Source organism: Paraglaciecola sp. 2405UD69-4, assembly GCF_047525415.1.
Classification (GTDB): domain Bacteria; phylum Pseudomonadota; class Gammaproteobacteria; order Enterobacterales; family Alteromonadaceae; genus Paraglaciecola.
On the sequence record NZ_JBLIXM010000007.1, the window covers coordinates 1 to 115,343 of the forward strand.

A 115,343-nucleotide genomic window follows, 5' to 3' on the forward strand; every position below is an offset into this window, starting at 1 on the left:
TGAATTGAGGCCGCACTTGAGTTTAGGAATGAAAACACCAAACCAAGTGCATAAAAAAGACCAGGAGCAAAAGCTACTGGCCTTCAATTAAAACCGTCAACGTATTTTAGGACGGGACAAACACGATTAATTGAACAAACTTATTTAGGCTTACGAAACTTAAGAGTCCAACGGTCAGTATTACCAGTGACAGAACGTACACCCACTTCGTAACGTAACTCGTCGTCAGCACGGTAATGTAAAGTACTGTAATCTACCAGTTCAAATCCAGCTTCTTGTATTTCTTTGATAGCTAAAACAGGATCAACACGGCGTCCGTTATGTGGGTCATCGGCTTCCATATGGCGTCTTGTATGATCAACAACGGCGTAGATACCGCCAGGCTTAAGCGCTTCAAAAGCAAGTTCATTCATGTGGCGGCGCCCGTCTTCACCAAAGTTATGGTAGTTACGGAAGGTTAACACCATATCTAGGTTCGTAACTTCTAGTGAATCACCAGATAACGAGTAAGAACTAGCTCCTTCTTTGCGATAAAAATTTGCGTCTTTAGCGACTATTTTTGCATTTTTAAAACCAGGCTTATCGAGTAACTTTTCAACACGGCTGGTGCCTATGGCTGCGTAATACTGGCCTTTTTCCTCAACCACTGGAGCAAGAATCTTACTATACCAGCCACCACCAGGTATCAGCTCAATAATCTTCATGTCATCACGAAGACCAAAAAATTCTAATGTTTTTAATGCTTTACGGTTTTTGTCGCGAACAGTCTCTGCTTCAGTCCTAATATCTGAAGCTAAGGCTTTCTTTATTTTTTCTGATGTAGCATCAAAGCTATTAGCCGCTAAAGTGTTAGCGCTAACAAGTAGCGTGGCTAATAAAACTAAACTGGTTTTCATTGTGTGACTCCATTGCTGTTAATTGGGTTAACTTGCATACATAGTATATTTTTTGCTGCGTTAAGTTCTGTTTTAACACTTAAAAGACCAGTAAAGAATAAAAAGACTTTCAAGTAAAATATTATGCATTTGTTTACTGGTTGATTTAAAAAATTGGTTCAGTTTATGGCAATTCTTATTGTGACACTCACCTAGTTAAAGCCTACATATGTTTGTAGACCTGCCCGTCTTTCATAACAAAATTCACATCTTGCAGTAGTGAAATATCAGCAAGAGGATCGCCTTTTACAGCCACCAAGTCTGCGAGCTTGCCCACTTCTATTGTTCCTAAGGTATCTTCAATTTGTAATAACTGAGCTGCATTGAGTGTTGCAGCGCGTATCGCTTCTATTGGCTGCATACCAGCTTCAACCATCAAAACAAACTCTAAGGCATTATCACCATGTGCTGAAACACCCGAGTCTGTGCCAAAGGCGATTTTCACCCCAGCTTTATGAGCTTTGGCAAATGTTTTTTGAATTAATGGGCCAATAGACGCCGCTTTAGGTCGCACCAACTCCGGAAAGAATCCATCTATTTTAGCTTTTTCAGCCACCCAGTTACCCGCCATAATAGTAGGTATGTAGTAGGTGCCATACTTCTTCATTTGTGTCATCACCTCTTTATCCATAAAGGTGCCATGTTCAATTGATGTCACACCTGCTTTGATAGCCCGCAACATACCTTTTTTACCGTGGGCGTGAACGGCTACCGTCATGCCATAGTCTTTGGCAGTCTCAACAATAGCTGCAAGTTCATCGTCCATGAATTGTGGATTTTGCCCACTTTTGGCGACACTGAGTACACCACCTGTCGCGGTTATCTTTATCAAGTCTGCACCATCTTTATAACGCTGACGCACAGCTTTACGGGCATCTGCGATACCGTTGATAACACCGTCTTTTGGGCCGGGGTCACCCATAATAGATTGCGAAGTGCCATTGGTTGGGTCGGCATGGCCGCCAGTGGTTGCAATGGATTTTGCTGCTGTGTAAATTCTAGGGCCGTTGACTATTCCTTTGTTAATGGCATTACGCAGCGCTACGGTTTCGTTATACCCATCACCTAAATTGCGTACTGTGGTAAAGCCTGCCTTTAGGGTTCTTTCAGCATACATAACGCCCTTAATCGCAAAGTCTGCTTCATTTAAAGTAAACCCCTCAACATAGCTAGAAGGGCCGTTATGCTGGCTAGATAAATGGGTGTGCATATCCATAAAACCTGGCATTAGGGTGTGATTTGATAAATCGATAACTGTGTCTTTAGCTTGCGGCTCAGTAAAGCCTTTATTGATAGCAACTATGGTATTTTTGTCGACCACTATAGTCATATTCGACTGTACTTTATTCGAGGTGCTATCAATCACACTACCAGCATGAATAAGGGTAGCAGCGCTTGCTGTTAGCAAAGGGTGCAACATGCTAGTGAATACTATGCCCAGCGTTATAATTTTTCTATTCAAGATCTTAGTCCTATTAAAATGTCCCTAAACTAAAGGAGTATTTGCCACTTTTAAGGGTTAAATGTGTTACCCCGTCTAGGTCTTGTTCTTCACCTAATTCGGCTAATTGATAAAACACGTTTTGGTGTAAGCGCGCCCACAAATTTCGACGGATTAGCACATAGGGTAAAATTGAGCCAGTTGTTTTGTCTGCAAGTAACTCAACTGGATTATCCACTCCCACCTTAATAACATCGCCTACATTTGATGTAAGTACCAACTTACTATCTTCATGTTGCCACTGGGTAATAATAAAAGGAACGTCTTCTACTTTAATGCCCACCTTCTCCACTGGCGTGACTAAATAGTAGTTTTCGCCTTCGCGTTTTAACACGCTCGCAAAAAGTTTCACTAGTGCAGAACGGCTAACTGGGCTACCCATATATTGCCAACTAGCATCATGCTTTATTTCCATGTCTATGTTGCCACAAAAATCTGGGTCCCATTTTTCTACCGGCGGCAAGGTGCTTCTTTGAGCCTTAAATTGCTCTTGAAAAGCAGCTAAATCAAAACTTGTCATGGATAACTAAGCCCCTTACAAAGAGGCTTGGATTTCTCTTAGCTTAGCCTTAATTCGGCGCATGTTTTCAGGTCCGGTGCGCAGCAGTTGTTTTTGCGGGGCAGACAAAGACTCGATTCTTTCATCTGAGTACTTATACATAACACTGTCTGTATACACCTCTACTGGTACCGGCACTTCTGGCGTATCTAATAATATGTCTATGGCATCAGATAACTTGTCATCAAAGCTATCGTAGGGACTGCCAATTTCCGCAAAGATATCGTTAATTGCAGGCTTGTACTCCTTATACAATTCTACTAAAGATGCTGCCTCTAAGGACTCAAACACATCTACATAAGGGGTATAACGTTTGTAACTTGCAGGGTCAATCCATTCCTTATCTGCCTGCCTGTAGGTACGAAATGGCTTTTCTGGTTGGCTAAGTAATCTGTTATTTGCAGCTATGTCTTGGTCCGCTAAGGTAGTAGTCATAATTACAAATCGCTCTAACAGGGCATCATTAATTAGCAAACGGGCAAAGGCATCGTAGTCGGTAAGTGTCAGTAACTTGGTTTTGACCGTGCCATCGCTTACATCTAAAGGTTCAGGCTCGGGGATGACTTCTGGCTCTGGTTCAGGCTCAGCCTCTACAAACTCGTTCATCTGCTCAGGTGCTTCAAATTCTGAGGTATCTTCATCTACAGGATCATCAATAGGTAAGGTTTCAACTGGCTCAACTGTGGTTACTACCTCAGGTTTAGGCGTAAACGTCTCTGGCTCGGAAGGCCATAAATATATAATGAGTAAAACTAAAACTATAATTGCAGCAATAGTAAAATGGGGGACTAATGATTTGCTAAATCTATCATTCATAATGTTATTTCCTATCAAAACCCGTTAGACATTAGCCTACTCAAAATTTGTCTTAATTGATATCAGTAGTCAGTAAATTAGCCAATACCAGTTAGATAGTGTTTAAAATACGTAGGCACTTACTAGGTAGACTAAGACAAAGCTCATATTACTCCCCTGATTGTCATAATAATTATGTGTTTGAGTAAAACATAACGGAAATCCACCCTCTATTGTAAGCATGTGCAGAGTCTGTAGAATGAGGTTACCAGCCTTTTTCAGCGCAAAAACTCACTATGTTAAAAACCTATGCAGCCATAATTTTGGCAAGTTTATGTTCTGCTATTGCCAATTCTGCACCGGTTTCTGTGGCAAGCCACGAAAACTTTTTCAATAGTATTGCCCAACACTGCGGCAAAGCATTTAATGGCAAAGTAACGGTAGACAATCAACCCAGTGCAGCATTTGATACCGACCTAGTTATGTATGTACGCCGTTGTAATAGCAGCGAACTACAAATTCCCTTTTACGTGGGTGACAATGCCTCTCGCACTTGGATAATTAAAAAAACAGGCAGTGGCCTTAGCCTTAAACATGATCACAGGCATAAAGACGGCACCAGTGATCCAGTCACTATGTATGGTGGCCACACCCTAGATGCAGGCTTTAATCAGGTTCAATCGTTTCCGGCAGACCACTATTCAAAAGCACTTTTTGTCAATCAAGGCTTACCTCAGTCCATCACTAATACTTGGCAAATATTCATCTACCCAAACACCTTTACTTACCGCTTAGTTAGAGAAGGGCGAGAGTTCAGAGTCGATTTTGATTTGACTCAAGCCATTGCTGCACCCAAAGCACCTTGGGGATATACCGATTAAGCCGAGGGCTTATCTTGGGGTAGCAGCTTATACTAAGCTGCATTGCTAAGTGGTCACTCAGCGAGAGTTAAAATATGCTTCATCAAGGCCCTTGAATGAAGCAATACTTGTAATCTTTGAGTGCTAGCAACACAGAAAGTAAGCCCATTTTAAACTCACCTAAAAGGAATGCTCTAGGCTTTGCCCTGCGTTTTGGGTACTTAAAAGGGAATAACTTTTTGTTGCACACCTACGTCTTTTTCAAAAACCTTTAGATGCATTCTAAGTGCTCAATTATCGATATGGATTGGTATTAGGTTTGAACCAAACTAACAAGTTAATCGTAATGGTAATAAATTACGTAACTAGGTTAACGATAATGGCCCGTTGTAAATTCAATTTAAATACAATCGAACTCAATAAAACAGTGATAGATAGACTTACGGTGCACTCATACGAAATGAGCATTTATTTAGTCGAGCTGGAAATTGGAAGTGATATCGGTTTTGTTTATGACGATGACAAACCCAAGCGCTTTGTTAGTAGTCAAGAGGTTCGCCAAGCATTCGAGAATTGCAAAGTGTTAACTGCGCAAATGTTACACGAATCACCCTATGATGAAATGATAGGCAACCCGGAGTCGGCACAAAAAGCATGCTTTTTGCCTTTTCACATGGGCAGCCCTGCACTTCGTGAATCACTCTAAAGATTTTGACTGGTGTTATGAATAAACAAATAAGCGTAATAGCTGCATAATGAAACAACAACACCTAGACCTAAAATTGATCCCCATGCAACTGGGTCACTTAAAATTAAATTCCACATTAGCTTTCTCCTCTAAGAATGACTTTATGTCATGACTAAAGTTTAAGCTGTGAATGGCGCTTGTTTATGATCTAGATCAAGCTTTGGGAATAATCTAAAAAATATGCAGAATACAATTGGCCCTTAACCTTAAGTCCAAAGGCTAATTGTAATCTACAGTGTGTTAATGTTGGTTCAAAGACACCTTTAAAAGCTCAACCGAGTCTGCAAAGGTTAAGGTTTGTAACTTTCCTTTGCCTTCAACATTTATGGTATTCACTTGTTCTGGCCATAAATCACGCAGAGCGTCATGGCGTATTGTAAGGTTTTCTAATTTTGCTGGTTGTGTCGTCTCTTGATAAACCCAAAAATAGTTGCCTTCTAATTCATGACCAACCACTTTTAATTCTATGACTTGCTCTTGGCTATCAAACAAACTAAAGCGGGCATCCACGTAATTACTAAATGCTTGTTGAGTAGTTTCAGAGTCAATCATATCTGCATCTTTGCCAAAAATTTCTTTAGCAGCATGCTCAGCATCATGAACCCTAAAACGGTGCATCACTTCAATGTTATTAGTTCTTGGGTTAAACAAAACAGTACTTATTGAGGTTTTTTGTTGATGTGCTGCTAGCGAAAACGCTGTCAATAACAGCGCTCCCACTAGTAGTTTTACAAAATTACTCATACTTAGTTTGAATCATCGTCTTCAGCAGTATTTTCATCATAAGACTTAGCTTCTGTTTTGATATCTTGCATAATATCTCGAGATACCTTGCTAGTGCTTTTCTTACGTTTATACGCTTCAATACGCGAAGGTATGATTTGGCGTGGATAGTGGTTGTTACTGACGTCAACATCGGCAGTTTCCCAACGAGGGTCAATAGTAACGCTTACTAACTCTTTTTCTTTGTCTGTGACAATCAATTTACTTACAGCTTTTGGTGTTCTGCGCCAAATTTCAGCTGGAATATATTGGTTTTCAGTTGAGCCATCAGCAAACTCCAATTCAAGTATAATTGGCATCACTAAACCACCATGATTTGAAAAATCTAACACATAGTAGTTTTTGTCTTCTGCAACCGCTCGCTCTAAGGTGGCTTTTTCCCAAGGCTTAAGTTTGCTCAAGAACTTTTGATACTTGTTACGCTCTTTATTTGTAACAGTAAAACGATCGTTTTCGTCATAAAAGTCGGTGATGTCTGGGAAGCGTTCGACCCAAAGCTTTTTGCCTTCAGCTTTATTGCGCTCATCTGTTAAAGATAGAGGCTTATCAAGCTCTTCTTGACGTAGACGGTTAAAGTCAATATCAGGATCGTGGGTATCTAAGCGCAGCTTGTATACTTTATCAATTGAGATATCAACGTGATCCGTAGTGTAAAACCAACCACGCCAGAACCAATCTAAATCAACACCTGATGCTTCTTCCATAGTGCGGAAAAAGTCAGACGGAGTAGGGCGTTTGTATTTCCAGCGCTGTGCATACTCTTTAAAAGCAAAATCGAATAGCTCACGACCTAAAATAGTTTCACGTAAAATATTTAACGCTGCAGCTGGCTTAGTATAGGCATTTGGTCCTAAACGTAAGACGCTGTCTGACTGAGTCATGATAGGCACTTGCGTTGACGACTTCATGTAATCAACAATATCACGAGGCTCTACACCCCAAGGAATAGTAGGATCCCATTCACGACCCGCTACACCATCTAAAAAGCTGTTAAGCCCTTCATCCATCCAAGTCCATTGGCGCTCATCAGAGTTAACCACCATAGGGAAATAAATATGACCAATCTCATGGATAACCACACCAATTAAGAAGCGTTTTTCAGCTTGAGAGTATGTGCGGCTACCGTCTTTTTGTAACTCAGTACGCGGGCCATTAAAGGTAATCATTGGATATTCCATGCCGCCTACAGGTCCGTTAACAGACTGGGCTACAGGGTATGGATAATCAAAAGAAAAACGAGAATAGACTTCTAAGGTTTGGATGATGGCTTCAGTTGAATACTTCTTCCATAAATCACCGCCTTCTTTAGGATAAAACGACATAGCCATAACTAGAGGTTGGTCGTCACCATCTTGGTGATGGCCACGGGCATCCCACATAAATTTACGAGAAGACGCCCAAGCAAAATCTCGGACATTTTTAGCACTAAATTTCCAGGTTTTAGATTTATCCGTTCCTTCTTTTTCGTTTTCCAAAGCTTCATCAGCAGTAACAATAAAGACGATACGCTCAGCATCTTCAGCTTGCTCTAAACGTTTACGCTGCGTAGAGGTTAATACCTCCTTTGGATTTTGTAGCGCCCCAGTTGAGCTAACAATGTGGTCGGCAGGAACTGTTAATTCTACATCGTAATTACCGAACTCTAGGGTAAATTCACCACGGCCGATAAACTCTTTATTGGTCCAAGCTTCGTAATCTGTGTAGGCATGTAAACGAGGATACCACTGGGCAAGTAAGAAAATGTCATTGCCCCCTTCACGCTCGTCATCAGGAAAATGTTCATAACCTGAACGGGCTGACACAGCATCTTCTTCAACAATGTTAAAGGCGTAATCTAAGTTAAACGTAAGCTTTTTACCCGGCTTTAAATAGCTAGGTAAGTCGATACGCATATTGGTACCTACAATCGTAAACTTAAGATTCTTACCACTTTTATCAGTCACTGACTTGATGTCGTACCCTAGCACGTTGTCTTCAGTAAACTGTTGGCGACGCAGCGCATCTAAACTAAGCTGAGCCGCTTTACCAGATGAAGGCGCAGTGGTAGCAGGACCACGGTTACCAATGCCACCAAAGGTGGTAGTCATAGCTGACATAGAGTCATTGCGGAACTTGTTTTGGTCTAATTGCATCCACAAATACTTAAGGGTATCCGGGGAATTATTATGGTAAGTAATGGTTTGACTAGCTTCTATACGGCGTTTTTGCTCATCTAGTTTAGCCTTAATTTTATAATCAACCTGCTGTTGCCAATATTTATGGCCGGGTTCACCAGCTGCATTTCGGTAAACATTTGGTGTGGGTAATGATTCATCTAATTGGCGAAATTTATCTTCAAAATCGCCTTTTGTTTGGTTAATAGCAGCATTTGCAGAAGCAATAGCTGACAGAGATAGCATGGCTACCGTAATGAATTGTTTTAACATTGATTTCCCTGATGGTTATATGTTGTGAAGCGCTTAGAGACCAGAATTTTTTCTACGATTATCTTTAGCCAAAAAACGATTGTTATATTATCTCATCTAGGATAAAAAGTACGGTTGCAAATCTGTCATTTTTAAGACCCTTTTGTTTTATTTTTATATTAAAAATGTGCGTTTTTGCATAAAGAACGGTGGATAATAAAACCCTTAAATTTTTTTTATACCATAGCTTATAACAACATCAGCTTGTTTATTAAACTGATTGACGTACCCTTAATATACTTAAATTTGAAGGGGGGATGATGAAAAAACTCGAATGGCAAAGAGCCGTTGTAAAAGTGGGGAGCAGTTTAATTGCTCCATCTGATAATCAGTGTAGTGCAAAATATTTAGCCCATATAGCTCAGTTTATAACTGATAGCCGTAAGCTAGGAAAAGAAGTTATTTTAGTGTCGTCAGGCAGTGTAGCTGCAGGTAAGGGCAAAATAGCCCACAACCACCGACCTTCCATTGCAGAAAAACAAGCAATGGCTGCCATTGGGCAAATGGAAATGATGTCCAACTGGGCAAAATTATTCGCAAGCGATTGCGCGCAAATTCTATTAACGTCGGATGATCTTCACGATCGAACTCGTTACGTTAATATCAAAAATACTCTTCGTGAATTATTAAAAAACCAAATCATACCTATCGTTAATGAAAACGATACGGTTGCTATTAATGAATTGAAAGTAGGCGATAATGACAATCTCGCGGCATATACGGCCCTTGTCTCTGAAGCCGATACTTTAATCATTTGTACCGATATTGATGGTTTATATAGCGCAGATCCGCGGAAAAACCCGGATGCGAGTTTAATGCCTTTGGTTACTAGTATCGACCAAAGCATATTTGATTTAGCAGGTGGCGCTGGCTCGTCTTCTGGAACTGGCGGAATGTACACTAAGATACAAGCCGCTAAAAAATGTGTGAGCTCTGGTATTCAAACGCTAATAGTAAATGGCCGTGACGAAAACGTATTTACCACATTAGCAAAAGGTGAGTTGGCGGGTACATCATTTACGCCATTAGAGAGCAACCACAGTGCAAGAGGTAACTGGCTCAAATATACATTGAAGCCAAGAGGCACTATTAGAGTTGACGAGGGCGCAGCAAAAGCCTTGCTCGAAAAAGGCGCATCTTTACTGCCGCCAGGTATAGTCAGTACAACTAAAAAGTTTGAATCTGGTGATGCCGTCAATATTAGCTATAAAAAGAAGGTGATAGCCAAAGGATTAGCACTTTATAGTGCTGCCGAGCTATCGCAGATTAAAGGTTTAAACAGTAGTGAAATAGAAGAAACCCTAGGTTACACCCTAGGTGAAGTTATCGTTCACAGAGATGACCTAGTACTACTGTAATTCAAGAAACTATTTTAAAGGAAGCAAACACATTATGAGTTTTTCTATAACGGAAGCTGCTAAGCAAGCGAAGAAGGCAGCCCGTCAAGTGGCAAACCTAAATGCTCAGCAGAAAGATCAATTATTAACTGATATCGCCGAGTCTTTGATATCAAATACAGATAGCATTTTAGTGGCAAACGCTAAAGATTTAGCCGCTGGCAAAGAAAACGGCTTAGATGCCGCTATGTTAGACCGCCTAGCGCTGGATCCTGAGCGCATTCAAGGCATTGCCAACGCAGTATTAGAAATCGCTGGGCAAGGTGATCCTGTAGGTTCAATTTCTAAAATTGAGCGTATGCCTAGCGGTATTCAAGTGGGGAAAATGCGTATTCCCCTTGGCGTAATTGCCATGATTTACGAGTCTCGCCCTAACGTTACCATAGATGCAGCGGCATTATGTTTAAAGGCAGGAAATGCTGTGGTACTCAGAGGTGGTAAAGAGGCGGTACATTCAAATTTAGCACTAGCTGAGTGCATTAAATTTGCACTGGCAAAACACCAACTTGATCCAGCTGCGGTAGTAGTCGTGCCTGATACAGACCGCGCAGTGATGAATGAATTAATGACCCTTAACGAGTCCATAGATTTAATTATTCCCCGTGGCGGAGAAGGGCTAATACGTTTTGTTTCAGAAAACAGTCGTATCCCTGTTATTCAACATTACAAAGGGGTGTGTCACCTTTATGTAGATAGCGCTGCTGATGAAGCCAAAGCTATCAATTTGTTGAAAAACGGCAAAACCCAACGGACCGGCGTATGCAACTCTTTAGAAACCTTACTCGTCCACAAAGATATTGCCGCAACCTTTTTACCAAAAGCAGCAGCATTATTGGCAGAGCACAACACTGTGATTCACGCATGTGAAAACAGCATTGAATACTTTGTAGGTGCACAAGCTGCCACTGAAGATGATTGGCATGCCGAATACCTAGCCATGGAAATAGCAATTAAGGTGGTACCAGACTTTGAGCAAGCCATAGAGCATATCGAAGAATATAGCTCTGGCCACACCGAAGTAATTGCCAGCCAAGATTACTCTAAAACCCAAGAATTTATACGTCGTATAAACTCTGCTGTAGTCATGGCAAATGCATCATCTCGCTTCTCTGATGGCGGCCAACTTGGTCTAGGTGCTGAAATTGGTATTTCAACAAGTAAATTACATGCTTATGGTCCAATGGGCGCTGAGTCACTCACCACTGAAAAATTTATCGTCATGGGTGATGGTGAAGTAAGAGCATAAACTGCCAACTATCTTAACTTGTTAGCGACAACCCTAACGCCGCTAGCAAGTTTGCTTTATTTTCCTGCATTAATTAATACCATAGCGACACACCTTGTTCAAAAACCGCTGGGTATATTCTGAGGGAGCAATTATCAACCTTGATTGGTATAACTACACCCCTTTCTCATTTTGTTGTATAAATAACCTCACAAACTCTGTTACATCACACTGTAGTTGTTCTCAGTGTTTAACTATTGCTAATTTCAAATAATTAAAAAGGTAAAACATGAAAATAAAACACCTGATCACCGCTGGGTTGTTGTTAGTTGGCAGTAACCTACCAGCTTACGCAGATGAAATAAGCAAACAAATAGAGTCTCAGCTACCTAGGCTAATGGACCTATATGAAGATTTACATGCTCACCCTGAGCTAAGCGGATTTGAAGTAAAAACCGCGGCAAAACTTGCCAAACATGCAAAAGCATTAGGTTTTGAGGTAACAGAGAAGGTTGGCGGAACAGGTGTGGTTGCCGTATATAAAAATGGGCCAGGTCCTGTGGTAATGATCCGCGCAGATATGGACGGCTTGCCAGTAATAGAGCAAACAGGTTTATCTTTTGCCTCAAAAGAACGAGCCACAACAGAAGATGGCATAGAGTCTGGGGTAATGCATGCCTGTGGTCACGACACCCATATGACATCTTGGGTGGGTACCGCCAATGCTCTAGTAGCTATGAAGGATTCATGGTCTGGCACGCTAGTTATGATACTGCAACCCGCTGAAGAGCGAGGCAAAGGCGCCAGAGACATGTTAAATGACGGTTTATATGAGCGTTTTCCTAAGCCTGACTATGCCCTAGCCTTCCATGACTCCGCTGGTTTACCCGCTGGCACCATAGGCTTAACCCCAGGTTTTGCATTAGCCAATGTTGATAGTGTGGATATTATTGTAAAAGGCCAAGGCGGTCATGGTGCTTATCCACACACCACAAAAGATCCTATCGTTTTAGCAAGCCGTATTGTAGGCTCTTTACAAACGCTAGTGAGCCGTGAATTAGACCCACAAGATGCAGCAGTAGTTACAGTTGGGAGTTTTCATGCAGGGGCTAAACACAATATAATTTCTGATGAAGCCAAACTATTACTTACTATTCGCAGCTATTCTGACGAAACTCGACAAGCCCTTTTAGATGGTATAGCTCGCATTGCAAAGGGAGAGGCCATAGTCGCAGGTATGCCAGAAGACCTAATGCCTGTTGTTAAACTAAAAGATGAATACACTCCTGCTACCTATAACACCAAAGAATTGAGTGAAGAATTATTAACATTGTTTACCAAACAGTTTGGGCAAGACAGAGTCATTAAATCACCACCGGTTATGGGCGGCGAAGATTTTGGACGCTTTTACCGTGCTGATAAGTCTATTCAAAGTGTTATTTTTTGGGTGGGCGGCGTACCCCATGATGCGTGGCAAAAATCACAAAAAGGCGAAGCATCACTTCCTTCTTTACATAGCCCATTCTGGGCACCAGAGGCCAAAGCCGTTATCAATACCGCCAGCCAAGCATTAACGAATGCTGCTATTAACATTATGAAAAAGTAATGACTAAGCATTACCTGTTTGATTGGGGTGACACCCTTATGGTGGACATCCCTAATCAAACTGGCCCTATGTGCCACTGGCCTGAAGTAAAAGTAGTACCAGGTGCTGTGGCCTGCCTAGAGCGGTTATCACAACAAGCTAATTGCCATTTAGCCACCAATGCAGCGGACTCAAGTGAAGCTGAAATACGCCTTGCCTTAACCCGTGCTGGTTTAAGCGGTTATTTAACGCATATTTTTTGCCGTGAAAACCTAGGTGTTGGTAAAACAGACCCAAGCTATTACCAAAAAATCGTAAACAAGTTAGGCGTTAATCGAGAGCAAGTGATTATGGTAGGCGATTCATTAGAAAGAGATGTATTGCCAGCTATGGACGCGGGTATACAGGCAATATGGTTTAACCACCAGCGTAAGCAGGTGCCTGCAAAAATAACCGCAATAGAGGATTTATCTTATCTAGTTTAAGGTGAAAAAATAGAAGCGATATACAGCCTAATTTAGAGCATTAGGCTGTATTGATAGGATGTTAACTTTCTTTTGATGTGGAAAAGTCTCTGTATTTACCCAGCAACAATAAAGGTAATGACCCCGCCACAAAGGCAATCCCGATATAAACTAGAGCATTGTCATAGGTACCCGTAGTCGCAAACTCTTTACCCAAAAGCCAAGGGCCGGAGCCGGCACCTAATGCAAAACAACTATACAAGACACCATAAACAACCCCATAACTCCTCATGCCAAAGTAACGGGCGACCATAAAGGCCATCAGATCTTGTTCTGCCCCAGCAGTTAATCCAATTAGCAACACTGAAATGGCAGCAACGGTAAAAGTTAAATCTGGTTGAATTAAAAAGTAACAAGATGCAGCTGGAACCAAAAGCATACAAACGGCTACGCCCGGAGCCCAAAAGTTATCAATTAAAAAGCCACCAGATAACCTACCAACCACAACAGAAACACCTATTAAGCTTGCCAAAATTACCGCATCGCTTTGCTCAAAGCCTTTACTATTAAACAGGCTTTCTAAATTTGGGATAAGCCCACCCACCCCAAAAGATATAGCAACAAAACACGCTGACATTAGCCAAAAACGCCAATCTTTAAAGGCCTCACTGGCAAGTAAACCCGACACAACTTGGCTTGGTTTATCGGCTAATATTCTCTTTTGAGCTGCAGGCACTTTAGGATCGCTTACATCCCGAAACAAAAAGTAAACTAAAGGCAAGGAGGTTACTAAAGGTAATATTCCCAAACCCACAAATGCCATTCTCCAGCCAACTGCGTCTATTAAAAAAGCCACATAAAATTTGACAAAAATTCCGAATAACCCAGTAGCCACTAAGGCACAACCTAAAGCCAGCCCCTTACATTCGCTAAACCAATTATTAATGACCCGGGTCCATGTTATGGGAAGCGTCCCCACCCCCAACAGAGCCACTAAGGCCCATAAAGTTAAATACAGTGCCAATGAACCTTGGTTAACAGCATGCAGCATTAAACCAACACTAAAGCCTACCACAGAGCCTATGACGACACGTCTGGCGCCAATTTTATCTGTTAACAGGCCAACAAGAGGGCTTAACACCAATGCACAAAGAGTCAAAATCGGTAAAGCAGAGAATACTTTGTCAATCCCCCAGCCAAACTCAGCGGATAAAGGGCCTGCGAATACCCCTAAAGTATAAATAGGAATAGGTGACATACCTAAACCGATCCCTACGGCAGAAGCCAACACGATTCTCCATGCGTAGCTAAATTCTTTATATTTGGATTGCATAGACACCTCTTGTTATTTTTATTGTTTTAAGAAATAGTTATTAATGATATATTAATATATCATTAAGCCAGCATATAGCTAGCACAAATTTAATTATCGCTTTTTCAACGAAGTAAAACACAAATTACTCAGTCGAAAAAGTCTCTACCTTAGTGAACAACTTTGATATAGGTGGTTTTAAAAATGGAACAAACTCAAATTATTATTGCAGGCGCTGGACCAGTAGGAACAATCGCTGCGTATTACTTAGCAACGAAAGGCATTAATGTTGTTATATGTGAAGCTGGTCCCAACTGCGCTCAAGACCTACGGGCTTCAACTTTTCATCCTCCAACATTAGAAATGTTAGATGAGCTGGGAATTGCAGACGAATTGATCAAGCGTGGTTTAAAAGCCCCTGAGTACCATTTCCGAGAACGCCAAACCGAAGAGGTCATAGAATTTGACTTAAGTGAACTAAGTGACATGACTAAGTTTCCTTACCGTGTGCAGTGTGAACAACATGTTTTAGCTTCTATGCTGGCAGAAAAGCTTGAGGCTCATCCAAATGCAACAGTGTTGTTTAATCATCGTGTTACTAGCTTTACACAAAATGATGATGGCGTTGAGGTGGCCTTAGAAACCCCCTATGAAATGGTTCACCTAAAAGGTAAATACCTAATAGCCGCAGACGGCGGTAATTCCATCATTCGTAAATGGCTTAATGTAGAATTTGAAGGTTTCACTTACCCAGAAAAATTCTTAACTCTGTCTACCAAACTTGAATTAAAACACTATATCGACGATCTGGCTTACGTTAACTATGTATCAGATCCAGAAGAGTGGTTGGTATTACTGAGAGTTCCTAGCGTATGGCGTATTTTAGTACCTGCTTCAGAAGACCAAAGTGACGAATTTTTGTTATCAGAAGAATACAAGGATGATGTATTTAAAAGGTTAACAGGGGAAACAGGCGTAACAACTCAGCACCGAACTATTTACCGTGTTCATCAACGTGTGGCAACTAAATTCAACCATGGCCGAGTATGTTTAGTAGGTGACTCAGCACACCTTAATAACCCTCTAGGAGGGTTTGGCATGAACAGCGGGATCCATGATGCTTGGAACCTATGTGAAAAATTACTGACCTGTTTGGCACAAGGCCACGACCCAGAGTTATTAGACTTGTTCGATCGCCAGCGTAGAACAGTCACACTCAACTTTATTCAGGCACAAACCAAACAAAACAAAGCATTACTAGAACACGGTATGAGCGAAGGTCAAAAACAGCGTCTAATTGAAATGCGTCAATTTAAAGAAGACCCAGTTAAAAGGCGAGAATTCTTATTACGCCAAAGCATGTTCAGTAGCTTAGAAGATGCCCGCTCAATAAAGTAAATTTTAGTGATAACCGTAATGAGGAGTAATCATGCAAGACCAACAAGCTTGGCGTAAAACATTTGGTGTATTAGGGCCTTCAACTAACACTATAGTTCAGCCTGACTTTGATGATATGCGTGTACCAGGGGTAACCAATCATTATAGCCGTATCATAGTTGAAGATGCTCAGGCATTAAGTGACGAAAGTTTTATGGCGGGTACCTTAGAGATTTCTGACAATACCTTAGCTGCCGTAAAAGGTGTGATGACCTGCCAGCCCGACCATTTAGTGATGGGCATGTCGGCAGTGACGTTTTATGGTGGGGCTGAAGGTGGGGCTAAATGGAAGCAAAACGTGGAAGATGCCGCAGGCATCCAACTCACAATGGGCTCCGAATCCCTAGTAGCGGCGATTCAAGCTTATGGAAATATTAAAAAAGTAGCCTTCTTGTCTCCTTATTATCCGGTTGCTAATCAACAGGTTAGCCAATACTTAAGTGATTATGGTATTGAAACTGTTCGTGATGAGTGCTTGCGCTGCCCATCATGGACAGCAATCTCTCAAGTCAGCGAACGAACCTTAGTAAATACGTTAAAAAAATTGGATGGTGATGATGTAGACGCGCTACTCCAAGTGGGCACTAACTTATCTATGGTTAGGTTAGCCGCTGCTGCAGAGCTATGGCTAGACAAGCCTGTTATCGCTATCAATACCGCCACTTATTGGCATGCGTTACGCAAAAACGGCATGCAAGATAAAGTGTATGGTTTTGGAAATTTACTAGAAAAATACTAAAAAGTCATTTTCAACTCCGCAACATATGGAGTTGGAAACACCCCCTAAAAAAAGACTTACCCCATATGGAGTAAGTCTTTTTAACCACTACAACTAACCTGCTATTCCGTTTTTATATAAATCTTCAATTTGTGTTTCGGTTAATCCTAATTGCTCGAGTATTTCTTTAGAGTGCTCCCCGATACTAGGTACATCACGTTTCAGCCCAAAGCGCTCATCACTCATACTAATAGGCAGAGCAGGTAACTTTGCATGTGAGCCATTAGGTAACCCCACATTAATTAAGCCATCAGAATTATTTAAATGTACATCATCGAATAAATCTTGAGGCTTAGTAATGGGTGCATAAGGTAGGCCACTTTTGGCAAGCTTAGATGACAACTCTTGAACACTTAATGTGGCAAAACGCGCAGCCACAATAGGGATTATCTCACTACGTAAATCAACCCTACCAGAGTTTGTATCCATAGTGCGATTTGCAGCAAACTCAGTAAACCCAAAGTCTTCACAAAAGATTTTCCATTGAGAATCACTTACCACACCCACAAATAGCTTTTCACCATTTGCAACATCAAACACATCATAGATTGCCCAAGCAGAGATACGCGCAGGCATGGGATCAGCAGGGCGACCAGTCACGACTTTTTGAGCCATATGTTGGCCCACTAAAAATACCGTACTTTCATATAAAGAGCTGGTGATATTCTGACCTTCACCACTACTATGGCGCTTTTCAAGTGCCGCTAAAATACCTATTACCCCAAACATGCCTCCCATCACATCAATGACAGATGCACCCGCACGTAATGGTCGTCCAACTGGCCCTGTCATGTAGGCAAGTCCACCCATCATTTGCGCCACTTCGTCCAGTGCAGTGCGATTTTCATAAGGCCCTTTTAGAAAGCCTCGCGCTGAACAATAGATTAGCTTAGGGTTAGTTTGCTTCAATACTTCGTAGCCGTAGCCTAATTTCTCTAGTGCACCGGGCCTGAAGTTCTCTATAACTACATCAGCTTTTGCTACTAACTTATTGACGACTTCTTTGCCTTCGTCTGACTTCATATCTAAACAAATGCTGCGTTTGTTGCGGTTATACATTGCAAAGTAACCCGCACCTGAACCTTTGAGATTGCGGGTTTTGTCACCCGTTACAGGCTCTACTTTTATTACGTCAGCCCCTAAATCCGCCAAAATAAGGCCAATAGAAGGCCCCATAACCATATGTGAAAATTCGACAACTTGAATACCGCTAAGTGGTGCTTGCTGATTAGTTCCCATTGGCTCTCCAACACAAAATGAAAACCTAGACCAAAACTAAGAGCCTAGATAAGAATGAATATTAATGATATAATAGTATATCATTATGCTTATGAGTGCAAAGCATAAAATTCCTTAGCGATAAGTTCTACATAAAAGGGGACAGGTATAAATGAGCAAAAAACATATTTTAGTCAGCGAAGTAGGCCCCCGCGATGGCCTACAAAGTATCAAAACAATCATGCCAACAGAGGCTAAGAAACGCTGGATAAAAGCTATGGCTGACTGCGGTATAAAAGAAATAGAAGTGGGCTCTTTTGTACCTGCAAGCTTGTTTCCGCAACTAGCGGATACCGCAGAAATTGTACGTTATGCAATTGCTATTGAAGGCCTACAGGTTGCTGCATTAGTCCCTAATTTTAAAGGGGCGGTAGCGGCTATTGAGGCAGGCGTACACAAGCTATCTATTCCATTTTCAGTTAGCGAAACCCACTGCTTAAAAAACCTAAGACGTAACCATCAAGAGGTAATACAAGAAGTCGCTAAAATTAGCCAATACATTGCTCAACTGCCAGTAGCGCAGCGGCCACATTTTGAAACTAGCTTGTCTACTGCATTTGGCTGCACCTTGGAGGGCGTGGTTGCAGAGTCAAAAGTGTTAAGCAGTGCTGAAAAGCTAATCGAAGCCGGTGCAGATGAAGTAGGGCTGTCAGACACCACTGGCTATGCTAACCCAGCTCAAGTTACACGCTTAGTAAATGGTATTAAGTCATGTGTAGGAAATGACAAGCTTACCGGAGTGCATCTACACAATACGCGGGGCCTAGGCTTAGCAAATGCTTTGGCGGCAATAGAAGCTGGTATTGAAACTATTGATAGCTCAATGGGTGGATTAGGAGGCTGTCCTTTTGCCCCTGGTGCTAGCGGCAACATAGTCACCGAAGATTTAGTCTTTATGTTACAAGCCATGGGATTTGAAACAGGTATTGATTTACCCAAGTTGTTACTTGTTAGAGATATTCTCAAACAGGCATTACCGGCTGAGCCCTTGTATGGCTTTACCCCAGACGCCGGTTTACCTAAAGGGTTTGTTGGCTCTCAGGGCAGTTGATAACGCAAATACTTGTTACATAGAGGAAAAACTAGCCAAGCCACACACATAATGATATATTAATATATCTTTATAGTGTTTAGGTCATGTTTTATCAACTAGAAGTCAATTTATGCAAAGTACTCTTTTCGAAAAATTATGGGATCAACATAAGGTAACGCAACTTAAAGATGGCTCTGAGCTTCTTTATATTGACCGAGTGTTTTTACATGAAAGGACGGGGGGAATCGCACTTACAGGTCTGCAACACAGCCACCGCAAGATCAGAAACGTAAGACATGTGTTTTGTACCATGGATCATATTATTGATACCTTTCCAGGAAGAAATGACAACACACTTATGCCTGGTGGCACAGAGTTCATTACCAAGACCCGCGAAGCCGCTCAAGACTTGGGAATACGCTTATTTGACATCAATGATGCGGATCAAGGTATTTCCCATGTAGTGTCTGCTGAGCAAGGAATAACCTTACCCGGGCTCACAGTAGTTTGCCCTGATAGTCATACCTGCACTTTAGGCGCATTAGGTGCGTTAGCTTTGGGTATAGGCACAAGTGACTGCGAACATGCTCTGGTAACAGAAACTCTACGAGTAGAAAAACCTAAACAAATGCGAGTACGCTTTGAAGGCGAACTACAGGCTGGCGTCAGCAGTAAAGACTTAATTATGCACCTTATCCGCACTTATACTGCATCTGGCGGCCAAGGTATGGCGATAGAGTATTGTGGACCTGTTATCGACTCATTGAGTATGGAAGCACGGTTTACTTTGTGCAATATGACCACTGAGTTTTCGGGGTTTACAGCCTTAATCGCCCCAGACCAAGTAACCTTTGATTATATTGCAGATAAACCATTTGCCCCTAAAGGCGCCCTATGGCAGCAAGCTAAACAGTATTGGGAACAACTCAGTAGTGATCCTGATGCAAAGTTTGATATTGAGCTGACATTGGACTGCTCTAACATTGTGCCAATGATTTCATGGGGTACCAGTCCAGGCCATTCTGTTTTTATCACCGACCGTATCCCTGTCATTGAAGATACTGCGCTGCAAAGAGCCGCAGAATATATGAACCTTAGCCCTGAACAATCTTTAGTAGGGGTAGAAGTACAAGGGGCATTTATAGGCTCTTGTACTAATGGCCGCCTATCTGACTTACAAGCCGCAGCAAGTGTTCTCAAGGGTCATAAGGTAAATAAAAATGTTAAGGCCGTTTGCACACCGGGCTCAGCCAAAATAAAAGAGGCCGCAGAAGCATTGGGGCTTGATAAAGTATTTAAAGATGCAGGATTTGAATGGCGCGAGCCTGGTTGTTCACTGTGTTTTTACGCCGGTGGGGAAGGGTTCAGTGAAGGACAAAGAATTATCAGCACAACCAATCGAAATTTTGAAGGTAGGCAAGGCCGAGGTGCTAGAACACATATAGCTAGCCCTATGATGGTTGCCGCTGCCGCAATCGAAGGAAAAATAGTCGACTGTAGAAGGTATTTGTAAATATGCAAAAGTTTATATTGCACACAGGTATAGTCTTACCGCTGTTAAGTGACAACATTGATACTGATCAAATTATCCCTTCTAGAGAAATGAAAAAAGTATCTAAACTTGGATTAGCCGAGGGTTTGTTTTCAGGCCAAAGATACCTTTATGAAGGCAAAGAGAAAAAAGGCATAAACCCTAATTTTATTCTTAATCAACCACCCTATGACAAATCAACTATCTTAATTAGTAATAAAAACTTTGGCTGTGGTTCGTCAAGAGAGCATGCAGTGTGGGCTTTGGTCGAGTATGGGTTTAGAGCCATCATAGCTCAAAGCTTCGGCAGTATTTTTCGTAATAACTGCATCCGCAATGGATTATTACCTATTGTACTTTCACCAGAGGATATCCACTCAATTAACCAAAGCCTTGAGCAAGATACTAGCTTAAGTATTGATTTAGAAGCCCGTCAGGTTATTTGTATAAACGGGGACAAATTTGAGTTTGAACTAGAAGATTACAGCCAACAAATGCTGTTAAATGGCTGGGACTTTATTGATCTTACTTTGCAGTTTAACGATAAAATCGACAGCTTTGCAGAATCTGATCGCCAAGTACGCCCTTGGGCATACCTCCCTGTTTAAGCCACCAACCAAACCTTTGAAAACATGCTTTAATCCGGGGTTACCCACACTTTTTAAGCCCTAAAAATATGCATGCCTTTTCCCATTTCTGGCTCAGAGCCGTAAAATGCTATGGTCAAAGCAAGTACAAAAGGCACCACTCTTTCTAAAAAGTCACCCGGTGTATTAGGCAGCATATAAAAGGTTACGGCCAAAACAAATCCAACAGTCATAGATAATAAGGTAGCGGTAGCTGATACCTGCCTATTACATAACCTGACGATAACCAGTGGACCAAAAGACGCCCCCAAAGCCACCCATGCAAATACGGCGCGGCTAAATATAGCCTCAGGAGAATATAGGGTAACTAAGACTGATAGTATCACCACGATAAATATACTTAACCTTGAAACCACCAGTGCTGAGAGCTTTACATATTTAGCAAGCCCTAAATCATGGGATACCACAGAAGCGCTAACTAACAATTGGCTATCGGCCGTTGACATAATCGCAGATAACACAGCTGCGATAATCAAGCCAGCTACAACGGGATGAAACAGCTCATTCGTTAACACGAAAAATAGGTTTTCCGGGTTGTCCACTTGGGTTTGCATAGCTAAGCCAGACAATCCAACTATCATCACACCAATATCTACGATTAAGTACCATACTATTGCAATACGGCGCCCTGTTTTAATGGCGTTTTCATCTCGTAGCGCCATAAAGCGCACCAACATGTGAGGCTGGCCAAATGAGGAAACAGACACGCTTAAATTCCCTATTATTACTCCAGCACCTAATAACATTATATTGCCACCGGTAAGGCTTAGTTGTTGTTGTGTCGCCACAGACAATAAGGTGTCTATAAAAGCAATTGGCCCGCCAAGGGCCACTACCGCGGCAATGGGTAAGGCTAGAGTAGCAAATGCCATAATCACACCTTGAAGGGCATCGGTAACGCTAACTGCCCAAAAGCCACCTAGCACTGTGTATAAAAATATTATAAAAGCGCCAATCACAATACTTTGGGTTAATGGCAAATTAAAGGTGGCAGAAAACATATTTCCTGCTCCTTGAAACTGAGCAGCAACGTAGAGGGTAAAAGACACCAATATGATAATTGATGCTGTGAAAACTATGAATTTTTTGCCCTTGCCATGACTTCCGGTACTTAAAAAATCAATAATAGTTAAGTCCATGTTTTCACGACTTTTTGAAAACATTTTAGGAGCAAGCCAATACCAAGATAACAACATGCCCAAAATACTGCCTAATATGAGCCAGACCGCAGACATGCCAACTACCATTACTAGTCCACTAAAACCAAGTAGTTTCCAAGCAGAAGAAGAGCTCGCCGAGTAACTTACCGCCGCAACAAACGGCCCTAACCCTCTTCCACCAAGAAAAAAGTCATCAGTCGTCTTCACCCGCCTTTGAGCCCAAAATCCTATGCCAAGCAATAAAATCTTATACAAAACCAGTACGATAAGAATATAACTTGCATTTGACATAAGATTCAGCTCATTTTAGGTGCTTAATACCACGTAGCACTGTGTTAGGAATGTAGGCGTTGTCCCATTCTTTCCCAGGGGTCCAACTAAACCCACCTGTGCGAACAATAACGAGTTGCTCTGAAGGAATGATGTACACCACCTGGTTGCCGCTACCATCAAACAAAAATAAATCTTTCGCCAGATAGGGTTCGCTGTGTATCACGCCAAACCCTTTAGGTTCACCTACTTCTGTCCATGAACGTTTTGATAAATAAGGTTCACCTAGCCAAATATGTAAACCCATTGCAGGGTTAGCAGGCGATGGCTGCAGATACTCTTGCATCCAACCATCTGGGAATAATGACGTACCATCAATCACGCCCTGATCCATTAAAAATATTCCAATGCGTAACCAAGTTTCTGATGGCAACAATAGGCAGCATCCGGAATGGGCTAGCCCGTTTGGACGATTCATCATTACCTCGCCACCTTGTGCATGTAGTGGTTGAATCAAAGATTCTGAAAGATACTGTCCGTAAGGTTTTCCTGTGGCTCGCTCTAATACCACACCAAGCAAATCGGAAACCGCTTGGCTATAGTCATATTTTGTTCCCGGCTCATCGATAAGCTCGTAGTCATTAATAATGACATCCTCATTATGACCTGCTAGGTAAGAGCGAGTGAAATTACTAAAGGGGCTCATATCCAAGGTATAAAACTTTTCGAAGCCTGCCGTCATCTGTAATAGGTGGCGTATGGTAATTTTAGCTTTTTCTGTGCCTTGCCACTCAGTTATAAACGCCGCAGCTGGTTGGTCTAGACCTTGAATATAGCCATCTTTGATGGCGCGGCCAATCACAACACCCGCCACCATTTTCGCCATGCTTTTACCCACAATAAGAGAATCGGAGTCAAAGTTTTGAAAATGCTCTCTTAGCTGTAGCTTGCCTTTATGCCAAACCAATAAAGAACTGGTTTTACGATCGGCCGCAAACTCAGTTATCGCAGCTAAGGCTTCATCAGAAATACTTCTGTCAGCTTGGTCCACCAGCTCAAATAAAGTGTGATCTCCTGATCCCACTTTAAACTCGGAGCCCTTCCAACCCTCTTGGGGTAAAACACCTTTACCAGCAACAATTAAGTAATAACGTTTCCAAAATAAAGGGTCCTGAAAATACAAGCCAGCAGATACTAGGCTAACGAGTAGCAGCAACCCCAGAATAACTTTAAAAAATAGTTTCATAATAGCTACTTAGACGAAATATATTCAAGATAATCAATGACTTGATTTCGCTTCTCAGGATCTGACAAATCACTTTGCTGATTCATTAAATTGCCCGGAATAAACTCTTGTCCATGAAGCAAAAATTCCGATAAATTAGCGCGGGTCCAAAACACACCCTCTAGTCCTTTTTTAATCATTGCTTCTGAATAGCGGCCATAGCCTTCAACCGTACCTGCTTGGCGATTAAACACGCCTACTAAATTTGGCCCAAGTAGATGGGTGTCACTTTCTGTCGCGTTATGACATTGTGTACACCAAGTGGCTTCATCTTTAGCAGATGCTAAAGCTTCTGGCGTAGCAAATATTTCAGCTTGTGGACGGGCTGCAACCAAGGTTTCTGTAGACTCAACCAATACGGTTTCTGCTGCAGCTTTTTGGTGCCAAGGGGGCAACACCTTAAATGCAAAGTAAGGTAAATACATAAAGAACCCAATAAACACAGCAAAAACAGGCCAGTAAACTAGTCTACGGTGTTTTGCCCAACTATAGAGAGCCAGTGCAATTAAGTAATAACTTGGTATTAATACATAAGTTCCAAAGGCTGCAATAGGATGTAAAGAAGGCGGCTTAGGTAAGTTAACAAGTAAATGCACGATAAGAAGAATAGCGACAGCAACACCTGGTTTGACATACCTACGTAAGTGCGTAAACAAGTACACAAATACTATGCCCAAAAACAAAGCTGAGGCTATGTTAGAAAACGCAGAATGGTTATAACCTGCTGTATTCCAAGACCAATCCAAAAAATGCGGTAACTTAAACACACCTAAAAATGGTGTCTCTTCGCCTTTAGCCCAAGCTTGTGCTAAACCACACAACATGGCGAAAGTCATAAAGATAAAAAACAATGAAATAGCGGTATGGGTAACTGTGGAAAATGCCCCCTTTAAACGCTCGAGAATACTCGCTCCCGGTCTGAATAACCACATGGCCAGCATCAACACTAAGATGACAAATAAGGTAGCACCTATACTTAGATGGGCATGATGAATGGCATCACGCTCGGCACTGCCTCGTATCAAGCGGGGCGACACCCCAGACCACCATTGGTGCCAAGCAAACAATACATAAAACAAGACCGATAAACACAGTCCTACTTGTTCGAGAAATCCACCAGATTTATTTTCAGTTGTCATTTTATTTCCTGTGCTTCGAATTATTATTAGTGTTGTAAAACAAAGGGCCTACCTTACTTCGTAACGCACGATGCCAAGGTTAGATTGTATTTTGTCTATGTTTTTCAATTTATTAAGCTGAGCGTCACTCGGCTTTAAATATGCTTCCATAAAGTTCAAGGATTGCTCAGCTAAGTTATTCAGAGCAAGCTCTTGTGGTGCCTCTTCTCGATCTAAACGACCAATTAAGTTGCCTAGGTAGTGGTCCATTTTATCTAGTACGAGTAAGTAGTTATTATCTTTCATGGCATTTTCATAAGACACTAAGTGGGCTTCATAAGTTGGCCAAAACGGAGGAACGACATCTGCAGTCCCTGTAACTACAAATTGTGGCTTGTTTAAAGTAGCCCAAGTTTTTTCAGAAATACGGCCCGGAAATAAACCAGGAGGAGAGATAGCTACAACGCCAACAACTCTGTCATCCATTAAAGGTTCAGGAATGTCTATTGTGGAATTACCTAATGTTTCAAGTGTAGCGCCAGCCAGTAACTGCGCCGCTAAGGCTCCATATGAATGACCTGCAGCGATGACATTATGGGTATTAAGGGTGCCTTTAAAATCAGCCGTAATAGACAACAAGCCAGGTAATTGGTCTATGGTCGCTGACATATCTAACACTCTAGACGCAGTTACCCAGTCACTACCATATTTTTCATCGGCAGCCATCCCAGCCTCTCTGCCACCAGCATCTAGGTGGGCGGGCGCTGCGACCACATAACCTTTGGTAACCCACTTTTCGATTAAATTGTCATAAGAGGTGGCGTCTAAAAAGTTACCGTGGGAAAACACGATTAGCGGAAATTCTTGCTCTGCATTTTGAGGATAAGCAAGGTGGACTTTTACCTCACCCGAGTGCTTAGTGTTAATGACAGTATCTTTATAGCCAACCTTAAACTCTTGGGGTGTATCTAAAGCTTCAATAACTCGATTAGGGAGTATGGAGTCATCAAAGTCAAAACGTGTTTCCCCTACTCGTACTATGACTAGTTTTTTCGAAGGTACAATATAGACACGTTGCCCACCAAAGCCATCAAAAAATAACACATCATCAGCCAAGTAGGGTTCAGAGTGCGCCACCCCAAAAGAGCTCTTAGCGTAATACTTACGTAAAGGGGTATAAGGCGTACCTCTCCAAATTAGATAACCATAATTAGGATTAAGCTTAGATGGCTGTGTAGCCTGCTGTATCCATTCTTTAGGAACAACTTGTTGCCCATTGGCCTGCCCCTTGTTAAGTACCAGCAAGCCAATTCTTAATAGATCTTCTGGGCGGGCAATTAAACAACAGTATCCATGTGGAGTACCGTTTTCTCTATCCATCCATAAATAGCCTGGGTCTGCAGCCATTTTTGACCATATTTTATCTGATAAATAGTCTTCATAGGATTGGCCTGTTGCGACCTCTAAAACATCTACAAGCAATTGAGGGTTGGTATTTATGTATTCAAATTCGACCCCTGGGGCAAGTTTTTGCGGTAACGACTGGGCTACCTCGGAAATATCTAGTGCATTTAGCAAACGTAAAAAATGGCTAAATATAAAAATTTTTGCAGGCTCTTTACCTAAGCCAGAACTCATGTTTAACAGGTTTTCTATGCTTATTTGACCTTTAGACTGACTTGTCCACTCCCCTAAATACTTAGATACAGGGTCGTGAATTGATTCTATGTCGCCTTCAGAAACTGCAATACCCACAGCCATAGACAACAATGACTTATGTATTGAGTGTGTTTGCGTGTAATTATCAGCGTTATAAGGAGACCAGTATTTTTCTGCTAGTAGCTTCCCGTCTTGCCACACTAAAAAAGCACTTGAATTGACTTTCTCAGCATAATCAATAGCTGCTGCAAATTGCTCTTCTTGTCTAGCTAACTGGGGTTCTGAGATAAATAGTTCTGCGGTTTGTGTATCAGGAGAAAGCTCTACTGTTGGCTCGTACCAATCTACTTCTCGCACTTGTTCAATAGAAGAACCGGTATAAAGGCGTTCTAAATAGGTGTAGTTAAATGCAATAAAAAGCCCAATAACAGCAAGGAGTAGCGCAAACAATAAGCCTACAAATTTAAGGATTTTAATCATATAAGTTACTCACTTGTTTTTGGGATCTTAGCAGTCAAACGTACCCCTATTGAAAAATGCTTGGCCCCTAGATAGGGGCCTATTTTTGATAATAACTAAGTATCAGCTAGGTTAGAAATTATAACTAACAGTGATACCCATTCTTCGTAAGTTCCCCCAAGTAGGGACATAATCAACGAAAAATGGACTAGCTATATAGAAAGCATTAGCAACATACTCTTCATCTGTTGCATTTTTAACCCAAAACTCAGCAGACCAACTTTCATTGTTTATCCCTGCTCGAAGGTTAACTAATGTTCTCGCTGGAATAGTCGCGGCATTAATTTCTGACACATATTGTTTAGACTGACCAGCAACATCTGCTCGTAAGAAGTACTCCATATCATCGCTTAGAGAACCGCTGTATTGGGCTCCAAAGTTCCACTGGGTATTTGCACTGCGGGCTAAATCGTTACCACCTATGTCACCTGTTGACGAACATACAATGTCGTCACATAAACCTGCTCGCACAACTCGTTGTGAAATAACCCCATCATCATAAGTTGCATCATTCAAAGCTAAACCGGCATTAATAACTAATGAATCTGTGATTGCATAGGTAGTACTTAACTCTAAACCTTGTGATGTAGCAGAGCCTAAGTTTGCGGTAATTACCGAAGTAGTAGCAGTAGCCCCTTCAGCAGCAACTGATACCTGCAAGTTACTCCAATCTATATAATAAAGAGCAGCTTCAACGTCTAACCGACCATCTAAATAACGTCCTTTTGAACCAATTTCATAGGTAATGTTTTCATCTGGACCGTAAAAACGCTCATCATCAAGTAAGGGTAATAAGTTAAAAAATTCATCTGATACCACAGAGTCATTAATACCACCTGACTTAACCCCTTTAGCGGCAGAGAAGTAGAATAATTGGTCATTGGTTAGGTGATAATCTAAAGACACTCTTGGAGTGAAGAAATTATCTTTGTAGGTATATTCACCGGTAGTATCTGAGGATACTTTTTTCTCATCACTGTACCTTGCCTCTGCTGCAAAGGTCAGCTTGTCGTCTAACAATGGGACAGATATACGCCCAAAAATTGCATCAGACTCTAGCTTTGTAAATAGATTAATTTTTTGTTCTTCCGGCACGTCATTAGGGCGTATTGGCTCAATACCTTCACTCCAAAGAGGTAAACCATAACCTGAGGCACCATCGTCTAAGTCTTCGCCGTCTGAGCTATACACACCAAACATGGCGTAAAACCCACTATCAGCTGTATATTCAAAACGTAATTCATGGGTATCATAATCAAAGTTACCACTAGGCAAAGTAGTGAAATAGTTAAGTGCCTCCGGAGTAAAAAATACCGTACCTTCTAATGGGCTTCTATCTGCATTACCTGGAGCAAATACTTCTCCATCGATATTAGCAAACTGATAAGTCATGCTCAGCTCTTCGGTAAATTGATATGAGCCACTAAAACGTAGAAATTCAGTTTCTGACTGAATATACCCACGGGGGTCAATTAAAAATCCTGTTTCAGTGTCGCTTCCAGCTTCTAATGGAGTTTCAGGTAATTCACCACAATATACTTTAGGAAAAATAGAAAAAGCGACGGTACCGCAATTTAAATCACCACTGAAAGCACTTAACCTTGATGACGCTCTGTTTTCACTTAAGGTTTCATAATTATTGTAGGCAAGTTCTAAATTGAGAGCATCGGTTGGCTGGGCCACCACAGAAATACCAAAAGACTGGTTATCCCACCCTCCTAGGTCTTCATCTGTTCCATATTTAGTTGCTTCGCTTGCTGCAGGGTGATCATTATCCCAGTCACCATCGTATTGAGTAACTGAGCCTGTAAATTTAACAGCAAGTTTTTCTTCAATGATAGGAATACTAATTTCACCAGAGAGATCTTGGCGGCCACCATCACCTAGGATGACTTCGACATCACCATACATAACATCTAAATCGGCTTTACGAGTCACGTAATTAATTGCACCCATAAAAGCATTGGCACCATATAGCGCACTCTGAGGGCCTTTTACTACTTCAATTCGCTCCATATCTAAAGAGCCCATATCAACAGCGTATTGACGAGGGATATACACCCCATCTAAGAAAACAGAAACATTTTGCTCAAGTTGATCAACACTAAATTGAGATGCACCGCGGATAACGGGAGAACCAAAACCACCGTTAGAAAAATCCTCAAACGTAAGACCTGGTGTCATTAGGGCGACATCGTCTAACTCTTCAATACTCTTACGTTTAATGTCTTCTTTGGTAAACGCATTAATAGCAATTGGAATATCTAATATACGTTCAGAGACTTTACGAGAAGTTACTGTGATGACCTCAAGTGAGTCTATCTCGGCTTCATCAGTAACTTCTTGTGCTTGTACCAAGGTCGACGAGCCAAGTAATGACGCTATGACATAGGTTAAGGTTTTGATCTTATTTGATGTTCTCATACTGGATTCCCACTGCTTTTATAGTTTTATTTAGTAACAATAATTTGAGCCGCGTACCACAATTAAAGGTTATGGTAGAGATTCACTTAGAAGCCATTTGCTTAGATTAAAATAGTACATCTAAAAAAGCGACTTTAAATGATATTAATATATATCATTATAACTATCAATCTTTTGCACATAAAATATACACAACCTAAAAAAACCAAATAATTATTATATTTTTCATTATCTTACATTTATTTTTCAGCTTGATTACAGGCTGTTTTTTTAGATTAAATAACAATAATAAAAGTAAGGTTAATGTACTTTTGATTCTAAAGGGGAGATAGGCTTACTTTATTTGATGCTTGGAAAATTAGAAATAAGGGTTGGAAAAAGAAAAAGCCCGCTAACGTTTTTAATGTAAAACCGTAGCGAGCAAACGGAGTACTCAGTTATAGGTTGGGTGCTTGTGGGTTCTCTTCATACTTAGACCAGTCAAGCTCAACAAAATGCTCATCAATAAGGGTGCGTTTCCATAAACGTCCGCCTTTGAACCATTGCCACACACGAGAGCGAAATTTTCTGCAATCACTGTGTTGGATCATTTCATATAAATATAAATCTGGCTCATTATGGCGAGTCCAGTTCAACATAATTGTACGATTGAATGTATCAAGTGGTACTTCTGCAGCCCAACCGTCAATATGGGTGTAAAAGATTAATTTGCCGTCTTCGATTCGGGTAGGGAAATCTTTGATTTCAATTGTTCCATCTTTCCAAAAGTACTGATTGGTTTGGTGATAGGTATGTTCATCTAAAAAACGACAAAGCAATCTAGAGGTATGCTCATCAATTTTGTCGCCGTTAGCATCATAATGACGATACCAGCCTTCCCATACACCATTACTACTTGAAATAATTGGCATTGATTCTTTTAAGGACACGATTTGTAACTCCTATATTAAATATACTTTGGTGTTAATTGTTTCTAGCAAAGTACCTTCGGCAACAGCTACAAACACATAATGAGCTATTGTTATAACATTAGGATGTTGAGGTTACAAGTCCTTAAATTAAATAAGGTTATTGAGGCAATAAAAGGGCGGTAGAAATTCTACTCCGCCCCTAAAATCATTTTGTATGTGAAAAGCTTAGGATTGTATAAGCCAAATAAAATATCGACTAGCTTGCCATCTAAATCAAATGACTGCCTTTGCAGTGATAACAAAGCCGTATTAGCACTTACATTTAATTGGGCTGCAACAATTGGATCAGCATTTTCAGCTGCCAATGTTTGCTCAACCTTACCAATTTTAACGCCATTTTCTTTGAGGATAGAAAGACGGGTTTTCTTTTCAATGTTTGCTTTTGTGAAGCCTTTTCCTTGGGGCAAGGTCCAGCTTACATAAAATGCATAAGGCTGATCATTTTCATTACTTCTAACACGGGTTACTTTTACAGCCTTCTCTTCGGGCTCAATGTTTAACTGTTCTCTTACCGAAGCCGGTGGTCTTAATGTTTCTATAGATAACACTCGGATATGACTGTGTTTACTCATTTCCGCTAAGTTTTCTAACATACCCACCAACGGAGCTTTAACTGGCTCATGGACATACTGATAGGTGACGTGGGAGCCCTTACCTCTGCGTCTAGCAATGAGATTTTCCGCAGCCAAGTCATCCATGGCTCTTTTTACGGTTATACGGGATACATCAAATGCTTCAGATAGCTGCAGCTCGGTTGGCATTTGTCTGCCATATTCAGCGCTTCCGTTTGTAATGCTATTTTTTAGCAGTACATAAAGTTGATGATATAAAGGTTCCTTGGAAGATGAGTCTACTGCTGCTTCCCATTCAGACTTTAAAGATGTTAATAATGAATCCATTTTTATATTTTCCTCATAATTCTTAAACTTAGTGTAAGGAAGCATTGTTTTTAAAACAAGCTTTGCAATACTGCGGTATTCGTTCCAATTGGAGTTTTACGCTAAGTAGGTATTTGTAAAATGCTTAATGTATTTTACATTTTATGATTAAGACTTTACAACATATTGTTATGTTGATATATCTTTTATGTGTTGTTTTACTAGCTGAGCTAATCTACTGCTTAGCTTAGATATAAGATCATAATTAAATTACAGGCCTTAAAAACGTTATTGAGAGAAACATGCAAGCATCTGATAAAACCGCAAAACAAATTTACTTTGATTTAAAAAATAACCCAACCCGCAAGCGATTTGGGTTTGGTAGTAAAGCGGTATTAGTAAATATTGACCCCCAAAAAGCTTATACCCGCACAGATTTATTTAATACTGCTTACGAGACTGATCCTAACCAATTACAGTACATCAATAACCTTGCAGAACAGTTTCGTAAATTACAATGGCCGGTAGTCTGGACCCATGTAGCTTACATGGATTCGGCGGAAGATGCTGGGGTTTGGGGAACACGAACCGACACGCCAGATAGCCTACAAAATATTAAATTCAATTCTCAGCGTAATGAATTTGATGATCGACTCAATATAGACTTCAAGAAAGATGTTATTTATTTGAAAAAGATGCCATCGGCATTTTTTGAAACCCAATTACAATCTTTATTAGTGTGGCATAAGGTGGATACCGTGATTCTAACGGGAGGCTCAACCTCAGGTTGTATCCGTGCAACAGGAGTAGACTCATTATCCAGAGGTTATCGCACTATAGTGCCAGAGGAGTGTGTGGCCGATAAACACGAAAGTTATCACTATGCCAACCTAACGGATTTGTCATTAAAATACTGTGATGTGTTAGATACCGCTGAAGTCATGGGTTGGTTAGACCAAAAAATAGCAGAGCAGGGTTAAAACATGAAAGAAGATCCTGGTTTTTATGATTATTGGCCATATGATAATCGCCCCAAAATAACCTGGCCAAATGGTGCTAAGGTCGCATTTTGGGTTGCCCCTAACATTGAATTTTATGAGCTTAACCCACCAGCAAACCCATACCGAAAAGCCTGGCCGCAGGGTAATCCAGCTGTAGCGGGATATAGTATTCGTGATTATGGTAATCGCGTTGGCCATTCAAGGCAGATGGATTTATTGGATAAATACGGTATTCGAGGCTCTATTTCTTTATCGACTGCCTTATGTGACCACCACCCAGAAATCATTCAAGCCTGTAAGGAGCGTGACTGGGAATTCTTTAGCCACGGTATATATAACACCCGTTACACCTACGGTATGTCAGCAGAGCAAGAAAAGAGCATGATCAGAGATTCTATGCTCAGCATTTATAAACATACAGGACAAAAGTGTGCCGGTTACCTAGCACCAGCCTTATCTCATTCAGAACAAACCTTAGATTTGTTTGCAGAAGTAGGCACAGAATTATTTGGTGATGAAGCAGGATTTTATACCTGTGATTTATTCCATGATGACCAGCCGACCCCCATTAATTTACGTAGTAAAAAACGCTTTGTGTCTATTCCGTACTCACTAGAAATGAATGACACCATAGCCTTTGCTGTTAATAAAATAGAACCAAGACGCTATGGCGAGCAAATTAAACGTAATTTTGACCGTTTATATCAAGAAGGGGCAGAAAGCGGCACTATCATGTGTATCCCAACCCATAATTACCAAGTCAGTTGCCCCCATAGACTTAAGGCGTTTGAAGAAGCCCTTGAATACATAACCGGTCATAGCGATGTTTGGGTGACCACAGGAAAAGAGATTGCCAGTTATTTTATGGATAACTATTACGACACAGTTTTAAATGATATCACCGCAAAAAAAGGCAAAATTAATGAGCTCAAATAAACACACATTGCCAGATAATTATTTAGACTACCCAGAACGACATTATGGAATGGATCATGACCGTTACACTTGGTCAATGCTGCAGAGCCGTAAAGCTGTAACTTGGCCAAATAACGCCTCTTTAGCAGTATGGGTAAATGTAGCGGTGCAGTACTTTCCTTTGAATCAACAAGGTGTACCTTTTAAAGTCCCAGGCGGCATGACTATGCCTTACCCTGATTTACGCCACTATTCTTTAAGAGACTATGGCAACAGGGTGGGGATATTCCGTTTTCTTAAAGCCTTTGATAAATACGGGATCACTCCTACATTTGCGCTGAATACCCGTTTAGCTGAGCGTACCCCGTATCTACTTGATGCACTTAAAGAAAGGGGAAATGAAATACTGTGTCATGGTTACCATATGGATGCCCTGCATTACTCTGGTCAAGCATTTGAAGATGAAGATGTATTGATAGAAAAAGCATTAACAAAGCTTAATGAGTTATCAGGACAAAACATTAAAGGCTGGATAAGCCCAGCGCGAAATGAGTCAGAGAATACCGCCGACTTACTGGCTAAGCACGGTATAGAGTACTTTTGTGATTGGGTAAATGATGACATGCCCTATCGCTACAAGACCGCAAAAAAACCATTAATCGCTATGCCTTTATCAAACGAGCTCGAAGACCGTTTTGTCATTGTGAATAATCAACATTCAGAACAGTCATGGAGCGAACAAGTATGTGATGCCTGTGACTTCCTGTTAGAAGAAGCCAAAACCCAAGGGGGAAGAATATTAGCGTTAAATATTCACCCCTGGTTATTAGGTCAACCCCATCGTATTCAATTTCTTGAAGACACCCTAGCCTACATTATGAGTAAGCCTGGGGTTTGGTCGGCTTCGGCAACAGATATAGCCAACAGCTGGCAACAACAAAACCCAGATTAAAAGCCTTTATCTGGGCACATATAATTAACATAAAAATGGGCGCAGCCTGCGCACTTATAAACACAAATTGCACTTATCTATTTGAGTATAAGTAACAAAAAAGCGCCCATTTTTAATTACCCCAAAAGATAACCACCTTTGGGCTCACTATCACACCTCGGTTACCACCCCCTAAATACAAGTACTAGCCCACATAACGCCAGTTTAGTCATTACACTGTTTTAAATAACGCTAAGGGCATAACTCAACCTGCTTTAGCCTCGACTTCTAAGATTAATCTGTAGTAAGCTTTCAACTTAAATTATATTGTTATATCTTTATCTCTTTAATAGATTTATTGATAGCCACATTTAATTCGGCGGTCAATTAAGCAAACAGTTTCAGATTAATATTTCACAGTGCGGAGTAACATAATGGTCAATCGAAGAGAGCTACTAAAAGGTGCTCTTGTCGCTGGAAGTGCGGTAGCTTTAGGCGGCGGAGCAACAAAAGCAACAGCAAACTGGGGGATGGCAGAGCCTAAGCCAAATTTTGATGGCCGATTACTCGTCAATAAACCCCATGCTTACAAAGTACTTGAGCAGGCAGGTTTAGATGGCTTGATTGCAGTAAACCCTGTCAATGTGTTTTATTTTGGTAATCACCTTGGGTTCAATAGCAAAATGCAGCAGCGTAATGCCAGCTTTGCGGTATTTCCACGTGATAAGAATAAACCCAGTATTTTGGTGGTTGGCAGTGGTGATCTTTGGACTATCTCTCGGGCTAACCGTGAATACCCAAACATTATTCCTTATTCTGTTCCTGCTAACTGGCAAGATTTTGTTGGTCATGATGTTGCTGATGAAACACCTCAAGCTTACCCTGGTTTCTCAGAAATTTGGTCCCAAAATGCAGCAGGGTTCACATCCTTTGAAAAAAACCAAATAGCCTTTGAACAGCAATTCAAAAATGAATTCATGCCTACCCCAGAGCACGCACTAGTAAAAGCATTAAAAGAAGCGGGCCTAGAAAAAGGCAAAGTAGCAATTGACGATTTAAGTATTCGTTCGACACTCGCCAGAGCTGGCCACGACAGAACCACTCTAATAGAAAGTGACAATATTTTTAGAAAAATACGAGTAGTTAAGTCTGATGTAGAAATTGGCCACATGGGCGTTATTGCTAAAGCCAACCAAACTGCAGCCATGAATATGTTAGCCAGCTTAGATGTGGGTGCGAATGACTATGATATTGATCACCTATTTAGATTAGAAGCTGCAAAACAAGGCGCTATGTCTACTTGGCTAGTAGGAGGATCAGTTGGCGGTTTTCCAGATGGCGAACTACGTAAAAATGTTCCTTTCTTGATTGATGCTGTTAGTCAAATCAACTACTACCACGGAGATTTCGCACGTACCATTGTATTTGGTGAGCCCAGTAAAAAATTACTAGATAGAACAAAGTTACTAAACACTGCTTGGCATGCGGTATTAGATATTATGCGCCCTGGTGTGCGCTATAGTGAAATTGAAAAGGTGGCACGCAAAGCCATGGCGGGATCTGGAATTAGCGTGCCTCCCGTTGGTGTTATTCCTCACTCCGTAGGCTTACAGCATACAGATGAACCATACAGAGATAACCTTGCCTTTGTGGTAAAAGATGATTTAGTACTGCAAGAAAACATGACACTCACAGTTGATTTTCCTACCTTAGAAATAGGCTGGGGTAATTGCCACCTTGAAGATTTAGTGAGAATTACTAAAGATGGCGTTGAACCATTAGCCAAAATTGATAACCCACTTATTATTCTGTAATGGATCTTTAGAAGCAGCATAAATATTTTTTGTTATCTTTATGTTCAATCTATTTGCAGCAAATAAACTAATGATATACTATTATATCAAATATTATTGAAGACCTAATGGCCTTAATAATTATCTTAAGTTACGCATAGAATAAAATTTTCACCCTTGGAGAAATAATAATGCAAGACAAGTCAGACAAAACAGTTCCAAAAAGCAAGAACTCACGCCGTGACTTTATCCAAAAAGCAGGTTTGCTTATTGGTGGAGGAATGGCTGGAGCCAGTATTGGTCAAGCAATCGCTATGGGCAATAACACTGGTAAAGTTAATTGTGAAGATGTTGACTATTCAACACTCAAATATAATGACAACGAATGGAACCGTGATGCCTTTGCACGAATTATGGGTGACTTAGATTTTGGCAAACAAAAATTTGGTTGGTATAGAGGTACAGTAAAAGGCGTCATGCCTGGCCAGCCAATTAAAGACTTGTTTGGCTTTGAAGGGTTTTCTTATGCAAGACTAAAAGATAATGGCGATGGCACTTATCAAAAATTATTGCGGGAAGTGGGTTACTACACCGATTTAAAAACCGGCGAAGTGATGGACGAATACCATAATCCATACAACGATGAAAAAGTGAAAGTAGTGCATATTGCCAACGACCCTTTTAACCATGTTATTTCTGCGTTCTTCCCTCAGCCTCCTTCATACGGCGGCATCAATAAAGATAAAAAGCCACCCAAGATCCCATTTATTATGCCTTGGACAGAAGTAGGCAATAATAAAGTTATGCTTCAAAACAGCATTAACTTGTTCTACCCCAATGCGTTACAACCTGAAAAATGGCCTAGAGAGTCGTCAGGTAAAATGAATCAAGTATCAGAAATGTTTAACTATGTATTTGATAAAGAAGACTTGGCCAACCCAAATATCACAGGATTAGAGTTTTCTGGCTCTTGGAGCCGAATTACTCCTTGGCTACCTTGGATGTTAATGGGGCAAAGTGCTGGGCATATTACCTATGATTGTATTCAGGGTTGTTATAACAATACCGACATGATGTCTCCTAAAATACGCGCTTACGCTAAAAAGCATCATCCTGAATTCTTTAATGCTCCCACTGAGTGGGCAGAGCCTAGCTGGTCTAGTTTAGAGCACTATGCTCATGAACAAACACCTGCTCCGGTTAAAAAATAAAGATGGCTGCCGTTTCACAATTTGACTGCCATGGCCAAATTCGCTGCGGCACCATTTCAGTCTCGAGTTTAGAGAAGTCATTAACTCTGTATCGAGATTATTTAGACTTTCAGCCAATTGAACAAGGCAAACTTGATAAGCAATTAGCCTCATTATGGGGCTTACCTAAAATGACGGGGGCGGCCTATGTGGTGTTGCAAGCACCAAGTGGTGGTCCAAGTTTAATTAGGTTAATCGAAGTACCTGCAATAAAAGGCTTTGTGCCTGCTACAAGTTACGGCTGGAGTGCTTTTGAAATTACTGTTGCAGATGTTTTCAAGCTTGCAGAAAAGCTCGAGAACAGTGACTTTAAAATAGTAGGTCCACCTAAATTAGTAGATGGCTTTACTAGCTTTATCCCCATGCAGGTTTTTGGTCCAGACGGTGAAATACTATTTTTAAACCAAGTAAATCACTCTGATGAAGACGCTGATTTACCTCTGGCACAATGTAACGTCGATCAATTATTCATAGTGGTATTGGCTGCGTTAAACCGAGGCGCTGCAGTATTAGAATACGAGCACAGCTTAGCCTTAGACCAAGCAGCAACCCATCATCTTAGATATTCGCTAATTAATCGCGCATTCAACTTAGATATGGATACCAAACAGAGTATTACCATGATGCAAAAAGGGCGCTCGCCTTTTGCTCAGATAGACCAATACCCGCCTAATGCAGTTGTAAGACCATGTCATGATGGCTGGCTGCCACCGGGTAATTCAATGGTATCTGTATTGGTAGACAATATTGATGAGTTACCAATTGAAACTAAAATCATAGCAACCCCAGCTGCACCTCAAGGAACGATTTACCAAGGGCGTAAAACAGCGCTTATTCGTGGTGCGGTTTCTGAGTGTATCGAGTTGATACAAATAGCTTAAGTCTTATCTTTGGAGTGGATTTTGAAAACAAAAAAAACAGCATTTGATATACCGCCCCCTATTACAGCCGCTACAAATCACGGTGTGTATCCCGAATTAAATCATGACGAAAGAGCAAGAATGAATTTTTTGTCTGCCTGTTATCGTGTCGTGGCATCGACTATTGCGCCGGGCAATAAAAAAGCCTACGAGACCCAGGTGCTCCCCAAGTTCAAAGCAGAGCATAATCGTGAGCCAGAGTCTCGCCATGAAGTACGCAGCGCCATGAATCAAAATGCCTTTCACAATTGTTGGGGGGCAACACGACGAAACCTAATGGAAATACGCCAACAAACTGGCAGAGCCATTGTACTTAGGCAAGCAGAGGCCTTATCTAAACGAGCCGCCCTGCTAAACAAAGATTCTGACAATTTATCCTTAAATCCAAATCTGTCTATTCCACCCTATGTTGCCAATGTAGATCATCATTGCATGCCAGGCAGTTACTACACCGAGCTAGTAGAGGGCGATGTTATGCCAGCTGCCAATTATGATGCTGGTTTTTTTGTGACCACAGGTGGAACCATAGGTGGCTTGTGTGATGGTGCCGGTAAAGCAATAGCTAACTGGGTAAAGTCTGAAGCTAAAGGTTTTAGCCCTAAACGCATTCTAGATATTGGGGTAGCAGCAGGTCATAGCTTAGTGCCTATAGCCCAAGCTTTTCCTGATGCCGAAATCGTTGCCATAGATGTTTCCGCTCCTATGCTTAGATACGCCCACGCAAGGGCCAAATCTCTTGGCGTCAATAATATTAAATTTATCCAAATGTCAGGTGAGGATATGTCAAAGCTTTCTGACCAAAGCTTTGACTGGGTACAAACCAGTATTTTTCTCCATGAATTATCGGCCAGATCCTTGCCTAAAATTCTAAAAGAAGCCTACAGAGTACTTAAACCTGGGGGCTTAACCTTGCACCTTGAGCAGCCCCAATATGAAGAGTCTATGCCATTGTTTGAACAATTCATGCGAGATTGGGATGCATACAATAACAACGAACCATTCTGGACAGCCATGCACGCTATCGATATGAAGCAAGCCTTAGTTGACTCCGGGCTACAGGCCGAAAACCTGTTTCATGCCGCCATGCGCGGCGTTATAGACACTAAGTTATTTGCAGAGTCTCGCCTAGGTGAAGAAGAAGACTACGGACGCTCAGCTGCTTGGCATGCTTACGGAGCTTGGAAGGAATAATCATGAAAAAAGAAACTGAACAAGCTGCATTTGACCCTGCTAGCATCACGCAAATGGCCAATGCAAAAGCCCAAGGCAAACGCCCTGAGTATTTCGCAGACCCTATGGTGGAGCAAAACTTTTCTATCACCATGGCTTTAGTTGCCGAGCTAGCCGTAGCCAGAGAGCGAATAGACACATTAGAAAGAATTCTAGTGAGCAAAGGTTTGCTGGATGAAAATGATATAGACAATTACAAACCAGATGCCCAGACAGGCCAAGCCAGACAACAGGCTCAAGTGGAATATAGTGCAAGAGTGTTAAGACCTTTGCAGCAAGCCGTTGAAGCTATGTCATCAAATCAATTGAACATGAATGAAATGGCAGACCAACTTGGAGATCCCGATCTTGGATGAATTAAATAATCGGGTTCAACATCTAGAGCTAGTAGAACAACTGGTTGATTTTGTTGTAAACCAAGACTTTGACAGCTTACCCGCTGCAGCGGTAGAAGCCGCCGAGATTTTTTTAATGGACACTATAGCCGTTGGTATAGCTGGCACCACCTATGATGCCACCGACAAAGCCCTAAAAGCAGCACAAAGCTGGGGAGAAAACGGCAATGTACGTGTAGTTGGGCGACCTGAGATAAAACTGTCACGAACCTCAGCGGCCTTTGTAAATGGCATACAAACACACGCTTTAGAGTGGGATGGGTTACATGAGCCATCCGTGGTGATTGCTTTATGTGCTCCTGTTAGTGCCATGATGGCAGAAATTGATACCCAAAAAATTAGCGGTAAAGCGCTAATAACCGCACTCGTTATCGCGGTAGAAGTAGCAGTATTCTTTGGTGGAGACTCAACCGCCAGCCCACGTTTTTTTAGACCATCAGCGGCAGGGGTAATGGGTGCCACTATGGCTATGGCCCACTTACGTAAGTTCGATAAAAACCAAACCATGCACGCCCTTGGGCTTGCTTATAGCCAAACATCAGGAACCATGCAAGCGCACTGGGAAGGCTCGATGGCACTACCTATGCAAATTGGTGTGGCTGCCCGAACTGCCCATATGTCTGTAGATATGGTCGCGGCAGGAATGACAGGGCCGGTGGATATCATTGGTGGACGCTTTGGGTATTTTCAGTTATTTGAAACCGGTGGCGATGTGCAAAGCTTACTTAATGCACTAGGTAAACCTTATAAAATGACTGAAATGGCACATAAGCCCTATCCAGCTGGTCGCGCCACTCAAGCTACACTTACTATGATCCGCGATATCCAACAAGAGCATAGCTTTAGTGTCGCCGATATTAAGCAAATAGATATTTATATTCCGCCTTTAGTGTTGTTGCTAGTAGGGCGACCTCCAAATGCAGATATGACACCTTCATATGCACGGCTATGTTTACGTTTTGTGGCACCGTTACTGTTAATAGATGGAGACATAGACCCAAGACGTTACTCTGCCGAAGCCTTTACTGACGAAGCCATTGTAGAGCTTGGCAAGAAAATAAACCTGCTCCACGATGGCAATCCAGACAAAAACGCCCTTGGGCCGCAACGCATGGAACTGCTGTTAACCAATGGTACGGTTTTACATGCTAGTTGTACTGATCCATTAGGCTCTCCTGAAAACCCTCTGTCTAAAGTCCAGCGAGAAGACAAAGTTAAACGATGTTTTTCATTAGGGTTACCCAATATGGATGCCGACTCATATATTCAAACTTGTCAGCAACTAGCGAACCTAAACGACTGTAGCGTGTTACTCGACCATGTATCTGGTTTGTAACCACGCCTACAGCAATAAAATTAACGAGAAGTAAATGAAATTAGATAGAGAAAAACTTATTGCCATGTCAGTGGACTATTTCGAAGGCTGTAACGAACATAACCTAGAAAAGTCTTTGGGTGTGTTATCTGATGACTGCTTAATGTGGTTCCCCGCGGCACCTTTTAGATACACAGGTAAAGTCGCCTTAGACATCCACCTAAAAGATGTTTTTAAAACCTTTAAAACGATTTATTTTCGTGATTATAAACATGTAGTTGACGAAGTTTCTCAATCAATAGTGACCTACTTTAATGTGACGTTAACCCCTTATGAAGGTGACATCATTAACATGAAAAATTGCAATATTTTTCATGGGGATGAAGAAGGTAAATTCAAAGAAGTCATTATTTACAACAGCGGTGCATTAAGTGCCGGTTTTCATGAAGGCAGCGAATAAACGCCTGCCAATCGTCTCTTCCTTTATCCTTAAAAAAGGTAATTTCAATGATCAAACTTGTGGTGTTATTTAATTTAAAAAAAGGTGTTGAAGCAGATGTCTATCAACACTGGGCTAAGACAACAGACCTTCCTACCGTTAATTCACTCGAATCTGTAAACAGCTTTGAAGTTTTAAAATGCTCGAATCTATTAGGCAGTGACTTACCTTCACCCTATGAATACGTCGAGATAATTGAACTAGCAGATAAGGATTTGTTTTTTAAAGAAGTATCAACAAATACCATGAAAAACATTGCTGATGAATTTCAAACCTTTGCTGACAACCCAATGTTTATTGTTAGCGAAACACTTTAGGGGGCAGGTATGTCAGTTTACAAAGAATTAAACCGAAAAGTAGCAGTTATCACAGGCGCAGGTCGTCATAAAGGCTTAGGTGAAGCCATGGCGAAGCGTTTAGCTTCAGAAGGCGTCAAAGTAGTGATCACTGATATTGGTAAAGCAAGTGGTAGCCATATGCCTGAAAACGCTATTGGCAGCCAAAGCGAAATGCAACAAATAGTAGATGAAATACGAGAAGCAGGAGGCGAGGCAGCTTGTTTTGCTTGCAACATGCTTGAAGCGAGTGAAGTTGAAGCGGCAGCGCAATTCGCCGTAGACACCTTTGGTAGCTTAGATATTTGGGTCAACAATGCAGGTATAGGATACATAATGAATCCTATAGTAGATATGCCCGATGAAGATTGGGATGCGGTACTAGGGGTAAATTTACGAGGTGTATTTTTAGGCATTAAGTACGCAGCAAGGGTGATGCTGAAACATAATATTAAAGGCAAAATTATTAATATCGGAAGTCAGGCATCTAAGTCAGCCTTTGCCCATGCTAGTGCGTATACCACCTCTAAGCATGGTGTGGTGGGGTTAACCCGAGTCGCAGCCATGGAGCTAGGTGAGCACGGCATTAACGTAAATACCATTTGCCCTAACCATGTTACTACCGGACTAGGCGCTTGGCAGAATAGTCACTTTTCAGATGTAACTGGCAAAGGTTACGAAAAATACATGGCTGATATGCGTGCACGTATTCCAATGGGACGCCCAGGACTACAAGAAGACATAGCCAAAGCCTGTGCATTCTTATGCTCCAACGAAGCCAGTTATATTACAGGCGAGTGCATGAATGTGTCTGGCGGTGAAGAGTATCATTAAGCGTAAGCGCTAAAACTAATTAGCCACAAGAAGCCGTTAAATATGAATGATTTTGTCTTTCAAACTGTAGCAGATATTAGATTTGCAAATGGGGCTTTAACCTCAATACCCAACTTATTACAGGATAAGTTTGCCAGCAAATCAGTACTGATAGTGACAGACCAAGGGCTGTGTAAACTTGGTTTAATCGATAAGCTTATTAAGCTACTCGAAGAAGCCGATATTACAGTCAGCCTTTTTAATAGTGTCACAGCAGATCCACCAGAAGAGGTGATTTTAGCGGCGGCTCAAGCAGCGCAAGATATTGACCTGGTCATAGGGATTGGTGGTGGCAGTTCCATGGATGCTGCAAAGCTGGCAGCTGTTTTAGCCATGAATGAGCAGCCATTAAATGCCATGTTTGGGGTGGATATGGTTAAAAGTAGTCGTAAGCCTTTGGTACTTATCCCTACTACAGCGGGAACAGGATCTGAAGTAACACCAATTTCCATTGTTACCACAGGCCAATCAACCAAAGCAGGTGTGGTATCAGCCTGTTTATACCCAGATGTTGCAGTACTTGACCCTAGTCTACTGCTTGGTTTACCTGCGCATATCACCGCAGAAACAGGTATAGATGCCATGGTTCATGCCATTGAAGCCTATACCAGTAAAATTAAGAAAAACCCGCTGTCTGATAACTTAGCAACAAAAGCCTTAAGCTTACTTGCCAAGCATTTGCCAGGTGCCTACCGTGATGGTAAAGATATCCAGCACAGAGGGGGCACTATGTTAGGGGCTATGCTAGCAGGCCAAGCTTTTGCCAATGCGCCAGTGGGTGCAGTACATGCATTAGCTTATCCATTAGGGGGGATTTACCACCTTGCCCATGGCCTCACAAATGCACTGATGCTACCCCATGTATTACGCTTTAATTTAGACCACACCTATCAAGAATATGCTGAACTAGCAGACGTTTTACTACCCAAATGCAGTGGAACCGCTGAAGCAAAGGCGCAACGTTTTGTAGATTACATGTGTGAGTTTCAAGAGGGCTTAGGTTTACCTAAAGGTCTAAGAGAAGTGGGAATAGCCGAATCTGATTTAATGCACCTAGCAGAGCAAGCTATGCTACAAACCCGCCTTTTGCAAAACAACCCCAAGGTTTTAACGCTACAAGACGCGCACAATATTTATCAGCAGGCTTGGTGAAACACAATCTTCACTAGGCTTTGGTCACTCTAATATCTAGCCTAATTTGGTATCTATAGTTGTCCTATCTTAAATAGTTCTAATATTTAAGTTCAATGTCGCCCACATAAATTTAAGGTAAGCCCAATATTTATAAGACCTACCCTAATAGCGGCTTACTTAGACTCTTGATTTAACCCCATAACACCATAGGTTTTTCCACCAAGCCTAGCACCGTAAAACAATAGCCAATAGGCGACCATAGAAACCAAAAGCCCGAGTAAGGATGGGAATATCCAAGTTAACCCTGGAATTGCTAAGCCTTGACTTGCGGCATAACCGACACCAGCTCCAATTAAGTAAGCGATAGCTGCAATAGGGTTCCATTTAGCTAAACGGGGTAAATCATCTGCCTTGTATTGACGTTTGTTAATAAGGTAAAAATCAATAATAACTGGGCCAATAAGGGGCGGAACTAAACTAGCAAGTAAACCAATCCAGTCTAGAAAATACTGATACACACCTAAACCTAAGATTGTACCTAGCAAACCACATACTAAGGTCATTAGCTTTTGAGGTTTACGAAATACACTAGAAGTTTGCACCACAGGCAAATACAAATTGGTATCTCCCGTTGTCCACAAGGCTAAGCTCATGGCAATTAGGGCTATTCCCCCACTGATATAACCTTGTTGAAGCATGTAGGTTGTAAATTCGTAAGTGTCTGATGCGATCCCTCCCATAGAGCCTATGATTTGTAAAAACCACTGGGAAATAATCAACACCACAAATGGAATGGCCAAGGCTACCCAAGCTTTCTTCGCAAAGCGAGTGTACTCAGCCATAACAATAGCCCCAACTATCCATGAGCCCACAACAAGATTTATTGCTTCAGTCATAGTAATGGGCGCTAACGCCGCTTTTTGTGCTGACATAGCAATAAAGTTATCCCAGCCACCTACCTTGTCTACATTTAACCAAGTGGCATAAATACCAACAAGGATAAGTAATATAACCGAGGGCATACTCACTTTTTCTAACGCAGACACACCTAAATAAGTGGTAGCTGTATATAGTAAACCTGCAAAAATCGCAACGGCATAAAAAGTTGGACTATCAAAGGATTGAGCCCATGTAAAACCAAAGGCTCCCACCACTATGCCTTGCCAACCAATTGTCAGTAAAGCAATGCATAAGATGGGGATGTAAGCCCCTAGGTTGCCATAGGTAAATCGATACAAAAGACCGCTGTTACAAGCAGTCTTATATCCTATATATCCCACCAAGGCACCAATGACAAAGTTCATGAAATTACCGGCAAAAGAGGCAATTAATAAATCAGGGTAAAAGGACATGCCTTTACCTAATGCTCCTCCAGTTAATAAGCCAGTAACCAAAAAGCCCCAACCAAACGCTAACGATAGTAACGGCAGAGCATCACGGCGTTGCTCGTCACTAAGCGGGCTATGGGGATTATCGGCATTAGATGTGATCTCTTTTTCGTCGACTATCCACCAAGATGACTTTTTAAAATCCATGACTCTCTCCTCTGGTTTACCCTAAGTTCAGCCGTTAGCTAAACAATATGGCCTTCATGATTTTCTAGATACCAGTTTGCGATTTCTTCACGAGTGGCAAACCAAACGCCTTGTTGTGATTTTGCAAAGTTCAAAAATTCACGAATAGCAGGCATACGATAGGCGCGTCCGGCTACATGTGGATGTAAGCCTAAGTTCATCATGCGGCCACTTCCTGACTCCTCAGACTCACTCAATAATTCAGTTAGCTCACATTTTAAAATGTCTACAAACTCATCATTGGTATGAGAGCGTCTTGTCATCAGGGTAAAGTCGTTGATTTCATTTGAATAAGGTATAGAAACAATCGGCCCCTTGTTGGTATCAACCATATAGGGTTGGTCATCGTTCATTAGGTCGCAGTAAAATTTAAGGCCTTTTTCAGCGATGATTTCGCAGGTATTTAAGGTGCCTCGTAAAGAGGATGACAACCAACCTAGTGCGGGTTTACCCATGCAAAGTTCATATACGTCTAAGGTTGCCTTGATAACTTCGCGCTCTTTTTCAGGGTCGTGGGCATAATTTGTTAACAGCTCACCTTGTTCATAGTTATGGGCGAGTAACTCCCAGTTGTTCTTTTTCACCACATCTATTATTTCTGGCAACTCTAAGGCTGTCTTGGCATTCATGGTACAACTCAGTGGTACTCCCATTTTTTCGAAGCAATTAAACAAACGCCAAATGCCTACGCGCTGTCCGTATTCACGCCAAGTAAAGTTTGGAAAATCGGGTACATTACCTGGCATTGAGTCAGGTAAAATGGCTGGTCCACCAGCATAATATGGCTTTTCTGTATCTTTAATCAGATCCCAATATTCAAGGTTTGCAGTAATGATTAATGCCACTTTTGCATTGTTTGGCCACTTTAGTTGACCACGAGAAGGAAGTGAGGAAAAAGCGTAATTCATAAAGGTTCCAAGCTAGTTGTTTAGCTTTTTTATACATGATTTAGCAAGCCCAATCTTAAGGTATAGCAAGATTGCATAGCCTTGATTGATATTTGCATGAGCTTCCAATCCTTAGGCTCATTACACTGAAGTTGTCTTTAGTTAGAGGAATCAATCATGCAGCTCACACTCAACCCAGTAAAACCCAATGTAGAAGCAACCCGAAAATTTTTATCCAGTAAAGATAAAAAAATGTTGTTGAACAATGAATGGGTAGATGCCCAAAAAGGCGGTGTAATCGAAACCCATGACCCAGCTTCGGGTAGTTTATTGGCAATTATTCCTCAAGGAACCCAAGCAGATGTTGATGCAGCTGTAGCCTCAGCAAAAACAACGTTTGAGCAAGGCACATGGCGAAATATGTTGCCTGCAGAAAGAGCTAAAATACTATGGCGTATTGGTGAGCTTATTGATGCCAATATTGATGAACTGGCTGAACTTGAGACCTTAGACCAAGGTAAGCCCCTTGGAGTGGCTAGATGGGCTGAAATTCCTGGTGCTGCAGAACAGTTTCGCTATTTTGCAGGTATGTGCAGTAAGCTAGAAAGCAAGGTCATACCTTCTTCAATTGGCTATCAACCGCCCGGTAAACGTGTTCACTCTTATACATTATCTGAGCCTGTAGGGGTTGTGGCCGCTATCACCCCATGGAATAGCCCCTTAATATTAACGGCTATGAAGCTAGCTCCTGCTTTATGCGTAGGTTGTAGCGTGGTGTTAAAACCAGCAGAAGACACCTCACTAACGGCGTTACGTTTAGGTGAGTTATGTATCGAAGCTGGGTTACCTGCAGGCGCCTTAAACATAGTAACAGGCTACGGGCAGGTTGTAGGGCAAGCTTTGGCTGAACATAATGATGTCGCTAAAATTAGTTTTACAGGCTCCACGCAAACTGGTCGCAAGATTCTAGATGCAGCCAAAGGCAATCTAAAACGGGTGACCTTAGAGCTAGGCGGCAAATCTCCTATGATAGTGTTAGACGATGCTGACCTTGAACTCGCTATTCCTGGAGTGGCTAACGCTGCATTTTTCAATGGCGGCCAAGTATGTGTAGCGGGCACCCGTTTATATGTACAAGAAGGCATAGCTGATAAGTTATATGCCGGTATTGCTGAATACGCCAAAGGGTTAACTTTAGGCCATGGTTTAGATCCAGCAACCCAAATGGGCCCCCTAGTTAACCCCTTACAAGCGGCCAAAGTCTACGACTATATTCAAAGTGGTTTAGCAGATGGCGCAAAACTACTAACCGGTGGTGGCTTAGGTGGACCTCACTCCACTTTTGTAGAGCCCACCATACTCACCCAGTGCCATAACAACATGAAAGTGGTGCGAGAAGAAGTCTTTGGCCCAGTGCTTAGTAGTATGACCTTTAAAACAAGTGATGAAGCGCTAGCACTTGCCAACGATACTGATTATGGCCTAGCTGCAAGTGTATGGACCCAAAGTTTAAGTCATGCACATCGTTTTGCTAGCGATATTGAAGCCGGCACAGTGTGGATTAATTCCCATTTAATGTTTGACCCATCTTTACCTATTGGTGGTTATAAGCAATCGGGTTGGGGGAGAGAAAGTGGTATGGATGCGGTGTTAAATTATGTAGAAACTAAAACAGTCTGCGCAGTATTGTAGGCAGACTGTTTGCAACCTTACTAGTTGGCTACCGCTCGGTGGCCAACTCTTCAATGACTTTATCAAACCTGTCTTTAGTATCTCTGGCTGCTAACTCAGCAGACTCTTGTGTCATAACACTAAATAAGGTCGCCATAAAATTCTGACGTCTAGTTTCACGGCTTTCCAAAACATCTTGTGATGGCGTGTAGCCTTCAATATCTGCAGCCTGAATATTGTCTTTTTGCGCCAAAAGCTGCTCGACTGTGTCTAACCTGTCACGAGTTGCGCTTAGTTCTTGGGCGAGTACCATAACCATGTGCATTAGGTGATCCATGCCTTGAGTATCATAGATTTTAGGGCGCTTGCCTTTAATAATTTTGTTGTTCATAAAATGTTCCTACTGAATAAGTTAACTAATCACACTACTTCTGGCCTACTAATACTTCCCAACCACCACCTGGCGCATATTCACCAGCGGTGAATTCACGGTCGGCTAAGTCTTCGGCCATTTCTTCTGAATATGACTCTGCAGCGGCCGCTATTTCCATGATGGCCATAGGCGCGTTATCAAATTTGACCTTATCTTTTGCAAACCCTGCTTCTATGGCTAAAGCAATTTGGTCTGTATTGCGCATGGCAGTCCAAAACGGTTCGTTGTTGAACCAAGTTTCGTTATCCAAAATTAACTGTGTGTAGGCATCCATCTCATCAAAGGGAGGGAGGTCTGCATGGATCATTAAACCGCCGTCTTTTAACAAGCGATGACATTCTTGAAATATCTTGGGCATGGCACTTTTAGAGGTTTCATGAAGCAATATATGAGACACAATTAAATCAAAACTACCATCTTCATAATCCGTAGCCTCGGCATTGGCTTGTTTGAAATGAATAGGCACGCCCATTCCTTCAGCGCGATGGTGCCCGTAAGTAACACAAGCCTCAGAAACGTCTATTGCATGTACTTCTGCATCGGGGAAAAACTCTGCATAAGGTAAAGTTGAATGACCAACAGTACAGCCCATATCTAAAATACGCTTAGGCTTAAAGTCAGGGTTATTTCGAGTAATGTAATTACAAACAGAACGTCCCATATCATCATTGTTAGGCCCCATATAGCCCATGGCGTATAAGTAAACCCCGCGGTCATATAAGGCACCGGCATGCAATGGGCTAGCCCCTTTTGGGCCACAATAGCCACCGGGCATACAATGAATATCTAATTCAGATATATATTTAGGTACTGTAAATTGCTCTGGGATCTGCAAACTTCCACCAGCGGCAGGAAGTTTTTTTGCAGTTTGTTCTAAGGATTCAACTGTGTCATCTAAGGCATCGATAACACTAAACCACTGTAATTCTTGGCTAATACGATTAACACTCAGATAAGCTTTAAATATTGGGTCGTCTTGAAAGGCTTCCCTTGCTTGGCGGTAATCTTTAGGGGGGTGCTGATGTTTTTTGGTGTAGGCATTGACCGCCCTAGTGTTATAGGTACTTTGTACTGATGGCAGTAAACCTTGTTGAATATGCTGTTTGAGGCTTTTAACAAACTCTTGTCGAGCCCGCTGGTCGTGGTTGCTTTGCACCAACATTGGGTGCTCGCTTTGTTGAAAAGTATTTAACATATGCGCGCTCATCATGGTCCTCTTGCGGTTTATAGGAGCAGGTATGCTTCCTTTGTTAATAGGCTCAAAACCTACCTAACACCATAATGACATAATTATATATCATTAAGCAATTATCGTGTTATATTCTTCCTACATAAGGGGGGAAACATGAATATTCGACAGTTAAAGCAATTTATCTCAATTGCCGAAACCGGCAATATAAGTCGCTCGGCTAAACTACAAAATATTAGCCAACCAGCGCTAACCCGTAGTATTCAAAACCTTGAGAATGAGTTCGGTGTTGAACTTATCGATCGTAAGGCCGTTGGTGTGTGTTTAACCGCTTATGGTGAGCACCTGCTTGATTATGCTCGCAGCATGGTTAACGACGCCTGCAGAGTTAAACGGGAAATAACCGCTATGCACTCTGGTGAGCGTGGCACCCTTTCTATTGGTGTGGGGCCGGTATTTAGTGCTGGTTTTTTAGCGTCAACATTAGATAGGCTGTTAGCCAAAGGCCCCCGTGTAGAGGTAAGGCTAGTTGAAGGCTTTGTAGAGAATTTGTGTGAAGATCTACGTGGCGGCAAGCTTGATGCTGTGCTTAGCTTGTTTCCTACCAGCTTTGACACCAGTGACTTATCCTTCAGTGGCTTATGCGAGGTAGAGTCTGTATTAGCTGCAAGCTCTAAACATAACCTCGCCAGCACTAATAATGTATCTCGAAAACAACTTGCTTCATGTAATTGGGTAATCGCAGACCAAAAGTCAGTAGCTAATCTTTATCATGAGTTTTTAGATAGTGTAGACAACCCAGCTAAAGTTCATCACGTACGGGCAAATTCAATGCGCTTGATTAAAAACCTAGTACAGGAGTCTAATTACCTCACAATTTTACCCAGAATACTCATTGAGAATGAGTTAGCCCAAGGCAGTATGGTGGTAATTGACGGACCAATGAAACCTTGGGTATCTATTGGTGGCATTGCAAGTCGCGCCTCTGGCTTTCGCCCCACTGTGTTAAACGACTTTATTGGTATTATAAAAGAAGAGTTTAGCTTTACCCGAGACAGACTCGACCTGGCTAAATCGAGTATTACCATAAAGGTATAAGGCAATAAGCAGCGAGATCACAGGTCGACCTCGCTGTAGTTTTACTTATAAACTTTGAAGATATTGCAAAATAGCTTGTTCGTTTACCACATCTGCATATTTGGCATTCATATCGAATAAATTGGCTTTGTGGGGTTCTTCATGTCGATCACCACAGGCTTCTTCTACTACAATTGGAATAAAACCATGGGAGCAAGCATCTAAACAAGTTGCACGGACACAACCGCTGGTGGTGAGTCCAGTTATGATAGCTGTATCGATTCCAGCTGCAGTAAGTGTTGAAGCTAACGAAGTCCCAAAAAATGCACTAGGGTATTGCTTAGAAATCACTAACTCGTCTTCTGAGGGCTGCATCCCCTGAGCCCAAGCTCCCATAGGAGAGCCTTCAATAAAATAGCGCAAGGGTTTGGCTTTCTCATAAAACCTGCCGCCATTAATAGCTGATTTATGGTACACAACATTAGTATATACCACGAGAACACCTGCCTTTCGTGCCGCCTCTCTAACCCTTAATGCAGAGGCTAAAGCGTCTTCAACATCGGCATATAAATCACAGGATTTATCAAAATAAGCTTCTACAAAGTCCACTAAAATCAGCGCCGGTTTTTTACCAAAGCCTATTTTATTGTCGTAAACATTCGCGTAATTTTCTTCTGCTTGTACTGTCATGCATTGCTCCCCGTTTTCATTTTATTAGGCTAAGTCTTTCCATAACCAAGGTTGAGTTTGTTGTTGCTGTGTTTCAAACAGCCCTATATCCGCTACATCATTTTTAAGCTGTAAGCCTATTTCATCTAAGCCTTTAATCAGCATTTCTTGATGTTGTTCTGCTATGTCAAAGTTAATGAGTACTTGATCCATGACTTTGATTTGCTTGCTCTGTAAATCTATATCAAATGACTTTTGTGCCTTTGCCGCTGCAAATAAAGATGCATGTTCGCTAGCAGAAACTGTGATAGGTAAAATCTGATTATTAATACAGTTAGAGTAAAAGATCTCACCAAAGCTTTTGGCGATAACACAGCGTATTCCAAAGTCATCTAGTGCCCAAACCGCCTGCTCTCGGCTAGATCCACAACCAAAGTTTTCACCGGCTAGCAGAATTTCAGCCCCTTTAAACTCTGGCTGATCGAGAACATAAGTAGGGACATCATTACCAAAGCGTTTGTCATAAAATAAACAGTCACCGGCTCCTTTTTTATCAATTCTTAGTAAAAATCGCCCCGGATAAATCACGTCTGTATCGACATTATCTTCATCTAAAGGAAAGGCTTTGCTCGTTAATTGTAAAAAACTCATTGTAATGTCCTTACGTCTGTTATCTCTCCTGTAATGGCTGCAGCTGCTGCCATAGCTGGACTCATTAAATGGGTGCGACCACCTACGCCTTGTCTGCCTTCAAAATTGCGGTTTGAAGTAGAAGCGCAGCGCTCTTGAGGTAGTAAACGGTCGTTATTCATGGCAACACATAAAGAACAACCTGGGGTGCGCCATTCAAGTCCCGCTTGGGTAAAGATTGTATCTAGGCCTTCTTTTTCGGCTTGTAGTTGAACTTGCCCCGAACCAGGTACCACTATTGCCACTACATCTTTCGCTACTTTGCGACCCGTTACTAAAGAAGCGGCGATTCGTAAATCTTCAATTCTGCTATTGGTACATGAGCCAATAAATACCTTGTCGATTTTAGTACCTGCAATCGTGTCCCCTGACTGGACTTGCATATAAGCTTTTGCTTTCTCCCAACTGCTCTTTTTAGCTTGATTGTCTGGTGAATTAGGATCAGGAACACAGGCCGAGATTGGGATCACATGCTCAGGGCTGGTTCCCCATGTCACCATAGGTTCAAGCTGACTAATATCTATTTCAACCTCTCGGTCAAATTTAGCCCCTTGATCACTTGGAAGCTGACGCCAATACTCCACAGCCTTTTGCCAATCATCACCTTTAGGTGCATACGGAGTTTCTTTTAAATAATTAAATGTGGTGTCGTCTGGCGCGACAAGTCCTACTCTGGCCCCTGCTTCTATTGTCATATTGCACAAGGTCATTCGGCCTTCCATAGACAAGGCACTAATTTGCTCCCCGGCGTATTCAATGGCATACCCAGTACCACCAGAGGCTCCTATAGTCCCTAGCACAGCTAAAGCAAGGTCTTTAGCACTGCACAATGCTGGCATGCGCCCCACAAAATTAATACGCATAGTCTTTGCCTTGGTTTGTTTTAAACATTGGGTGGCAAATACTTTTTCACACTCACTGGCTCCAATACCAAATGCCAAGCTTCCAAAGGCACCATGGGTCGCGGTATGTGAATCACCACAAACAAGTGTTGTACCCGGTAGCGTGAAACCTAGCTCTGGGCCTGAAACATGCACTATTCCTTGCCTTATATCGTCTACAGGGAAATAAGTAATCCCCTCGTAAGCTGTGTTATCTACTAAGGCTTGAATTTGGATCTGCGCTTCGGGGTCAGCAATAAAGTGCTTATTCTTGGTGGGTAGCACGTGATCTACCATGGCTAAGGTTTTCTTTGGTTGGCGAACACCAATACCACGACTTTTTAATGAACTAAAAGCCACTGGGCTACTGACTTCTTGTACTAGGTGACGATCAATGTAAAGCAAGCAACGCCCTTGGTCATACTGCTTAACAATATGACTATTCCAGAGTTTTTCGTACAGCGTAATGGGTTTCACATCTACTCCTTATATTTAAAAAATTGTCATTTATTGGATTTAAATAACCGTCTTTTTTGCAGCAACTTAGCAGCGTGACAACAGATCCACAGGTCAGAAATCAAATACTAGTAGCACAGCAATAAACTTTATGTATAATGACATAACATTATACCTTTATATTGATTGAAGTATAGCCCTTAAAACCATTGAGTATTGCAAAGCAAAGTTTTAAGGGGACAGTCAGTTAACCAGTTGAGCAAGTGTTGATGAGTAAAAATATAACGATTAAAGAAAAAATTGAGTCAGGTGTATTTTTTAGTGTGCCAGGTATTCAAGATATGATTACTGCTGTTATCGCCAAATCCGTAGGGTTTGATGCTGTGTATGCATCAGGCTATTGGATGGGGGCTTCGGCCTATGGTGTGCCTGATGTTGGCATTACTACTTACACTCAAATGGTTGACCGCGTCTCAACACTGGTTAAAACCATGCAGGGTACAGCAGCGGTTATTGCCGATGCAGACACAGGTTATGGCGGCTTGCTTAATATGCGAGAAACCGTTCGAGGCTACGAAGCCGCCGGTGTTCAAGTTATCCAAATTGAAGACCAAGAATTTCCTAAAAAATGTGGTCATACCCGTAATAAAAGGGTGGTACCTATCGATGTTATGGTCAAAAAGATTCAAGTTGCTAAAGAAGCAGCCAGCAATCCCAATACCCTTATTGCCGCCCGTACTGATGCCCGCCAAGGGGAAGGATTTGAAGGCGCGTTAAAACGCATGCAGGCCTATGCCGATGCCGGCGCAGATATTCTTTTTCCTGAAGCCTTAGAAAGCGAAGCTGAAATGCGTCAAATGTGCAGTGCAATTGACACCCCCATGATGGTGAATATGGCCGATGGTGGTAACACTCCCATTCTTCCCGCTGCCTTACTTGAAGACATAGGTTTTGCCTTCGCTATTTTCCCTGCAGCCACTTCTTTAGTCGCTGCAGAAGCTGCAAGACAAATGTTAACTCAAATCAAACAAACAGGATCGAGTGCACAAACTGATGTGCCTATGTACGACTTTCAAGAGTTTTGTCGACTGATTGGTTTTGAGGAAGTGTGGGACTTTGAAAGCCGCTGGATAGAAGACTAAAGGTTTTGGATTGGAGTGACTCATGTCGAAGATTCAGTCTATCCACCACCTTAATTTTGTTGTTCGAGAGCTTGAGCCACAAATTGACTATTTTCGACGCTTGCTACAGACGGAGCCTGTCATTGAAGAGTTACCCCTTAGGCAAGTGAAAACCGCCCGATTCAACTTATCGGGAGTTTGGATTGTATTAGTACAACCTTTGTCCACTGAAGGAGAAGTGGCAGAAATTTTATCAACACATGGAGAGGGACTATTTCTGTTATCTCTCGGCGTTGAATCTTTAGAGCAATCAATGGAGATGCTGTCTCAAAAAGGTATCCACGCCAAGCCAAAAGGAAAAAGACCAGGGTTAGATAATTGGATAGTACAAGACTTAGATTGTCCTCAGGGTTTGGGGCCAGTTTTGCAGTTATGTCAGCTTAACTTTTAAATAAAAACTATAAATATGGGAGCTAAAATATGCCTAACATACGCAAAAAATCTATCGCATTAAGTGTCCTTTTTGCACTTAATGGTGGCGGCATAGCCACTATGGGACAAGCAATCGCGCAAGATGTAAGTAATGAAGATTATGAAATCATCAGTATTTCTCGAAAACGCCCAGAAAGCTTGCAAGAAGTGCCCATTGCCGTTACCGCCTTGTCAGAAAAAGTCATAGAAAGTGCTGGTATAGAAAGACCCGGAGATGCCATTGCACTGATACCAAATGTCACTATGGTTGATGCATCAAATGTGGGAGATACTCAAGTTACCATCAGAGGGATTGTATCGACACGTGATGCTGAATCTACCTTTGCCTATGTAGTTGATGGCGTACTCATTACCAACCCTAATGGCTTTAATGAAGAGTTATTAGATGTCTCTCAAATTGAAGTATTAAAAGGCCCTCAAGGTGCTTTATACGGCAGAAATGCTGTAGCTGGGGCGATTCTCGTAACCACAAAAATGCCCGATGACGAATTTGAAGGGCGGGTCAAAGTTGGCTTAGGTAACAATGACACGACTAAAATAAATGCAGTATTAAGTGGCGCATTTAGCGACACAGTTCGCGGAAGACTCACCGCTAGCGTTAACTCAACAGACGGGTTTTATCGAAACATTTACACCCAAACCGACGACTCTATTGATTACCTAGACGACAAAACAATAAAAGGCCGGCTGATATGGGATGCCAGTGACATCCTTACTCTAGATTTTCGCGCGGCCTTGAGCCAAGCAGAGAGTGGTGCAATTAACTACAACGCCGTATTTGCTTTGCCTTCTTTTGAAACTGCATTTAACCAGCCAGCTTATTTTGCTGATGTAAATGAACATGATTTCACCTTTGCATTCAACGTACCGGGTATAAACGAGCAAGACACAACAGAGTTTTCTCTTAAAGCCGATTTAGATCTAGATGGCGTTGATATGACAGCAGTATTTGCATACAACGACTTAGAAGAGACTCTTTTATCAGACGGTACCAGCGCTTCTTTTTACGGCTACGAATTAACACCTCAATGCCAAGCAGACAGAGCAAGTTTAAACAATACGCCTACAGCACTTGGTGGTGCTGATCGTACTGACTTATTTGGTGAGTTTTTTGCACCCTTTGGTGTGTTTCCACCAGGAGTAGAGTTTGCAGGTGTGTATGGCCCTTACACTCCTTTGTCTTGTGATGGATACCAGTATCAAGAGCGCAGCCAATCAGATTTTAGTGGGGAAGTGCGTTTTACATCTGATGATACCAGCGCTGATTTACAGTGGATAGCTGGCTTATACTTTGCCGAAATTGAGCGCGATGTCGTAGTTGCTTATGGCGCAGACACTGGTGAAGGTTTCTTACAACAAGCATATGTGCCCCCAACAGGCCCTAATCCAACAGACTTATTGTTTGATGATACCTTTGACACCTCAGTATTCTCGGTATTTGGGCAAGTTGAATATGACTTAAGTGAACAGTGGGAATTAGCAGTTGCTCTTCGTTATGACTATGAAGATAGAGATGTTAGTAATAATGTTCCTAATGTAACCGCATCAGGTCTAAACCTAAATACTATTGTCGATGGTGTGGTTGGGCCAATTAACCCTGCTTTTAACACTAACCCTGACGGTATTCCCGACAGAAATCGCTCATTTAGTCATTGGCAACCTAAAGTCACCTTGGGATACGCTGCCTCTGACAATCTAAATTGGTACGCCAGTTACGGGGTGGGCTTTAGAAGTGGTGGCTTTAACTCAATAGGCACCCAAGCCACCTTAGACTTCTGGTTTAATGCCACTGGTGATGGCTCTCCCGGTGACTCTGTCGATGCTCAGCTTTTAGTGGACGATGAATACGATAAAGAAGTCACCACTAGTATTGAGTTGGGGTTCAAATCCAACCTTGTTGATAACACAGTTAAGCTAAACGGCTCGATTTTCTCAACCAAAGTAGAAGATAACCAATTTTTCGAATTCTTCGCTGGCCCATTTGGCCTACTTAGGGCGGTCACCACAATTGATGAGCTACAAATTCAAGGTGCTGAACTAGATATCAGTGCTCAGGTGACAGATGATTTATTGTTGTTTGCTGGCATAGGCCTGATAGACAGCGAGATAAAAGAAAACAAAAATCGCCCCCTTAGCGTTGGCAATCAAGCCCCTCAAGCTGCAGACCAAACCTTTACTCTTGGCGCTAGCTGGGATTACTCCCTCACCCAAGACATCTTCATGACCACCCGTATTGATTGGCAATATGTGGGTGAAACCTATTTCCACACACTACAAGGCAAAGAAGACACTCCCACCATTTGGGATTACTTCGGGACTTTAGGTGGTGGCGTGCCCGCAGGACCCCATTCGGTTGATTTTTCACAAGCCAAACGGGATCCGTACAGCACACTCAACTTGAGAGTGAGCTTTGATGCTGAATCATGGAATTTAGCCCTTTGGACTAAAAATCTAACGGATGAACAGTATTTACAAGAGGTGATCCCCGCTCCTGAATTTGGAGGGTCATTTATTCATCCCTCTGCAGGTAAAGCTTACGGGGTTGATTTCACTTATCGGTTTTAACTTATAGGGGGACCCTTTCCCCTATTTTTATTGGAGTAGTTCACAGTGACGAACAAACCTTTAACAGGTATACGCATTCTTGATTTGACACATATGTTGTCAGGTCCTTACGCCGGAATGATTTTAGCCGACCTAGGTGCTGAGACCATTAAAGTTGAACCCTTAAAAGGGGAAGGAACGCGCAAGCTCTTAGCGAACGATCCTGAAAACTCAGTAAATGGCATGGGTGCATATTTCATTACACTTAACCGCAATAAACAAAGTGTGTGTATAGATCTTAAATCACCTGAAGGCCTTGAAGTTTTTTATGACTTAGTCAAAAAATCTGATGTTGTGCTTAACAACTTTGGTGCCGGTGTGCCTAGTCGTTTAAAGATTGACTATGAAAGCCTAAAACAGATTAATCCCAAAATCATTACTTGCTCGATTACAGGTTTTGGCAGCTCTGGGCCCGGATTTAAAAGACCAGCCTTTGACCAAGTCGCTCAAGCAATGGGCGGAGGTATGTCAATTACAGGCGTTAATGCCGAACAAAAAGTACGAGCGGGTATTCCTATTGGTGACTTAGGGGGCGGTATGTTTGCCGTAATGGGGGTCCAAGCAGCTTTACTCGAGCGTGAAAGAAGCGGTATGGGTCAAGACGTAGATATATCTATGTTGGACTGCCAAATTTCTATGTTGAATTACATGGCTACTATGCATTTTATTTCTGGCACAGATCCGTTTCCAATTGGTAATTCGCACTTTGTACACGTGCCCTATAACACTTTTACAACTTCTGATGGTGAGATTGTTATCGCCGTTATCACAGACAATTTCTGGCAAAACCTAAAGCAGGTTTTACAAGTTGAAAGTCTGGATAAACCAGAATACGACACTCAGCCTGGCCGTTGGAAAGACCAAGATTTCATTAACTCAACCTTAAATAAGGTTTTGTCTACCAATACTTCAAAGCACTGGCTAACCCAATTAGAACAGGCCCGCATTCCATGTGCTCCGGTAAACAGTCTTTCTCAAGCCTTAAGTGATAGCCAAGTACTTCACCGCAATATGGTGGTGGAACTGTCTGATCCTGAAGGCCACAAAACTAAAGGCCCAGGTAATCCAATTAAGCTATCAAGAAGCGATGATGAAACCTTTACTGCGGCCCCCTCTTTAGGGCAACAAACAAGCTCAGTTTTAGAAAGCTTACTTGGGATGGATGAAGAGCAGATTGCCAAGCTTAAGGACGCCGGGGTGATAAGTTGAATAATCAAATAATCATCAATGATGTGGGTCCGCGAGATGGACTGCAAAACCAGCCCAAAGTGTTAACGGTTGAGCAACGCTTAAGCTTAATTAACGCTCTTATGGAAGCCAAACTTCCAGAGATAGAGGTTGGGGCGTTTGTGTCACCTAAAGCCGTACCAGCTATGGCTGGTACCGCAGATTTGTTCGCAGCCTTACCCAATACATCAACTGTGCTATCAGCCCTCATTCCAAATATGAAAGGGTTTGAATTAGCCATGGCAGCTAATGTTCCAGTTTCATCTTTAGTTGTGGCTACATCTAACACTATGAATCTGAAAAACATTGGTATGTCTACTGAGGCTAGCGTCGACGTAAGCCGCCAAGTTCTAGCTGTTGCTAAACAAAACTCGGCAAATGTACAGGCATATGTTGCCACAGCATGGGGATGTCCCTTTGAGGGCGCAGTAGACCCAGAAAATGTATTTCGGGTAACCGAGCAGCTATTCGAAGCTGGCGCATCGAATATTGTTATTGCAGACACCATAGGTGCGGCAAACCCATTGGCAGTGCATCAACTAATGGTAGGGCTAGCAAGTCGTTTTGATAGCGAAAAACTATCTTGCCATTTTCATGACACCCGAGCTATGGGCTTAGCCAATGTTTACGCAGCTGTTGAGGCGGGAATAAGAAAATTTGATGCCTCCATTGCTGGTTTAGGAGGGTGCCCGTTTGCCCCTGGCGCCAGTGGCAATGTTGCAACCGAAGACGTGGTGATGATGGTAGAGCAAATGGGATTTTCTACCGGCATAGACATGCCACTGTTAATCAAAGCCGCTGATTTAGCTATTGCCTTAACAGGCACAGCAACAGGTGGCAAAGCCAAACCTTGGATTGAAAATCATTATATTAATTAACCGGTACCTAAATGTGACCGAATGTAGGAGTGAAATATGAGCTATCGATTAGGTGTAGATGTCGGAGGTACTTTTACCGACTTATTGCTTATTAATGAAATTACAGGTGAAACCTTCACGGCCAAAGTGCCCTCGACTCCCGAAGATTCATCAATTGGTGTACTAAACGGTATAGATAGAATTTGTCGAGAGTCTGGCGTTGACGTCAGTAAAATAGACCGTGTAATGCATGGAACCACAGTAGCCACTAATGCAGTATTAACTGGAAAAGGCGCAAAAGTAGGTCTTGTAACAACTAAAGGTTACAAGCACGTACTTCAAGTGGCCCGTTCTTTTTGCCCAGGCGGCTTAGGTGGTTGGGTAAGTTTTGTTAAAAAACCACTACTCGCACCACTAGAGTTAACGATAGAAGCTGACGAACGAGTGGGCGCTGACGGACAAATAGTCGATGTTTTAGACGAAGATAGTTTACGTACTGAACTAAAAGCGCTGTTAGCCACAGGTGAAGTAGAAGCTTTAACCATTTGTTTCATTAACGCTTATCTAAATAGCGAACATGAACAAAGAGCCAAGCAAATAGCCCAAGAGATCTTCACTGATATTCCAATCTCAATATCAAGTGATTTAGTACCTGAAATGCAAGAGTATGAACGTACTGAAACCACAGTAGTAAACAGTTATGTTCGCCCTGAAGTAGCACGTTATGTTGATAACCTTTCGCAGTCTTTGTTTAGCAAAATGGGAGATGATTTACATTTATCAATTTTGCGTTCTGACGGTGGCCTAGCATCGGCAAGGGCATCAGCAGAAAGCCCAGTTAACCTATTAATGTCTGGCCCTGCTGGTGGTGTATCAGGTGCGATGCATTTTTGTGGTAAAGCTGGTTTTAAAGATATTCTGACCTTTGATATGGGCGGTACATCAACTGACGTAGCACTTATCCAAAATTCAAAAGCTAGAGTTAGACGTGAAACTAGAGTGGCTGATGTAGTCGTTCGTGCCCCTTCTGTTGATGTTCGTACTGTAGGCGCGGGTGGCGGTTCGTTAGCATTTGTTCCTGAATTAACCAAAGCTTTGCGTGTTGGCCCAGAATCAGCTGGTGCTAAGCCAGGCCCTGCCGCCTACATGAAAGGCGGTACCGAGCCAACGGTATGTGACGCCAATGTGGTGTTAGGTTACTTACCTTCTGACGTACAGTTAGGTGGCGCCATGGCCATTGATAAAGCAGCAGCGGTTGCCGCTGTTAAAAAAGTTGCCGATGCAATGGAGTTAACGGTTGAAGAAGCAGCTGAAGGTATTATCAAAATTGCCAATGAAGCCATGTTTGGGGCACTTAGATTAGTGTCTGTTGAGCAAGGTTTTGACCCTAGAGACTTCGCCTTAGTTGGCTTTGGTGGTGCAGGTCCGCTACACGCAAATGCACTCGGTATTTTAACTCAAGCATGGCCAACCATTATTCCTCCAGGGCCTGGTGTATTGTGTGCCTATGGTGATGCAACTACTCAGGTACGTGATGAAGCCTCTAAAACCTTTGTTAAGTTACTAAAAGATGTATCAACAGAAGAGCTAGCCGAAGCCCTTAATGAGTTGAAAGAAAAAGCCTGTGCAACTCTGATTGCCGATGGAATTGATATCGCCAACCAAGATGTTACTTATCAAGCTGACGTGCGCTATACCGGCCAGGCCTTCCAGTTATCTATAGAGTTTTCTCAAGAGGAATTACTAGCTCAAGGGCTAGATGTACTTAAGTCTCAGTTTGATAAAGAGCATACACAACTCTTTACTTTTGCTTTAGAAGAAGGCCACGAAGTGGTGATGATCCGTGCAATTTCAGTTGCTAGTAGCGGAGAGTTACCGTCTATGCCTCAAGGTACAGCAGGGGCAACACTGGATGATTGTAAAATAGCAGATACGCAAATTTACTTTGAGGGTAAATACCACCCTGCCACTATTTTCGATCGCAATAAGATGCAACCAAAGCTCATCATTCCTGGACCAGCGATAGTCAGCGAAATGGATTCGACTACCGTCATTTTACCTGGGTATCAAGCCACCGTTGATACTGTTGGTAACCTACTTATTAATCCAGCGAAGTAATTGGAGACTGATATGAATAATAAAATTTTGCAAACCAATAACACACCTTTAAATAGAGTGGATGTGGATACCGTTACCGTCGATATTATCGAAAATGCCTTAAGTAATGCCCGTGAAGAAATGGACGCAGTATTATTTAGAACAGCCATGAGCCCTGGGATACGTGAACAGGGTGATTGTTTCCCTATGATAGCTAACAAGAATGGTAAAATGGTTGTCGGTCAGTTTGGTTCCTTCATCCATGGTTTTATGGAAGCTTATGAAGGTGAGCTTGAAGAAGGGGATGTGATTTTAACCAATGACCCTTATATGACCAAAGCTGCGGTTTCACATTTACCCGACTGGTTAATCTTAATCCCAATTTTTAAAGAAGGTCGTCATATAGCTTGGTCTGCCATGTTTGGTCATATGTCAGATAACGGCGGTATGGTACCGGGTTCAATTCCCATTAAAGCTGAAAGTATCTATCAAGAAGGTATTCGCATTCCTCCCACTAAGCTTTATAAAAAAGGGGTACTGCAAAACGACATTTTAGATTTAATTTTACACAATGTTAGAACACCTCAATGGAATAGGTTTGATCTTAATGCATTGGTTGCTGCCTGTAACACAGCAGCTAAACGTTGTAACGAAATCGCTGACCGTTTTGGTGACGATATTTTCTATTCGACTATGGAAATAATGTTAGAGCGTAACTTAGTTGCAATGGAAGCTATTATAAACATGCTAGTACCTGAAGAGCCTCGCACATTTGTTGATTACGTGTGTGATGACGGTGTGGGAATGGGACCATATAAAATTCAATGTAAAATGTGGCGAGAAGGTAATCGTGCAATATTTGATTTTGATGGAACCGATCCTCAAGCAAACAGCTCCATAAACTTCTATCTGAATGAAGATATGTTCAAGATGTTTTTTGGCTCATTCACCATTAACTTAGTTGATCCACAAATTGTATTCAATGACGGCTTTTATGAGCTTGTTGATGTTCGTATACCTGCTGGCAGCTTGCTTAAGCCAGACTTCCCTGCAGCTCTATCTGGGCGTACCCATGCACTAGGGCGTATCTTTGATGTAATGGGCGGCTTGTTAGGTCAAGGTGCGCCAGAAGCTATGAATGCGGCTGGCTTCTCTGATTCACCGCACCTGTTTTATTCGGGTTACGATGATAACGGCGAATGGTTCCAACTATTCCAAATCGGCTTTGGTGGTGTACCTGGACGACCTGTTGGAGACGGACCAGATGGGCATTCTTTATGGCCAGGCTTTACCAACGTACCTAACGAATTTGTCGAAGCTTATTTCCCATTAAGAGTCGAAAAATACGAAACCATAGTGGACTCTGGTGGTGCCGGACAACATAGGGGCGGTAATGGTTTGTCTGTTGCTTACCGATTCTTAAATGACGGTAGCATTGCTATTCACGATGATCGTTGGTTAACCTACCCTTGGGGCGTAAATGGCGGTACTCCTGGACAAAGATCTACAAAAATACTCCAAAGAGCTGATGGTACCGAAGAAGTTTTACCAGCCAAATGTGATGGAATTGAAGTTAAAAAAGGTGACTTGTTGTACTTCAATACTTGGGGAGGTGGCGGCTGGGGTGACCCATACCTACGTGACACCTCAGCTGTTTTAGACGACATTAACCGTGGCTTAGTATCGGTTGAAGGCGCGAAACGCTTTGGTGTAGTGGTTGTTGATAACGCCATAGACGAAGCTCAAACTAAAGCGTTACGAGCTAAATTAACTGCAGAGCGTGGCGATACGCAGCTATTTGATTTTGGTGGAACCATAGAAGAAATCAAAGCGCGATGCTTAGAGGAAACGGGCTTACCAGCACCAGAAACCCCTAAGTTTGTAAAAAGCCGAGCTTAAAAGCTACGAAATAGTCATAGCCTGTACTTAGGCAAAATTGTCTAAGTTGCTTGATTAGGCAGTGAGATACATAAAGCTGCAATACTGACCTTAGTTGCCGGTATTGCAGCTTTTTATGTTTAGCCTTAATAAACCTATTTTTAGAATCATCACTACCAAGGTACGGAATTCAGGCATTCTTTCCTGAGAATAGGGGTTGTGGTGCTCCTCTGTACTGCATAGAGGTTAAAGGCGCACTATCACTAAATGCCTGCTAAAAGCTCTGTCCTTTAAATACCTTACCGCCTTTCATTACAAAATTTACATCAAGTAAAGCTTCGATATTTTCTAATGGGGAAATATCGGTGGCAATGATATCGGCAAACTTGCCAACAGTAATTGAACCAATCGATGCAGACATACCCAGTAAATCAGCGGCATTAACCGTAGCCGATTTAAGTATGTCCATTTCACTCATACCAGTTTTTTTCATTAGTACCGCCTCTTGAGCATTAGTGCCATGTTGTGATACACCGCTATCAGTGCCGAACGCCACCTTAACACCCGCTTTATGAGCCTTCTCAAAATTGCCAGCCAAGTCAGCACCTACCTTTAAAGCTTTTTTAATTTGAGCGCTAGTAAGGTTGTCGGTGTGTTTGGCCATTTGCACCACTGTCTCACCTGCCAGCAAAGTGGGAACTAAATACGCGCCGGTTTTCTTAAATAGTTTAATTGCCTTTTTACCTGTGTAAGAACCGTGTTCGATACTATCAACTCCTGCCTCTAATGCTGCAATAATGCCGTCTTCTTGGTGTGCATGACTGGCAACTTTGCGGCCCATTCGTTTTGCTGCTAAAACCACCTCCTTTAGCTCATCCATTTCCATTTGTTGGCCGGTTCCGGTTTCTCTGTCAGTCAATACGCCACCTGTAGAGGTTATTTTGATCAAATCAGCACCATATTTAATCGCGTGTCGAGTGGCTCTGCGACAATCAAAAGGACCATCACACACTTGCCTATTTGATTGATCGGAGAACTCCATAAGTTCTGGACTTACTCCGCTCACATCTGCATGACCTCCCGTAATGCCCACTCCACCAGCAGCGATAATCCTTGGCCCATCGACCCATCCCATATTGATAGCGTCACGAAGTGCATACATTTCCTGAGCCATAGAGCCTACATCACGAACGGTAGTGAAGCCTGCCATGAGAGTTTTCATGGCATACATTTGTGAGCGCATCTGTATAAGTTGCGAGGACATTTTTAATGCATCTCTGTCATTATTTGGCCCCAACTCAAATTGCAGGTGGACATGCATATCCATCAAACCCGGCATCACAAATTGTTTTTTTAGGTCTACAAAGGTGGCGTCTTTATTAATAGCTGTGGGCTCAATATAGCCGGATAAAATGGATTCAATTATGCCGTCTTTAACCACAATGGTTTGTTCAGTAAGAGGGGGGTTCCCAGGCTCGGCCAATAAAGTGCCAACATGCATTACTTTAGTATCAGCAAATATTGAGTAGCTTATGAGAGATAAAATACTTAGCAGAATGAGTTTTTTCATCTTGGTTCCTTGCTCTAAGTTGTTGTGTCTTTAAGGGTGGCCTATTGGGGATAACCACAGAACATCCATATAGCCCAAGAGTCATGATATCTGACGATATTCATATCCAAGATAGAACCTTTATATGGGCAATGCAATAAGGGGATTGACCTAAACCTAGGTATGATAAAAATGGAACCATCAATAGCGAGCGCACTTACCTGTATTGGCTAGGCGTGATATTTAGAAAAACTTTAAAATCTCGAATCAAATGAGACTGGTCTGAATAATCTAGCTGTGCGGCAAGTTCTGTTAGAGTTGCTTGCTTTGCCTCTAACAAATCTAAAGCACGGCGCAATCGATATTTACGGATAAGCCACTTAGGTGAAAGACCAACATACTCTTCAAATAGTCTTTGAATACTGCGTACAGACATATTGCTTTGTTGGGCTAGTTGCTCAACCTTAGTGATGCTGTGGTGCTCTTTTATGGTGGTAATTAACCTTTGAACCCGGAGCAAAGTAGGGCTATTAGTAAAACTTTGCAGCACCAAAAAGTCACTCAACTTAGTTAACATGGCTTGGTCATCTAACTTGGTAAAAGCTGTATTACTTATCAGCTCAATATGATGCTGAAAAACCTCTTCTAAACTAAGTGTTTTATCTACAGCTTGGGACATTGGCCTAGATAATTGTTTCGCCAGTACACCGATATTAAACTTAACTCCCACTACCCGCGCTTTATTTGTCATCTTATAGCTATACTTTTTACTTACAGGGCCCATGACTCTGCAGCCCTCTGAATCAATAACTAGATGCATATTTGGGTCTGGCAGATTTTCTTGAGTGTGGGATGCACTATTTGTTAAATCCCAGTCCACCAGCCAGAACTGCTCAACCAAGTTACTGACACTAGGTGCGGGTAGGTAACGTCTTAACTGGTATTGTTTAGCGCTATGGGCCTGATGTAAGACACCGCTGATTTTTTGTTGATGGATTTTCACTTTGTAAAAAGAGTGTCGTGTTTTTTCAATACAAGTCATAGAGGATGCATTAGGCTAAGATTTTGAGCAATAGAGTAGGGGACAAAATGCCTAAATTAACTGGGGTGTTTCAAATAAATGATTGGCAAGAAACAACCAAACAGCAGATAGATGACAAACTAAAATGTAATCTTGCAAGTGTGAAATTAACCTACACAGGTGATATAAAGGGCACGAGTGAATTACAATATTTGTTGCAATACCAGCAAGACGGCAGTGCAAATTTTGTTGGGTTTGAAACCATTGATGCAGAACTTGATGATGGGTCAGGCCTAATAGTATTGCGACATCTAGGTCAATTTAAGCAAGGCGTGGCTAGCAGTGAATTTGAAGTGATTCAAAGTACACTTAGTGTTGATCTAGTAGGTCTAAAGGGAAAATTTGAGTCTGGTGAAAATGGTCAGGCTGAATATGTAATTCAATCCTAACTTTTAATAGATATAAAGAGACAAAAACATGTGCAACACTCTTTCAGGCAGCTGTCTTTGTGGAAAGGTGACATTTGAGGTAGAAAATAACTTTACGCGTTTTTACTTTTGCCATTGTCAGCAATGCCAAAAAATTACTGGCTCGGCTCATGCTGCAAATTTATTTACCACTGCTGATGCTATCAAATGGCACTCTGGCCAAAATTACACTAAGCGTTACGATGACCCTGAGCGAGACTTCACAGTAGTATTTTGCTCTGAATGTGGCTCTGGTTTACCTTTTGTGACTAAAACAAGTAAGGCCCTAATTGTACCTGCAGGCTCCTTAAATGGAGAACCGAACATACACCCTAATGACAATATCTTTTGGGCTGAGCGTGCTAGTTGGTATGATAGGGGAACACAGGCTAATCAGTGTGCTGGGTTTCCTGATTAATTAAAAACGTCAACCAAATAATAGAGGATAATAACAATGAAAAAACTCTCTTTAACCCATAGCCTAGATTGGCTTATGGCCTTATGTTCTCTGGCTGGTTTCTTAGCAGTTTTGCAGACCTTTATAATAGGTAAACATTACATTATCCCTACTATTCTATTAACTCTTACAGTGCTGATGGGGAATCTTGCATGGTATGGCTTAAAGCAAGTTAAATGGGCGAACTATGTGAATTTTTGGCTTGGATTTATCTTAACTAACCACCTATTTTTTGCTGTTTTTTGGGCCAAAACACCCAGAGAAATACTAGGTGCAGCCTTTGTTCCAGCGGCAATTTCATTAACATTAATCATGCTAATTTTTACGGTGTTTTATGGCCGAAAAAACCAGCTTTTTAGTCGTTAAGGCTTATCATTACTGATGTCTATATCTGCAGCAGATTGCTCTAACATTGCATAATAAAAGGTTATCGCATTTAAATAATCTTGCACGCTAATATGCTCGTTTAACCCATGAAATGAATTTAGAGTATTTTGGTTAAGTGAGATCATCATGAAGCGATAAATATTGTCTGACAAACCTTGAAAATGTCTTGAGTCTGTTGCCCCTACAACTAAATAAGGCGTGACTAAAATAGAATCATCTAAACGCCTTATTGTTGATTCAATTAGTTTGAACCCAATATGCTCTGTAGGGGAAACTATTGATGCTTCGTTGGCAAGGGCTGAAGTAATTTCAACCCTAGGATCATCAATGACTGCTTCAAGATGAGCTTGAATGCTCTGTACTGTATCACCCGGTAATATTCTAACGTTAACCGTTGCCGTCGCTCTAGTAGGCATTACGTTCGACTTAGTACTGCCTTGCAGCATAGTCACAGCTGTAGTTGTACGAGCACTAGCCGCAGAGGAAGGACTCTTTAATACAGAGCTTTTTACTAAAGGCTCTAGTAGCCATAAATTACTTAAAGGTAAGCGTTGTGACAGGGGCATAGAATACCCAATATTGTCGAACATCATCCCTAAAAACTCTAAATTAGCATCAAAAGGATTGTTTTCTACTTTTACGATTGCTGCAGCAAGTATACCAGCGGCAGTATGAGCGGGTGGCTGCGAAGAATGGCCACCTTTGTCTTTAACAATTAGATCAAAATTTACATAGCCTTTTTCAGCAACGCCAATAATGGCTATTGGGTCACTTGTACCAGGTATGATCCCTTCAGTAATTAAGCCTCCTTCATCTAATATGAATTCGAACTCTATATCTTGTTCAGCAAAATACTTGGCAATAGTTTGCGCGCCCTTACCTCCAGACTCTTCATCATGACCAAATGAAAAGTAGATATCTCGCTGGGGTATATTGCCTTTAGCTAAAAATATTTCTAATGACTCCATCAAAGCAAGTACTGTTACCTTGTCATCAATGGTTCCTCGCCCCCAAATAGAGCCATCTACAACATTGCCGCTAAAGGGCGGCTGTAACCATTCGTATTCAGTATTTGGGTCAACGGGTACTACATCCATGTGGCCCATAAATAAAACTGGCTTGAGCGCGCTGTTTTGGCCTTTTAAGTGATAAACCAAGCTGTAATCAGCAAGTTTTTTTACTGAGGTAAGCTGGTGGGCGAGAGGAAAAGAATCAGCTAGGTGTTGATGAAATGCTTGAAAGGCTTTGGGATCTAACTTTTCTGCCTCATCATAAGATATCGTTTTGATTTTAATGGCTTCTGAAAATCGTCTAAGTGCTGCAGGCTCATCTATCAAAATTGGCGATAGCGCTTCAGTTACCTCATATTGATTGTTTTCAAAAAACGTATTTGCTCGGTAAAACACAACAGCCACAAGAGTGATTATACTAATAGCCAAGAGCAGTAATATTTTTTTCACTTCAAAGATCCTTTCTTCAGATTATGTGGTTACACTACCAAGAGTGTGCATTTTCATCTAGAGATTTAAATTAATTGTCTAATCCGCTGCTCTTTTCTGTTGTTGTATTGATCTGGGGGTCAACTTGGCTAGCCATCACTTTTCAATTTGGTGAAGTTGACCCAAGTATATCAGTGGCAGTTCGTTTCTTTTTTGCCGCTTTAATTCTGCTAGCTTATTGCAAATATAAGGGCTTGTCATTGGCATTGCCTAGGCATATTCATGTCAAAATGGCGGGCGTAGGATTATGTCTATACACTCTGGACTACAGTCTGCTTTATCAAAGTCAGCAATATATTATCAGTGCCATAGTTGCGCTAATGAGCTCAGGCATGGTGTATATCAATGTTGTTTTACGCCGAGTTTTACTTAAAAAGCCCATTCGAACAGAGGTAATTGTAGGCGCGACCTTGGGGTTAATAGGTATAGGCTTAATCTTTTTACCTGAGTTTTCCAAAGTAAGTGCCAATGATTACATACTATTGGGTATTAGCTTTGCACTAGGCTCATTCTTTTTCGCATCATTAGGTAATGTAATTTCGGAGCGTATTCTTGATCATGGTACTCCTGTTATTCAGATGAATTTTTGGGCAATGGGATACGGCGTGGTCTTTTTAACAATCAATGCGTTAGTGACCGGTGCTGAAATAGTTATTCCCAATAACCCAAACTATTACTACTCACTGGTCTATTTAACAGTATTTGGTTCGGTATTAGCATTTGGTGCCTATATGCAGTTGGTGAAACAAATGGGCTCAGATAAAGCGGCTTATGTGGTGTTAGTTTACCCAATAGTCGCCTTAATTTTATCGACCATTTTTGAAGGGTATACTTGGCATACAGAAGCGTTTATTGGCGTGCTGGTGGTATTATTAGGCAATGCAATTGCAATGGGGAAACTTAAAATCAATGTTTTTACAAAGCAATCAGCGAGTAAATAACAATAATTCCTCCATGACTTTTTAGAACACAATTACTCTTGTATGTAATAATTTAATTTTTAAAGTGAAATGTACTAAAGCCAATTAATCCTACGAAAACAACATGACTGAATCCCAAAAGCTAAAGCTGAACTCCACAACTGCTGACCTAAGCCTGGCCGAATTTTTCAAAAAAAATGGCTTTGTAAAAGTGCCTAATGCCCTCAAGAAGAGTAGCGCACAAACTATTTATGAGCACATTAAAAACCAACAAGAATGGAATCTAGTGTTTGATTTAGATGGCAAACATCAAGATTATAATAGCCAAGATGTTGCTAACTGGAGTCCACAACAGAAACAGCAGCTTAAAGAAATAATTTATCAGCAGGCAGCTACTGGGTTTCAATACCACTATGAAACTATCCCTTTATACGACATCTATAAAAACAATATTTTGCCAGGTCATTTCTTTAATCAAATAATAGAGTTTTTGAATAATGAAGTAACACTCGACTATTTTAGAACTTTGTTAAGTGAACCCAATATTAAGTTTGCTGATGGGCAGATCACTAGATTCAAGCCTTCTCATTTTTTAAATACACACAATGATGCAGTGCAAAATAAAAACCGAATAGCAGCTTATGTCATAAACCTAACCCCAGTTTGGATGCCTAACTGGGGTGGCGCTTTACATATACTTGATGAGCAGGCTCAAATTAGGCAAAGCTATTTGCCATCGTTTAATGAAATAAACATATTTAAGATACCTGTAGACCACTATGTTGGAATGGTTAGCCCATTTGCTAGCGCCCCTAGGCTTTCAATTACCGGCTGGTTAAGGGGCTAACACTTATCCTTATCTTGTCGTTTTGATAATCACTAAATATCAAAGCTCGTTAAGTTTTTTATTTAACTCGTAAGCAGGTTCGGTGACTATTTTTTCAAGAATTTGAACTCGCTCCTTTAGTTCAAGAATCAGAGCGTCTTTTTCATCATTACTGGGGCCTGATTCTGTTTTATGTGACAAGTTAGCTTGGATAAATGGATTACTACAACGGCCATTCAACCAATCAGCAAGCTGCCAGCCTTTTTTGTAGTCTAACCAACAAATTGCTAGTGATGCTAAGGCGATACTTGAAAGTACAACAGTGATTTTTAACGGGTCCATAAGTTACTCCTAATTGGTTAATTTATACAATCTTTGATTAATAGTTTTCTGCATCCATTTAATATGAGTACTAAGCATTAACAGGTACATACTTCTTTCCATTTCTATTGCAATTACTTCCATAGTCTTGGGCAATGAATATTTATTACACAATTATTTAAAATAATTTATGTGTAATATTTTTAGATGCCTAAAGACTATGTAAGTGTGAGCATCGTAATAAACACCAAATCAGGATCTTAGGTAATTGAATACAGATTTCAAACAGATACTAAAAGAACATGCTCCCTTGTTGGGACGTGTTGCGGCAACTTATGAGGCAAACTTTCATATGCGCCAAGAGCTACTGCAAGAAATCACGCTAGCAGTTTGGCAAGCCTTAGCTAAGTTTAAAGGTGATAGTAGTGTCAAAACCTATATTCTGCGGGTGGCTCACAACAAGGCCATTACCCATGTTGCTTACCACGCCAAACAGCCTAGGAACGATTCATATTGTGAACTAGACACACCCAAGCCTAGTAATGCTAAAGCCACAGGTGAACAACTTGACCAAGAGAGACAAATTCAGCAGATGTTAGATCATATTCGAAAAATGCCTATCCAAACTCGGCAAGTCGTAACTATGTCAATGGAAGGTTTGAGTTATGGCGAGATTGCGGATGCATGCGGTATTAGCCCTTCAAATGCAGGTGTAGTGCTCAACAGAGCAAGAAAAACATTAATGGAGTGTATTCAAGATGCTCAATAATCAAGACCCTTTAAATCAATTATGGCAGCAACAAAAAACTGAAAAACCAGACTACGATGCTTTACAAAACTCATGGAATAAAATGCGTATAAAACAAAAGTGGTATGTGTTTATTGATGTGTGCAGTGTGATGCTTACCTTTACTATTATTTGGTTTAACCAAGACAGATTAGATAACTTCACGCTAAGTCTGATGTCTGTGGTTTTACTGCTCTCTGTTTTCGTAACTTTATATTTAACTTGGTTACGACGTTTTGCTTTAGGCTGGTCAAATCTAAATACTACCAAGCATATACAGCAACTTAAAAAGCAGGTCGAAAACAACATAAAAATTGCATCTTTAAGTCAACACTCGGTTTGGGTAATTTCAATACTCATGGTTCTTTTTTACGGAGGGCTTTATATTTACGAAGTTTTCCCACCTGATAAATTTTTAAACAAAGTACTGATCACCCTAGCAATTCACTCGATTATGTTACCGAGTGTTTGGATTTGGGCTAAGAAGCGTAAACAAAGATTTATGAAAGAACTAACTGACTTACAGGCTTTAGAGAACGAACAAGTTTATTAATTTATAAGTGGTTTTGGCCAACCAATTAATCAGCTTGGCGGTAGGCAAAAAAAAAGCAAATAGCTTAGCTATTTGCTTTTTTGAATAACTATCGAATTAAGTTATTTTGCAACTTTCTCAGAAATATAATTAATTACACTGTTTGCGCCACGCTCTTGGAAGAACTCAACTAAGCCCTTACCTGCACACTTTACGCCTTCAGCATCTAAAACTTTATCCATCACATCACTTCTAGATGCACCGATACTGCCTACTTGACGGCTAACAGCACGTTCAAATAACTCAGCGTTATCAGTTACAGCAGCTTCACAAAAACCTTTATATGCTGAATCACCTACAAACTTATACTTACTTGATGCTAACTGGCTATTAGATGTATTTTCGTTATTAACATAACCGGCTACGTCTGCTGCACCGTGAGCTTTAGCAAACTCAGAAATACTTTGTCCTGAACAGCTAAAGTTCTCAGCACTCGCTAATAAGTTAAGCATGTTTCTTTTTGATTTACCTAATGAAAAAGCAACTTCTCTAACATTGCTTTTAAATAAATCTAAGTCGTTTGTAGCAGCAGCTTCACATAATGCAGCGTACTCGGTATCACCTGTAAATCTAAACTTATTTGCACTGTTTAATGCAGCGTTAGCAGTAAAAGAAAAAGAAGTAGCGGCGATAACAACTGATAGTAATAATTTTTTCATCATAATTTCCTCAATAATAATATTCGTTAAATTCGGTTGGTTGAGCTCTATGTCTCAACTCGATGAAACTATTGTAATTAAATTACAGAATTATGTTGTTTTTTTTCTGTACAAGTTTAATTAACAGTTTGTAAATATTATTATCTATATAAACACAAAACAGTTAAGTTATTGATAAATATAAATTTACTATAAAACACATAGTCATTATAGTTTGATAGATAGATCTAAATGATATTAAAATTTCTGAAAATAAATTACATAAAGTGTATTTATTTCTCTTTTTTAGGTTGTAGTCTATGATTTTGGCAAAATTTTAAGCGATTTTTGTTAGTTAATTACAAAAAATAGTTACAAACAGGTGTTTTATATGACTCTATATAAAAAAGAGAAAAAAGTGGTAGTTAGCGGAAAGGGCATTAACCAAAAAAAAAGCCTGATAAAATTATCAGGCTTAAAAATGAGAACACACATAAAAACTATAAAGTCAGACGCTCTATTTAGTGAAAGGTTCACCCAGCAGTTAAAATATTTTTAAGCTAAGCTGCAACTAGGTTAGCTAGTAAGTTGTAATGAGACAGTGACTTAACCTTATTCAATAACATTACATATAAAGAAGCAGTGTGTTGTTTGGAGCAGACTCAGAAAAGGCTACTAACAGCTAATAGCAGATAAGAGGTTTATTCCTTTAATCAAACACAAAAAAGCCCAGCATATAGCTGGGCTTAACAAATAACGACTTAATTATTACTTACGTAGCTTTTGGATTAACCTTAGCTGTGCAATTGCTTCTGCTAGCTCAATAGCTGCTTCAGCATAATTAAAATCAGCACCTGGATTAGCAATGTGATCTTCAGCTCGCTTCTTAGCTTCAACAGCTGCTTGCTCGTCTAAGTCTTCAGCACGAATAGCAGTGTCCGCTAACACAGTCACGTTTCCTGGTTGTATTTCAAGTACGCCACCGTTGATGTAAATATTCTCTTCATCACCGTTTTGAACTAGACGCACCATTCCAGGTAACAATGTAGTCAACAAAGGAGCATGGCCAGGATGTATACCTAGTTCACCTTCACTACCAGTAACCTGAATAGCTTCTACCTGACCTGAAAAAATACTGGTCTCAGCGCTTACTACATCTAGTTGTACTGTTGTTGTTGCCATTATGAACCTCCAATAAAGTTCGAAAACATATGAGTTCGTTTAGTCCTGAAATGCTGAATTTGTGCAGAGATAAAGGAAGAAGCGTGGAGCGTATAATTATACGTTAGCACTTCTGACGCCTTTATCTGTGCAAATAACCATTTCAGGACAAACAAATTACATGTTTTTAGCTTTTTCGCTTGCTTCTTCGATTGAACCAACCATGTAGAAAGCTTGCTCTGGAAGGTCATCAAACTCACCTTCAAGAATGCCTTTAAATCCACTAATCGTGTCTTTTAAAGATACGTATTTACCAGGAGAACCTGTGAATACTTCAGCTACGAAGAAAGGTTGTGACAAGAAACGCTGAATTTTACGAGCACGAGAAACAGATAACTTATCTTCTTCAGAAAGTTCGTCCATACCCAAAATCGCGATAATGTCTTTTAGTTCTTTATAACGTTGCAACACTGACTGAACACCACGAGCAATATCATAATGCTCTTGACCAATTACAAGTGGGTCAAGTTGACGTGACGTAGAATCTAGAGGGTCAACCGCAGGGTAGATACCTAGAGATGCTATATCACGAGACAGTACTACTGTAGCGTCTAAGTGAGCAAACGTTGTTGCAGGCGATGGATCGGTCAAATCATCCGCTGGTACGTATACCGCTTGGATAGAAGTGATTGAACCTGTCTTAGTAGATGCGATACGCTCTTGCAGTACACCCATTTCTTCAGCTAGGGTAGGCTGATAACCTACTGCTGATGGCATACGACCTAGTAGAGCAGATACCTCAGTACCAGCCAATGTATAACGATAAATGTTATCTACGAAGAAAAGAACGTCACGACCTTCGTCACGGAACTTCTCAGCCATAGTCAAACCAGTCAGAGCAACACGTAAACGGTTTCCTGGAGGCTCATTCATTTGGCCGTAAACTAGTGATACTTTATCAAGTACGTTTGATTCGTTCATTTCGTGATAGAAGTCATTACCTTCACGAGTACGCTCACCAACACCAGCAAATACTGAGTAACCACTGTGTTCGATAGCGATGTTACGGATCAATTCCATCATGTTTACAGTTTTACCAACACCAGCACCACCGAACAATCCAACTTTACCACCCTTAGCAAATGGGCAGACTAAGTCGATTACCTTGATACCAGTCTCAAGTAGTTCTACTGAACTTGATTGATCTTCGTAAGTAGGTGCTTCACGGTGAATAGACATACGCTCTTCTTCACCAATAGGACCTGCTTCATCGATTGGATTACCCAATACATCCATAATACGACCTAGAGTAGCCGTACCAACTGGAACCTTAATAGCTTCACCAGTGTTTTCAACTGTTAAACCACGGCGCAAACCATCAGTAGTACCCAATGCGATTGTACGCACTACGCCACCACCAAGTTGCTGCTGCACTTCTAGGGTCAAACCTTGCAATTCACCTTCAGTGATTCGCAACGCGTCATATACTTTTGGAACCGAATCTTGTGGAAACTCGATGTCCACAACGGCGCCAATTATTTGGACGACCTTACCTTGACTCATGTTAATTCCTCTTAAATTCTAAAACCTTTGCCTACACCGCTGAAGCGCCGCTTACAATCTCACTAATTTCTTGTGTGATCGCAGCCTGACGTGCTTTGTTGTATACCAATTGCAGGTCGTCAATTAAGTCGCCAGCATTATCGGTAGCTGCCTTCATTGCTACCATACGAGCAGCTTGCTCAGATGCAGCGTTTTCAACTACACCTTGGTATACTTGAGACTCTATAAAACGAACCAATAGCATATCTAAGATAGGCTTTGGATCCGGTTCATAAATATAATCCCAACGATGTTGTAATGTTTGTTCTTCAGATTTTGGCAAAGGCAACAATTGATCGATCTGCGGCTCTTGCGCCATGGTATTTACAAATTTATTAAATACCAAATATAAACGGTCTATCTTGCCGTCATTGAATGCATCCAACATGATACGAACTAAGCCAATAATTTCTTTGACAGTAGGTGCATCACCAAGACCCGACTCAGCAGCAAGTACATTGCCACCAAAGCGGTTGAAGAATGCTACAGATTTTGCGCCTAAGGCAGCAAAGTCTGTTTCAACGCCTTGTTCTTGCCATTTTTGTGCTTCTTTAGCGACCAATTTGAATTCGTTAGTGTTTAAACCACCACATAATCCACGGTCCGTAGAAATCACAATATAGCCCACGCGTTTTACTTCGCGGTCTTCCAAATATGGATGACGATATTCAAGGTTAGCGTTTGCCAGGTGACCGATCACGTTACGAATATTCTCAGCGTATGGACGACTAGAAGCCATACGGTCTTGCGCCTTTTTCATTTTAGACGCTGCAACCATTTCCATAGCGCTGGTGATCTTCTGAGTATTTTTAATACTACCGATCTTACCTTTTATCTCTTTACCGCTAGCCATAAACTCTATCTCCGATTATTCAACATACTGGCTACTTCTATCTAACGAGTTAGATTTCAGTAGCCAAATTGATTACCACGTTTGTGTTTCTTTAAACTTAGTTAAAGCTTCATTTAGTGTGGCTTCAATTGTCTTATCGAAATTACCAGTTTTATTGATAGTGTCCATCAGCTCGCTATATTCACTGTTCATGAAAGAATGTAAAGATGCTTCAAAGTCTAGAATTTTATCTAGAGCAACATCCTTCAAATATCCTTTCTCAACAGAGAACAATGAAACACCCATGTCTGCTACTGAAAGCGGCGCATATTGGTTTTGTTTCATTAATTCAACAACACGCTCACCGTGCTCTAATTGCTCACGAGTAGCGTCATCAAGGTCAGATGCGAACTGCGAGAACGCAGCTAATTCACGATACTGAGCTAGCGCTAGACGAATACCACCACCTAGTTTCTTAACTATCTTAGTTTGAGCTGCACCACCAACACGAGATACCGATATACCTGCGTTTACAGCAGGACGGATACCAGCATTAAACAAATCTGTCTCAAGGAAGATTTGACCATCGGTAATCGAAATTACGTTAGTAGGTACGAATGCAGATACGTCACCAGCTTGGGTTTCGATAATAGGTAAGGCAGTTAAAGAACCTGTTTTACCTGTTACTTCGCCGTTTGTATAACGCTCAACATACTTATCATTAACACGTGCTGCACGCTCTAGAAGACGTGAGTGAAGATAGAAAACATCTCCTGGATACGCTTCACGACCTGGCGGACGACGTAACAACAATGAAATTTGACGATATGCAACAGCTTGCTTAGATAAGTCATCATATACAATCAAAGCATCTTCACCGCGGTCACGGAAATACTCACCCATAGTACAACCAGAGTAAGGTGCTAGATATTGAAGTGCAGCAGATTCTGATGCAGAAGCGGCAACAACTATGGTATTAGCCAATGCGCCATGCTCTTCTAGTTTACGTACTACGTTTGCAATGGTAGAAGCTTTTTGGCCTACCGCAACGTATACACATTTAACACCAGAGTCTTTTTGATTGATGATTGCATCAATCGCTAATGCAGTTTTACCGGTTTGACGGTCACCGATAACCAATTCACGTTGACCACGACCAACTGGGATCATGGCATCTACTGATTTATAACCAGTTTGAATAGGTTGATCAACTGACTGACGTTCAATTACGCCCGGTGCAATTTTTTCAACAGGTTCAAAACCATCTGCATCGATAGCACCTTTACCATCGATAGGTGCACCTAGTGTGTTTACTACACGACCAAGTAGGTTACGACCTACAGGTACTTCTAAGATACGGCCAGATGATTTAACTTTTACGCCTTCTTGAAGGTCAGCGTAAGGACCCATAACTACCGCACCTACAGAATCTCTTTCAAGGTTCAATGCGATAGCGTAACGACTACCAGGAAGCTCGATCATTTCACCTTGCATTACATCAGCAAGGCCATGGATACGGATAATACCGTCGGTTACACCAACAATAGTCCCTTCATTTCGAGCTTCACTTACTACTTCGAACTTCTCAATACGTTGTTTGATTAGTTCTGCAATTTCAGTGGAATTCAGTTGCATGCTCTTTTCCCCGTTATGCTTGTAACGCGTCTGATAGACGGTTTAATTTACTTCGAAGTGAACCGTCAATTACTGTATCACCGGCTTTTATTAGTACGCCGGCTACTAGTTCAGGATCCACGCTACAATTTAGCTTAACTTTTCGTGCAAGACGTTTTTCAAGAGAAGCACTAATCGCTGTTTTTTGTGAGTCATCAAGTTCAACGGCTGAAGTAATTTCAACGTCAATCTCTTTCTCAAAATCAGCCTTAAACTGATTAAATAAAACAGAAATATCTGGCAACGCTTGTAAACGTCTATTATCAGCCAAAACCTTTATTAAGTTTTGACCATGTAGGTCGAGTTGTTCGCCACACACGCCGATAAATATTTCTGAAAGCTTATCTGCCGCAACAGAACCAGTTAAAAGTTCTTTAACTGTTTTATCTTTAGAAACTTCAGCAGCAAAAAATAACATTTCTTGCCATTGTGTAATTACTTTATTCTCAACCGCGTAATCGAACGCAGCTTGCGCGTAAGGGCGAGCGATAGTTGTCAATTCAGACATAGCTCAGTTACCCCTTATAGCTCAGCGACAAGTTTTGCAACTATGTCACTTTGTGCCGCAGCATCAATTTCTCTATCAAGGATTTTTTCAGCACCAGATATCGCCAGAGCAGCTACTTGTTTACGTAACTCTTCTTTAGTGCGATTTCTTTCTGCTTCAACCTCTGAATATCCCTGTGCAATGATTTTCTCACGCTCAGAGTGGCCACGCTGTGTTTCCTCATCAACTATCTGAGTTCCACGCTTTTTAGCCTGTTCGATAATTTCAGCTGCTTGCGCTTTAGCTTCTTTTAGCTTTAAGTCTGCATCGGCTTGAGCAAGTTCGAGAGCTTTCTCTCCTTCCTCAGATGCTGCTAGACCATCAGCAATTTTCTTTTGGCGTTCTTCAATTGCACCAATGATTGGAGGCCATACATATTTCATGCAGAACACAACAAACACTATAAATGCTATTAATTCGCCTATTAGAGTGGCATTTGGTAACACGGCCGCTCCTCCTCGTAAATAGTTCGTTAAAAGATATGGTTAACTATTACTGAGCACCAAGTACGAACAACATATAAAGAGCGATTGCTACACCGATCATCGCGATTGCATCGATAAGACCTGCAACAATGAACATTTTAGTTTGTAATTGGTTTGAAAGCTCAGGCTGACGAGCAGCTGATTCCAAAAATTTACCACCTAAAATACCAAAGCCAATTGCTGGCCCTAGTGCGCATAGACCAATCAAAATACCAACTGCGATATATAGATTACCTAAGATTTCCATAGATTTTCACCTTGTGTTTTAAAGTTAAAGTTAAAATAAAAAAAACGTGTAAAACTTGTTTAGTAGGCTTCCTGCCTTTACCCCTAAGGGCCAGCTAATGCTGTCTAAATTCTTTCCAAAATATTAATGTTTCTCACTCGCCATACTCAGATAAACAATAGTTAACATCATGAATATAAAGGCTTGTAAAGGAATAACTAGTAAGTGGAATGCTGCCCATAAAAAATGAATTGGTAATTGCCATAGTCCGATAGTACCGGCAATAAGTATGAATATAAGTTCACCGGCATATAAGTTACCAAACAGACGTAGAGCTAGAGATAGAGGCTTAGCAATAAGCGCAACTACTTCTAAAATGAAGTTGAACCAATATAACCATGGAGTATTAAAAGGGTGTGCATAAAGCTCTTTCATGAATCCACCTACACCTTTGATTTTAATCGAATAAAAAATCATTAGTGCAAATACACCTAAAGATAGAGCAAAAGTCATACTTGTATCAGTAGTAGGTACTGACTTTATATAAACATCATGGGGATCAACACCCATCATTATGCCAATGTTTTGAGCGATATAAGGAATAAAGTCGACGGGTATTAAATCCATCAAATTCATCAATAAAACCCAAACAAAAATAGTTAAAGCTAATGGAGCAATAACAGGGCTTTTGCCTTGATATGTTCCTTTAACCGTATTGTCTACAAACTCTACAACCAGTTCAACACATGCTTGCCATTTACCTGGTACGCCTGTTGTTGCTTTTTTTGCTGCTGAGCGAAAACTAACTAAAAACACTAAACCCAAAACCACTGACCATGCCAAAGTGTCAATATGAAAAGTCCAAAACCCTTCACCGACAGAAGCATTAGTTAAGTGATGTTGAATATAAGCGCTGACGCTTTGTTCGTCACCTGATGCTGCCATTTTTCCATCCACATTTTAAAGTTAAAAATTGTTGCTGATTCTCGTTGTTGTATTTATCTAACAACGCGATTCAAAAATATTATTATTGGCCACTGAGCCACTAAAGTTACTACATATGTAACAATTAAGGGCAAAGGCTGTAAGCTTTGCCATCTATAAACTAGTACAAACAAAAAAATTGTAACTAAAAATTTTAGTTTATTTCCTTTGTTAAAACTCCGCACTACTAGCTTTATTTTGCTAGCACCGGTATATCTGAATGCTAAGAGAGCAAATACAGCACTAGGAATAATGCATATCAACCCACCATAAAGTGCTGATATTCCTTCATTTTTTCCTAAAAAAAATGCATATAAAAAGGTACATATGATGGCTATGATACTTTGCAATAAAAGTATGTTTTTAGCTAATTTTCGACCTTTTTGGACCAAATTAGTTACCACTTGATCCCTCTATGTATTTAAACCTAACGAAAAGCGCCAAAATTATACTTAACTCGCGCTGATTTACAACAATAAAGTCTAGTTTGGTGCATAAAAGCACTATTATGGAGAGGCTTATAAAGTATTAAATTTTATAAGAAATATTTAAATATTTCTTTGCGTGTACAGGTTATGACATTTTATTTGATACTAAATGGATTTATCAAAACAAAATGCCGTAATTTACATTTTTTACTTAATATGACTTAAAATTCCATCTAGCTGGTCTAAGCTAGAAAAATTGATGACTAGTTTACCTTTACCTTTTGCGTTATGAGCAATGTTTACGGGGGCTCCTAAGCTTTCTGATAGGCTAGTTTGTAGCTTCTCTACATCTGGATCTGGTTTTACTGGCTCTTTTGGTTTTACCGGTGTCAGTAGTTTTCGTACCAATGTTTCAGTATCTCTAACAGTTAAACCTTTTCCAGACACTGTTTGCGCAGCTTCATTTTGTAGCTCACCTTCTAGTGATAAAAGGGCTCTAGCATGGCCCATTTCTATATCACCATGCTCTAGTAATAATTTAACATCTTCATTCAAATTATTAAGACGCATTAAATTCGTAACTGTAGTACGGGATTTTCCAACGGCTGTGGCCACTTCTTGATGGGTTAACTCAAACTCAACCATCAGGCGGTCTAATGCTTGTGCTTCTTCCATTGCGTTTAAATCTTCACGCTGAATATTTTCAATTAACGCAATAGCGACAGCTGATTCATCAGGAACATTTTTAACTAAGCATGGTATTTCATCTAATTGAGCTATTTGGGATGCTCGCCAGCGCCTTTCACCAGCAATAATCTCAAACTTGTCCTCAGCAATTTCTCTAACCACTATAGGTTGAATAACCCCTTGAGAACGAATTGATGAAGCTAAATCTTCTAAAGCTTCAGAAGACATGTCTTTACGAGGCTGGTATTTACCTGGTTGTAAAAACTCTACAGGTATTTTGCGTAATTCACCGTTTTGTTCTGAAGCATCAGCTTCTGAACTAGTTTTACTTTGACTGGTAGCTAATAGGGCATCTAACCCTCTACCTAATCCTCGTTTTTTCGCCGACATGTTGTCCTCTAATTTCTTTATATTTTTTATGTGGTTTTCTTTTTACTACGACGTAATATCTCACCCGCTAATGCCAAATATGCTTTAGCCCCAGTGGAAGATTTATCATAATACATGGCAGGAGCACCAAAACTTGGTGCCTCTGCTAACCTAACATTTCTTGGTATAACAGTTCTATAAACTTGATCCCCAAAATGTCTTTTAAGCTGCTCAGATACATCGTTTGCTAATCTATTTCTAGGGTCGTACATAGTCCTTAGCACCCCCTCTATTCTTAAATCAGGGTTAACGACCGATGCTAATTTTTTGATGGTATCCATTAAGGCTGTTAATCCTTCAAGGGCATAATACTCACATTGCATGGGGACTAAAACCGAATCAGCTGCTGCCATTGCATTAACAGTTAATTGATTCAATGAAGGAGGGCAGTCTATAAAAATAAAATCATAATAATTTCTTACTGGCTGCAATGCGTTTCGAAGCCTTACTTCTCGGGCAAACACTTCCATCAATTTTATTTCGGCGGCTGTTATATCACTATTTCCAGCAATGAGATCGTATTTACCTGATGTCTCTTTAATCAAAACCTCGTGGATTGGTTTCTCTTCAATTAACAGCTCATAACTAGTGTTTTCGACATTATATTTATCAACACCACTTCCCATGGTAGCGTTTCCCTGAGGATCCAGGTCGATCAACAACACTTTACGCTTAGTAGCAGCCATAGAGGCCGCAACATTAACCGCAGTTGTTGTTTTTCCTACGCCACCTTTTTGGTTAGCGATCGCAATGATTTTACCCAAAATAGCCATCCATTTATGTTGGCAGATCAGATAGACATGATATTTATGTCTAATTGAATAGTATCTAATCTGATGGTTGTTTTATTATTTTGACTATATGACGTTCACCGTCAAGGCCCGGAACGTCTAACTTAATTGTTTCTTGTAAGGTAAAACCTGAAGGCAATTCTTCAAGCTCATCCAGAGGAAGTTGACCTTTTAAAGCAAGATAAACCCCGTGAGAATCTACCAGATGTTGGCACCAGTGCAACATATCTTTTAATGATGCAAAAGCTCTGCTCAATACTCCATCTATTTTATGGTTTGGAATATAGTCCTCAACTCTTGATTGCACAGGTTCTATATTTTTAATTCCCAATTCGTGTGCCACTTGTTTCATAAAACGTACACGCTTTCCTAAGCTATCTAGTAAAACAAAATGTTTGTCTGGGCACATAATTGCTAACGGGATCCCTGGTAAGCCAGGGCCAGTTCCAACATCAATATAGTGGGTTTTATCTAAATATGGTGCGACTACAATCGAATCTACAATATGCTTAATAACCATTTTCTCTGGCTCTCGAATAGAGGTCAAATTAAAAGCCTTATTCCATCTATTAACCATTAAAATGTAGTCAATTAATAATTCTTGTTGCTGTTCACTTACATTTAAAAGTGTATTTTTAATGCTTTTTCGTAAAAGGGTGAGTAGTTCCCCACGTAAAACTTGCTGTTCTTTCATCAGGCTATGACTTTCTTTTCGTTATTGCTAGATCCCACTAGTAATCCGTGTTTTTTCAAATAAACAAGGAGTAGTGAAACTGCAGCAGGAGTAATACCTGATATCCTACCTGCTTTACCAATTGTCTCTGGTCTTGCGTCACTGAGCTTAGCTACTACTTCATTACTTAACCCTGATATTTGACTAAAATCAAAATCTTTAGGAATAAGTGTATTTTCATTGCGTACGGTTTTTGCGATTTCATCTTTTTGACGTTCGATATAACCAGCGTATTTGATTTGTATTTCTACTTGCTCAGCCGCTTGCTCATTTTCTAAACCAGTACCAAAGGTGTTTAAACTCATTAGTGTTTTGTAGGTCATTTCTGGACGTCTAATCAGATCTTCTAACGAGTTTTCTTTGGTCACTGGGTTTTTAAGAATTTTATTTAATTCCGCTGTAGCTTCATGTTTTGGATGAACCCAGGTGGTTTTCAGGCGCTGTTTTTCAAGCTCAATTGCTTCTAGTTTCTCATTGAAAGCTTTCCAACGAACTTCATCAACTAACCCTATTTTGTGTCCCTTCGCTGTTAATCGAATATCTGCGTTGTCTTCTCTAAGCAATAGACGGTATTCAGCCCTACTGGTAAACATTCGATAAGGTTCTTTGGTGCCCATAGTCGCTAGATCATCGATCAATACTCCGATATAGGCTTCGTCTCGACGTAAGATAAACTCTTCTTTTTGTTGTACCTGACAAGCTGCGTTAGCACCCGCTATCAAGCCTTGTGCGCCAGCTTCTTCGTAGCCTGTTGTTCCATTTATTTGGCCTGCGAAAAACAAACCATCAATGAATTTAGTTTCTAGGGTTTGTTTTAGATCTCTTGGATCAAAAAAGTCATATTCGATCGCATAACCTGGGCGAACAATATGGGCATTTTCAAAACCTACAATAGAGCGCACTAAGTTCATTTGAACATCAAACGGCAAGCTCGTTGAAATACCATTTGGGTAAACTTCAATACTGTTTAAACCTTCTGGTTCAACAAATATTTGGTGTGAATTTTTATCTGCAAAACGGTGTATTTTATCTTCTATAGATGGGCAATAACGAGGACCAATACCTTCTATTACACCAGTGTACATAGGGGATCTATCTAATCCACCACGAATAATGTCATGGGTTTTTTCGTTAGTGTGAGTAATGTAACAAGGAACTTGTTTAGGGTGATCACTGGCTTTACCTAAAAACGAAACTACAGGAATGGGTGTGTCACCATGTTGTACCTGCATTGCATCAAAATTTAATGTACGAGCATCTAATCTAGCAGGTGTTCCAGTTTTTAAACGATCAACTCTAAAGGGTAAATCTCGTAAGCGATCTGCTAAAGCGATCGAAGGAGGATCGCCTGCACGGCCTCCTTTATAATTTTCCATGCCTATGTGTATTGTTCCACCTAAAAACGTTCCTACGGTGATTACAACAGCTTTAGCACGGAATTTAAGACCCATCTGTGTGACTACACCGACAACGCGATCCTGTTCAACTATAAGATCATCGCAAGACTGTTGAAATAAGGTCAAGTTTTCTTGGTTTTCAATGATGTTTCTAATTTCGTTTTTATAGAGGGTACGATCAGCTTGTGCTCTGGTTGCTCGTACAGCAGGACCTTTACTGGAGTTTAGGGTTCTAAATTGGATCCCAGCTTTATCGATCGCTTTAGCCATTACGCCACCTAGGGCATCGATTTCTTTTACTAAATGTCCTTTACCAATTCCACCAATAGCAGGGTTACATGACATCTGACCCAAAGTTTCGATGTTATGTGTGAGTAATAGGGTAGATGCTCCCATACGTGCAGAGGCTAACGCTGCTTCTGTACCTGCATGGCCACCACCTACTACGACTACATCAAAATTTTGCTGATAAAACATGGTATTCCTCTAACACTGTTGATCATTTTATCCCTTTAAAACGGGGCGCACATTCTATATAGATTTTTGCGTAAGTAAAATGCTTAAAATTCATTCAGATCTTTTATTTTGATCTCTTTAATCTTTATAAGATCTCTTAGATCTTAATTTATTATTACTATTATTAAGGATCTGCTTTTCTGTTAATAACTGTATATTTATCTTATTGATCAATTAGTTATTGTTAGATCAACTATGTTAATAAAGCTCTAATAAGCGGGTATAATATGGGTATAAATAGCCATTTTATCCACAGGGCTGTTTTTCATATTTTTTGTTAAGTGGATATAATTTATTTCTACATGGGTTATACATAAAATTACCCACAATACTTAATATGTTTTGATCTAACTGTGTATAAGTTGTGATCTAAAAAACAGCTCAATTTTGGTTAGATCTTGATCTTTAAAGATAAATAGCCTTTTTTCGATCCTTGGATCTACATTATAAGATCTCATGTATAGTTTGAGCTATTTATAATAGTAATAATTCAATTATCTGCTTAATTGATGTTTTCAACTACAAATAAGTTAGGTAGCTAGGTTAATCTTTAAATTTAAACCAAAAAAAAACGGCATTTTAAACGCCGTTTTTATTTTATAAGTGTAATTTTTATCTAACTTGATTAGGTTGATATCCAGATGTTGATTGTTGCCTTTGAGGTTCAGGCTGTGCTGGGACTATTTCTTTACGACGGCTTGGCCCAGAAAATTTCACTTTATAGGTGTCGTATTCTTTTATTGATTCAAAGCAATAGGAACCTAAGGCTGTTTCTAACTCAGCAAGATTATGGTTGGTGATTAATATACAGTTTTTGTTATTAGCTAAACGTTGTCTAAGTAGATTGCCTAACCAACTTTGAGCATTTTTCTTTAAATTGCTTTCGTTAACACATACTTCATCGAGTATAAGTAAGTCTACGTCCAATAGTTCTTGATTAATTTCTCTAAACTTTTGCCCTACATCATCTTTTGCATTGTAGTCATATGAGAAAAATCGTAATTCTAACAAGCTAGAAAGTTGGCGATATAAAACAGATATTTCGTATTTTTGTATGAGTTCGTGGGCAATTGCACCTGCTGTATGCGATTTTCCGCGACCGTAGTCACCGTAAAAAATCATCATATGAGAGCCACTTCTACGCCAGTTCTGATCTTCATGTGCAGCGATAAACGATTTTGCGATACTGACTGCTTCTATGACGTCACTACTGTCTTCTATTAAATTTTCAAAGGTCCACTTAGGATTAAGATCAGAACGTCCTTGAATAGCTTGTATGCGTTGTTTTTTACCTTGTTGCTGAATTAACCTAATGTCTCTATTAGCTAAAGCTTCATATTCACTTCTTAGACTTTTATAGTCAGTATAACTATCGGGAACATGCTGTCTCCCTAGAGCTTTACCTAGCTGTTTTATTTTGTCTTGAATACTGTCCACGAATTTTTAATCCTAGAAATAAAGTTAATTTTACAGGTTATTTTTACTATATTTTGCAACCAAGTTTTTAGCATTTTCATCAGCACTGATACCGGCTTTAGGTGTTACCAATTGCTGACCAATCTTTTGTACTCCTTTGAAGTTATTAGCTAATCGCATTTTCTTCAAATTAAATACAAATTTTTGTGACCATTGATATTCACTAAATTGTACTTCTGGCCTGCCTAACCAGTATGCAATAAAGTCACCTAATTCATTGTCTGTATATTGATATTCAATTAGGCCAATTAGTTTTGCTAAATCAGCAACTAGATTTTCATTTGGTTTCCAGTCTAAGTGCATACTACTCCATTTCATATGAAGCTTGGTATAATCATCAACTTTCATTGTGGTTAAAGGTAATGTTAGGGTTTTACCATTAAAGCTGTGATTGAGCTCTACTTCTTCATTAAAATTAACAAGCCCGATATTGAGTAGCTCTTTAATTAGACTATTGATTTGCCTGCCGAGTGTGAACTTTTGTTCTTTCCCGTTAAGCATTGAAAGAAAAGCTTTGTAATTTAGAGGTGCACTTACCCCTGTTTTTTTATCAACAGTGGGCTTTATACCCAAGATGTATAAAGTTCTGGCATCATTACTTAGAGATTGAAGAAGGGCAGTTTGTTCTGCCTGATTAAATTCCATTAGTTATGTTAATTACCCATTTAAATCTGGGTTGTTGAAGTAGGTATTTAAATAATCAACGGCGGCATTTTCAGGAATAGGGTGGTTCAAAACATCAATATGGATTGCGGGTAATAGTAATGTAGCACCAGCATTTTTCATTGAGGTTTCTAATTGTATAGCACCATAACAAAAGGTGTCATAACTACTATCACCTAATCCGATAATAATAAATTTTGTTTTTGGAAAATGTTTTGCTGTTAATTCATTTGCAAAAGGTTGGATATTATCTGGTAAATCACCGGCACCATGGGTTGATGAGCAAATAATCCAAGTTGCCTCTTCATCTAAATTAGCTAACTCAGGTGTCAGATGAATATTACTGCTGTGTTGTCTATCTGATAAGACTTCTTGTACTGCATCTGCAACATATTCTGTCGCGCCCAATACACTGCCTACTATTATTTCGAACTTTGCCATTTAAGGGTTACGTATGTTATTAGTCTGTTTGCATTGTACCTTGTGGGTAATAAATCAGCATAAATAAATTTTACTTAATATTGTTACGATTTAATAAGGAGGGTTATTTCCCAATACAAAAAGAAGAAAATATCTTAGTCAGTAGATCGTCTGAACTAAATTCTCCGGTTATTTCATTCAGATGCTGCTGTGTAAGTCTTAGTTCTTCTGCCAATAATTCGCCAGCTAAGTGTTCTTCCAGTTGTACTTTACCTAAATATAGGTGTTCAAATGCACGGTCTATCGCATCTAAATGACGTCGCCTAGCAATGAATTGACCTTCTGTACCCGAATTGAACCCAATACAATCTTTAAGATGATTGGTTAAATGGTGAATTCCTTGCTGCTTGCTAGCAGATAAAGAAATTACCGGATATTCGCCATTGTTATCAAAATTGTCAGTCTCATTAGATAGGTCAATTTTATTACGTACTATTGTTAAGCCTATGCTTTTAGGAAGCTTTTCATAGAACTCTGGCCAAATTTTAGCTGGATGGGTTTCTGGTGAATCAGTGCTATCAAGCATAAATAGAATACGATCGGCTTGATTAATTTCTTGCCAAGCTCTTTCTATGCCTATTTTCTCAACCTTGTCTGGACTATCTCTTAATCCCGCCGTGTCTATAATATGTAAAGGCATGCCATCTATATGAATGTGCTCTTTTAACACATCACGGGTGGTACCTGCTATATCTGTAACTATTGCTGCATTTTTACCGGCGAGGGCGTTTAATAGACTAGATTTTCCTGCATTGGGTTTCCCGGCTATAACTACGCGCATGCCTTCTCGCAATAGGGCGCCTTGCTTAGTTTGTTGCCTTAAAGTTTCGAAAGAAGAAATAATATTATCTAAATCGGTTTGTATTTTGCCATCACTTAAGAAGTCTATTTCTTCGTCAGGAAAATCAATAGCGGCTTCCACATACATTCTTAAATGAATTACTTGTTCTACTAGTGAATGGATTTGTTTTGAGAACTCTCCTTGGAGTGAACGTAAAGCGCCTTTGGCTGCTTGCTCTGAACTAGCGTCTATTAAATCTGCAATTGCTTCAGCTTGTGCTAAATCTAGTTTATCGTTTAAGAATGCTCTTTCACTAAATTCCCCGGGCTTGGCAATACGCACATTTGATGTTTTTAAAATGCTGTTGAGTAGCATATCTAAAACTACTTGTCCGCCATGCCCTTGCAGTTCAAGTACATCTTCACCCGTAAATGAGTTTGGCGCTTTAAAAAACAACGCGATACCTTGGTCGATTATGTTTTTGTCTACATCATAAAAGGGGAGGTATTCGGCTTTACGTATTTTCGGTATTTTACCCAGCATAGCAGTGGCTACTTCACCTGCTAATTTTCCGGAAACTCTCACTATTCCTACACCGCCTTTTCCTGGCGCTGTAGCTTGCGCAATAATAGTGTCGTTATCTTCCGTAAAGCCAATTGCATTCATACTGTAATTAGTCTCTAAAGTTTGTGAATTGAAGAGGTAAATCGAGTTCTGCTTCTTTTGCTATTCTCATAGCCTGTTGTAAATCATCACGCTTTTTACCTGTTACACGAATTTTATCTTCTTGAATTTGTGCTTGGACTTTTAGTTTTGACTCTTTCAGCAGTTTTATAATTTTCTTAGCATTAGGTTGTTCTATACCTTGAATAAACTTAACTACTTTTTTATGTGTCTTTCCTGTGACATCTGAATCTTGCGGGTCTAGAGCTGCGTTACTTACACCTCTTTTAGCACAAGCGCTGCGTAGCATATCCATCATTTGTTTAATCTGAAAATCCCCTTCAGCTTTTAAAGTTACGACTTCATTGGCATAGTCAAATGATGCATCTACGCCACGAAAATCAAAACGCGTACTGAGTTCTCTACTAGCGTTATCAACAGCATTTTTTACTTCAACTAAGTTGATTTCTGAAACAATATCTAATGAAGGCATCGGGTATCCTTTTATGTAAGTTATGTGGATATTATTGTAGAGACAAAAAAGCCCGTTTTATATGACCAAATAGGAATAAAACGGGCTAATCATCAAGATTGAATTATTTTGTTTTTAGACCACGTTTTTCCATTGATGCATAAATAATTTTAGCTTGGATTAACGTAATAATATTACTCACTAACCAATATAAAACTAAACCTGCAGGGAATATAAAGAAGAACAAACTCATTGCCACAGGCATAAATTGCATTATCTTCTGTTGCATAGGGTCAGTCATAGTCATTGGTTGTAGTTTTTGTAATAAGTACATGCTTGCACCAGTTAATATGGGTAGCACAAAGAATGGGTCTTTAGCGCTTAAGTCAGTTATCCAGAATATGAAATCTGCATGCCTTAATTCAACACTTTCAAGCAATACCCAATACAATGCTAAGAATATTGGCATTTGTAGTAACAGCGGAAAACATCCACCCATAGGGTTAACTTTATCTTTCTTGTATAACTCCATCATTCCTTTTTGAAGCTTTTGCTTATCATCACCACAACGTTCTTTTAAGGCATCCATTTTTGGCTTTAACTCACGCATCTTAGCCATTGATTCATACTGTTTCTTAGTAAGTGGATACATCATACCTTTAACAATTACAGTGATAATTATTATTGAGAATCCCCAGTTTCCAACAATACTTTGGATAAATTGAAGAAGAGCAAAAAGATATTTTGAAATAAACCAAAGGAAACCATAGTCAACAGTTAAATCTAAGCCTCTAGCTATTGTAATTAATGTGTCTTGGTCTTTTGGCCCAAGGTAAAGGGCACTGGTAATTTGTGCAGTTTCACCAGGTTGTACGGTTACAGATTCGCCTGTAAAACCAATAACAGCGTTAGTATTTTGTTTGATAGTACTGAATAGTTTATTTGTTTGTTCTTGAGGAGGAACCCAAGCCGAGACAAAATAGTGTTCTATCATTGCTGCCCATCCAGCTTTTGTTGTTTCTCTAAGGTTTGAGTCTGTCATATCGTCGAAAGAGTATTTTTCGTAACGATCTTCTTCAGTTGAGTAAGCTCCGCCTCGATATACAGGCATGAACATACTGCTTTCTTGTTCAAGCATACTTTGCTTTAACTGGCCGAATTGCTGCATTTGCTTAGGAACATTTGTGTTGTTCTCAATTATGTAGCTAACATCTATTTTGTGACTACCTTTTGTAAAAATGAAGTTTTTGGTTACCTTCATTCCATCTGATGTTACTAGGCTTAATGGTACAGTCAAAGTGTCTGACGTTAATGTGTACTCTTCTTGTGGAGTGATATAGGTTGGTCGACCTTTAGCATCAACACCGTCTTGACCAATTAATCCACTTTGAGCGATAAACAATTTATCTCCGCTTGGTCTAAGTAGGCTATATAATTCTGTGGAGCCTTGTTCTAGCGGATATTTAGCAAGGTTAGCTGAAACAACATCGCCACCTTGCGTATCTATATTCAGTACTAAGGTATCTGTTACAACGGATATAATTTTTCCTGATGCTTGATTGATAGCTTGAATGCTTTGTCCGTCTACTGAGGCTACTGGAATATCAGTTGAGCCATTATTGGTGGCAGAATAAGTTTCCTGAGTGTTATTTACAGGTTCAGGAGGCTGAGGGCCATAATCTACTTGCCATTGTTGCCATAATAGAAAGCCGACCATAGCTAGGCCAATAAACAAAAAACTACGTTGAGATTCCATAAAGTACTCTAATTAACTGCTAAATTATGTGGGCGATTTAATTGCTTCCATTGAAAATATTAAATCACGGCGATATTACTATTTTATTTATTACCTGCTCTTTATAAGGGCAGTTGTGTAAAATTCATTATTTATTTCTTTTTTTCTCAGGTACTGGGTCATAGCCACCATCATGCAAAGGATGGCATTTTAATATGCGTTTAATGCTTAACCAACTACCTTTGATAAATCCGTGTTCTTTTATTGCGTCAATCGCATAATAAGAACAACTAGGATGAAAACGGCATGTAGGCCCCAACATAGGTGAAATAAATTTTTGATAAAGTTTAATAAAACCTATTGGGATTTTTCGCAACGTAATGCTAATTTTTTCCATAGTTTTTCGAGTAGGGAAAACAGTTCTTTATTTGATAATTTATCTAAGCCACTTTTACCGACTACAACTATATCAATATTTGGTAACGAATGACGCTGTAAACGAAAACTCTCTCGAATTAATCGTTTAATTCGATTTCTATCATGGGCGTATTTAACTCTTTTTTTAGATAAAGTAATGCCTAGACGAGGATTATTTGATTCGTTATATCTAGCTAGTAGGGTAAGTTGGGGAGAAACCGCAGGAATTGCATTATTGAAAACATATTCAAAGTGGGTGGGAGTAAGTAGCCTTAACTCCCTAGAAAAATTATTTTCACCCACCTTGGATAATTAAGCTGATAAACGAGCACGGCCTTTAGCACGACGATTTGCTATGACCTTACGGCCATTTTTAGTCGCCATACGGGCACGAAAACCGTGTGAACGCTTACGCTTTAAGTTGCTTGGTTGAAAAGTTCTTTTCATGACCTAGTCCCGTTACATAAGGTTAAACAAAATGAACATAGAGATTACCTTATTTAGGTATGCCTGTGCTCAAAAATGACGCTGAATAATAGAGATCACTTAGACCTTTGTCAATTAATAAGTGACTCAGTGACGTAATTTAATTTTAAAGCACCTTTTCTCTATTTTATACCGCTATAGTATGGGGTTATTTTAATAAGTTTTCCCCTTTCTATGATTTATCCACAGTAGTCACTATTTTTTTGGCATAATCTGGTTTTCGAAAGCCTAAAAATCCCTTCTAATTAAAGTTATAGTTGAATTTTTAATGATGTTAGTAACAAAAAATATTGCTTTAAAGTAAATAAATATAAGGATTTAAGTGTTTAAACTAATTTTTTTTAAAATGCTTGTTGCCTTGTGGTGGTGTTTAGCGAGATAATTCACAGCTAGTTTGGTGAAACCTCTTATTTTCTTCACTAAAATTTTAATTTAATAATCAGTAGTTAATTCGTTTTTTACGTCTTTCTTGTTTAAAGCCTTTATAATTAAGGTCGGAGTAGTTTTTTTTAATGTCTATATGGAATCAGTGCCTAGATAGGTTACAGCAAGATTTACCTATTCAACAGTTCAGCATGTGGATAAGACCACTCCAAGCAGATTTGAATGATGAATACCTTACTTTATTTGCTCCGAATCGTTTTGTGCTCGATTGGGTGAGGGACAAATATTTTGTTCAAATTACACAGTTATTATCTGAGTTTTGTGGCAACAAGCCACCTCAACTGAGGTTTGAAGTGAAGCGTGTTGATATTGGTGGAAATTCAATATCAAAAAGTACTCCGAAAGCTCCAGCTGCTTCAAGCTCACCAGTTATTAAAAATGAAAAGTCAGCTGCTGTAGCTTCTTTAGCCAGTCATAACTCGGCGCCAGCTTCTACCGTAACCCCAGCCCATAAAAGTAATATTAATCTTACATATAAGTTTAATAATTTTGTTGAAGGTAAATCTAACCAGTTAGCTAGAGCTGCGTCGCAACAAGTTGCTGATAACCCTGGTGGTGCTTATAACCCCTTGTTTATATATGGTGGTACAGGTTTAGGTAAGACTCACTTATTGCATGCTGTTGGTAACGGAATTATTGATAATAAGAAAGATGCTACAGTGGTATATATGCAATCGGAACGTTTTGTTCAGGATATGGTAAAGGCGCTGCAGAATAATGCGATAGAAGAGTTCAAACGTTATTATAGATCTGTTGATGCTTTATTAATTGATGATATTCAATTTTTTGCAAATAAAGAGCGCTCTCAAGAAGAATTTTTTCATACCTTTAATGCCTTGTTAGAAGGCAATCAACAAATTATTTTAACCTCTGATCGTTATCCTAAAGAAATAACAGGTGTTGAAGACAGATTGAAGTCACGTTTTGGCTGGGGATTAACAATTGCAATTGAACCTCCAGAATTAGAAACTCGTGTTGCTATTTTGATGCGTAAAGCAGTAGAGAATAAAATATTTTTACCAGATGAGGTTGCGTTTTTCATAGCAAAGCGGCTTAGGTCGAATGTTAGGGAGTTAGAAGGAGCATTAAACCGTGTAATTGCGAATGCTAACTTTACTGGTAGACCAATCACCATAGATTTTGTTAGGGAAGCATTGAGAGATTTACTTGCCTTACAAGAAAAACTGGTCACTATTGATAATATTCAGAAGACGGTCGCTGAATATTATAAAATTAAAATGGCTGATATTTTGTCTAAGCGTCGTAGTCGCAGTGTAGCTAGGCCTAGGCAAATGGCCATGGCTTTAGCTAAAGAATTGACTAATCGTAGTTTACCAGAGATAGGGGATGCCTTCGGTGGCAGAGATCACACCACGGTACTACATGCATGTCGAAAAATAGTACAGCTAAGGGAAGAAAGTCATGATATAAAAGAAGACTATCAGAACTTAATTCGTACACTATCTTCTTAAAAAATTACGAGTAGAAAATGAAATTTAGTATTAGCAGGGAAAACTTTTTACAACCCCTTCAATTGGTTTCAGGCGCGGTAGAACGTCGCCATACATTACCTATTTTATCAAATGTGCTTATTAAGGTTAGTGATAACTCACTATGGTTGACTGGTACGGATCTAGAAGTTGAACTTATTTCAAATGTCACGCTTACAGATGATTTTGTTGAGGGTGAAATTACTGTACCCGCTAAAAAGCTTTTTGATATATGCCGTGGTTTGGCTGAAGGTAGTACTATCGATTTTAGTCTAGATGGTAATAAAGCGATATTACGGTCGGGTAGAAGCAAATATAGCTTATCTACTTTGTCTGCAGAAGATTATCCAAACCTAGAAGATTGGCAAGGTGAACTTGAGTTTGAAATTTCACAATCTGATTTAAAACACCTTATCGACAGCACTCACTTTTGTATGGCTCAACAAGATGTTCGTTATTACTTAAATGGCATGTCTTTAGAAACAGAAGATAATCTTATCCGTACAGTAGCTACAGATGGACATAGGTTAGCTCTGTGCCGCTTATCATACGAAAATGCAACCTTACCAAGTCGTCAAGTTATTATTCCTCGTAAAGGTGTTCTAGAGATTATTAGACTTATTGAAGATGACGAAAAACAAGTTAAGGTTCAAGTAGGCACTAACCATATTCGTATATTTTCAACCGACTTTATTTTCACTAGTAAATTAGTAGATGGAAGGTTTCCAGATTATCGTCGAGTTTTACCTAGAGATGGTGATAAAAAAATTGAATCTAGTAAGGATGTGTTAAAGCAGGCATTCTCTAGGGCATCAATATTATCTAATGAAAAATTTAAAGGTGTACGCTTAAATCTATCTAATGGCGAACTAAAGATTACAGCTAATAATCCAGAGCAAGAGGAAGCTGAAGAAATCGTTGATGTAGATTATCAGGGTGATAATTTAGAGATAGGTTTTAATGTGGCGTATTTAATAGATGTGATGAATGGTTTAAGTTGTGAAAATATTCGCATTACATTGGCAGACTCAAATAGTAGCGCCTTGTTAGAAAATGCAGAAGATGATTCGGCACTTTATGTCATTATGCCAATGAGACTTTAGGTTTAGATTTTATTTTATACTTTTTCCTTAAGACGTATCTAGGTCTATGAAACTAGATAGGGTCCAGATAAGTGACTTTAGAAATTTAGATAGTTTGTCTTTTCGCCCCAATAAAAATTTAAATGTTTTTATTGGGGAAAACGGAAGCGGCAAATCTTCAATTTTGGAAGCTCTTCATTATTTAGGTTTTGCCCGATCCTTTAGAACATCAAAACACAAAAACGTAATTCAGAATAATAAAGATAGCTTTACTGTTTATTGTTCAAGTGTAAATGAAGAAGAAGGTGGTACCGTTAACAAACTAGGTATTAGTCGAGCTAGAGATGATACCTGCGTAGTTAATATAAATGGCGTTAAGTCAAAGAAGGCATCTGATCTTGTTAGTTGTTTACCTATTCAAATTTTTACCCCACAAAGCTCTGATTTACTTTTGGGTGCTCCAAAGTTAAGAAGGCGTTACCTTGATTGGTTATTGTTTCACGTGGAACATAACTTCAATTTAGAAGCTTCTATTTTTTCAAAAAGCTTAAAGCAGCTTAACGCTATCTATAAGCAGAATCAAAATACTCAGCCAGATGATGGATATTGGATTGACTTGTTCTGTAAGCAAAGCAATACAATTACAGACCAGCGTCACAATATACTGACTGACGGCCTAATACCTATGATTTATTCGATATTAACTGACTTTTTACCTGAGTTTTGTTTCGAAATTTCGTATTATAGGGGATGGGAAAAAGAACTTACATTAGAACAATGTATAGCTAAAAACAGTGTTAAAGACAGACGAAATGGTTTTGTTAGTGTTGGCCCCCATAAGGCAGATTTGAGAGTTAAAATTGATGGAACAAGTGCCCATGAGGTTCTTTCCAGAGGGCAACTAAGAATGTTAGTTGCCAGTATGCAATTAGCTCAAACATTATTTTTACAAACTAAGACTAAAAGAGCGTCGATATTTCTGTTAGATGATATTGGCGCAGAGTTAGATGAAGCTAAGAGATCAATATTTGTATCAAAGTTAGTAAAGTCAAATACACAATTATTTGTTACGGCGATTGACACTAAACAGTTGGACTTCGTAAAAAATTATAATGATAAAACAGTGTTTCACGTGGAACATGGTCATGTGAGAGAGGAGATTTAAATTAATGGCAGAAGAAAATGTTTATGATTCGTCTAGTATCAAGGTCCTAAAAGGACTAGATGCAGTTAGAAAAAGACCTGGGATGTATATAGGTGATACCGATGATGGAACGGGTCTTCATCATATGGTTTTTGAAGTTGTTGATAACTCGATAGATGAAGCTCTAGCTGGTCATTGTTCCAGTATAAATGTGAAGATTCATATTGATGGTTCAGTTTCGGTAAAAGATGACGGCCGTGGAATTCCGACAGAAATTCATGAAGAGGAAGGAGTCTCAGCTGCTGAGGTTATCATGACTGTTTTACATGCCGGTGGTAAGTTTGATGATAATTCTTACAAGGTATCTGGTGGTTTACATGGTGTTGGTGTATCTGTTGTTAACGCCTTATCTAAGAAGCTTCAAATACAAATTAGACGTGGTGGTAAGCTTCATGAACAAGATTATCATCATGGTGAACCGCAAGCACCGTTAGCAATTATAGGTGATTCTACAACATCTGGTACAAGCATTCGTTTTTGGCCAAGTGAAGAAACTTTTACCAACGTTGAATTTCATTACGATATTCTAGCTAAGAAACTTCGTGAATTATCATTTTTAAACTCAGGTGTTTGCATCATTCTTGAAGATGAACGTGATGGTAAAGTTGATCGTTTTGAATACGAAGGTGGTATAACGGCATTTATAGAATACTTAAATCAAAACAAAACACCTATACATCAAAAAGTATTCTACTTTGAATCAAGCCGTGATGATGGGATCTCTGTAGAAGTTGCTATGCAATGGAACGATAGCTTCCAAGAGAACGTTTTTTGTTTTACCAATAATATCCCTCAAAAAGATGGAGGTAGCCATTTAGCAGGCTTTAGAGGCGCACTAACTCGTACTCTTAATAGCTTCATGGATAAAGAAGGTATGGCTAAGAAGTCAAAGACTAGCACGAGCGGTGATGATGCTAGAGAAGGGCTTACAGCTATTATTTCAGTAAAAGTACCAGACCCGAAATTTTCTTCACAAACAAAAGACAAGCTTGTATCTTCGGAAGTACGGCCTGCAGTGGAAACTGTAATGGGTGAGAAACTACAGGAGTTTCTATTAGAAAATCCTGCTGATAGTAAAATCATTGTAGGTAAGATTATTGATGCAGCTAGAGCTCGTGAGGCTGCTAGAAAAGCGAGAGAAATGACGCGAAGAAAAGGAGCGTTAGACTTAGCTGGGTTACCAGGTAAGCTTGCGGATTGCCAAGAAAAAGATCCCGGATTATCCGAACTATATATAGTGGAAGGGGACTCTGCTGGCGGTTCAGCTAAGCAGGGAAGAAATCGTAAAAACCAAGCAATCTTGCCTTTGAAAGGTAAAATCCTAAACGTTGAAAAAGCTCGTTTTGATAAAATGCTATCGTCTCAAGAGGTGGCAACCTTAATTACCGCTCTTGGTTGTGGTATTGGTAGAGATGAGTACGACCCAGAAAAGCTTCGTTATCATAGAATAATCATAATGACAGATGCTGATGTTGATGGATCGCATATCAGGACCTTGTTGTTAACTTTCTTTTATCGTCAAATGCCAGAGATTATAGAAAGAGGATATATTTATATAGCTCAACCTCCTTTGTATAAAACTAAGAAAGGTAAACAAGAGCAGTACTTAAAAGATGATGAGTCTTTAACTAAGTACCTAACTTCTATTGCGTTAGACAATGCCTCACTTCATGTAAATGAAGATGCACCGAGTATTACAGGTGTTGCTTTAGAGAACTTAGTAAAGTTATATCAAGATACAGTAGCTATGATCACTCGAATTAGTAGGTTAATGCCTGAAGTTATCTTAAATAAATTGATATATAGCAGCACATTAGAAGCAGCCGATGTAAATGATGAGCAAAAATTAATTGGGTTTGCTAAAGACTTTACTGAAGCTTTAACTAATGATGAAGTAGATGGCGCGAGCTATTCTTTTGAGGTACGTCATGATTCAGAAAGAAGTAATTGGTACGTTGCCATAATAATTAGATTACACGGTATAGATACCGAATATAAACTTGATAAAGAGTTTTTAGAGTCTAACGAATATAAGCGTATCAAAGAATTAAACTTAGCTATAAACGGTATTATAGAGCCTTCTGGTTATGTTAAACGTGGTGAGAAGACTAAGCCTGTTACTAGTTTTGTTGATGCTTTAGACTGGCTAATGGCTGAGTCAAAGCGTGGTCAATATATACAAAGATACAAAGGGTTAGGAGAGATGAACCCTGGGCAGTTATGGGAAACCACAATGGATCCAACGTCTCGTAGAATGTTGCAAGTTAAAATTGAAGATGCAATTGGAGCAGACCAACTATTTACTACATTAATGGGTGACCAAGTTGAACCTAGAAGAGCGTTTATTGATGAGAATGCATTAAAAGTTGCTAACTTAGACGTGTAGTTTCTAATTATCGTTTACATATAAAAAAAGCCGCTTTATAAGCGGCTTTTTTACTTAAAAATCAAAAAGTTAATCAACTTTTCTAACGCTTACCCTTGGCGAGCCAAAGCCGCTAAAATCTATTGAAAACTCAAACGTACCTGTTTCCGTTGGTGTAAATATAAAATTATTGTCAGTAGATTCGCAATTAGCTCTGTTACGAGATCCAACTTTAACTACAATATTAGAATTGCTGGCATAACCGCAGTTTAAACCAGGTGTCCAGTTTTCGTCTGCGAATTTAAAGTCATAAGGTTGACCGTCGGCAATTAAATCAATACGGGTTGCATATACTTGGTCGGCAATTTCTTGAAGCTTATATTGCTCATCTGCTTCCCACCAAGAAAAGACCCCTCTCAAATATAGCTGGTCGTAACCTTTGTCTTGTGCAAACTCTTCAATAACATTTGTCGCACATCCACTAATTAGTAGACTCAGAACAATGCTTGAAATGCCTACTCTAATATTATTCATATTTACCATCACTTTACGCTTAGTTTGGCTTTAATTTAATACAGAAATATCTGCACAACTTAAAAATAAACCTCTTAGTCTAGCTAACAATGCCAATCGATTTGTTCTTACTGACTCATCTTCTGCCATAACCATTACATTATCAAAGAAAGAGTCTATAGGCTCTCTGAGCTCTGCTAAATGAGTAAGGGTTGCCTTATAATTAGACTCTGCTAATAGGGGCTGTATCTTCGCTTCTATTGCTTCTAAACTATCGACTAAAGTAATCTCTGAAGGTTCAGTTAATAACTCCTTACTTAGAGGCTTGTTAGAGTCAACAGGGTTCTTTGTAAGTATGTTTGCTACACGTTTATTTGCTGCTGCTAGTGCTTCTGCAGATTCTAAGGTATTAAAGGCTTTAACTGCTTCGACTCGTGCTGCAAAATCTGCTGGTCGAGTAGGGCGGTTAACTGCAACAGCTTGAACTACCTCAGAAGCAATTCCTTGCTCAGCATACCAAGCTTTAAATCTTGCGAGAATAAAATCGACTACAGATTCACATAGATTTGAAGTCTCAATTTTGTCGCCAAAGGTCAAAATAGAAGCTTCTATCAAGGTAACTAAATCTAGTGGTAGATCATTTTCTACTATAATTCTTAGTACACCAATAGATGCACGACGAAGTGCAAAGGGGTCTTTATCGCCTTTAGGTGTTTGCCCAATTCCAAAAATACCTACCAAAGTATCTATTTTATCTGCCAGTGCAACACACATACTTATCTTAGAAGTAGGTAAGTTATCTCCGGCAAATCTAGGCATATATTGTTCATTTAGAGCAAGTGCGACTAGTTCTTGCTCTCCATCTTGTCTAGCGTAATGCATACCCATTACACCTTGGACGTCTGGAAATTCCATAACCATATTTGTCATTAGGTCGGTTTTACTTAATAAACCTGCTCTAAATGCTAATTTGGGGTCTTCCAAATTAAGCGTTGTAGCGATAGTTTCTGCTAACTGAGCTATACGCTGACTCTTCTCGTAAACCGTACCAAGTTGCTTCTGAAAAATAATGGTTTTTAAACTTTCGAGACGAGACTCTAATGAATTCTTTTTATCTGTATTGAAGAAAAACTCAGCATCAGCAAGCCTAGGGCGTATCACTTTTTCGTTACCGCTAATTATTACTTGAGGGTCTTTGCTTTCGATATTAGTAACAAATACAAATGTAGATTTTAGTTTTCCATCAGTGTCTAACAATGGAAAATATTTTTGGTCATCTTTCATTGTATATATTAATGCTTCTTTAGGGACGTCCAGAAAAGAATCTTCAAAATTTGCTGATAAGGCAACAGGCCACTCTACCAATGAAGTAACTTCATCTAATAGTTCTTCATTAATATCTGCTACACCATTTTCTTTTGCTGCTACTTCTTCAACTGATTCTAATACGCGTTCTTTACGAGCTTGAAAGTCAGCCATAACATAGTTTTCTTCTAATAACTTAATGTAGTTATCAGCTGAATCTAGTGTAATTTTACCTGTGGAGTGAAACCTATGCCCTTGAATATTTCTGGAGGATTTAATTCCTAATACAGAGCCCTCTATTAACTCACTGCCATATAACATTGTAAAAGTATGAATTGGACGAATGAACTGAGTATTTGTTGAACCCCAGCGCATCGCTTTTGGTATAGGTAGTGCTTTAAGAGCTTTTTCTACTAAATCAGTTATTAGGGTGTGAATTGCTTGCCCTTTAACGTCTGCTTTAAATAGTAACCACTCACCTTTATCAGTCTTAAGTGTTTCTGCATCTTTTACTTCAATTCCATTAGACCTAGCCCAACCCTGTGCAGCTTTTGTTGGGTTACCTTCTGCATCAAATGCTGCTTTTATTGCAGGTCCGCGTTTTTCAATCATTTTATCAGCTTGATATTCATTAACGTCTGTGACTTTTACGGCAAGTCGCCTTGGAGATGCATACCAAATAATTTGTTCAAACTTAATATCGTTTTCAATTAATAAACCTTCAAGGTTGTTTTTAAAGGCTGTTGCTAATTTAGATAAGGATTTGGGAGGTAACTCTTCAGTTCCAATTTCTACTAATAAATTATCTATGCGCATGGCTACTTCTCCTTCTTACACATTGGAAAGCCAAGACTCTCTCTAGCTTGGTAATAAGCTTCAGCGCAGGCTTTTGATAGCGAGCGTACTCTTAATATATAGCGCTGGCGTTCGGTAACTGATATTGCATGTCTTGCATCTAGCAGGTTAAATGCATGTGAAGCTTTCATTACTTGCTCATAGGCAGGCAAAGGTAGATTTGCTTCAATTAGTTTTTGGCTGTCTTTTTCACATTGATCAAAAGTAGTAAACAAAGCGTCTACATCTGCAAATTCAAAGTTATAGGTAGATTGTTCAACTTCATTTTGATGAAACACATCTCCATAGGTTACTTTACCCATGGGCCCATCAGTCCACACAAGATCATAGATACTATCAACACCTTGGATATACATGGCTAGGCGCTCTAAACCATATGTGATTTCTCCTGTAACAGGAGAGCACTCAAGGCCACCAACTTGTTGAAAGTAAGTAAACTGTGTTACTTCCATTCCGTTTAGCCATACTTCCCATCCAAGTCCCCATGCTCCTAGTGTTGGTGACTCCCAATTATCTTCAACAAACCTAATATCATGTACTAATGGATCAAACCCAAGCTCCTTAAGTGAACCCAAGTAGAGTTCTTGAATATTGTCTGGAGATGGCTTCAACATAACTTGAAATTGGTAATAGTGTTGAAGTCTATTAGGGTTTTCGCCATAACGTCCATCTGTAGGGCGTCGACATGGTTGTACATAAGCACTACTAATTGGCTCTGGGCCTATTGAACGTAAAAAAGTCATTGGATGGAATGTACCAGCTCCAACTTCCATATCTAAAGGCTGAATTATTACACAGCCTTGTCGAGCCCAATAATCTTGAAGTGCTAAAATTAGCCCTTGGAATGTTTTACAATCAAACTTCTGCATTTGCCTCTGCCGTACCATCAATAAATTAAAAAAACATCTGTAAGTATACCTTTAGTAGAACATTCAATGTACCACTAAAGGCGATTAATAATGCTTTAGGCTTGTTTATAGAGGGGGATCAACAAAGTTTAAGGATGAAAATGGGCCGGTGATCAGCTTTTTAAGGTGAACTTGCTTAAGCTCGATACTTCGGCCATTATTTTTGAGGATAACTTAGCTTCAATTTCTTCTCTAAATAAATCCTGTTTCCAGGTTTCCTGTTTAGACTGGGCTTTTCTTTTTTCGTGGGTTGGTAGATGTTCAACAGCAGCATAAAGTTCATAGAGACCAGGGTACTGTGCCTTAAAGTCAGGCTTATCTGCAATTGGTAGGCATTCTAATAAGTGGGTTAATCTTATACATCCTTCAGAAAGGTTACATTGTTGCTGTTCGATAGCTAGAGCAATGGTTTGTATACTTTCTACTATATTTTCAACCCTCTTTTGGGTGGTTTTTTCTTTTTGTAGTGTTTGGGCTTTTAGCTTAAACAAAAGTGAGCCTGCATAAAATGCAAGCCCAGCAATAATTACTAAAGCACTAATCAATAATAGATAAATCATAGGTTTGGTTTTGTAATCTTAATCTTTAAAGTCATCAATGTTAAAAGCATCTAAATCATTATATAAGTTCGATGAATTTTCATTGTTGGTCTTTTCATTTTCATCATCGGTTAAGCCTAGCAATTCGCACAATACTTTGTGCCTCGCTAGCTTTTCGTTCATGTATTGTTGCTCTTCTCGAGTAATCTTTGTGCCTGTTTCTTCCTTTTCCAATAGTATGGAAAGCTTAACATCTTGCTCAAGCTCTGCGAGTTCTTGTGCAGGAGAGAAGCTTCTTATTTTAGCTTTTGGAGCTGCTTTTGGTGCACTTTTAACTTCAACTAATTGAATTGGCTTTTTACTACCGTGCCTGGGATCTTTAGAAACATGGAGCTTTCCACTATCTTTTGAAATAATAACCTCACTATTACGAGTTCCAGCGGGTTTCCCTTTTGGCTTTTTAATTCGCTTTTCTGTTGGTTTTCTTACGTTAGTTGTGGTTTTAGGGGTTCCAATCTGGCCCACTTTTCGAGATTTCTTTTGCCTTGGCATAACACACCCATTTAACTCTTAATAATTGGCGTGATTCTACCTTAGTTTTGGCTAGACGGGGTGACAAGAGTGAAATTATGATAGAAAAAAAGCGATAGGGTCGCTATCGCTTTTAGAATATGAGTGTCATTCGACACTTCTCCCATTATTGTTCTTCCTAAACATGGTAAATCCTAATTGCCTTCGTTTATAACTTTTATTATCGAAGTCACTAATTATTGACCGTCCTTGATGCTTTATTTTTGCTAAAGCATACAGAAAGAATAAAAGTTTACAAATAATTTACATTTAGGTTTAAGTGTTCAACTAACTAATAGGATAATAAAACGTAATATAATCTCTTAATGCAAGCCAGATACGTAGCTTGAAATAATCTCAATCTCTTCATCAGTCATTTTTTTAGCAATATCTGCCATCATTCCATTTAAAGAGTTTGCTCGCTCTCCAGAACGAAATGCTTTAAGTTGAGTTGCAATATATTCAGCATGTTGTCCGCTAATATCTGGGAAGCCAGACAAACTAGTACCGTTACCTCTCGGGCCATGACAAGCGATACAAGCTGTAATTCCGCGATCTAAGTCACCACTAATATAGATTTTTCTTCCTGCATCTATTATGTCTTCTGCAGCTTCACCAGGTGTTGACTCTTGGCTAGAGAAATAAGCAGCTAAATCTTCAATGTCTTGTTCGGATAAGCCAACTGCCATACCGTTCATGACTGCATTGTTACGTCCTTCAGCACCACCGCTTTGTGCGGCTAGCTTAAATTCTTTCAATTGTTTAACTAAATACTTAGTGTGTTGTCCTGCTAATTTAGGATTCATAGCTATAGCGCTATTACCATCCATACCGTGACAAGCAGCACATACAGCAGATTTATTTTTACCTTGTTCAGCATCACCCTGTGCTAAAGCACTGGTACTAAAACCAACAAATAAACATAATAGAAGACCAAGATTTTTCATTATTTTCTCTTTAAACATTTGATTAGTGGGTTCTTATTAAACCTTAGCTGGGTATTTTACACATTTACAGCGTTAGTAAAATAAATTCATTCACCTTTTCCCTGATATAATTGTGGAAATTAACAAAAACTGCCGGTCGCAAGACAAATTTGGAGTCAAAGTGAGTCATTATAATCAAGCAACGTTTAGTATTAGCGCCCCAGACATTACCCACTTGGGGCCTGATGAAGGAATAGAAATAGCCTTTGCCGGACGATCTAATGCTGGGAAGTCGAGTGCGTTGAATAAATTAACGAGACAAAAAAACTTAGCTAGAACAAGTAAGACTCCAGGTCGAACTCAGCTTATCAACGTGTTTTCATTAGATGAAGGTAGAAGATTAGTTGATTTGCCTGGATATGGTTATGCTCAAGTGCCATTAGAAATCAAAAAGAAGTGGCAAAAGTCTTTAGGTGAATATTTACAGAAGAGAAATAGTATAAAGGGCTTAGTGGTACTTATGGATATTCGCCACCCATTTAAAGATCTTGACCAAGAGTTAATTTATTGGGCTGTAGCAGCGGACTTACCTGTTTTAGCTTTGCTCACCAAAGCTGACAAGCTTAAATCTGGAAAGCGAAAAAGTCAGTTGTTGATGGCGAGAGAGGCTGCAATGGCATTTTGTGGTGATGTAAGCGTTGAAGTTTTTTCTTCGATGAATGGTATTGGCTTAGATAAGCTTCAGCAAAAACTTGATGCTTGGTACGGTTATGAAGATAAAAGATCTCAAGAGAGTCATTTGAATCAAGAGCTATAGGCTTGAGCCTAAAAAGATTGGTACAAATGAAAAATGACTTTATCTAAAAGTAGTGTTTCTAGTTTGCAGAGTTAGTAAAGTAACAATCGCTTGTTGTAAATAAAAAAAACCTCGGCATAAGCCGAGGTTCAAACAAAGGTAAGACTTATCAGACCTCTGTACCCTACGGGCGAATATTATAAAAAATAATCTGATAAACCAAGTACATTATTAGTTTAATCGACAAATTGAACCTTCTGTACGATTAATGGGCTTCGTCCCAGTTATCGCCTATACCCGCTTCAACAACAAGTGGAACATTTAGTGATACTGCCTGTTCCATTAAAGTGATAATTTTAGGTTGATACTCTGCAATTTTATGCTCTGCAATTTCAAATACGAGCTCGTCGTGGACTTGCATTATCATTCTAATATCATCGTTTGGAAGGGCTTGAATCCAGTTATCAACGACTATCATTGCCTTTTTAATGATATCCGCTGCTGTGCCTTGCATAGGAGCATTAATTGCTGCTCTTTCAGCTCCTTTGCGTCGCATACCGTTACTGGCATTTATTTCTGGCAAATAAAGACGCCTTCCAAATACAGTGGATACATACCCTTTTTCTTTAACTAATACTCGAGTGTCTTCCATGTAAGTTAATACCCCAGGGTATCTTTCAAAGTACAAATCCATGTATCTTTGGGCATCTTGTCGTGAAATATTTAGTTGTCGTGAAAGCCCAAAGGCTGACATACCGTAAATTAGTCCAAAATTAATAGCTTTGGCGTTACGACGCTGTTCTACCGTAACTTCTTCTAATGGGGTGCTAAATACTTCAGATGCTGTTGCAGTATGGATATCTTTTCCTGATGCAAAAGCGTTGAGTAAGCCCTTATCACCAGATAGATGTGCCATGATACGTAATTCAATTTGTGAATAATCTGCAGCTACAATCTTGTATGTATCTCTTGCTATAAACGCTTGTCTTACACGTCTTCCTTCAGGTGTACGGATTGGAATATTCTGTAAGTTAGGATCTGTCGAAGATAGCCTTCCTGTTGCTGTTATTGCTTGATGATAAGAGGTGTGCACACGACCCGTTCGTGGGTTTATCATCTTAGGCAACTTGTCTGTGTAGGTGTTTTTCAGCTTACTTAAGCCTCTATACTCCATTAGTAATTTAGGAAGAGGGTAACTATTCGCTAATTCTTGTAGTACTTCTTCCGCAGTTGAGGGGGCGCCTTTTGGTGTTTTTTTAAGGACAGGTAATTTCAACTTATTGAATAAAATTTCTTGAAGTTGCTTTGTGGAACCTAAATTAAACTCTTCTCCAGCTAGGTCATATACATCTTTTTCTATCTCAAGAACTCGCATCGCGATATCTTGGCTTTGTTGAGCTAAGTTTTGACTATTAATAAGTACACCAAATTGTTCCATTCTTGCTAATACTGGAATCAATGGTAATTCGATACTTTCAAATACTTCTTTAAGCTCTTGTTCGGTAGATAGCTGTCCCCAAATTTTATTGTGTAACCTAAAGGTTATATCGGCATCTTCTGCTGCATAAGGGGCGGCTTTGTCTATCGAAATTTGATTAAACGTTAACTGTTTACTGCCTTTACCTGCAATATCTTCAAAGTGAATGGTTGTTTTATCAAGGTAGGTCTCGGCTAAGCTGTCCATATTATGCTTAGAGCCAACACTATTTAAAACATAGGATTCAAGCATAGTGTCAAACGCAATGCCTTGTAGGTCTATGTCATAGTTAGCCAGTACGTTTTTATCAAACTTTAAATGCTGTCCTACTTTCTTAATGGACTTGTCTTCTAAAATGGGCTTCAGCGCACTTAATACAGACTCTCTATTTAATTGGTCTGGGGCGTCAGGGTAGTCATGGGCAAAGGGAATATAGGCTGCTTCACCTTCTGCAATACACATGGATACGCCAACTAATTCTGCATCCATATAGTTTAAGCTTGTGGTTTCAGTATCAAAGGCGAAAAGGGGAGAAGAGCTAATTTTCTTTAGCCAAGTATCCAGTGCTTCTTGTGTGAATACTGTTTGATAATTCTCGTTATGGATGCTTGTTTCATCATCGTTATCGGAGATTGCTTTAGGTGGTGGAGTTTTTTGGGTTATCTCAGAAAGTAAACGTTTTAGTTCATACTTGTTGGCTAGCTCAATTAAGTCGTTATCTTTTTGTGGCAAAGGTTTTAAATCATTGAGACTCTGCGTAAGTTTAACATCAAGCTTAATTGTCGCTAACTTGTAGGATAGAGGCAAAAACTCGATTGCCTCTCTTAAATACTCTCCAATTTTGCCTTTAACTTTATCTGCATTGGCTATCACTTCTTCTAAAGATGAATGCTCATTTAGCCACTTAGCTGCTGTTTTGGGACCGCATTTATTCACACCAGGTATGTTATCTACTTTATCTCCCATCAAGGCTAAGTAATCTATGATTTGATTTGGACGAACCCCAAATTTTTCTATTACACCTGCTTCGTCCATCTCAACGTTGGTCATAGTATTGATTAGACGAACGTGGGGTGTGACAAGTTGAGCCATGTCTTTATCACCGGTAGATATAATGGTTTCTATTTTTAATTCAGAAGCTTGGTGGGCAAGGGTACCGATTACATCATCTGCTTCGACACCATCTATCACTAATAGTGGAAGACCCATTGCTTCTATTATTCTATGTAAAGGCTCTATTTGCGTTCTGAGATCGTCAGGCATAGGTGGTCTATTGGCCTTGTAATCTGGATACATGTCATTTCTAAATGTTTTACCCTTAGCATCGAATATCACCACTATATTTCCAGTAGGATAACTTTTTTGAAGGCTTTTTATCATATTTAAGACCCCAGTAATGGCGCCTGTAGGTTGTCCGTATGACGTGCTCAATGCCTGTAAATAAGGTACATGATATGCCCTAAATAGATAAGATGAACCATCAACCAAGATAAGAGGTTCTGATAAGTTTTGGATTGAGTTTGTCATGTATAAAGCCTGTTAGAGTTTGTTTACTTGATAGATAAAGGGTGTCATATGTAAAGAAGTTCATCTAGATATATTATATTGCACGTGACTGTGGATAACTATGTAGATAATGAGTGCTGTGTAAATGTTTCTATATGTGATGATGAAGAAGTAATTCTTTATTATACAATATGTTAAGAGTTATGTTTACTCTAATAAAATATAGTAATCTAATGTGGATAAGTAAATTAAATTTATTTAACGACGCTAAATAAAAAGGTTAGTAAAGATACACATTTATTGATGATTTTAACAGATGTTTTCTAACATATTTTTTAGGAACTATGATTGCATATGTATCAAAAAGTTATAAGGATTTACCTTGTGGTTTATTGTCGATGAGAAACCTAAATTAAACTAATAACTTAGGTCTAGAATTTATGTTATTGAGTTTTAGCTAAGTCAGCAATTTAAGGTTAAATAATGGTGACCAATGGCAGCTTTCTGTTATCTTACCTATTAGATAGTAAACCTTTTTATCATAAACGCAGTTTGGTGCATAAGCTCCTTAATTATGACACCACATTACCGGTATAAAGTACTTATAAATGAAAAATTACAATTCTACAGCGTTTTACTTCGTCTGCAGACACACAGTGAGTCAAAGTTAAAATATGCAGTATCGTACTATCATTCGTATTCTAGGTTTATTGATTGCTCTATTTAGTGTGACTATGATCCCGCCCGCTATAGTTTCTGTGATTTATGAGGATGGCAGTGGATTACCTTTCTTAATGGCGTTTCTTTTATGCTTAGTAACTGGTTTAGCTATTTGGTATCCAAATAGAAAGTTTCGTTTCGACTTAAGAGCGAAAGAAGGGTTTTTAATTGTTGTTCTATTTTGGACGGTTTTGGCAAGTTTTGCTGCTTTGCCGTTTCTGTTGCTTGAACAGCCTTATATGTCGACGTCTGATGCTTTTTTCGAGTCATTCTCAGGCTTAACAACAACCGGTGCTACTGTAATTGAAGGTATTGACTATTTACCAAAAGCTATCCAGTTTTATAGGCAGCAGCTGCAATGGTTAGGTGGTATGGGGATCATTGTTTTAGCCGTAGCAATTTTACCCATTTTAGGGGTAGGGGGCATGCAGCTCTATAGAGCTGAAACTCCTGGACCGGTTAAAGATTCTAAGATGACTCCTCGTATCGCAGATACAGCAAAACATCTCTGGTATATCTATTTGTCTTTAACTACAGCCTGCACCATTGCTTTTTGGTCAGTTGGGATGAATTGGTTTGATGCAATTTGTCATGCATTTTCGACTATAGCCATAGGAGGCTTTAGTACTTATGATGCGAGCTTAGGGCATTTCGATAGTGTTGGCGTAAATATAGTGTGTGTAATCTTTTTGTGGATTGCAGCATTAAATTTTTCTCTACATTATGGCGCGGCAAGTGGCAGAACCTTGAAAGGGTACATTTACGATCCAGAACTTAAAGCCTTTTTTATTATCCAATTTTCTCTTGCTTTGGTGTGTTTTATTGTATTGGTGCATTTTAGTTGGTTTGAAAATTCAGGTACGGCTTTAGACCAAGCACTTATTCAGTCTGTATCTATTAGTACAACTGCTGGGTTTGCGACTACTAACTTCTCTCAATGGCCAGCATTCCTGCCCATAATGTTAATCTTCTCAAGCTTCATTGGTGGCTGCGCAGGATCAACAGGTGGTGGTATGAAAGTTATTAGAGTATTACTTCTTTATTTACAGGGAAAGCGAGAAGTAAACCGTCTCATACACCCTAAAGCGGTTTATTCTGTAAAGCTGGGAGATAGAGCTTTACCAGATAGGGTTGTGGAAGCTGTTTGGGGATTCTTTTCAGCTTATGCCATGATTTTTGTAATTATTATGGTGTGTTTGATTGCAACGGGTATGAACGATGTAACTGCGTTTACAGCTACAGCCGCCACCCTAAATAACCTTGGCCCTGGTTTGGGTGACGTTGCTGGTACCTATGCTGATGTATCAGATGCTGGTAAATGGTTGTTAATCATAGCGATGTTGTTTGGTCGCTTAGAGATATTTTCTTTATTAGTCTTATTCTCACCAACATTTTGGAGAAGTTAGTTAAGGTTTTCCAATTCAAGCTTCGAACAAGCTCTCTTCTGTAATAAGTTCGATATCACTAATCATATCTTTGTAATCAGCATCAATAGCATCATTTTTTATGATTCTGGCTCGATGTTTATCGAACAGTTTGCTGTATCTGATTATTTTTTTACCTAAAATTTTCCATCCTTGTTGCTTAGCCTCTAAAGGCCAATCTTCAAGTTCTATTTTTGATGTTTCTATCTTGCCAGTAAACATCCCATAAATCATATTTAGGTGGTCTAAATTTGTTTGGCCCGCCGTATCTTGTGTTAATCCAGCAAGCATTGACATCCAAGAAATAGAGTCTTTCAGTGCATTATAATAGTCTTCTAGAGCATCTTCATCATAGGCGTCTATCTCTATGTCATGAGAGCGAGTTGTGACGTTACTAGAGCCTTTATTAGAAAACACGCTTGTAGCAAAAGAAGTAATGCTAGATTTTTCTTTTACCTTAGGTTCAGGAGGCGTTTCTTTTTTAGCTACATAGGCAGGTTCTTGTTGTACTGGAGCTGGTTTAGGTTTTGATACTTTTGCTACATTTTTAGGTCCAGCAACTACATCTCCAACTTCTACCCCTTTGTTTTCCACTAAAATACCGTCCGAGTAACTATCCTCTACTGCGGTAATTTTTACTTTTCCTAATGTTTTATACTTTACTTTAATCACTCTACCTGTTTTAGGATCTTTGATGCTTCCTGTAGGTCGTCTCACTTTATAAGTTTTACCTACTTCTAAATTGGAGCTGAACCCTTTATTAAGTGTAACTTCGTCATCATCTATATAAGCAATTAGTGTGTCTTTTGAGCTTGTTGCTGGCACAGGGTTTGTAGTAGTTGAGCTTAGTTTGTTTTCTAGTTTTGCATCACCTATTTTTCTTGCTAAATCTTTCATTGCCCTACGAAGAGAGGCGGTTTCATTTTTGGTGTTATTCTTTTCTCCGCCACCAAACCCGAAGACCTTTACATTAGTTGACGTTTTTGTTCCTGAGCCCGTATCTGCAAATACAATTTGACCTGTATTAACGTCAATAATCCGTACGTCAACGCTAGCCATAAAGTTCTTCTTACCAATATTAATACCACCACCACCACCGCCAGAGTTACTGATTCCAAACTCGGTGATAGCACCTGTCACGATAAAATCTACGCCTATTAGCCTCCCTATTTCAGCAGCAGTAGATGGATCTATGCGTCCGGATTGACCGAAGTCTTGTTCTTTTAATATGCTACTCATTCGCTCTCTTTCAAACACATCAAGTTTAGTTGCTTTGACAAGTTCTGTGGTTAGCATATCGGCAGCCCCAGAATTCAAGCGCCAAGTCGTTCGGTAATGTGTTCGGTTCTCAAAGTCGACTATTGCGACTCTTGGGGCTGCAAAAGCTTGAATACTAAGCGTACTCAATAAGAAAAGGGTAAGTAGAGAACGAATAAGAAACATCATTTTTAACTCCGTTTTTTTGTTGTATTTTCTAATTATTGGATTCAATTCTAAAATCAGCTGATTTACGTAATTTTGCTTTAATTGATAGGTTTTCTTTTATCAGAACCTTTTTCTCCCATGCATCAAATCCAGGTAAACTGATTTTTACCGTGTGCATTCCTGTGGGAAGCGATAAAGAATCCCCTGCGTTGCCATAAAATACACCATCTACCTCTACATCGGCCTCTTCTGGAGTCGATTGGACTTCTACAGAAACAGTGCTTGGAGTGGTATTTTGTTGCACTTTAAACCGATTACTTTGATTTATTTTACTGACAAAACTATTGCTAAGTTGCTCTGCAAGTTGGATAAAGGTTCGGTTTCTATTTGATCGGTTTTGCGTATCTTGAAGGGTGTGTTCTGCTTGCTGGCTATCTGAAAAAACTATGGTGCCAGTTTGGGTGTCTAAAATACGAATACTAATACCTAAATAGTAGGTTTCTTTGGTTGTTCTAACTCCGTATCCAGAAAATGTCTTTTTATCTATATCTGCATTTAATATTTGTCCGGTAAGTAAAAATTCTGCACCAGTAAGCTTACCTATTTGAATAACTTGATTAGTTGCTACTAAACCACTTGAGCTTAAATTAATTTCTCCCATGACACTTTTCAGTCTCTCTCTTTCAACTACTATAAATTGAGAATAGTTAACAAGCTGGTCAGAGATTAGATTTGATATTTCTTGACTTAAATATGGGTATCTAATACTAGAACGATCAAAGTCAATAACTGCTATGCTTGGATTCGCATAAGTGCTTTGGCTTATAGTTAAAGTAGATATTAAAGCCGCGAAAAATAAAGAATGGCTAAGCTCGAAACGAAGTAAGTTTTTAAAATAATCCATCATTCTAAATACACTTTTATTGGTTGTTTTTTGATCTCCTGTTCAAAAAATAACATACCTAATGTAAATAGGAAATGTTTTTAAAGGCGGGTTAATAAACTTTCATAATTATTTAATGGGCGGGTTATTTGGCTCGATATTTATCCAAAAAAGAAAGCACTGGGTTGGAATAGCTTTTCAACATGGCTTATGAACTTTTTATCAACTAAAAACAATATTACATGGTCATTAGCTTCGATAACTGTATTGCTATGAGCAATAATCACCTCATCACTACGAACAATTGCACCTATGGTTGTTCCAGGAGGTAGCTTAATATCTCTTATTTCCCTTCCCACAACCTTAGAGGTATGTTGATCGCCATGGGCAATCGCTTCAATTGCTTCTGCAGCCCCTCTTCTTAGGGAATATACGTTTACAATGTCACCTCGACGAATGTGCGTTAACAGAGCAGATATCGTTGCTTGTTGAGGTGAAAAGGCAATATCAATTTCGCCACCTTGTACTAAATCAACATAGGCCCCCCGTTGAATTAATACCATGGCTTTTTGTGCACCAAGTCGTTTAGCTAACATAGCCGACATAATGTTCGCTTCATCGTCATTCGTAACGGCAATGAAGGCATCTACTTGCTCTACATTTTCTTCAGTTAACAGTTCATGATCTGAAGCATCGCCAGAGAAGACAATGGTCTTATCCAAGTGAGCTGACAAATATTTAGCTCGCTCTGGACTATATTCAATGAGTTTGACGTTATGATTATGCTCTAGCAATTTGGCAAGCCCTGCGCCAATTAAGCCGCCACCAGCAATCATAATCCTCTTATAACTAGATTCGAGCTTTTGCAGTTCACTCATTACCGCACGGATATGTTTGGTTGCCGCAATGAAAAATACTTCATCATCAGCTTCAATAATGGTTGTACCAAGGGGACGGATTGGTTTACCTCGTCTATAAATAGCTGCTACCCGTGTATCTACATTTGGAATATGCTCTTTTAACGTAGAAAGTGCATGACCTACCAGTAGGCCACCATAATATGCTTTAACGGCAACCAAACTGGCTTTGCCATCTGCAAACTCAACAACTTGTAGCGCACCTGGATAGTCGATAAGCCTTTTAATTGCGCGGGTAACTAATTGCTCGGGGGCAATTAGGTGATCAACGGGTACATCTTGATGTTTGAATAATTGTTCTTGGTAAATTATATATTGCTCTGAACGTACCCGAGCAATCTTGGTTGGGGTTTTGAATAAGCTATATGCGACTTGGCAAGCCATCATATTACTTTCATCGCTGTTGGTAACAGCTATCAACATGTCTGCATCTTCGGCGCCAGCTTTTTTGAGTACATCAGGGTGAGAACCCATGCCAGCTACGACTTGTAAGTCTAATCTATCTTGGAGTTGTCTGATGGTTTCGACATCAGAATCAATGACGGTTATTTCGTTTTTTTCACCGACTAAGTTTTCAGCTAACGTGGCGCCTACTTGGCCTGCGCCTAAGATAATTATTTTCATGATTATTCTTGGTATTTAAACCTTGTTATTAATTTTTATCTAAGCAAGCTTAAAGGTTAGATTAAGCCGACAACTTACCGTCATTTAGCTGCAGACTTTAACAGTCTGGCATAATAGAAACCATCCATTTGTTGCTCCCCTGGTAAAATTTGCCGCCCAGGTTTGTTGACAGACCCATGATGAAAGCTTTCATCTAATTGCGCGTCATGAGTGCTAGACAAAAAATGACT

106 protein-coding genes (1 of these 106 running past the window's edge) are annotated in these 115,343 nt (G+C 40.1%); 46 read left to right on the forward strand and 60 right to left on the reverse strand.

The window, feature by feature from the left end:
- Positions 1-140: 140 nt before the first annotated feature.
- From ACMUMK_RS17185 to ACMUMK_RS17200, 4 genes are all read right to left on the reverse strand, one after another.
- On the reverse strand, positions 141-896 hold the full coding sequence (locus tag ACMUMK_RS17185) for a class I SAM-dependent methyltransferase (protein WP_414702386.1): 756 nt from the start codon (positions 894-896) through the stop codon (positions 141-143).
- Positions 897-1,098: 202 nt separating this feature from the next.
- On the reverse strand, positions 1,099-2,355 hold the full coding sequence (locus ACMUMK_RS17190; protein WP_414702500.1) for an amidohydrolase family protein: 1,257 nt from the start codon (positions 2,353-2,355) through the stop codon (positions 1,099-1,101).
- Between the two features lie 55 nt (positions 2,356-2,410).
- Positions 2,411-2,956 carry a DUF1285 domain-containing protein gene (locus tag ACMUMK_RS17195; RefSeq protein WP_414702387.1) on the reverse strand — a complete coding sequence of 182 codons (546 nt, stop codon included), beginning with the start codon at positions 2,954-2,956 and terminating at the stop codon, positions 2,411-2,413.
- 15 nt (positions 2,957-2,971) lie between these two features.
- A complete protein-coding gene (locus ACMUMK_RS17200) occupies positions 2,972-3,811 on the reverse strand; it encodes a DUF3014 domain-containing protein (protein ID WP_414702388.1) in 840 nt (279 codons plus the stop codon).
- A 275-nt stretch (positions 3,812-4,086) separates the two neighbouring features.
- Between ACMUMK_RS17200 and ACMUMK_RS17205 the strand changes: the two genes are divergently transcribed.
- Both ACMUMK_RS17205 and ACMUMK_RS17210 read left to right on the forward strand, forming a co-directional pair.
- A complete protein-coding gene (locus tag ACMUMK_RS17205) occupies positions 4,087-4,671 on the forward strand; it encodes a hypothetical protein (protein ID WP_414702389.1) in 585 nt (194 codons plus the stop codon).
- Between the two features lie 358 nt (positions 4,672-5,029).
- Entirely contained in the window at positions 5,030-5,356 is a 327-nt protein-coding gene (locus ACMUMK_RS17210; RefSeq protein ID WP_414702390.1) for a DUF6482 family protein, read from the forward strand.
- Positions 5,357-5,638: 282 nt separating this feature from the next.
- Here ACMUMK_RS17210 and ACMUMK_RS17215 read toward each other — a convergent pair whose 3' ends face one another.
- Both ACMUMK_RS17215 and ACMUMK_RS17220 read right to left on the reverse strand, forming a co-directional pair.
- On the reverse strand, positions 5,639-6,142 hold the full coding sequence (locus tag ACMUMK_RS17215; protein WP_414702391.1) for a DUF6702 family protein: 504 nt from the start codon (positions 6,140-6,142) through the stop codon (positions 5,639-5,641).
- 2 nt (positions 6,143-6,144) lie between these two features.
- The gene (locus ACMUMK_RS17220; RefSeq protein ID WP_414702392.1) at positions 6,145-8,607 is read right to left on the reverse strand and encodes a M1 family metallopeptidase; all 2,463 of its coding nucleotides are present in this window, start codon (positions 8,605-8,607) and stop codon (positions 6,145-6,147) included.
- A 299-nt stretch (positions 8,608-8,906) separates the two neighbouring features.
- On the opposite strand from ACMUMK_RS17220, the gene proB reads away from it, so the two are divergent.
- From proB to ACMUMK_RS17240, 4 genes are all read left to right on the forward strand, one after another.
- Entirely contained in the window at positions 8,907-10,004 is a 1,098-nt protein-coding gene (gene proB, locus ACMUMK_RS17225) for a glutamate 5-kinase (RefSeq protein WP_414702393.1), read from the forward strand.
- Between the two features lie 34 nt (positions 10,005-10,038).
- Positions 10,039-11,289: a glutamate-5-semialdehyde dehydrogenase gene (locus ACMUMK_RS17230; protein ID WP_414702394.1), complete on the forward strand. Its 1,251-nt coding sequence runs from the start codon at positions 10,039-10,041 to the stop codon at positions 11,287-11,289.
- Positions 11,290-11,557: 268 nt separating this feature from the next.
- Entirely contained in the window at positions 11,558-12,874 is a 1,317-nt protein-coding gene (locus ACMUMK_RS17235) for an amidohydrolase (RefSeq protein ID WP_414702395.1), read from the forward strand.
- Positions 12,874-13,338 (forward strand): HAD family hydrolase, encoded by a 465-nt coding sequence (locus ACMUMK_RS17240; protein ID WP_414702396.1) that lies wholly within the window; start codon positions 12,874-12,876, stop codon positions 13,336-13,338. The genes ACMUMK_RS17235 and ACMUMK_RS17240 overlap by 1 nt, the downstream gene beginning before the upstream one ends.
- Before the next feature lie 61 nt (positions 13,339-13,399).
- Here the strand turns inward: ACMUMK_RS17240 and ACMUMK_RS17245 are convergent, their stop codons facing one another.
- Positions 13,400-14,650: an MFS transporter gene (locus tag ACMUMK_RS17245; RefSeq protein ID WP_414702397.1), complete on the reverse strand. Its 1,251-nt coding sequence runs from the start codon at positions 14,648-14,650 to the stop codon at positions 13,400-13,402.
- A 183-nt stretch (positions 14,651-14,833) separates the two neighbouring features.
- Here ACMUMK_RS17245 and ACMUMK_RS17250 point away from each other — a divergent pair, with 183 nt between their 5' ends.
- Entirely contained in the window at positions 14,834-16,027 is a 1,194-nt protein-coding gene (locus ACMUMK_RS17250; protein ID WP_414702398.1) for an FAD-dependent oxidoreductase, read from the forward strand.
- A 31-nt stretch (positions 16,028-16,058) separates the two neighbouring features.
- A complete protein-coding gene (locus ACMUMK_RS17255; protein WP_414702399.1) occupies positions 16,059-16,805 on the forward strand; it encodes a hypothetical protein in 747 nt (248 codons plus the stop codon).
- A gap of 93 nt (positions 16,806-16,898) precedes the next feature.
- On the opposite strand, the gene ACMUMK_RS17260 is transcribed toward ACMUMK_RS17255, so the two are convergent.
- The gene (locus ACMUMK_RS17260; RefSeq protein WP_414702400.1) at positions 16,899-18,083 is read right to left on the reverse strand and encodes a CaiB/BaiF CoA transferase family protein; all 1,185 of its coding nucleotides are present in this window, start codon (positions 18,081-18,083) and stop codon (positions 16,899-16,901) included.
- 151 nt (positions 18,084-18,234) lie between these two features.
- Between ACMUMK_RS17260 and ACMUMK_RS17265 the strand changes: the two genes are divergently transcribed.
- The 3 genes from ACMUMK_RS17265 (at position 18,235) to leuD (ACMUMK_RS17275) (ending at position 21,294) form a co-directional block, all read left to right on the forward strand.
- Positions 18,235-19,173 carry a hydroxymethylglutaryl-CoA lyase gene (locus tag ACMUMK_RS17265; protein WP_414702401.1) on the forward strand — a complete coding sequence of 313 codons (939 nt, stop codon included), beginning with the start codon at positions 18,235-18,237 and terminating at the stop codon, positions 19,171-19,173.
- 112 nt (positions 19,174-19,285) lie between these two features.
- Positions 19,286-20,668 carry a 3-isopropylmalate dehydratase large subunit gene (locus tag ACMUMK_RS17270; protein ID WP_414702402.1) on the forward strand — a complete coding sequence of 461 codons (1,383 nt, stop codon included), beginning with the start codon at positions 19,286-19,288 and terminating at the stop codon, positions 20,666-20,668.
- 2 nt (positions 20,669-20,670) lie between these two features.
- On the forward strand, positions 20,671-21,294 hold the full coding sequence (gene leuD, locus ACMUMK_RS17275) for a 3-isopropylmalate dehydratase small subunit (protein ID WP_414702403.1): 624 nt from the start codon (positions 20,671-20,673) through the stop codon (positions 21,292-21,294).
- A gap of 53 nt (positions 21,295-21,347) precedes the next feature.
- On the opposite strand, the gene ACMUMK_RS17280 is transcribed toward leuD (ACMUMK_RS17275), so the two are convergent.
- The 7 genes from ACMUMK_RS17280 to ACMUMK_RS17310 all read right to left on the reverse strand — a co-directional run bounded on the left by ACMUMK_RS17280 (position 21,348) and on the right by ACMUMK_RS17310 (position 31,638).
- On the reverse strand, positions 21,348-22,784 hold the full coding sequence (locus ACMUMK_RS17280; protein ID WP_414702404.1) for a sodium/proline symporter: 1,437 nt from the start codon (positions 22,782-22,784) through the stop codon (positions 21,348-21,350).
- 10 nt (positions 22,785-22,794) lie between these two features.
- Positions 22,795-24,009, reverse strand: a complete 1,215-nt coding sequence (locus ACMUMK_RS17285; RefSeq protein WP_414702405.1) for a serine hydrolase domain-containing protein — start codon at positions 24,007-24,009, stop codon at positions 22,795-22,797.
- A gap of 5 nt (positions 24,010-24,014) precedes the next feature.
- Positions 24,015-25,187, reverse strand: a complete 1,173-nt coding sequence (locus ACMUMK_RS17290; protein ID WP_414702406.1) for a c-type cytochrome — start codon at positions 25,185-25,187, stop codon at positions 24,015-24,017.
- A gap of 48 nt (positions 25,188-25,235) precedes the next feature.
- Positions 25,236-27,305 carry an alpha/beta fold hydrolase gene (locus ACMUMK_RS17295; RefSeq protein ID WP_414702407.1) on the reverse strand — a complete coding sequence of 690 codons (2,070 nt, stop codon included), beginning with the start codon at positions 27,303-27,305 and terminating at the stop codon, positions 25,236-25,238.
- Between the two features lie 111 nt (positions 27,306-27,416).
- On the reverse strand, positions 27,417-29,768 hold the full coding sequence (locus tag ACMUMK_RS17300) for a TonB-dependent receptor (protein ID WP_414702408.1): 2,352 nt from the start codon (positions 29,766-29,768) through the stop codon (positions 27,417-27,419).
- A gap of 437 nt (positions 29,769-30,205) precedes the next feature.
- A complete protein-coding gene (locus ACMUMK_RS17305) occupies positions 30,206-30,697 on the reverse strand; it encodes a hypothetical protein (RefSeq protein WP_414702409.1) in 492 nt (163 codons plus the stop codon).
- A gap of 170 nt (positions 30,698-30,867) precedes the next feature.
- Positions 30,868-31,638 (reverse strand): GntR family transcriptional regulator, encoded by a 771-nt coding sequence (locus tag ACMUMK_RS17310; protein WP_414702410.1) that lies wholly within the window; start codon positions 31,636-31,638, stop codon positions 30,868-30,870.
- A 281-nt stretch (positions 31,639-31,919) separates the two neighbouring features.
- Between ACMUMK_RS17310 and ACMUMK_RS17315 the strand changes: the two genes are divergently transcribed.
- The 13 genes from ACMUMK_RS17315 to ACMUMK_RS17375 all read left to right on the forward strand — a co-directional run bounded on the left by ACMUMK_RS17315 (position 31,920) and on the right by ACMUMK_RS17375 (position 44,226).
- Complete coding sequence (locus ACMUMK_RS17315) at positions 31,920-32,597, forward strand: isochorismatase family protein (RefSeq protein ID WP_414702411.1); 678 nt, start codon at positions 31,920-31,922, stop codon at positions 32,595-32,597.
- A gap of 3 nt (positions 32,598-32,600) precedes the next feature.
- Positions 32,601-33,554 carry a polysaccharide deacetylase family protein gene (locus ACMUMK_RS17320; protein WP_414702412.1) on the forward strand — a complete coding sequence of 318 codons (954 nt, stop codon included), beginning with the start codon at positions 32,601-32,603 and terminating at the stop codon, positions 33,552-33,554.
- Positions 33,541-34,485 carry a polysaccharide deacetylase family protein gene (locus ACMUMK_RS17325; protein WP_414702413.1) on the forward strand — a complete coding sequence of 315 codons (945 nt, stop codon included), beginning with the start codon at positions 33,541-33,543 and terminating at the stop codon, positions 34,483-34,485. Before ACMUMK_RS17320 ends, ACMUMK_RS17325 begins: the two co-directional genes overlap by 14 nt.
- Before the next feature lie 413 nt (positions 34,486-34,898).
- Entirely contained in the window at positions 34,899-36,278 is a 1,380-nt protein-coding gene (locus ACMUMK_RS17330; protein ID WP_414702414.1) for a M24 family metallopeptidase, read from the forward strand.
- Between the two features lie 170 nt (positions 36,279-36,448).
- Positions 36,449-37,468 (forward strand): DUF1838 family protein, encoded by a 1,020-nt coding sequence (locus tag ACMUMK_RS17335; RefSeq protein WP_414702415.1) that lies wholly within the window; start codon positions 36,449-36,451, stop codon positions 37,466-37,468.
- Positions 37,469-37,470: 2 nt separating this feature from the next.
- Positions 37,471-38,388, forward strand: coding sequence for a VOC family protein (locus tag ACMUMK_RS17340; RefSeq protein WP_414702416.1), 918 nt, complete (start codon positions 37,471-37,473; stop codon positions 38,386-38,388).
- A gap of 21 nt (positions 38,389-38,409) precedes the next feature.
- Positions 38,410-39,618, forward strand: coding sequence for a class I SAM-dependent methyltransferase (locus ACMUMK_RS17345; RefSeq protein ID WP_414702417.1), 1,209 nt, complete (start codon positions 38,410-38,412; stop codon positions 39,616-39,618).
- Between the two features lie 2 nt (positions 39,619-39,620).
- Entirely contained in the window at positions 39,621-40,013 is a 393-nt protein-coding gene (locus ACMUMK_RS17350; RefSeq protein WP_414702418.1) for a hypothetical protein, read from the forward strand.
- A complete protein-coding gene (locus ACMUMK_RS17355) occupies positions 40,006-41,388 on the forward strand; it encodes an MmgE/PrpD family protein (protein WP_414702419.1) in 1,383 nt (460 codons plus the stop codon). Before ACMUMK_RS17350 ends, ACMUMK_RS17355 begins: the two co-directional genes overlap by 8 nt.
- Positions 41,389-41,422: 34 nt before the next feature.
- On the forward strand, positions 41,423-41,827 hold the full coding sequence (locus ACMUMK_RS17360) for a nuclear transport factor 2 family protein (RefSeq protein WP_414702420.1): 405 nt from the start codon (positions 41,423-41,425) through the stop codon (positions 41,825-41,827).
- Positions 41,828-41,874: 47 nt separating this feature from the next.
- Positions 41,875-42,183, forward strand: a complete 309-nt coding sequence (locus tag ACMUMK_RS17365) for an REDY-like protein HapK (RefSeq protein ID WP_414702421.1) — start codon at positions 41,875-41,877, stop codon at positions 42,181-42,183.
- Positions 42,184-42,192: 9 nt separating this feature from the next.
- Positions 42,193-43,035, forward strand: coding sequence for an SDR family NAD(P)-dependent oxidoreductase (locus ACMUMK_RS17370; protein ID WP_414702422.1), 843 nt, complete (start codon positions 42,193-42,195; stop codon positions 43,033-43,035).
- A gap of 42 nt (positions 43,036-43,077) precedes the next feature.
- On the forward strand, positions 43,078-44,226 hold the full coding sequence (locus ACMUMK_RS17375) for an iron-containing alcohol dehydrogenase (RefSeq protein WP_414702423.1): 1,149 nt from the start codon (positions 43,078-43,080) through the stop codon (positions 44,224-44,226).
- Between the two features lie 155 nt (positions 44,227-44,381).
- On the opposite strand, the gene ACMUMK_RS17380 is transcribed toward ACMUMK_RS17375, so the two are convergent.
- Both ACMUMK_RS17380 and ACMUMK_RS17385 read right to left on the reverse strand, forming a co-directional pair.
- A complete protein-coding gene (locus ACMUMK_RS17380) occupies positions 44,382-45,743 on the reverse strand; it encodes a cytosine permease (protein ID WP_414702424.1) in 1,362 nt (453 codons plus the stop codon).
- A 38-nt stretch (positions 45,744-45,781) separates the two neighbouring features.
- Positions 45,782-46,690, reverse strand: a complete 909-nt coding sequence (locus ACMUMK_RS17385) for a hypothetical protein (RefSeq protein ID WP_414702425.1) — start codon at positions 46,688-46,690, stop codon at positions 45,782-45,784.
- Positions 46,691-46,846: 156 nt separating this feature from the next.
- On the opposite strand from ACMUMK_RS17385, the gene ACMUMK_RS17390 reads away from it, so the two are divergent.
- Positions 46,847-48,361, forward strand: a complete 1,515-nt coding sequence (locus ACMUMK_RS17390; protein ID WP_414702426.1) for an aldehyde dehydrogenase family protein — start codon at positions 46,847-46,849, stop codon at positions 48,359-48,361.
- Between the two features lie 28 nt (positions 48,362-48,389).
- Here the strand turns inward: ACMUMK_RS17390 and ACMUMK_RS17395 are convergent, their stop codons facing one another.
- Both ACMUMK_RS17395 and ACMUMK_RS17400 read right to left on the reverse strand, forming a co-directional pair.
- On the reverse strand, positions 48,390-48,731 hold the full coding sequence (locus ACMUMK_RS17395) for a hypothetical protein (RefSeq protein ID WP_414702427.1): 342 nt from the start codon (positions 48,729-48,731) through the stop codon (positions 48,390-48,392).
- A gap of 34 nt (positions 48,732-48,765) precedes the next feature.
- Positions 48,766-49,968, reverse strand: a complete 1,203-nt coding sequence (locus ACMUMK_RS17400) for a class I SAM-dependent methyltransferase (RefSeq protein ID WP_414702428.1) — start codon at positions 49,966-49,968, stop codon at positions 48,766-48,768.
- Between the two features lie 150 nt (positions 49,969-50,118).
- Between ACMUMK_RS17400 and ACMUMK_RS17405 the strand changes: the two genes are divergently transcribed.
- Entirely contained in the window at positions 50,119-51,060 is a 942-nt protein-coding gene (locus ACMUMK_RS17405) for a LysR family transcriptional regulator (RefSeq protein WP_414702429.1), read from the forward strand.
- A gap of 45 nt (positions 51,061-51,105) precedes the next feature.
- Here the strand turns inward: ACMUMK_RS17405 and ACMUMK_RS17410 are convergent, their stop codons facing one another.
- From ACMUMK_RS17410 to leuC, 3 genes are read right to left on the reverse strand one after another with little or no spacing between them, the layout of a single operon-like run.
- Positions 51,106-51,729, reverse strand: a complete 624-nt coding sequence (locus tag ACMUMK_RS17410; RefSeq protein WP_414702430.1) for an isochorismatase family protein — start codon at positions 51,727-51,729, stop codon at positions 51,106-51,108.
- Positions 51,730-51,753: 24 nt separating this feature from the next.
- Entirely contained in the window at positions 51,754-52,359 is a 606-nt protein-coding gene (gene leuD, locus ACMUMK_RS17415; protein WP_414702431.1) for a 3-isopropylmalate dehydratase small subunit, read from the reverse strand.
- A complete protein-coding gene (gene leuC / locus ACMUMK_RS17420) occupies positions 52,356-53,756 on the reverse strand; it encodes a 3-isopropylmalate dehydratase large subunit (RefSeq protein ID WP_414702432.1) in 1,401 nt (466 codons plus the stop codon). The genes leuD (ACMUMK_RS17415) and leuC overlap by 4 nt, the downstream gene beginning before the upstream one ends.
- Positions 53,757-54,004: 248 nt before the next feature.
- Here leuC and ACMUMK_RS17425 point away from each other — a divergent pair, with 248 nt between their 5' ends.
- Genes ACMUMK_RS17425 through ACMUMK_RS17455 form a run of 7 tightly spaced genes read left to right on the forward strand, consistent with a single transcriptional unit; the run spans position 54,005 to position 64,032 of the window.
- Positions 54,005-54,877, forward strand: coding sequence for an isocitrate lyase/PEP mutase family protein (locus ACMUMK_RS17425; RefSeq protein ID WP_414702433.1), 873 nt, complete (start codon positions 54,005-54,007; stop codon positions 54,875-54,877).
- Between the two features lie 22 nt (positions 54,878-54,899).
- Complete coding sequence (locus ACMUMK_RS17430) at positions 54,900-55,307, forward strand: VOC family protein (protein ID WP_414702434.1); 408 nt, start codon at positions 54,900-54,902, stop codon at positions 55,305-55,307.
- Between the two features lie 29 nt (positions 55,308-55,336).
- Positions 55,337-57,913 (forward strand): TonB-dependent receptor, encoded by a 2,577-nt coding sequence (locus ACMUMK_RS17435; RefSeq protein ID WP_414702435.1) that lies wholly within the window; start codon positions 55,337-55,339, stop codon positions 57,911-57,913.
- A 45-nt stretch (positions 57,914-57,958) separates the two neighbouring features.
- The gene (locus ACMUMK_RS17440; protein ID WP_414702436.1) at positions 57,959-59,161 is read left to right on the forward strand and encodes a CaiB/BaiF CoA transferase family protein; all 1,203 of its coding nucleotides are present in this window, start codon (positions 57,959-57,961) and stop codon (positions 59,159-59,161) included.
- On the forward strand, positions 59,158-60,057 hold the full coding sequence (locus tag ACMUMK_RS17445; RefSeq protein ID WP_414702437.1) for a hydroxymethylglutaryl-CoA lyase: 900 nt from the start codon (positions 59,158-59,160) through the stop codon (positions 60,055-60,057). The genes ACMUMK_RS17440 and ACMUMK_RS17445 overlap by 4 nt, the downstream gene beginning before the upstream one ends.
- Positions 60,058-60,093: 36 nt before the next feature.
- Complete coding sequence (locus ACMUMK_RS17450; RefSeq protein ID WP_414702438.1) at positions 60,094-62,154, forward strand: hydantoinase/oxoprolinase family protein; 2,061 nt, start codon at positions 60,094-60,096, stop codon at positions 62,152-62,154.
- 12 nt (positions 62,155-62,166) lie between these two features.
- Positions 62,167-64,032: a hydantoinase B/oxoprolinase family protein gene (locus ACMUMK_RS17455; protein WP_414702439.1), complete on the forward strand. Its 1,866-nt coding sequence runs from the start codon at positions 62,167-62,169 to the stop codon at positions 64,030-64,032.
- A 253-nt stretch (positions 64,033-64,285) separates the two neighbouring features.
- Here the strand turns inward: ACMUMK_RS17455 and ACMUMK_RS17460 are convergent, their stop codons facing one another.
- Together ACMUMK_RS17460 and ACMUMK_RS17465 are read right to left on the reverse strand one after the other, a co-directional pair.
- The gene (locus ACMUMK_RS17460) at positions 64,286-65,581 is read right to left on the reverse strand and encodes an amidohydrolase family protein (RefSeq protein WP_414702440.1); all 1,296 of its coding nucleotides are present in this window, start codon (positions 65,579-65,581) and stop codon (positions 64,286-64,288) included.
- 196 nt (positions 65,582-65,777) lie between these two features.
- Positions 65,778-66,602: a helix-turn-helix domain-containing protein gene (locus ACMUMK_RS17465; protein ID WP_414702441.1), complete on the reverse strand. Its 825-nt coding sequence runs from the start codon at positions 66,600-66,602 to the stop codon at positions 65,778-65,780.
- Positions 66,603-66,649: 47 nt separating this feature from the next.
- On the opposite strand from ACMUMK_RS17465, the gene ACMUMK_RS17470 reads away from it, so the two are divergent.
- The 3 genes from ACMUMK_RS17470 to ACMUMK_RS17480 are packed head-to-tail and all read left to right on the forward strand — an operon-like array spanning position 66,650 to position 67,871.
- Positions 66,650-67,030 carry a DUF3224 domain-containing protein gene (locus ACMUMK_RS17470; protein WP_414702442.1) on the forward strand — a complete coding sequence of 127 codons (381 nt, stop codon included), beginning with the start codon at positions 66,650-66,652 and terminating at the stop codon, positions 67,028-67,030.
- Between the two features lie 28 nt (positions 67,031-67,058).
- On the forward strand, positions 67,059-67,466 hold the full coding sequence (locus ACMUMK_RS17475; RefSeq protein WP_414702443.1) for a GFA family protein: 408 nt from the start codon (positions 67,059-67,061) through the stop codon (positions 67,464-67,466).
- Between the two features lie 36 nt (positions 67,467-67,502).
- Positions 67,503-67,871: a hypothetical protein gene (locus ACMUMK_RS17480; RefSeq protein ID WP_414702444.1), complete on the forward strand. Its 369-nt coding sequence runs from the start codon at positions 67,503-67,505 to the stop codon at positions 67,869-67,871.
- Here the strand turns inward: ACMUMK_RS17480 and ACMUMK_RS17485 are convergent.
- Positions 67,868-69,352 (reverse strand): M20 family peptidase, encoded by a 1,485-nt coding sequence (locus tag ACMUMK_RS17485; protein ID WP_414702445.1) that lies wholly within the window; start codon positions 69,350-69,352, stop codon positions 67,868-67,870. The two genes, ACMUMK_RS17480 and ACMUMK_RS17485, sit on opposite strands and share 4 nt — an antisense overlap.
- Positions 69,353-69,426: 74 nt before the next feature.
- Here ACMUMK_RS17485 and ACMUMK_RS17490 point away from each other — a divergent pair, with 74 nt between their 5' ends.
- Entirely contained in the window at positions 69,427-70,332 is a 906-nt protein-coding gene (locus tag ACMUMK_RS17490) for a DMT family transporter (RefSeq protein ID WP_414702446.1), read from the forward strand.
- A 103-nt stretch (positions 70,333-70,435) separates the two neighbouring features.
- The gene (locus ACMUMK_RS17495; protein ID WP_414702447.1) at positions 70,436-71,158 is read left to right on the forward strand and encodes a 2OG-Fe(II) oxygenase; all 723 of its coding nucleotides are present in this window, start codon (positions 70,436-70,438) and stop codon (positions 71,156-71,158) included.
- A gap of 39 nt (positions 71,159-71,197) precedes the next feature.
- On the opposite strand, the gene ACMUMK_RS17500 is transcribed toward ACMUMK_RS17495, so the two are convergent.
- On the reverse strand, positions 71,198-71,479 hold the full coding sequence (locus ACMUMK_RS17500) for a hypothetical protein (protein WP_414702448.1): 282 nt from the start codon (positions 71,477-71,479) through the stop codon (positions 71,198-71,200).
- Positions 71,480-71,726: 247 nt separating this feature from the next.
- Here ACMUMK_RS17500 and ACMUMK_RS17505 point away from each other — a divergent pair, with 247 nt between their 5' ends.
- Complete coding sequence (locus ACMUMK_RS17505; protein WP_414702449.1) at positions 71,727-72,227, forward strand: RNA polymerase sigma factor; 501 nt, start codon at positions 71,727-71,729, stop codon at positions 72,225-72,227.
- Positions 72,217-72,798 carry a hypothetical protein gene (locus ACMUMK_RS17510; protein WP_414702450.1) on the forward strand — a complete coding sequence of 194 codons (582 nt, stop codon included), beginning with the start codon at positions 72,217-72,219 and terminating at the stop codon, positions 72,796-72,798. Before ACMUMK_RS17505 ends, ACMUMK_RS17510 begins: the two co-directional genes overlap by 11 nt.
- 101 nt (positions 72,799-72,899) lie before the next feature.
- Here ACMUMK_RS17510 and ACMUMK_RS17515 read toward each other — a convergent pair whose 3' ends face one another.
- The 23 genes from ACMUMK_RS17515 to rpmH all read right to left on the reverse strand — a co-directional run bounded on the left by ACMUMK_RS17515 (position 72,900) and on the right by rpmH (position 93,101).
- A complete protein-coding gene (locus ACMUMK_RS17515) occupies positions 72,900-73,499 on the reverse strand; it encodes a DUF3718 domain-containing protein (RefSeq protein WP_414702451.1) in 600 nt (199 codons plus the stop codon).
- 744 nt (positions 73,500-74,243) lie between these two features.
- Positions 74,244-74,657, reverse strand: a complete 414-nt coding sequence (locus tag ACMUMK_RS17520; RefSeq protein WP_414702452.1) for a F0F1 ATP synthase subunit epsilon — start codon at positions 74,655-74,657, stop codon at positions 74,244-74,246.
- Positions 74,658-74,813: 156 nt separating this feature from the next.
- Positions 74,814-76,199, reverse strand: a complete 1,386-nt coding sequence (gene atpD, locus ACMUMK_RS17525) for a F0F1 ATP synthase subunit beta (RefSeq protein ID WP_414702453.1) — start codon at positions 76,197-76,199, stop codon at positions 74,814-74,816.
- A 31-nt stretch (positions 76,200-76,230) separates the two neighbouring features.
- Positions 76,231-77,091 carry a F0F1 ATP synthase subunit gamma gene (atpG, locus tag ACMUMK_RS17530; protein WP_414702454.1) on the reverse strand — a complete coding sequence of 287 codons (861 nt, stop codon included), beginning with the start codon at positions 77,089-77,091 and terminating at the stop codon, positions 76,231-76,233.
- 72 nt (positions 77,092-77,163) lie between these two features.
- Positions 77,164-78,705, reverse strand: a complete 1,542-nt coding sequence (atpA, locus tag ACMUMK_RS17535; RefSeq protein WP_414702455.1) for a F0F1 ATP synthase subunit alpha — start codon at positions 78,703-78,705, stop codon at positions 77,164-77,166.
- Between the two features lie 13 nt (positions 78,706-78,718).
- On the reverse strand, positions 78,719-79,252 hold the full coding sequence (gene atpH, locus ACMUMK_RS17540) for a F0F1 ATP synthase subunit delta (protein WP_414702456.1): 534 nt from the start codon (positions 79,250-79,252) through the stop codon (positions 78,719-78,721).
- Between the two features lie 14 nt (positions 79,253-79,266).
- Positions 79,267-79,737: a F0F1 ATP synthase subunit B gene (gene atpF, locus ACMUMK_RS17545; RefSeq protein WP_414702457.1), complete on the reverse strand. Its 471-nt coding sequence runs from the start codon at positions 79,735-79,737 to the stop codon at positions 79,267-79,269.
- Between the two features lie 46 nt (positions 79,738-79,783).
- A complete protein-coding gene (gene atpE, locus ACMUMK_RS17550; RefSeq protein WP_133468760.1) occupies positions 79,784-80,023 on the reverse strand; it encodes a F0F1 ATP synthase subunit C in 240 nt (79 codons plus the stop codon).
- Between the two features lie 123 nt (positions 80,024-80,146).
- Positions 80,147-80,947 (reverse strand): F0F1 ATP synthase subunit A, encoded by an 801-nt coding sequence (atpB, locus tag ACMUMK_RS17555; protein WP_414702458.1) that lies wholly within the window; start codon positions 80,945-80,947, stop codon positions 80,147-80,149.
- A gap of 53 nt (positions 80,948-81,000) precedes the next feature.
- Positions 81,001-81,378 carry an ATP synthase subunit I gene (locus tag ACMUMK_RS17560; RefSeq protein WP_414702459.1) on the reverse strand — a complete coding sequence of 126 codons (378 nt, stop codon included), beginning with the start codon at positions 81,376-81,378 and terminating at the stop codon, positions 81,001-81,003.
- A 243-nt stretch (positions 81,379-81,621) separates the two neighbouring features.
- The gene (locus tag ACMUMK_RS17565; RefSeq protein WP_414702460.1) at positions 81,622-82,491 is read right to left on the reverse strand and encodes a ParB/RepB/Spo0J family partition protein; all 870 of its coding nucleotides are present in this window, start codon (positions 82,489-82,491) and stop codon (positions 81,622-81,624) included.
- Positions 82,492-82,517: 26 nt separating this feature from the next.
- Positions 82,518-83,294: a ParA family protein gene (locus ACMUMK_RS17570; protein WP_414702461.1), complete on the reverse strand. Its 777-nt coding sequence runs from the start codon at positions 83,292-83,294 to the stop codon at positions 82,518-82,520.
- A 64-nt stretch (positions 83,295-83,358) separates the two neighbouring features.
- Positions 83,359-84,015, reverse strand: a complete 657-nt coding sequence (gene rsmG / locus ACMUMK_RS17575) for a 16S rRNA (guanine(527)-N(7))-methyltransferase RsmG (RefSeq protein WP_414702462.1) — start codon at positions 84,013-84,015, stop codon at positions 83,359-83,361.
- Positions 84,015-85,928: a tRNA uridine-5-carboxymethylaminomethyl(34) synthesis enzyme MnmG gene (mnmG, locus tag ACMUMK_RS17580; RefSeq protein WP_414702463.1), complete on the reverse strand. Its 1,914-nt coding sequence runs from the start codon at positions 85,926-85,928 to the stop codon at positions 84,015-84,017. The genes rsmG and mnmG overlap by 1 nt, the downstream gene beginning before the upstream one ends.
- A gap of 651 nt (positions 85,929-86,579) precedes the next feature.
- A complete protein-coding gene (locus ACMUMK_RS17585; RefSeq protein ID WP_414702464.1) occupies positions 86,580-87,404 on the reverse strand; it encodes an ATP-binding protein in 825 nt (274 codons plus the stop codon).
- 30 nt (positions 87,405-87,434) lie between these two features.
- A complete protein-coding gene (locus tag ACMUMK_RS17590; RefSeq protein ID WP_414702465.1) occupies positions 87,435-88,088 on the reverse strand; it encodes a DnaT-like ssDNA-binding domain-containing protein in 654 nt (217 codons plus the stop codon).
- Positions 88,089-88,100: 12 nt separating this feature from the next.
- Complete coding sequence (gene mioC / locus ACMUMK_RS17595) at positions 88,101-88,547, reverse strand: FMN-binding protein MioC (RefSeq protein WP_414702466.1); 447 nt, start codon at positions 88,545-88,547, stop codon at positions 88,101-88,103.
- Between the two features lie 103 nt (positions 88,548-88,650).
- Positions 88,651-90,033 (reverse strand): tRNA uridine-5-carboxymethylaminomethyl(34) synthesis GTPase MnmE, encoded by a 1,383-nt coding sequence (gene mnmE / locus ACMUMK_RS17600; RefSeq protein WP_414702467.1) that lies wholly within the window; start codon positions 90,031-90,033, stop codon positions 88,651-88,653.
- 7 nt (positions 90,034-90,040) lie between these two features.
- The gene (locus ACMUMK_RS17605; RefSeq protein WP_414702468.1) at positions 90,041-90,523 is read right to left on the reverse strand and encodes a YajQ family cyclic di-GMP-binding protein; all 483 of its coding nucleotides are present in this window, start codon (positions 90,521-90,523) and stop codon (positions 90,041-90,043) included.
- A 103-nt stretch (positions 90,524-90,626) separates the two neighbouring features.
- Entirely contained in the window at positions 90,627-92,258 is a 1,632-nt protein-coding gene (gene yidC, locus ACMUMK_RS17610; RefSeq protein WP_414702469.1) for a membrane protein insertase YidC, read from the reverse strand.
- A gap of 127 nt (positions 92,259-92,385) precedes the next feature.
- A complete protein-coding gene (yidD, locus tag ACMUMK_RS17615; protein WP_414702470.1) occupies positions 92,386-92,634 on the reverse strand; it encodes a membrane protein insertion efficiency factor YidD in 249 nt (82 codons plus the stop codon).
- Positions 92,595-92,957: a ribonuclease P protein component gene (gene rnpA, locus ACMUMK_RS17620; protein WP_414702471.1), complete on the reverse strand. Its 363-nt coding sequence runs from the start codon at positions 92,955-92,957 to the stop codon at positions 92,595-92,597. Before rnpA ends, yidD begins: the two co-directional genes overlap by 40 nt.
- A 9-nt stretch (positions 92,958-92,966) precedes the next feature.
- Positions 92,967-93,101, reverse strand: coding sequence for a 50S ribosomal protein L34 (gene rpmH, locus ACMUMK_RS17625; RefSeq protein ID WP_007615483.1), 135 nt, complete (start codon positions 93,099-93,101; stop codon positions 92,967-92,969).
- 551 nt (positions 93,102-93,652) lie between these two features.
- On the opposite strand from rpmH, the gene dnaA reads away from it, so the two are divergent.
- The 4 genes from dnaA to gyrB are packed head-to-tail and all read left to right on the forward strand — an operon-like array spanning position 93,653 to position 99,746.
- The gene (gene dnaA / locus ACMUMK_RS17630) at positions 93,653-95,056 is read left to right on the forward strand and encodes a chromosomal replication initiator protein DnaA (RefSeq protein ID WP_414702472.1); all 1,404 of its coding nucleotides are present in this window, start codon (positions 93,653-93,655) and stop codon (positions 95,054-95,056) included.
- A 17-nt stretch (positions 95,057-95,073) separates the two neighbouring features.
- A complete protein-coding gene (gene dnaN, locus ACMUMK_RS17635; RefSeq protein WP_414702473.1) occupies positions 95,074-96,177 on the forward strand; it encodes a DNA polymerase III subunit beta in 1,104 nt (367 codons plus the stop codon).
- A 46-nt stretch (positions 96,178-96,223) separates the two neighbouring features.
- On the forward strand, positions 96,224-97,321 hold the full coding sequence (gene recF / locus ACMUMK_RS17640; protein ID WP_414702474.1) for a DNA replication/repair protein RecF: 1,098 nt from the start codon (positions 96,224-96,226) through the stop codon (positions 97,319-97,321).
- A gap of 4 nt (positions 97,322-97,325) precedes the next feature.
- Entirely contained in the window at positions 97,326-99,746 is a 2,421-nt protein-coding gene (gene gyrB / locus ACMUMK_RS17645) for a DNA topoisomerase (ATP-hydrolyzing) subunit B (protein WP_414702475.1), read from the forward strand.
- Between the two features lie 69 nt (positions 99,747-99,815).
- On the opposite strand, the gene ACMUMK_RS17650 is transcribed toward gyrB, so the two are convergent.
- From ACMUMK_RS17650 to ACMUMK_RS17675, 6 genes are all read right to left on the reverse strand, one after another.
- The gene (locus tag ACMUMK_RS17650; RefSeq protein WP_414702476.1) at positions 99,816-100,259 is read right to left on the reverse strand and encodes a hypothetical protein; all 444 of its coding nucleotides are present in this window, start codon (positions 100,257-100,259) and stop codon (positions 99,816-99,818) included.
- Between the two features lie 30 nt (positions 100,260-100,289).
- Positions 100,290-102,359, reverse strand: a complete 2,070-nt coding sequence (gene glyS / locus ACMUMK_RS17655; RefSeq protein ID WP_414702477.1) for a glycine--tRNA ligase subunit beta — start codon at positions 102,357-102,359, stop codon at positions 100,290-100,292.
- A 2-nt stretch (positions 102,360-102,361) separates the two neighbouring features.
- Positions 102,362-103,267, reverse strand: a complete 906-nt coding sequence (gene glyQ / locus ACMUMK_RS17660) for a glycine--tRNA ligase subunit alpha (protein WP_414702478.1) — start codon at positions 103,265-103,267, stop codon at positions 102,362-102,364.
- Positions 103,268-103,419: 152 nt separating this feature from the next.
- Entirely contained in the window at positions 103,420-103,866 is a 447-nt protein-coding gene (locus tag ACMUMK_RS17665) for a DUF2489 domain-containing protein (protein ID WP_414702479.1), read from the reverse strand.
- Between the two features lie 18 nt (positions 103,867-103,884).
- On the reverse strand, positions 103,885-104,397 hold the full coding sequence (yihI, locus tag ACMUMK_RS17670; RefSeq protein WP_414702480.1) for a Der GTPase-activating protein YihI: 513 nt from the start codon (positions 104,395-104,397) through the stop codon (positions 103,885-103,887).
- A gap of 341 nt (positions 104,398-104,738) precedes the next feature.
- Positions 104,739-105,362 (reverse strand): c-type cytochrome, encoded by a 624-nt coding sequence (locus ACMUMK_RS17675; protein WP_414702481.1) that lies wholly within the window; start codon positions 105,360-105,362, stop codon positions 104,739-104,741.
- Between the two features lie 160 nt (positions 105,363-105,522).
- On the opposite strand from ACMUMK_RS17675, the gene yihA reads away from it, so the two are divergent.
- Positions 105,523-106,158 carry a ribosome biogenesis GTP-binding protein YihA/YsxC gene (yihA, locus tag ACMUMK_RS17680; RefSeq protein WP_414702482.1) on the forward strand — a complete coding sequence of 212 codons (636 nt, stop codon included), beginning with the start codon at positions 105,523-105,525 and terminating at the stop codon, positions 106,156-106,158.
- Between the two features lie 244 nt (positions 106,159-106,402).
- Here the strand turns inward: yihA and polA are convergent, their stop codons facing one another.
- Positions 106,403-109,141 carry a DNA polymerase I gene (gene polA / locus ACMUMK_RS17685; protein WP_414702483.1) on the reverse strand — a complete coding sequence of 913 codons (2,739 nt, stop codon included), beginning with the start codon at positions 109,139-109,141 and terminating at the stop codon, positions 106,403-106,405.
- A 653-nt stretch (positions 109,142-109,794) separates the two neighbouring features.
- Between polA and ACMUMK_RS17690 the strand changes: the two genes are divergently transcribed.
- Positions 109,795-111,246 (forward strand): TrkH family potassium uptake protein, encoded by a 1,452-nt coding sequence (locus ACMUMK_RS17690; protein WP_414702484.1) that lies wholly within the window; start codon positions 109,795-109,797, stop codon positions 111,244-111,246.
- 15 nt (positions 111,247-111,261) lie between these two features.
- Here the strand turns inward: ACMUMK_RS17690 and ACMUMK_RS17695 are convergent, their stop codons facing one another.
- From ACMUMK_RS17695 to rsmB, 4 genes are all read right to left on the reverse strand, one after another.
- The gene (locus tag ACMUMK_RS17695; RefSeq protein WP_414702485.1) at positions 111,262-112,710 is read right to left on the reverse strand and encodes a CsgG/HfaB family protein; all 1,449 of its coding nucleotides are present in this window, start codon (positions 112,708-112,710) and stop codon (positions 111,262-111,264) included.
- A gap of 28 nt (positions 112,711-112,738) precedes the next feature.
- Positions 112,739-113,596 carry a CsgG/HfaB family protein gene (locus tag ACMUMK_RS17700; RefSeq protein WP_414702486.1) on the reverse strand — a complete coding sequence of 286 codons (858 nt, stop codon included), beginning with the start codon at positions 113,594-113,596 and terminating at the stop codon, positions 112,739-112,741.
- 137 nt (positions 113,597-113,733) lie between these two features.
- Positions 113,734-115,113: a Trk system potassium transporter TrkA gene (gene trkA / locus ACMUMK_RS17705; RefSeq protein WP_414702487.1), complete on the reverse strand. Its 1,380-nt coding sequence runs from the start codon at positions 115,111-115,113 to the stop codon at positions 113,734-113,736.
- An 80-nt stretch (positions 115,114-115,193) separates the two neighbouring features.
- Positions 115,194-115,343, reverse strand: the end of a protein-coding gene (gene rsmB / locus ACMUMK_RS17710) for a 16S rRNA (cytosine(967)-C(5))-methyltransferase RsmB (RefSeq protein WP_414702488.1). 1,188 nt of this gene lie beyond the right edge of the window; the window shows 150 of its 1,338 coding nt (coding positions 1,189-1,338); its start codon lies off the right edge, out of view; its stop codon occupies positions 115,194-115,196.

Bases quoted from the DNA above. Each gene is read 5' to 3' on its own strand.
- ACMUMK_RS17185 (WP_414702386.1), bottom strand. From the start codon at position 896: ATGAAAACCAGTTTAGTTTTATTAGCCACGCTACTTGTTAGCGCTAAC.
- ACMUMK_RS17190 (WP_414702500.1), bottom strand. From the start codon at position 2,355: ATGTTGCACCCTTTGCTAACAGCAAGCGCTGCTACCCTTATTCATGCT.
- ACMUMK_RS17195 (WP_414702387.1), bottom strand. From the start codon at position 2,956: ATGACAAGTTTTGATTTAGCTGCTTTTCAAGAGCAATTTAAGGCTCAA.
- ACMUMK_RS17200 (WP_414702388.1), bottom strand. From the start codon at position 3,811: ATGAATGATAGATTTAGCAAATCATTAGTCCCCCATTTTACTATTGCT.
- ACMUMK_RS17205 (WP_414702389.1), top strand. From the start codon at position 4,087: ATGTTAAAAACCTATGCAGCCATAATTTTGGCAAGTTTATGTTCTGCT.
- ACMUMK_RS17210 (WP_414702390.1), top strand. From the start codon at position 5,030: ATGGCCCGTTGTAAATTCAATTTAAATACAATCGAACTCAATAAAACA.
- ACMUMK_RS17215 (WP_414702391.1), bottom strand. From the start codon at position 6,142: ATGAGTAATTTTGTAAAACTACTAGTGGGAGCGCTGTTATTGACAGCG.
- ACMUMK_RS17220 (WP_414702392.1), bottom strand. From the start codon at position 8,607: ATGTTAAAACAATTCATTACGGTAGCCATGCTATCTCTGTCAGCTATT.
- proB (WP_414702393.1), top strand. From the start codon at position 8,907: ATGAAAAAACTCGAATGGCAAAGAGCCGTTGTAAAAGTGGGGAGCAGT.
- ACMUMK_RS17230 (WP_414702394.1), top strand. From the start codon at position 10,039: ATGAGTTTTTCTATAACGGAAGCTGCTAAGCAAGCGAAGAAGGCAGCC.
- ACMUMK_RS17235 (WP_414702395.1), top strand. From the start codon at position 11,558: ATGAAAATAAAACACCTGATCACCGCTGGGTTGTTGTTAGTTGGCAGT.
- ACMUMK_RS17240 (WP_414702396.1), top strand. From the start codon at position 12,874: ATGACTAAGCATTACCTGTTTGATTGGGGTGACACCCTTATGGTGGAC.
- ACMUMK_RS17245 (WP_414702397.1), bottom strand. From the start codon at position 14,650: ATGCAATCCAAATATAAAGAATTTAGCTACGCATGGAGAATCGTGTTG.
- ACMUMK_RS17250 (WP_414702398.1), top strand. From the start codon at position 14,834: ATGGAACAAACTCAAATTATTATTGCAGGCGCTGGACCAGTAGGAACA.
- ACMUMK_RS17255 (WP_414702399.1), top strand. From the start codon at position 16,059: ATGCAAGACCAACAAGCTTGGCGTAAAACATTTGGTGTATTAGGGCCT.
- ACMUMK_RS17260 (WP_414702400.1), bottom strand. From the start codon at position 18,083: ATGGGAACTAATCAGCAAGCACCACTTAGCGGTATTCAAGTTGTCGAA.
- ACMUMK_RS17265 (WP_414702401.1), top strand. From the start codon at position 18,235: ATGAGCAAAAAACATATTTTAGTCAGCGAAGTAGGCCCCCGCGATGGC.
- ACMUMK_RS17270 (WP_414702402.1), top strand. From the start codon at position 19,286: ATGCAAAGTACTCTTTTCGAAAAATTATGGGATCAACATAAGGTAACG.
- leuD (WP_414702403.1), top strand. From the start codon at position 20,671: ATGCAAAAGTTTATATTGCACACAGGTATAGTCTTACCGCTGTTAAGT.
- ACMUMK_RS17280 (WP_414702404.1), bottom strand. From the start codon at position 22,784: ATGTCAAATGCAAGTTATATTCTTATCGTACTGGTTTTGTATAAGATT.
- ACMUMK_RS17285 (WP_414702405.1), bottom strand. From the start codon at position 24,009: ATGAAACTATTTTTTAAAGTTATTCTGGGGTTGCTGCTACTCGTTAGC.
- ACMUMK_RS17290 (WP_414702406.1), bottom strand. From the start codon at position 25,187: ATGACAACTGAAAATAAATCTGGTGGATTTCTCGAACAAGTAGGACTG.
- ACMUMK_RS17295 (WP_414702407.1), bottom strand. From the start codon at position 27,305: ATGATTAAAATCCTTAAATTTGTAGGCTTATTGTTTGCGCTACTCCTT.
- ACMUMK_RS17300 (WP_414702408.1), bottom strand. From the start codon at position 29,768: ATGAGAACATCAAATAAGATCAAAACCTTAACCTATGTCATAGCGTCA.
- ACMUMK_RS17310 (WP_414702410.1), bottom strand. From the start codon at position 31,638: ATGGATTCATTATTAACATCTTTAAAGTCTGAATGGGAAGCAGCAGTA.
- ACMUMK_RS17315 (WP_414702411.1), top strand. From the start codon at position 31,920: ATGCAAGCATCTGATAAAACCGCAAAACAAATTTACTTTGATTTAAAA.
- ACMUMK_RS17320 (WP_414702412.1), top strand. From the start codon at position 32,601: ATGAAAGAAGATCCTGGTTTTTATGATTATTGGCCATATGATAATCGC.
- ACMUMK_RS17325 (WP_414702413.1), top strand. From the start codon at position 33,541: ATGAGCTCAAATAAACACACATTGCCAGATAATTATTTAGACTACCCA.
- ACMUMK_RS17330 (WP_414702414.1), top strand. From the start codon at position 34,899: ATGGTCAATCGAAGAGAGCTACTAAAAGGTGCTCTTGTCGCTGGAAGT.
- ACMUMK_RS17335 (WP_414702415.1), top strand. From the start codon at position 36,449: ATGCAAGACAAGTCAGACAAAACAGTTCCAAAAAGCAAGAACTCACGC.
- ACMUMK_RS17340 (WP_414702416.1), top strand. From the start codon at position 37,471: ATGGCTGCCGTTTCACAATTTGACTGCCATGGCCAAATTCGCTGCGGC.
- ACMUMK_RS17350 (WP_414702418.1), top strand. From the start codon at position 39,621: ATGAAAAAAGAAACTGAACAAGCTGCATTTGACCCTGCTAGCATCACG.
- ACMUMK_RS17360 (WP_414702420.1), top strand. From the start codon at position 41,423: ATGAAATTAGATAGAGAAAAACTTATTGCCATGTCAGTGGACTATTTC.
- ACMUMK_RS17365 (WP_414702421.1), top strand. From the start codon at position 41,875: ATGATCAAACTTGTGGTGTTATTTAATTTAAAAAAAGGTGTTGAAGCA.
- ACMUMK_RS17370 (WP_414702422.1), top strand. From the start codon at position 42,193: ATGTCAGTTTACAAAGAATTAAACCGAAAAGTAGCAGTTATCACAGGC.
- ACMUMK_RS17375 (WP_414702423.1), top strand. From the start codon at position 43,078: ATGAATGATTTTGTCTTTCAAACTGTAGCAGATATTAGATTTGCAAAT.
- ACMUMK_RS17380 (WP_414702424.1), bottom strand. From the start codon at position 45,743: ATGGATTTTAAAAAGTCATCTTGGTGGATAGTCGACGAAAAAGAGATC.
- ACMUMK_RS17385 (WP_414702425.1), bottom strand. From the start codon at position 46,690: ATGAATTACGCTTTTTCCTCACTTCCTTCTCGTGGTCAACTAAAGTGG.
- ACMUMK_RS17390 (WP_414702426.1), top strand. From the start codon at position 46,847: ATGCAGCTCACACTCAACCCAGTAAAACCCAATGTAGAAGCAACCCGA.
- ACMUMK_RS17395 (WP_414702427.1), bottom strand. From the start codon at position 48,731: ATGAACAACAAAATTATTAAAGGCAAGCGCCCTAAAATCTATGATACT.
- ACMUMK_RS17400 (WP_414702428.1), bottom strand. From the start codon at position 49,968: ATGTTAAATACTTTTCAACAAAGCGAGCACCCAATGTTGGTGCAAAGC.
- ACMUMK_RS17405 (WP_414702429.1), top strand. From the start codon at position 50,119: ATGAATATTCGACAGTTAAAGCAATTTATCTCAATTGCCGAAACCGGC.
- ACMUMK_RS17410 (WP_414702430.1), bottom strand. From the start codon at position 51,729: ATGACAGTACAAGCAGAAGAAAATTACGCGAATGTTTACGACAATAAA.
- leuD (WP_414702431.1), bottom strand. From the start codon at position 52,359: ATGAGTTTTTTACAATTAACGAGCAAAGCCTTTCCTTTAGATGAAGAT.
- ACMUMK_RS17425 (WP_414702433.1), top strand. From the start codon at position 54,005: ATGAGTAAAAATATAACGATTAAAGAAAAAATTGAGTCAGGTGTATTT.
- ACMUMK_RS17430 (WP_414702434.1), top strand. From the start codon at position 54,900: ATGTCGAAGATTCAGTCTATCCACCACCTTAATTTTGTTGTTCGAGAG.
- ACMUMK_RS17435 (WP_414702435.1), top strand. From the start codon at position 55,337: ATGCCTAACATACGCAAAAAATCTATCGCATTAAGTGTCCTTTTTGCA.
- ACMUMK_RS17450 (WP_414702438.1), top strand. From the start codon at position 60,094: ATGAGCTATCGATTAGGTGTAGATGTCGGAGGTACTTTTACCGACTTA.
- ACMUMK_RS17455 (WP_414702439.1), top strand. From the start codon at position 62,167: ATGAATAATAAAATTTTGCAAACCAATAACACACCTTTAAATAGAGTG.
- ACMUMK_RS17460 (WP_414702440.1), bottom strand. From the start codon at position 65,581: ATGAAAAAACTCATTCTGCTAAGTATTTTATCTCTCATAAGCTACTCA.
- ACMUMK_RS17465 (WP_414702441.1), bottom strand. From the start codon at position 66,602: ATGACTTGTATTGAAAAAACACGACACTCTTTTTACAAAGTGAAAATC.
- ACMUMK_RS17470 (WP_414702442.1), top strand. From the start codon at position 66,650: ATGCCTAAATTAACTGGGGTGTTTCAAATAAATGATTGGCAAGAAACA.
- ACMUMK_RS17475 (WP_414702443.1), top strand. From the start codon at position 67,059: ATGTGCAACACTCTTTCAGGCAGCTGTCTTTGTGGAAAGGTGACATTT.
- ACMUMK_RS17480 (WP_414702444.1), top strand. From the start codon at position 67,503: ATGAAAAAACTCTCTTTAACCCATAGCCTAGATTGGCTTATGGCCTTA.
- ACMUMK_RS17495 (WP_414702447.1), top strand. From the start codon at position 70,436: ATGACTGAATCCCAAAAGCTAAAGCTGAACTCCACAACTGCTGACCTA.
- ACMUMK_RS17500 (WP_414702448.1), bottom strand. From the start codon at position 71,479: ATGGACCCGTTAAAAATCACTGTTGTACTTTCAAGTATCGCCTTAGCA.
- ACMUMK_RS17510 (WP_414702450.1), top strand. From the start codon at position 72,217: ATGCTCAATAATCAAGACCCTTTAAATCAATTATGGCAGCAACAAAAA.
- ACMUMK_RS17515 (WP_414702451.1), bottom strand. From the start codon at position 73,499: ATGATGAAAAAATTATTACTATCAGTTGTTATCGCCGCTACTTCTTTT.
- ACMUMK_RS17520 (WP_414702452.1), bottom strand. From the start codon at position 74,657: ATGGCAACAACAACAGTACAACTAGATGTAGTAAGCGCTGAGACCAGT.
- atpD (WP_414702453.1), bottom strand. From the start codon at position 76,199: ATGAGTCAAGGTAAGGTCGTCCAAATAATTGGCGCCGTTGTGGACATC.
- atpG (WP_414702454.1), bottom strand. From the start codon at position 77,091: ATGGCTAGCGGTAAAGAGATAAAAGGTAAGATCGGTAGTATTAAAAAT.
- atpA (WP_414702455.1), bottom strand. From the start codon at position 78,705: ATGCAACTGAATTCCACTGAAATTGCAGAACTAATCAAACAACGTATT.
- atpH (WP_414702456.1), bottom strand. From the start codon at position 79,252: ATGTCTGAATTGACAACTATCGCTCGCCCTTACGCGCAAGCTGCGTTC.
- atpE (WP_133468760.1), bottom strand. From the start codon at position 80,023: ATGGAAATCTTAGGTAATCTATATATCGCAGTTGGTATTTTGATTGGT.
- atpB (WP_414702458.1), bottom strand. From the start codon at position 80,947: ATGGCAGCATCAGGTGACGAACAAAGCGTCAGCGCTTATATTCAACAT.
- ACMUMK_RS17565 (WP_414702460.1), bottom strand. From the start codon at position 82,491: ATGTCGGCGAAAAAACGAGGATTAGGTAGAGGGTTAGATGCCCTATTA.
- rsmG (WP_414702462.1), bottom strand. From the start codon at position 84,015: ATGAAAGAACAGCAAGTTTTACGTGGGGAACTACTCACCCTTTTACGA.
- mnmG (WP_414702463.1), bottom strand. From the start codon at position 85,928: ATGTTTTATCAGCAAAATTTTGATGTAGTCGTAGTAGGTGGTGGCCAT.
- ACMUMK_RS17590 (WP_414702465.1), bottom strand. From the start codon at position 88,088: ATGGAATTTAATCAGGCAGAACAAACTGCCCTTCTTCAATCTCTAAGT.
- mioC (WP_414702466.1), bottom strand. From the start codon at position 88,547: ATGGCAAAGTTCGAAATAATAGTAGGCAGTGTATTGGGCGCGACAGAA.
- mnmE (WP_414702467.1), bottom strand. From the start codon at position 90,033: ATGAATGCAATTGGCTTTACGGAAGATAACGACACTATTATTGCGCAA.
- ACMUMK_RS17605 (WP_414702468.1), bottom strand. From the start codon at position 90,523: ATGCCTTCATTAGATATTGTTTCAGAAATCAACTTAGTTGAAGTAAAA.
- yidC (WP_414702469.1), bottom strand. From the start codon at position 92,258: ATGGAATCTCAACGTAGTTTTTTGTTTATTGGCCTAGCTATGGTCGGC.
- yidD (WP_414702470.1), bottom strand. From the start codon at position 92,634: ATGGAAAAAATTAGCATTACGTTGCGAAAAATCCCAATAGGTTTTATT.
- rpmH (WP_007615483.1), bottom strand. From the start codon at position 93,101: ATGAAAAGAACTTTTCAACCAAGCAACTTAAAGCGTAAGCGTTCACAC.
- dnaA (WP_414702472.1), top strand. From the start codon at position 93,653: ATGTCTATATGGAATCAGTGCCTAGATAGGTTACAGCAAGATTTACCT.
- dnaN (WP_414702473.1), top strand. From the start codon at position 95,074: ATGAAATTTAGTATTAGCAGGGAAAACTTTTTACAACCCCTTCAATTG.
- recF (WP_414702474.1), top strand. From the start codon at position 96,224: ATGAAACTAGATAGGGTCCAGATAAGTGACTTTAGAAATTTAGATAGT.
- gyrB (WP_414702475.1), top strand. From the start codon at position 97,326: ATGGCAGAAGAAAATGTTTATGATTCGTCTAGTATCAAGGTCCTAAAA.
- ACMUMK_RS17650 (WP_414702476.1), bottom strand. From the start codon at position 100,259: ATGAATAATATTAGAGTAGGCATTTCAAGCATTGTTCTGAGTCTACTA.
- glyS (WP_414702477.1), bottom strand. From the start codon at position 102,359: ATGCGCATAGATAATTTATTAGTAGAAATTGGAACTGAAGAGTTACCT.
- glyQ (WP_414702478.1), bottom strand. From the start codon at position 103,267: ATGCAGAAGTTTGATTGTAAAACATTCCAAGGGCTAATTTTAGCACTT.
- ACMUMK_RS17665 (WP_414702479.1), bottom strand. From the start codon at position 103,866: ATGATTTATCTATTATTGATTAGTGCTTTAGTAATTATTGCTGGGCTT.
- yihI (WP_414702480.1), bottom strand. From the start codon at position 104,397: ATGCCAAGGCAAAAGAAATCTCGAAAAGTGGGCCAGATTGGAACCCCT.
- ACMUMK_RS17675 (WP_414702481.1), bottom strand. From the start codon at position 105,362: ATGAAAAATCTTGGTCTTCTATTATGTTTATTTGTTGGTTTTAGTACC.
- polA (WP_414702483.1), bottom strand. From the start codon at position 109,141: ATGACAAACTCAATCCAAAACTTATCAGAACCTCTTATCTTGGTTGAT.
- ACMUMK_RS17690 (WP_414702484.1), top strand. From the start codon at position 109,795: ATGCAGTATCGTACTATCATTCGTATTCTAGGTTTATTGATTGCTCTA.
- ACMUMK_RS17695 (WP_414702485.1), bottom strand. From the start codon at position 112,710: ATGATGTTTCTTATTCGTTCTCTACTTACCCTTTTCTTATTGAGTACG.
- ACMUMK_RS17700 (WP_414702486.1), bottom strand. From the start codon at position 113,596: ATGATGGATTATTTTAAAAACTTACTTCGTTTCGAGCTTAGCCATTCT.
- trkA (WP_414702487.1), bottom strand. From the start codon at position 115,113: ATGAAAATAATTATCTTAGGCGCAGGCCAAGTAGGCGCCACGTTAGCT.